Consider the following 115,343-nt stretch of genomic DNA (forward strand, 5'->3'; position numbering starts at 1 on the left):
TCAGATTATCGCCATTTTTGGAGCATTTTTATTCTCAAGATTATCAAAAAAAATTGGCAATAAAAATGTCATTACAATTGCAGTTATCATTTGGATTGGATGTTGTCTTTCTGCATATTCTTTAAATAAAGAAAACCCTAATGTTCAGCTTCAGTTCTATGGATTGGCTGGTTTGATTGGTTTGGTAATGGGCGGTCTTCAGGCAATGTCGAGGTCAACCTATTCAAAATTATTACCTGAAAATTCAATGGAAAATACTACGTATTTTAGCTTCTATGATGTTCTTGAGAAATTGGCAATCATTCGTGGAATGCTTATATTCAGTGTGTTTATACAGAAGTTTCACAATATGCAATATGCTTTTATATCGATGTCAGCATTTTTTGCGACAGGTGCAATTTTAATAAGATTCTTGAAAACAAAGATATAAGATGTATATTGGCTTAAAATTTGTTAATATTCAGCAGAATTACACTAACTTTGCATAAAGATTTTAACACATAATGACGAACCCTTTATTTTACGCTAAAATAATCCTTTTCGGAGAATACGGAATGATAGAAGACTCACAAGGCCTTGTAGTTCCTTACAGCTTTTATAAAGGCACATTGAAGTTTTCAGATTCAGATTCAGAGTTTGAAAAAAAATCAAATTATCATTTACAGAAATACGCCGATTTTCTTGAAAATTTAAATCTACCTGAGCAATTTAGATTAGATGTAAGTCGTTTTAAAGAAGATATTTCAAACGGACTTTTCTTTGATTCAAATATTCCCCAAGGTTATGGAGTTGGAAGTTCAGGTGCTTTGGTTGCAGCAATTTTTGAAAAATACTGTTTTACAAAACATAATCCGGACAGCATTTCTAAAGACGATTTAAAAAATATCAAAACTATTTTTGGCGAAATGGAAAGTTATTTCCACGGCAAAAGTTCTGGTATGGATCCTTTGATTTGCTACATGAACCTTCCGATTCTTATTGAAAATAAAGAGAATTTAGACAAAGTAGCGATTCCAAAAGGAGAAGAAGGAAAAGGTGCAATTTTCCTTATCGATTCCGGAATTACAGGTGAAACAGGACCAATGATTCAGATTTTCTTTGAAAAAATGAAGACCGAAGGTTTCCGGAAAACGCTTAAAGAAGAGTTTATTCGTTACAATAATGCTTGTATTGATTCTTTTCTTAAAAAAGATATGAACCCATTTTTTAGAAACCTGAAAAAGCTTTCTCATTGGGCTTACGAGCATTTCCGTCCGATGATTCCTGAAAGTATTTTTAACATTTGGAAAAAAGGTTTAGATTCTAATGCTTATTATCTTAAACTTTGTGGAAGCGGAGGTGGAGGCTACATTTTAGGGTTTACCAAAGACTACGAAAAAGCAGAAAAAATGCTTGACGGTTTCCAAAAAGAAGTGATTTACAGATTCTAAAAAGCGTTGGAATGAATTCTGAAAAAGAAAGTTTCCAACAGAAAAATTATATCCAAAAATCTCTATTTTACAGATTATCACAATTCGTGGGCTTTCTCTTAGGCGCACGTTTTTTTGTGGCTGTTTTGCTCACTTTTGCACTTTATGTTTCCACTTTTTTTCTGTTTAATCAGGAAGAATCTTTTCGGAAATTTGTCTTCGATTTCAGAGTTCATGGTATTATTTTCTGTACTGTTTTAAGCATTTTAGCAGGCGGAATCATCAATCAGTTCTACGATTTTGAAAAAGATCATATTGTAAAACCTTTCCGTACCAGAATTCAGAGTTTTATTAAGCAGAAATATTTTTTGTATGCCTATTTGGCTTTAACCGTAATTTCACTGGGAATAGCTAGCTTTATTTCTTATAGAGTTTTAATTTTCTTTGTTGTCTATCAGTTCTTTATGTGGTTTTACAGTCATAAACTGAGCAGAATTTTAATTTTAAATAATTTCACTTTTGTAAGCTTAACATTATATCCATTTTTCGGAATGATGGTTTATTATCAAACTTTTTCCAGAAAAGTTTTTTTAATGGCTATTTTTATTTTTTTAATTCTTTTGTGCATTGATATTGTAAAAGATACATTAACTAAAAGTGTTGATAAAGCTTTTGGATATACAACAATTCCAAATTATTTTAAAAGTAAAAATACCAAGATAATTCTCATTTCATTATTAATTGTCACAATGGCTGTTTCGATGAAATTAATTGTTAAAACGGGAATAGAAGGTTTTATGTTTTATTATTTTACAGGAGGATTGTTTGTTATGATTGTCTGCGTTTATTTACTTTTAAATTCTTCAAGACATACTAAATTTTTAACACTCAATATTTTACGTCTTTGGGTGTTCATTGGAATTCTTGCCATGTTGCTCAACGGAATTGAAGGTAAATTGTAAAAAAAAAGCTTTAAAAAAGCTTAGGTTATTCTTACATTTGCAAAATTAAATTAACAAAAAAGAATGCCCATTTTTAACGATACTAAAGTTGCATTTGCAGACAAAACTGATGCTCAGTTGAGAAAAGCGTATTGGATGTTTAAGATGATTGAGCAACCCGCTTTAACAAATCTTGGAACTTCTGTCCTTAATTTTACCGTTCATAATAATTTTCCGTTTGTCAATACCATTGTCAAAAACACTTTGTTTGAGCAGTTTGTTGGTGGTGAAACGCGTGAAGAAAGTATGAAAGCAGTAAAGCAGCTTTTCAAAAGAGGGGTTGGAAGTATTTTCGATTACTCAATTGAGGGGAAGGAAGACGAAGAAACTTTCGATGCGGTTTGTAAGGAAATTAAAGATATCGTTAAATTTTCTGTGGGTAATCCTGCTATTCCTTTTATTGTTTTTAAACCAACTGCTTTCGGAAGAATTGATTTGTATGAAGCTGTAGGAAAAAAGACTGAACTTACTTCTAGCCAGAAAGAAGAATGGGCGAGAGTGGTAAAAAGATTTGATGAAGTTTGCAAACTTTGCCATGAGCATGACAAAAAAGTAATGGTAGATGCAGAAGAAACCTGGATGCAGGATGCAGCAGATCAACTTTGCGAAGAGATGATGGAAAAGTACAACCAGGAAAAACCAATCGTTTGGAATACCATTCAAATGTATAGAACCGGTCGTCTTGAATATATGGAACAGAATCTTCAAAGAGCAAGAGAAAAGAATTATTTCATAGGTTATAAGATTGTTCGTGGTGCTTACATGGAAAAAGAACGTGCGAGAGCTGCAGAAAAAGGATATGCAGATCCGATTCAACCGACAAAAGAGGCTTCAGATAAAAATTACAATTCAGGAATTGATTTTGTAATGAATCATTTAGATAAAGTTTCGGCATTCTTTGGAACCCACAACGAAATTTCTTCTGAATTGGTGATGGTTAAAATGAAGGTTAAAGGACTGGAGAATAAACATCAAAATATCTATTTTGGGCAACTTTACGGGATGAGTGACAATATCACCTTCTATTTGTCTGATAAGGGCTATAATGCTGCAAAATATCTTCCTTACGGTCCTGTAAAAGACGTCGTTCCGTATCTTACGAGAAGAGCAAGAGAAAACACTTCAGTTGCCGGACAAACCGGAAGAGAATTAGGTTTGATAAAAAAAGAACTGGATAGAAGAAGAAAATAATTTTCTTAAAATATATCAAAAAGCTCAGTCGTAATGATTGAGCTTTTTTATTTTTAAAAATTCTTGAGCTAATCCTAATTTTTAAGGCTCAAAACTTTCAAATTTACCATTTTCATAAAAGATAACAATACGTTTTATGTTATTTTCTTGATTTTCAATAACTTGACTTAAAATTTCCTCTTTTGGTTTTTCTAATCGCTGAGAATCGATTATTTTTTCATTGGCTTTACTTTGATACATTTTAACCGATTCTGAAGGCCTTGTAAAAATTGGTTTTTCCTCTTCAATAATTTCTTCTTCACTTCCAAAATCATCATCATCATTCATCATCGTAAATAAATCGGGCAGAGAAGTTGGTTTTAATTTTTCTTCCGTGACTGGTTCTTCTGTATCGGGAAGTTCAGACTTTAGCATTTCACCATCACCATTAACTAGCCAATCCCATAAAATTTCAGGGAAACGAGATTTTATTTTAATGATAAATTCTAGGGAAGGTTTATTTCTTCCGGAAGTTATATGAGAAATAGATGAGCGTTGTACATCCACTTCATCTGCAAATTCAGATGGAGTAAAACCGGAATATTCTATAACTTTTGAAATTCTTTCATTTAAACTCATAAAATAAGCTGTAAAATTACTTTTACAAATGTAAATAATAAATTTACAAAACACAAATACAAATGTAAACAATTAAAACTTATGAGATATACATAAGTAAATAGTGTTAAATATCTAAATAGCAGTAGTTTAAGATATTGATAAAATTTATTTAGATAAATTACTTAACAAAATTTCCACAATAGACTTCGGATAAATTATCACTTAAAGTAAAAGATGAAGTAAAATAAGTAATAGAAATTAAAGAAATGATAGTTCATATATAGTACGGTTAAATTTCTTCTTTTTATGATTAACAGGGTATTTATTCCTTCTTTGAAGAGCTATGGAGTAGGAGACGGTTTATATATCGACTAAACGCCTAATTTATGACTGCTCCTCTCGGTAAGTTTAAATCTTAAGGTCATAATCTGTCATTGGTAAACACTTTTAACAATATTTTAAGATACGATCCCTTCTATAAATCTTTTTGTTTTATGGTTATGTTATATCTCTTATTTAAAGGTTTATTTACATCGATTTTTTGAGAATTAATTTTATGTTATCCGCAATTAACATTTGTATATTATAGTTTAATTATTAGTTTTTCCACAATTGATTTGTTTAAGTTAATTACGCTCATTTTCATCAAAGCGCCCTTATTCGCACTTAAAGTATATATATTTATTAACTTTATGTAAATTTTGTAAAATACTGAAAATTAAACTTTTAAATAATTTATATTAAATTATCGTTAATCCACAATTTTACTAACAGACAATCTGTCAATTTACATTGTTTAACAATGTTACAGTTGTTAATTTTAGTTTTACATCTAAAATGATTAATTTTGAAAAATGTAAATTATTATTGAATGAGTTTTGAACATTTATATATTGCAAATCCCGATTTTCCTAATCGCTATATTTCTCCCGAAAAATTATTTTATTACTTACAGACAAACCTCAAAGATTATATTCAAGAAATTGGAAAGTCGTATTTAGATAAGCCTATTTTTAAGCTCAGTATTGGAACAGGTAAAATCAATGTTCTGGCCTGGTCACAAATGCACGGAAATGAGTCAAACGCTACCCATGCAATGCTTGATTTACTAAAAAGTCTGGAAGAAGCTTCAGATTTAAAAGAAGAACTTTTCAGAAATATAAGTCTAGATTTTATCTTTATGTTAAATCCGGACGGATCGCAGAAATGGACAAGGCTAAATGCTTCAGAAATTGATCTCAACCGCGATTTCCATAATGAAGCGAGTAAAGAGATTAGATTCCTGAAGAATTTGGCAGTTTCAAAAAAGTATGATTATGCATTAAATCTACATGAACAACGTACTATTTTTACAACAGATGGCATTCATCCGGCAACGCTCTCCTTTTTGGCGCCTTCAGAAAATGTGGAACGTACTGTTACGGAAAACAGAAAAAAATGTATGGCAGTAATTGCCGATATTTATACTCATTTAAAAGAATTAATCCCGAATCAGATTGGGAGGTATTCTGATGAGTTTTATCCGACTTCAACTGGTGATAATTTCATAAAAGCTGGAATGCCAACAATTCTTTTTGAAGGTGGACATTTTGTTGATGATTATTCAAGAAAAGAAACAAGGAAGTATTACACAATTGCTTTGTATTATGCTTTAAAAGCAATAAGCGAGTTAAATTCCGATACAAGAGGTTGGGAGGTTTATCAGGAAATTCCCGAAAATCAGGAAACGCATTACGATATTATTTACCGAAATGTAAAATTAAATACAGACCATGAATGTATTTTGGATATTGCGGTTCAGTACAGAGAAATTTATGAAGATGGAAAAGATGATATCTCATTTATCCCTTTTGTGATGGAAGCAGGTGAAGTAGATAAGAGAAAAGGTTGGCTGGAAATTGACTGTACAGGAAAAAGATTTGTTTCAGATACAAAATATCCTAAACTTGATGCACAAGTAAATTTCAAAATAGAAGACTAAAAAAGCGGAACAATTTGTTCCGCTTTTGTTTTAAGTTATATCGAATGTTAATTAACAACTTTAATTCCGTTCGCTACAAATCTGATTTCTTCTTTTGGTTTTGTAATCGCATCAATTTCAGACTGAGGCTTTTTAGCATCTTCTGCATAATGTTTCTGCTCATCGATAGAAGTTACTTTTCTTTCGGCATTACCTTCTAAAACTACGTTTTTACCTTTCAAAGCTGTCGGCACGAAAAAACCATAATCTTTCATTTTAACGAAAAACTGAGTATCGTCTTCAGTTTGAATGGTCAACCAGCACCCTTTTTTGTCGCAAACGTCAACCACTTTTCCTTTGATGGCAACATTTTCAACTTTTTTGTTGTCTTTTTTCAATTTTTTAGCAAGTTTATCAACGCTCATCGCTTTAGATTCTGTTGATGTAACTGTAGATCCGTAAGTATCACCTACAATTGCGTTTCCTGCTGGAGGTCCGAATTTCTTTCCTTCCTGTGCAAATGCTAACGTTGAAGCACTTACAGCTACTAAAAATAATATGGATTTTAATTTCATTCTTAATATTTTTTCCAAAATTAGTAATAAAATTTGAATTTAGAATGATTACAAACTTGATAAAAAACAGGTAATTTTTAATTGTAAAACAAAATCGAAAATCTATTGCATAATTAATTATATTTGAGCGTAATAATTAAATATGCAGAAAAAACTGAAGCTTTGGGACGCTGTCATGCTTGTAATGGGCTCCATGATTGGAAGCGGAATCTTTATCGTAAGTGCCGATATGATGCGGAATCTTGGCTCAGGATATTGGTTGATAATCGTTTGGATCATTACAGGGATAATGACTGTTGCTGCTGCAATAAGTTATGGCGAATTATCATCGCTATTCCCAAAGGCTGGCGGACAATACACTTATATTACAGAAATTTTCGGAAAGAAAATGGGCTTTTTGTATGGATGGGGATTATTCACCGTCATACAAACAGGTACAATTGCTGCTGTTGCCATGGCTTTCGGGAAGTTTACGGCGTATTTAATTCCGGATTTAAATAATGCAGCTCCCATTTTTCAAAGTGGAGAATTTCAGATTACCTGGATTCAGATTTTAGCAATTGCAGTGATTATTTTACTAACATATATAAATACAAGAGGTGTAGAAAGTGGAAAAATCTTACAGAATCTATTCACAGGTTCAAAAATTCTGGCGTTACTGGGTTTAATAGCTTTAGGTTTTATCCTTGTAGATTTCTCTCATTTAGCAGAGAATTTCGGTTTCGGAACAGATTCTTTCAGTAATTTAATTAAAGATAAAAAAGGCAATTTCTTACAATCGGGTTGGGAACCTATTTCCGGAATGACTTTAATGGGCGGAATTGCAGCTGCAATGGTAGGTTCCGTTTTCAGTTCGGTTGCATGGGAAAGTGTAACATTTGTATCTGGAGAAATTGAAAATCCTAAAAAGAATGTTGTCAAAGCTATGATTTTAGGAACTTCTGCGGTAATGTTGTTGTACATCGCAGTAAATTTCGTGTATATTAATGCTCTAGACAGAGATTCAATTGCTTTTGCAGCCAATGATAGAGTAGCAGTTGCTGCTTCACAGAATATTTTCGGAAGTGCGGGAACGGTCATTATTGCAGTTCTCGTAATGGTTTCTACTTTCGGTTGTAATAACGGATTAATTTTAGCCGGAGCAAGAGTGTTCCAAACAATGGCAAAAGACGGTTTATTTTTCAAATCAGCTATCGAAAACAATAAAAACCAGGTTCCGTCAAACGCTTTATGGATGCAGGGAATTTGGGCTTCCGTACTTTGTCTGAGCGGACAGTACGGAAATCTTTTAGATATGATTTCGTTCGTCATTGTATTATTTTACATGATTACGGTTTTCGGAGTAATTTATTTAAGAATCAAACAACCTAATCTTGAAAGACCTTATAAAACGTGGTTATATCCAATCACTCCTATTGTGTATCTTGTAATCGGAACGGCATTTTGTATCTTATTGTTAATCTATAAACAGCAATATACTTGGCCAGGATTTTTGATTGTTATGCTCGGGCTTCCCGTTTATTATCTTATTAACAGAAATAAAAATGCAGATTCTTAATTTTTTAGGAGCTTAATCCCGCTTTCACTACTCGCTTTTTCGTGGTTGTTTCGCCAAGCTTCACAACCACAAAAAGAGCTCAAACAAACCGTTCAATCGGGGCTAAAAAGTAATGCATTTGATTGTTAAGGATACAAACAAAAGTTTAAATCTATCTCACTAAAGCAAAAACCTTGTGCAGTAGAATAAAAACCATCGGTACTAAAGTAAAAATCTTCCTCATTGGAATAAAAACCTACATAAGTACAATAATGACCTACTTAATCACATAAAAGAACCGGGAGAGTACAATAAAAATCTACTGTACTGGAATAAAAATGTACTGTAGTAGAATAAAGAACTGCAGTAGTTGATGAAAATTTAAGATAAAATGAATTCAGTTAATGTTAACCCTTTTAAATCTTTGTATTTCGGAAATAAGTGAAACGTCCTTGCCTAGCTTAATAAAATTATTATAAAAAATCTTCGTATTTCTTTGCGTTTAATAATCTTATGATACAAATCAATCATGCCAGGTTTTAACCTTGAAATGGTTTTTACAGCGTCGATAAATTTTATGGCAATTAAAGCTGAAAGAAATACAAAGCTTTTTGTCTCTAAGAACCCCTCTAATAAACAGAAGATTTCAATTCTTCAGCAATAAATTTCAGGTTCCATGAGGTATTATTTAGCAAAAATGATTAATTTGGTATTTCGTTTTATACAACACCAAAGAAAATAACGAAATATCACTTATGGACACACCAAATTACAGAATGCCTTTTGTACCGTCTACTCTTATGTCCGAAGGTGGAAGTATCGATACCTGCGACATGGGAGAAAGCATTGCTCACAATATTATGCTTTTAATCACGACGAAAAAAGGAGAAAACAGATATGATGACAACTACGGAAACGATGTCTGGAATCTTGAATTCGATAACGGCGTTACATCAGCAGTTTGGGAAAATGTATTCATCAAAAGTCTTAAAAGACAGATTTTAGAATATGAAACCCGAATCGTACAGCCCCAAATCGATGCTCACATACAGTTTGTAGAGCATAACTATGATACCAAAGAACATACGGAAATCAAGAAAAAAGTAAGAATCGGAATTAATGCAAAAATGGAAGCTACAGGTGAGCGTTTCAGTTTTTCTACCGAGCTTTTCCTGAGCCCGATGTCCATCGATTAATATCTATCTGTAAAAATATCTTATGAATTTAGATCAGAATATTTATTCCAAAGAATCCGTAAAAGCGAGAATGCTTCAGAATGCTACAAAAGTTTGGGGATTAAAAAGTCCACAGTCATTAGATCCTTTTGTAAAATTACTCATTGATGCATTCAGTACAGAGGTTTTTAAAGCGAATAACGAAATTCAGACTGTTAATGCAAGGATTTTAGAGAAACTTGCTAAACTATTAACACCGTCAATTTATACCCATCCTATTCCTGCTCATGGTTTAGCATATACTGCACCCGATGAATCTTCAGAAATTTTGCTGGAGCACACCGAGTTTTTCTTTAAAAAACACATGAATTCCACCATAAAATCGGAATCAGACAAGCAACTGAACATTCCTTTTACTCCGGTTGGAAGTGTAAGAACCAACAAAGTACAGACTGCAGTTATGTTTGTAGGGAACACCTGCTACAGTTTAGATGAAAGATTAAATAAAATACCAATCTCAAGAGTTCAGGGAAGACCGGAAGATTATAGAAAAGTGACGATTGGAATTGATGTTTCAAAATTTACCAACGAAAAGTTTCCTAAAACGTTAAGCATTTACTGCTCAAATCCTGCATTTGAACATTTAGATTTTGTTTATAAATTATTGCCTTACAGTACCGTTTCAAGCAACGGAAATCCGATGTTTATCAAAGAAGGAATTTCTTACATAAAAAACCCTCAAGTAGAAGGGTACGAACAGATATTTCACGAACAGTCAATAAAATCCAAGATTATCGATGATATTAAAAGCATTTATCATCATAAATTTATTGAAGTAACAGGGCTTTCAAGAGATTTGTTTACGAGGAGCCTTCCACAGGATTTAGATTTCCTGAACGGAAGAGAAGAGATCGAAAAATACCTGAACGGAAAAGAATATCTGTGGCTTACTTTTGAGTTTCCACCACAGTTTTCGTCTGAGATTTTAGATAATTTTACTTTTGTTCTCAATGCTTTTCCTGTTTACAACCGAGGCTGGAAAAAAACAGAATACAGCTTAGATATCATGGGAAATAATATTCCTTTGATTACCGAAGATGCAGAACATTTCCTTTATGTAGATGAGGTTCAGGACGGAGACGGAAGAAAATATACAGAAATTCCTTTCACCCCTTCAGACAATCTTAAAAAGGGATTGTACACTGTAAGAAAAGGCGGGATGGAGCGTTTCAACAACCGAAACGCAGTCGACATGATTTCCAATGTTCTGGAATTGACTAGAGATGAAATTGCAGCGTTTTCTTTACTAAACCGGGATAATGTAAAAGGAATTTTGGGCGAAATGTCTGATAAGATGAAATCGATGGTGCAGAAAGTAAATAATGCTAAAAGAAGCATCAGACAGGAACTTAATTATGTCATTATGGAACCTGTTGACAAAACAGACCACACTTACGCTTCATTTTGGATTACCCATTGCACTTTTGCCAATCATATGCGTCCCGGAACTGAGCTTTCAAACCAATTGAAATCACAATCGATGATTTTGTTGACAGAAACCATTGGCGGAGCAGAAGAGCAGAAAGGTTCAGACAGTATTCAGGCTTACAAATACGCTTTAACGACGAGAGACAAAATTATTTCTCTGGAAGATGTGAAGAATTATTGCAGAATGGTTTTAAAAGACGAAATGAAAGACGTGCGTGTAAAACGTGGAACCATGATCAGCAACAAGCCAAAAGAAGGCTTTATAAGAACTGTAGAAGTAGAGATTGTTCCGAATAATTATTCGTTTTACGGAAGAATGTATTGGGAAAACATGGCAAATATTCTCCGAAATCAAATTGTCTCCAAAGCAATTGACGGAATTGAATATCTAGTGAAAGTCAGCAATGAAGACACCGATTTTTTTGAAAATTAATTAAATACCAAACTATAAAATATGAAAAAAGTAATGATGTTTGCACTCGCATTATCGCTGAGCGCAGCAACGATAAGCTGTAAAAAAGGAATGGATAAAATAGGAAATGCCGTTCTGAAAGCTGGGGAAAATGAATCGCAGGCAATTATTGATTTTAATAATGATTTTTTAGATTCTTATAAAACTTCATCCAGACATATTGAGAATATCGTGAAATATGCAGAATCAGCGGTGAAAAAATCTCATGGTGAGACAGTTTACAGTATGCCGATGGTTATCAATTCAATGGATTATTCTTTAAGTAAAATAAAAGATGTTCCTTCCGGTTTTGAAAAAGACAAAACATTAATTGAAACCGATTTTAATACTTATAAGGCAAAAAGAGAAAGCATTGAAAAAAAGTATGAAGAACTGAAATCTTATATCACCTCTGAAGACTACAAAGATGATAAAGGTGCTAAAGCTGAAGCGTTGCAAAAAGATATTGAAGCAGAAGCACAGGCATTTTTCACAGCAGGAGAAAATATTTTAACGAAGATAAAACCGGCAACAGATGCTGCAGAAGAAGTCATTCTGAAAGATCACCCAATGAAAGAATTTATAGTTTCTTCTAAATCTCTGATGAGTTTTATGGATTCTGTGATGGATCTTTTAGATAAACAGTATGCGGGAAGCTTCAATGAAGCCGAAGCTCAGAAAAAATATGATGAATTTGAGAAAATCGTAAGCATTAATTCGAGTAAAGTTTTTAATGTAAAAGAGCAGCAATACGCTTACAAAAAAACAGAGCTTGAAACGTTAAACAAAAAAGCATCAGATTTCTTAGATAAATACAGAAAACTGATTAGAGATTCTAAATCAACAGGGAAAATTCCGGACAGTAATATCCAGGAAATGGATTCTGCTTATGAATCTGTTCTGAATTCTTATAACTCGTTTGTAAAATAATTATTAAAGAGAAATTAAGAAAAAATAATTCCGAAAAACTTTAATTTATCTAAGTTTTTCGGAATTTTAAATTAAATAATCTGATTCATCAGAATCACCTCCCTGTTTTCCAGTAAAGGAATAATCTGCTTTACCACAAAATTTTGATAATGCTCAGAATGACGGTGAATTTCTATCGCTGATTCATTTTCATAGCCTTCAAAAAGAATTAATGTATTCTCATCAGTTTTACTTTGATGAATTTTGTAAAATAAATTTCCTTTTTCTTCAGAACTTTTTTGGGCAGCCTCTTTCATAATTTGCAATACAGCATCCAGTTTTCCTTCTTTTACCTGCCATTTGGCATATACGTAAATTGCTTGTTCATTCATCTTTTTAGTTTTAAATTAAATTTTTAGATTCTAGAATCGCTACCATTTTTTCTCCGACCCCTTTTGCTGAAGCTGGATTTTGTCCTGTTACCAGATTTCCGTCAGCAATACTGTTAGCTGACCAGGCTTCCGCAGCATGAAAAATTGCACCTTGCCCAGTCAAAGCAGTCTGCAAATCAAAAGTAACATCAGCTTTTGCATAATTATCTTCTTCTTCAGTAGTAAAAGATGCGATGTTTTTACCATTCACCAGATAAGTTCCGTCGCTCAATTTTACATTGAGTAAAGAAACGGGACCATGACAAACTGCTCCTACAACACCATTTCTCTCGTAAACCTCGGCAATTACTTTTTTAAGTTCAGTATTTTCAGGCATATCGACCATCGGAGCTAAACCTCCCGGAATGAAAACAGCATCATATTCATCGGTATTTACATTTGAAAGTTTTGATGCGCTGTGCATATCTTCCCAACCTTTTCCTGTTAGAAATTTTAAATTATCAGGATCATCGGCTAAATTTAAAGCATCTAAAAATGGTGATTCACCTGTTAAACTTGCGAAATCTATTTGATAATCTGCTTTTTCGAATTCTGCATAAGGATGGGCTACTTCAGATAAGAAAGTTCCTGTTCTTCTGTTATTGGGACCGATTGTGTTTGCATTAGAAACAATAATTAAAACTTTTGGTTTCATGACTTTGAATTTTTTAGTTAAATAAATATTTTGTTTGATCTTTTTGAAATCGTTTTAATTTCTATAGCAAATGTAGGTCTGTTCAAAGCTTCAATCGAAGGAGGGAAGTCACAAAAAAAGTGTGATCGAAATCACACTTAATCTTTGAATACTTAAATCAATTAAAATTTATAAATATCGGTTGTGTATTTGAAGAAGTAATTAAGGAATTGAAAATTAAAATAATGGTTTTTCTTTGCTAAATGAAATGCCATTGTTTATCTTAAAAAAGAATTTATTGTAAAACCTTTGTCTTTCTTTGTGATTAAAAAACGCAAGGAAAGACAAAGAATTATAAAATAACACTTAGATATAGTTAAATAATGGCGTTTCACTTATTTTTGAAAGACAAAGATTAAAATGCAAAGAGTTGTAGAAATTATTTTGTATTTGAATAAAGTCGGCTTAAAGTTTCCCGACTTACCCCCAAATATTCTGCAACATATTTTTTAGGAATCTGTGAGATCAAATCCGGATATAATTTTGAAAACTCTTCGTAACGTTGTTGAGGTGTGCTTGAAAGCAGAAGAATAATTCTCTGTTGTAAGGCGATATAACCATTGGTAAGCTTTGTTCTGAAAAAATATTCCATTTTATGAAATTCTGAAGCTAACTTTTCTCTGCCTTCTAAAGTGAGACACGCAACCGCTCCGTCTTGCAAACATTCTACAAACATCGTTGCATTTTTTTGTTTAAAAAAACCTATGTAATCGGTCATCCACCAATCTTTTTTTGCAAACTGAAGAATGTGTTCTTTTCCGTTTTCGTCGATGTAAAAAACTTTATAAATTCCATCAAGAGTAAGAAATTCAAATTTTACTTCATCACCTTCATGCACCAAAAACTGATTTTTGCGAACATTTTTAATCGTAAAAAATGTTTTTATATCATCGAATTCTTCGTCTGTCACAGAAATAATTTCCTCAATGTGCTCCCGTAGTCTGTTCATGTCTGTATTTAAATCACTGTAAATTTAAGTAAAAACAGGAATAATTTTTTAAATCAATTGTAATCTTAGAAAGAATTAAAATTCAAGTCTATTTCACTTATTTGAATCTAAAATTCCTAACATTTTTTAACATCAAAAAGTCCATAAAATTCTGTAATTTTGCACATCGTGATTTTCATGTAAAGTCACCCCAAATTATGAGTGAATCAAAAGAATATATAGAAGTTTACGGAGCCAGAGAACACAATCTTAAAAACATTGATGTTAAAATTCCGCGCAACGAATTGGTCGTGATTACCGGGCTTTCGGGAAGCGGAAAATCATCATTGGCTTTTGATACTATTTTTGCGGAAGGTCAACGTCGTTATATTGAAACGTTTTCTGCCTATGCAAGACAGTTCTTAGGTGGTTTGGAACGTCCAGATGTTGATAAAATCGAAGGTTTGTCTCCCGTAATTGCCATCGAACAGAAAACAACAAACAAAAACCCTCGTTCAACCGTTGGAACCGTTACGGAACTTTACGATTATCTACGTCTTTTGTTTGCAAGAGTTTCTGATGCGTATTCTCAAACGACAGGAAAGAAATTGGTAAGTTACACTGAAGATCAAATTCTTGAAACGATCAAAGAAAATTATAAAGGCGAGAAGATTATGCTGATGGCACCTGTTGTGCGCTCCAGGAAAGGGCATTATCACGAACTTTTTGTGCAAATGGCGAAAAAAGGATACGGACAAGCCAGAATTGATGGTGAATTGACGGATATTGAATATGATTTAAAGCTTGACCGTTACAAAACCCACGACATCGATATCGTAATCGACCGTTGGATTATCGGTGAATCTGCTTCCGAAACAAGGATGGAAAAATCGCTTCGAACTGCAATGGAAATGGGTGAAGGTTTGATCGGAATCCAAAAACTGGGAACTACAGACATCGAATATTTCTCTAAAAATTTAATGGATGCTGAAACCGGTCATTCATTGGCTTTACCGGAACCAAATACATTTTCATTCAACTCTCCGAAAGGAAGCTGCCCGAGTTGTAAAGGTTTAGGAACAATTAAAAAGATTAATACTGATTATTTTGTTGAAAACCCTAAATTATCAATCAATCAGGGTGGTTTATTGCCATTAGAAGATTTAAAATCTAATAAATGGATTCTTTCCCAGATTAAAAATATTCTTGAAATTTTTGGTTTAGGATTGGCAACTCCATTTAAAGATATTCCGGCAGAAGCACTGGATTATATGTACAACGGTTGCCACAAAGAATTTAATAAAGACTTAAAATATGCAGGAATAACCAAAAAAATTAAAATCAGTTTTGATGGGTTGATTCCTTTTATGGAAGAGTTGATTGAAGAAAAAGAATCTTACGAAGCGATTTTGCTGGAAAGACATTTCACGACAGAAGAAACTTGTCCGGATTGTAAAGGGACTCGTCTTCAACCTGGAAGTTTAAGCTTTAAAATCGACGGAAAAAATATTGCTGAAATTAACGCTTTAAGTTTATCAGATTTAAAAGATTGGTTGAGAGATGTTAAAGATAAATTTTCAGAAAAAAACGGAATTATCGCTCATGAGATTTTAAAGGAAATTGAAACCAGACTTCAGTTTTTATTGGATGTCGGTTTGGAATATTTAAGTCTGAGCAGAAGTTCAAAAACACTTTCGGGTGGAGAATCACAAAGAATCCGTCTCGCAACGCAGATTGGTTCTCAGTTGGTGAATGTACTGTATATTTTAGATGAACCAAGTATCGGTTTGCACCAGAGAGATAATGAACGTTTGATTAATTCATTAAAAAATCTCCGTGACATCGGAAACTCAGTGTTGGTGGTAGAGCACGACAAAGATATGATCATGGAAGCTGATGAGGTTTTGGATATTGGTCCGAGAGCCGGAAAATTTGGTGGAGAAATTCTTTGGCAGGGAAAACCTGCAGATCTACTGAAAGCAGATACCATCACTGCAGATTATATCAACGGAAAAAGAAAAATTGCCATTCCTGAAGTTAGAAGAGAAGGAAATGGTAAAAATATTATTCTAAAAGGTGCAACAGGAAACAATCTTAAAAATGTAACGTTAGATATTCCTTTAGGGAAATTGGTTGTTGTGACAGGGATTTCGGGAAGCGGAAAATCTTCTCTGATCAACGGAACTCTATATCCGATTCTGAACAAACATTTCTACAGAGCTGTTCAGGAACCTTTACCGTACAAGAAAGTAGAAGGTCTTGATAATATCGATAAAATTGTAGATGTTGACCAGACTCCGATTGGCAGAACTCCACGTTCAAATCCTGCAACATACACCGGCATGTTTACTGATATCAGAAATTTATTTTCTGAATTACCTGAATCTAAAATCCGTGGTTACAAACCAGGAAGATTTTCTTTCAACGTAAAAGGTGGAAGATGCGAAACTTGTCAGGGAGGAGGTTTGAAAGTCATTGAAATGAACTTTTTACCCGATGTTTATGTGCATTGTGAAACCTGCAACGGAAAACGTTTCAACAGAGAAACTTTGGAAGTGCGTTACAAAGGAAAATCAATTTCCGATGTTTTGGATATGACAATAGATGAAGCGGTAGATTTCTTCCAGCCGATTCCTAAGATTTTTTCAAGAGTGAAAACTTTGCAGGATGTTGGTTTGGGTTACATCACAATGGGGCAACAGTCGACCACACTTTCCGGAGGTGAAGCGCAGCGTATCAAATTAGCAACAGAATTGGCAAAAAGACAGACCGGAAATACATTATACATTCTTGATGAACCAACAACCGGACTTCATTTTGAAGATGTTAAAATTCTGATGGATGCGATAAATAAGTTGGTAGAATTAGGAAATTCATTCATTATCATCGAACATAATATGGATGTCATCAAATTGGCAGATCATATTATTGACGTTGGTCCTGAAGGTGGAAAATACGGCGGTGAGATTATTGCCAAAGGAACTCCGGAAGAGATTATCAAGTCTAAGAAAAGTTTGACAGGGAAGTATTTGAAGAAGGAGATGTAGTAAATAACAATGAAAGGTTACTCAATTGTTATTTTGAATTTTTTACTGATGACAATCTTATCAGGGGTAATTTCTTTTTTGTCATTTCAGCTGGAATACTTTTTAGGATGGTATTCAGGAAGTAGGTATGAAGATTTTACATATATTTCAACAACTGATAATAAAGAATTTTTTCTTGATTTTATAAAGTTAGAATTCTATTACTTGTTTATTGCAATAATCAGTTATCCATTTTTTATTTTTCTTAAAAGTAGAACTCAAAAGAAAAATTTGAAACTGAATTTGATTGTTTTGTGTAATTATGTCTTTTTTATTTTGCCATTAATCTTTAATGGAATTTCTTTTTCATCATATATTTATTTGATTGTTTTAGGGTTAATTTTAATTATACTTTATGTTTTTTGGAAATTAATAATAACTAAAACACATTACTAAATTGATATAATAGTTACAGCATAAATGTAGGTCAGCTTTTCAAAAAGTTGACTTTTTTATTACTAAAATCAATTCCAATGTTAATAATTTAATTATTTTTAAAATTTAAATAATTGATTATCAGAATCTTGTGTTTCAATGTTAACTCAATGTTAACTCAATGTGAAATTTGTATGAATATTTTTTTATATCTTTGAATTAGAAATCAAAACAAGTTTAATATCTAATTTAAAATCAAATGATTATGAAATCGCTATTTACAATTTGGAGGTGAAAACTTAAATGAGTGGTGATAACATATGACAATAAAAAAACAAAAAAAAAATCTACATATGAAAAATAAAATCCAAATATTCGTTGCTTCTCTTTTCGCATTAGGATTAACTGTAATTGCAGGAAATGTAAAAGCCCAAACTACTTCTGGTAGTCCGATTCAGGAAGTTCAGTTAAATAAAAATGATGCTTTTAGTGAGATTAGAAATCTTTTAATGGCTAATTTTGATTTTACCAATTCAGATTATAAACAAGGAGTTGTAAACTCTGAAGTGAAATTTGATATTGCTGAAAACGGTAAAATCGTAAATGTTCGTTCAAAAGGAGACTGCAAAAATGTAAGTAAAGAAATCGAAAATGTATTATCTCATCTTATGTATAAAATCGACGCAAACAAACTTAATGAAAATATGTTGGCTTCATCTTTTGTAATGCCTGTGAGAGTAGACATCAACAACAGATAATTCAGTAAAAACAAACTATATAATTTCCTTTAAACTGCTTGAAAGAGCAGTTTTTTTATTTGTACTAATTGGTTACATTTGATCTAAATATTACAAACCGTGAATCCTATTTTAGATGTCGTTCTTCGCTCTGTATGCGTTTATCTATTTATGATGATTGCGATTCGGTTGTTTGGGAAAAACCAGCTTTCACAGCTTAATGCAGGAGATGTTGTGTTGCTACTTTTAATCTCAAATGCAGTACAAAATGCAATGGTCGGACAAAACAGTTCCTTAGAAGGCGGGATTATTGCTGCTTTGGTACTTTTTATTGCCAATTTTATTGTGAAAAGATTAATGTTTTCCAACCGTAGTTTTGCTAGTTTGATGGAAGCAGATCCTGTAATTTTAGTGAAAGACGGTGTAGAAGATTCTGTTGCGCTGAGAAAAGTCAAAATTAGTTTTGATGAACTGAATGAAGCAATCCGGGAACATGGTGTGGAGACAATGGAAAATGTAAAACTCGCTATTTTGGAAGTCGACGGAAACATCAGTGTGATTTCTCAGGATAAAACAGATAAGCAGACTCATTATTCCAGAATCAAAAGAAAAAATAAAAGAAAATACCATTAAAATGAACTACGAAATAAGAGAAATGCTTCCTCACGACGATATAAAAGTGTTAGAAATTCTTAAACAGGGAATCGACAGCGGAATGGCAACCCTTGAAACAGAATTACCGAGTGCTGAAGCATGGAATACCGCTTATTACAACGATTGCAGATGGGTTTTAGAAAATGAAGCTAGTGAAGTGGTTGGTTGGTGTGCTTTAAAAACAATAAGTAAAAAAGATTATTTTAAAGGTGTTGCTGAGGTAAGTATTTATTTGGATGATAATTACATTGGGAAAGGTTTAGGTACAATGCTCTTGAAAAAGCTGATTGTAGACAGTGAAAACCACGGATTTTGGACTTTGCAATCCAATATTTTTTCGGAAAACGAAGCGTCTATCAGATTTCATCAGAAAAATGGTTTCAAAATTATTGGGAAGAGAGAGAAGGTTGCTCAACTTCACGGTCAATGGAAAGATCTTATTTTTATGGAGAGAAGAAGTGAAAACGTATTTTAAACTTTAAGCCGACTTGGCATTTTGATTGTATCATTTATTTCATCACTTTAAAATTTATTATTATGAAATTAATTAAAAATACAGTTGCAGCCTTCATTTTAGCAGGAATGTTTTCATCATGTCTTCCGCATCCAAGCCAAAGACCAATGCCGCCTGGTCACGATAAGAAAGTTGAAAAATTAAAAGAAAGTCATCCGAGAAACAGAAATAGATAAAGATAATTCTATTATTTTTAAATTATTAGTTTTAATTATTCTGAAAAGTAATTAAATTATCTTAAATAGTATTAAAAAATCAATGATAAAGAATTATTGGCATTAGTATTGATAATTTTTTTCCGATAATTTGAAATTGATTTTTATGAAAGTACTCACTAAAGTAGTTGGATTGTTGTTTATCGTTTTTGCGGTTACATTTTTTCAGGCGGAACCATTACAAAAACGTCATCACGGTCCACACAAGAAGCATTATCGTGGTCATTATAAGCCAAAGTATAAAAAAGTTGCTTATTATCGAAATGGGCCAAAATATTATCACAAAAAACATTATTACAGACCTGCAAGACCTTACAAACACTATTCTCACAAGAGACATCCACGTGTTTATCAGAGTAGACCTGTAGTTATCGTAAACTTATAAAATCAAAAGCTGCCTAATAATTTTAGACAGCTTTTTATTATTTGGATGAAGATTTTATTAAAATTAAATTTTCTTTTTCTTAGGATTTAAAGAAGTATTGAAAACCATAACGTTTTGCCCGAATTTTGTTTCAATTCTATCGGTAATATTTAATAATTCACTCTCCATAAAATCTGTTCGTTTTTCTTCATCTTCAAAAATTAACAAGAGATTGTAATTTTTCCCTTCGTCTATGAAATCGCTGTGAACTTCAGATAAGATATATTTATCAACATCCAGAAGGTTTTCGGTCATTAAAACTAAAGTTTCATCTACATATTTTTCCCATTCTTCCAGACTGTTATTTACACAGTGAAAAGTTATACTTAATACACTCATATTTTAATATTTTTTAAGATATTTTGCTTCAATTCTCAGGCAAAAATCGGCAAAAATTTTGTAACTTAGCCCGTTATTAATAATACAAAATAAATAGTTTTCAGGCTTGTTTTTAAAAGTCTGATTATCATTACAATAAAACTTATATATGCAAAAAGAAGGAGAAAGATTAATTCCTATCAACATTGTTGATGAAATGAAATCATCTTACATCGATTACTCGATGTCGGTAATTGTTTCAAGAGCATTACCGGACGTAAGAGATGGCCTTAAACCTGTACACCGAAGAGTGTTGTATGGTATGTATGGTTTAGGGGTTTTCTCAAACAGAAAATATTTGAAGTCGGCAAGAATTGTTGGGGATGTTTTAGGTAAATATCACCCACATGGAGATTCTTCAGTGTACGATGCTATGGTAAGAATGGCGCAACCTTGGAGTTTGCGTTATCCACAAGTTGACGGACAGGGTAACTTCGGTTCAATGGATGGTGATCCACCTGCAGCAATGCGTTACACCGAGGCAAGACTTAAAAAAGTTTCAGATGAAATTTTATCAGACCTTGATAAAGATACTGTTGATTTCCAGAATAACTTCGATGACAGTTTGACGGAACCAACCGTAATGCCTACAAAAATTCCGAATCTTTTGGTAAACGGTACTTCAGGTATCGCAGTAGGTATGGCAACAAACATGGCGCCACACAATCTTTCTGAAGCAGTAGACGCAATTACTGCATATATTGATAACAAAGAAATTACCATCGACGAATTGATGCAGCACATCGTTGCTCCGGATTTTCCAACAGGTGGTATTATATATGGTTATGACGGTGTAAGAGATGCTTTCCACACAGGAAGAGGCAGAGTAATTCTTAGAGCTAAAGTAGGTTTTGAAGAAGTTCATAACAGAAATGCAATTATCGTAACTGAAATTCCTTACCAGGTTAACAAAGCTGAGATGATTGCCAGAACAGCTGAATTGGTAAAAGACGAAAAAATTCTTGGAATCTACGAAATCAGAGATGAGTCGGATAGAAACGGGATGCGTATCGTTTATGAATTGAAAAATGATGCAATTCCGAATGTTGTTCTGAATATGTTGTATAAATATACTTCACTACAAACTTCTTTCAGTGTAAACAATATCGCTTTGGTACATGGAAGACCGGAACAGTTGAATCTTAAGGATATTATTCATCATTTTGTTGAGCACAGACACGTTGTAATCGTAAGAAGAACTGAGTACGAGCTTAAAAAAGCGAAAGAAAGAGCTCATATTCTTGAAGGTTTCATGAAAGTGATCGGAACTCAGGATTCTTTAGATAAAGCGATTTCGATTATTCGTCACAGTTCAAATCCTCAAGCTGCAAAAGAAGGCTTAATTAACGAATTCGAACTTTCAGAAATTCAGGCTCAGGCAATCTTAGATCTTCGTTTGGCTCGTCTTACAGGAATGGAGCTTGATAAGATTCGTGATGAGTATGATGCTATTATGAAAGAAATTAAAGATTTAGAGGACATTTTGGCAAATGAACCAAGAAGATTCCAAATCATTAAAGATGAATTACTTGAAGTAAAAGAAAAATACGGTGACGAAAGAAGAACTGAAATCGATTATTCAGGAGGTGAAATGTCTATTGAAGATATTATTCCGAACGAATCTGTAGTTCTTACGATTTCTCACGCAGGTTATGTGAAGAGAACGTTGCTTTCAGAATACAAAATTCAAAGTAGAGGTGGTGTAGGAAATAAAGCGGCTACAACAAGAGACTCTGATTTCTTGGAGTACATTGTTTCTGCGACAAATCACCAATATATGTTGTTCTTTACCGAAAAAGGTAAATGTTATTGGTTAAGAGTATTCGAAATTCCTGAAGGTTCGAAAACGGCTAAAGGAAGAGCGGTACAAAACTTAATCAACATCGAGCCGGACGATAAGATTAAAGCATATATCAGAACCAATGATTTGAAAGATGTAGATTACATCAACCAAATGAGCGTTGTGATGATTACTAAAAACGGTACCATCAAAAAAACTTCATTAGAAGCATATTCAAGACCAAGAGTAAATGGTATCAACGCAATTGAAATCAGAGAAAATGACCAATTATTAAGTGCTTATCTTACCAATGGTGAATCTCAGATTATGATTGCTACTAAAAATGGTAAATGTATTCGTTTCCCTGAAGAAAAGGTAAGAGAAGTGGGTAGAGGTTCAATCGGAGTTCGTGGTATCACGATGGAAGAGAACGATGAGGTTATTGGTATGATTGTTGTCAACGATCTGGAAAATGATACCGTTCTTGTAGTTTCTGAGAAAGGTTATGGTAAGAGAACAGCAGTTGAAGATTACAGAATTACCAACAGAGGTGGAAAAGGGGTTATCACTTTAAATATCACTGAAAAAACAGGTAATCTAATTGCAATTCAGAATGTAACTGATGAAGATGGATTGATGATTATCAATAAATCGGGAGTTGCTATCAGAATGAATATGGATGAAATGCGTGTAATGGGTAGAAATACTCAAGGTGTGCGTATGATCAATCTTAAAAAGAATGATGAGATTGCAGCCATCGCAAAAGTTGAAATGGATAAAGATGTAGAAGAAGAAATTCTTGAAGGAGAAGAATCTGAAGATAGTATTTCAACAGAAGAAAACACTTCGCCACAAACAGAAGGCAATTCAGAAAACGAAAATCCAGTTGATGAAACTGAAAATTCTAATTCAGAAGAATAATATAAATTTAAAATAAATTTCACCTATGAAAAAGCTAATTTTAGGTATAGCAATTATAGCTTCAACTTTTGCTTTAGCACAAAAGAAGGAGAAAAAAGATCCAGCTGCTTTAAATACTGAAATTCAAGCTGTTAATAAAACAGCTATGGATGCATATAATGCAAAAAATTATACAGTTGCAGCTCCAAAATTCTTAGAACTTTATAATTTGTTGAAAGACAATGGGCAAGAAGATAAGACCTATATGTATTATTCAGGGTTAAGTTATGCATTAGCAAATAATCTTGACGAGTCTATAAAAATTTATACAGAACTTGTTAATTCAGGATATACAGGTGTTCAAACTACTTATACGGCTAAAGATAACAAAACTGGTCAGGTTTCAGGTTATGATAAAGCTACTTGGGATCTCCTAAAAAAAACTTCTTCTAAAGATTATTCAGATTTTAAAGCTGAGCAATCTAAAAGTGTAGAACCAGATTTATATGAAACTTTGTCAACTTTGCTTCTAAATGCTAAGAAAAATGATGAAGCTTTAGCGATTATTGAAAAAGGATTAGCAAAATATCCAAACAATGCTAAACTTAAAGAATATCAGGGAAGTGCTCTTTATGCATCTGGAAAAACAGATTTGTTTATGAACAATCTTAAGGATCAATTAGCTAAAAATCCAACGGATGCTACTAATTGGTATAATTTAGGTGTTTTGCAGTCAAAAAACCCAGCGACAGTGAATGATGCAATTGCTTCATTTACAAAAGCTTTGGAGTTGAATCCTAAAATGTCTAATGCTCACCAGAATTTAGTGTATGCTGCAATTGGTGATGATGCTAAAGCTGTAGAAGAAATCAACGGAATTAGAAAATCAAATCCAGATAAAGCGACAGAATTAATTGAAGCTCGTAAAGAAAGATTCGCTAAAGCTTTACCTTATGCAGAAAAATGGTATCAGGTAGAACCAAATAATATTGATGCAGTACAAATATTGAAAGATGTTTATGCGATGCTTAAAAATCAGCCTAAAGTTGCTGAAATGAAAGCTAAAGAAGCTGCTCTTCAAGCTACTGCGCCAGCAAAATAATTAAAATAAATCTTTTTATTAGATATAAAAAAATCCGTTTCTATTTTAGAGACGGATTTTTTAGTTAGAGACTTTAATCATTGGTTTTCTCAGCAAAACAAAAAATATTTCCCAATTTTATACTTGAATATCCATTACTCTTAATTTTAGAAGAATTAATCATTGCTTTTGCTAAAACATCTGTAGGTAAAGGTTTCTGGCTTTCAAAAAGCCCGAGTGTATTTGCAAATTTTATTATTCTGCTTCCTAAAACTTCTCCGGTTCTTTCCGAATCTTTTCTTTCAAGCATTCCTGGTTTAAAAATAGTTATTTTGTTGAAATGTAACTTTTTTACGGCTTCTTCCAATTCACCTTTCATTTTAGAATAAAATATTTTAGATTTAGGATTTGAACCATAAGCAGAAACTAAAATATAATCATCCACATTATTTTCTTTGGCAGCTTTTGCAAATTCATACTGGTAATCGAAATCAACTTTTCGTTGAGCTTCCTTACTTCCAGCATCTTTTAAAGTTGTTCCAAGGCAAGAAAACGCCACATCACCTTTTACAGAATCTTTCCATTCATCCGGTTTTTCAAAATTTACAACATGTATTTTTAATTTATCATTTTGAATATCAATATTCTTTCTTACAAAAATATTCACTTCTTCAAAATCTTTATCATTCAGCAATTGATTTACTAAATCTTTTCCTGTAGCACCTGTAGCGCCTATTACGAGAGCTTTCATAATAATGTGGTTTGTATGATGGTATTTTCTTTCTTAAATTTACTAAATTTGAGAGAATTATTAAGATAAAAGATAAAAGATAAAAGATAAAAGATAAAAGATAAAAGATAAAAGATAAAAGATAAAAGATAAAAGATAAAAGATAAAAGATAAAAGATAAAAGATAAAAGATAAAAGATAAAAGATATTCTAAATAAATCTTAGATCAATTATAATTTATCACCTGTTAATTATTTCTCATTACCTATTGCTTATTACTCATACTAAATGGATGCCAACGAAATTTTAGATTATTGCCTTTCAAAAAAAGGAGTGACAGAGACTTTTCCTTTTGATCAGGAAACATTGGTGATGAAAGTAGGAACAAAAATGTTTTTACTCATGTCTTTAGAAAAACAACCTTTAACGATTGCAGTAAAGAATGATCCGGAATGGAGTTTAGAGCTTCGTGAACAGCACCCACAAATTACAGGAGCATTTCACATGAATAAAACGCATTGGAATTCTGTTTCTTTAGATGGTTTAAGAAGAGATTTAATTTTGAAAATGATTGACCAGTCGTATGATTTGGTTTTTAAATCTTTGACGAAGAAAGCAAAGGAGGAAATATTGAGTTCATAAATAAATTACTTTTTATTAAAAATAGTAACAAAAACAATTCTAGTAAAAAATATAATTTATTTTAATTAAGTGAATTAAAAACATTTATAAAATACCATCAATAAGCTATTTAACATAAAAAATTTTTCTAAAAAAAGTGATAATTAATATTGTGTACATGGGTTTTTTTATTTTTCTTTGAAGCGTTAAAACCAAATTGCGCAACAAAGTTTAAACACAAATTTTAATTTTAACTTTTAAAAATTTATTACAATGAAAAAAATTATTTTGGGACTGTTTTTAACAGTTGGAGTTTCAGGTATTACCTTGGCAAATACAGCTGACGACTTAAAAGAAAAAAATGAAAAAAAATCAGAAGCTTCACAAAAAGCTAAGGGTGTTTGTGAATATACTACAGTAACCAGTTATGTAGATACGTGCGGATCACTTCAGGGAAGATCTTCTTCATGGCCAACTTGGCAGGAATGTCCTTCAGGTGTTCAAACCGGTACAAGAATTACGACTCCTGTAACGGTAGTGGTAGGTCCTGTAAAAAAGTGTGACTCTATTCAACCCACAGAACCTGTAACGGGAGGATAGTATAATCAATAATTATTATATAAAATGAATAAAAAAATTATTTTAATATTTATTTTTTTTATAAGTTTCATGTGCTTTTCACAATTAACTGTACAAAATTGTATAGAATATAAATTATTATGGCTAGGAGAAAATTATAAATCATTTTCTTTTTCGTCTGATAATAATAATCTCTCTTTGTTAACAGATAATATTGATTTTAAAGAAGGAGATTTAAACTACTTAGCGGATAAACAGCATCCAAAATTTCTAGTAAATTATAATAGAAATGAAGATACATTTTATCAAGAAAATGCATTTGTAGGAAAAAATGATAAATTAAAATATAAATTGGCGATTGATAAAATCAAGCCAATTAACTGGGCTATAACAAAAGAGGTCAAAAATATTTTGGGGTATAATTGCCATAAAGCCACTGCAGAAATTAGAGGTAGAAAATGGGAAGTTTGGTTCACTTCAGAAATTCCAAACCCAATTTTTCCTTGGAAATTGAAAGATACACCGGGTGCTATTTTAGAAGCTTATGATTCTGAAAAAAACTTTTATTTTAATGCAACTAAAATTTCACTGAACAAAAATTATGTATTACCTAAAAAGTTAGAATCATACTTTATAAATGAAAATAATTCAGAAACTGTTTCTTATTTAGATGCTTTTGATGCCGATACAGAACAACTTAAAGAATGGCAAAGTCAGCAAATAGCAAATATGAACCAAAGTATACCACATGGTCAAATACCTTCTCCAAGATCAGCTAGTTTCGAACTTAGTATTGAATAAATATTCAAATAATTATTGTTTACTTTATAATTATTAAATTTTTTTGGTTGCAAAGCTTGTAAACAGACTTAATGAAATTATTATGCTTACTCTTTTTCATATTGTTTTTAAAAATCTCTGCCCAAACGGAGGTGAAAGGAGTAATATGGTCAGAAAATGAGCAACCAGTTTCAAGAGCCAATGTGATTCTTACTGATTCACAGGATAACATTATAACTTTCGTCTTTAGCAATAAAGACGGAAGTTTTTTATTAAATACAGACAGATTCGGGAATTTTAATTTGCAGATTTCTGCGATGGGCTACATTTCTAAGAAATTTCCTATTTCTATTATTAAAAAAGGTGAAAGTAAAGATTTTAAAACAATCAATCTTGAGACGGATAAAATAAAAGAAATAAAAGAAGTGGTTATTAGCAGAACATCGACAATCAAAATTAAGAAAGATACGATAGAATATTCTGCTAAAAATTTTTCTAATGGAACTGAGCAAAATGTAGAAGACCTCTTAAAAAAACTTCCGGGAATTACTGTTCTTAGTGACGGTAAAATAAAATTTGGAAATAAAGAAGTTTCCAGAGTGATGATAGAAAATGATGATCTTTTTGAAAGAGGCTATCAGACACTTACTCAAAATATGCCCTCAAAACCTTTAGATAAAGTTCAGGTTCTTAAAAATTATTCTAAAAATAAACTCCTCAAAAATATTGAAGATTCAGAAAGTATTGCCCTTAATCTTACTTTAAAAGAAGATGCCAAAGGTAAATGGTTTGGTAATGTAATACTTGCTTCTACAAGTTATAAAGAAGATATGAGGCAGGGAAAGCTTAATGTGATGAATTTTACCAAAAGAAGGAAAGCTTATCTTTTATTTAATGCTAATAATTTAGGCTTGAATGAAATGAATGGTGTAGAATATCTTATAAATCCGAGTTCAGAAAATGATGTGGAAAATGTAGGAACCAATATTAATACGCTCTATACAATAAACCTTCATCAGAAAAATGTCCAATTTAATGATAAGCGCACAAATTTTAATAATGATAGGTTGGCTTCTTTCAACTATATCTACAATTTTAAAACCGATTGGAAGCTGAAATTGGTGACTATTTTCAACGAAACTGAAAATAGAAATTATATCAATTCATATTACAAATTCAATTTTGATGGTTTGGATTTCATTAATAATGAAGACAAAACATGGAAACAGAATAACCGAAATATTGTTGGTAAATTAGAATTATCGAAAGATTTTAAAAATAATTCTAATATTCAGTTTTATAATAAAATTTCATCCTTGAATGAAAATAACAACAATATTTTTTTATTTAACGAACAGATAAATAACCAAATTGGAAAGAATGAACTTTTTGCTAACGAAAACAGGCTGACCTTTACCAAAAAGATCGATTCTTCTAAAGCTTTGGTTGCGGTAGCAAGATATATTTTTCAAAACAGACCCTACGACTTTACCGATGAAAATGATGTGTTTTCTCACATTTTGAATAATCCTGAAGCTCAAAAAGTAAATCAAATGATCGAGTCTAAAATGAATTTTGGAGGTTTGAAATTTTCATATCTAAAAAAATATGCTGAAGAAAACAGTTTGGAATTGCAGTTAGGAAACGAATTCAGAAAAGATTATCTAAACTCAAATCTTGAAGTTTTCAATTTGAACAATGAAGTTGTAAACTTTAATCGATCAGGTTTTATTAATAATACAGATTATCTGCAGAATACTGCTTTCGGACAAATAAAGTATGGTAAAAAAAGTAAAAAATGGAGTTATGGTTTTACTGTATTAAACCAAATGATACATTCTGATTTAAATCAAAATAAACAAGACGGGTTTTATATTTCTCCTTCTGCAAATATTGGATATCAAAACAGAAAAATAGGAAATTTCAATTTGAATGCGGGAAGAAAATTTTCTACGGTCAGCATCAACGATGTTTATACTAATTATATCTATCAGGGAAACAGAAACTTTAAGCAGAACAATATAGGTTTTGCTGTTTTACCAGATTATAATTTAGGGTTTAGTTACAATGTTGGAGAGCAAATGTCTCAATATCTTAATTTTAATATTAATTTTTTAAGAAGTGAAGATTATCTGTCAAATAATATGATTGTAAATCCAAATTATACTTTCAATCAAACTATTTTGGTGAAAAATAATAGCAATTTTTCTTCAAATTTAGAATTAAGAAAATATTTAAAGTTTATAAAATCAAGACTAAGTATTTTAGGTTCTTATATGTTATCAGATTATGAAAACAGTGTTAATAATCAACCTTTAATAAAAACAAAGTTTACAAATTTTAAAACTGGATTTGAAATGAAATCAGGCTGGACAAAATTTATCAATTACGAATTGGGTTATGAATGGGCATTCAATACTATTTCTTCTGAAGTGAATTCCAACGATTATTTGGATCAAAAAGGTTTTGCTAATTTATATTTTATAATAGGTGCACAATTTAGAATAGAATCATATGTAAAATACTATAAATTTGGAAATACAGATCAGAAAACGACTCAGTTTTGGGATATTAAAGCAAATTATACTTCAAAAAAATATAATATGAGTGTTTTTGTTCAAGGAAATAATCTTTTAAATTCGAATAGTATTCAAAGATATTCGATATCTAATATTAGTGAGAGTTTGTACACTCAAAGATTAATTCCGCGCCATATTGTTTTGGGAATTAATAAAAATTTTTAAAATTCGAAAGCTTCCGTCAATCTTTTATCTTCATCCAATCTTTCAATCAATTTTTCAAGACCTTCAAATTTTATTTCCTCATGCAGGAAATCTCTGAACTTTACAGTAATATTTTCGTCATAAATATCTCCAGCAAAATCAAGAATATAAACTTCAACGGTTAGTTTTTCCCCATTTACAGTTGGGTTGGTTCCAACGCTCAACATTCCCTTATATTGCTGATCTTTTATAAAAACTTCAACAATATAAGCTCCTTTTTTAGGAAGTAATTTTATGCTTTCAGTTTCGATATTGGCAGTTGGATAACCAATCGTTCTACCCAATTTTTTCCCATGAACAACAGTTCCCGAAATAGAGTAGGAGTAACCCAACATTTCATTAGCTTCTAAAATATTTCCACTCAACAAAGCATTTCTGATTTTTGTTGAACTGATATTATTTTCGTGAATGTTTATGGCTTCCATTTGTTCGACTTCAAAATCTAATTCCTTTGAAAGTTTTTGAAGCAATTCAAAATTTCCACTTTTATTTTTTCCGAAAGAATGATCGTAGCCGATAATTAAATATTTTACATTCAATTTTTCAACTAAAATCTGCCTTACAAATTCTTCTCCCGTAAGATTTCGAAATTCTTCATCAAATTCTTTAAGAAATAAATTATTGATGCCATATTTTTCCATCAATAAAGTTTTTTCGTCCAATGTATTCAGAAGTTTTAAATCTTCATTAGGATTAAAAACAAATCTTGGATGTGGCCAGAAAGTAAGAACTGCAGTTTCCATATTATTATCGATACCCACTTTTTTAAGCTCATCAATAATGCATTTATGACCAAGATGAACTCCGTCAAACATTCCTAAAGATAAGGCTAAAGGCTTTTGAGAAGGATAATCGCTGAAATTTCTGAAAACTTTCAATATGGAAAAATTTTGACTGCAAATATAAGTATAATGTGTCAATGTAACAATTTAGCAGTCTAACAATATATTGAAACGATATCATAGCCATTTAAAATGCAACAATCCGGCAAGATTCCAAAGATGTGATGTATAGTTGTATAATTATTTTTGATAGTTGTTGGTAGTTGGTAAACTTTTATAGTATTAAATTGTTACATTTTACCAATTTGTAAATTGGTAAAAAAGCATGATAAAAATCTTTTTTTTAGCAATTGCAGGTTTGTGAAGAATCATTATATTTGCACCAAGAAAAAATTTAGCAATGGCAAACCAAATTAAAGGAAAAATTTCTCAAATTATTGGTCCTGTAATCGACGTAGTTTTTAATAATGTAGAGGCTATACCAAGTATCTACGATGCTTTGGAGATTACAAAAGAAAACGGTGAAAAAGTAGTATTAGAAGTAGAGCAGCATATCGGTCAAGATACAGTAAGATGTATCGCAATGGATGCAACTGATGGTCTTAAAAGAGGTCAGGATGTAATCGGATACGGAAATCCTATTATCATGCCAATCGGTGATGCAGTAAACGGAAGACTTTTCAACGTTGTTGGTGATGCTATCGATGGGCTTCAAAATATTTCTAAGGAAGGTGGTCTTCCAATTCACAGACCAGCTCCGAAATTTGATCAACTTTCAACTTCTGCAGAAGTTTTATTCACAGGTATTAAAGTAATCGACTTAGTTGAGCCTTACTCTAAAGGAGGTAAAATTGGATTGTTCGGTGGTGCAGGTGTAGGTAAAACGGTATTGATTCAGGAGTTGATTAACAATATTGCAAAAGGACACGGTGGTCTTTCTGTTTTTGCCGGTGTAGGTGAAAGAACGAGAGAAGGAAATGACCTTTTGAGAGAGATGCTAGAATCTGGAATTATCAAGTATGGTGATGAGTTTATGCACTCTATGGAAAACGGAGGTTGGGATCTTTCTAAAGTAGATTTAGAAGTAATGAAAGATTCTAAAGCTGCATTCGTTTTCGGACAGATGAACGAGCCACCTGGAGCAAGAGCAAGAGTAGCACTTTCTGGTCTTACTTTAGCTGAATATTACAGAGACGGTGGTGAAACAGGACAAGGTAGAGACGTACTTTTCTTTGTAGATAACATTTTCCGTTTTACACAAGCTGGTTCTGAAGTATCTGCACTTTTGGGTCGTATGCCTTCTGCGGTAGGTTACCAACCAACTTTGGCATCTGAAATGGGTGCAATGCAGGAAAGAATTACTTCAACTAAAAATGGTTCAATTACTTCAGTACAAGCGGTTTACGTACCTGCGGATGATTTAACTGACCCGGCTCCTGCAACTACCTTTGCTCACTTAGATGCTACAACAGTATTAGATAGAAAAATTGCTTCATTAGGTATTTACCCGGCTGTAGATCCATTGGCTTCTACGTCAAGAATCTTGGCTCCGGAAATTATCGGTGAAGAACATTATAACTGTGCTCAAAGAGTAAAAGAAATTCTTCAGAGATACAAAGCGCTTCAGGATATCATCGCTATCTTAGGTATGGAAGAACTTTCAGAAGAAGATAAATCTGTAGTTTACAGAGCTAGAAAAGTTCAGAGATTCTTGTCTCAGCCTTTCCATGTTGCAGAACAGTTTACAGGTATTCCTGGATCTTTAGTTGATATTAAAGATACCATCAAAGGATTTACAATGATTATGGATGGTGAATTGGATCACTTACCGGAAGCTGCTTTCAACTTGAAAGGAACTATCGAGGAAGCTATCGAAGCTGGAGAAAAAATGCTAGCCGACAACGCATAATAAATTAATTAGACACAAGATGTCAGATTCTAGACATGAGACTTTTATGTCTGAAATCTGAATTCTGAAATCTTTAAATCTAAATTAAAAATGAATATAAAAATTTTAACACCAGAATACGTAGTTTTTGAAGGAGAAGTAGATTCAGTATTGCTGCCGGGAAAAAATGGTGAATTTCACCTGATGAAAAACCACGCAGGAATTGTTTCTTCATTATCAGGTGGTAAAGTAAAGCTATTCGCAAAGTCTATTGACGAAGCTTATGCTAAAAATTTTACTAAAGAAAATGAAAATCAAACTGAAGTTTTTTCTTACACAATCAAAAGCGGTGTTGTAGAATTTAATAATGATAAAGGAATCATCCTTTGCGAATAATTAAATTGAGAAGCTAAATATATTTTCAAGAAAGTGTAACTTTGGTTACACTTTTTTTATGCTTTGTAAAAATTTGATTTTATGAAAAGAAATTTAATCATGTTCTTTACAGTTTTGGGCTTTATTCTAAATGCTCAACTTATTAAAACGAAAAGAGGCATTGTAAGCTTAGATGGAATTCACGTTGCGAAAATCACAAGCAAATCCGGAGAATATACTTTTATGGATTTGAAAGAAACCCCGATTTTTACGATGCAATTTGTTGATAAAAGTATTGTAGACTCAGTACGTGATAGTTATGTGAAATTAAATCGTGTCTACAACCGTGAAAAAACGCTGGATATGGATTATATTTCTCCTTCAGCATTTTCGGGCGATGAGAAATCTGCAGTTTACACTTGTATTAAGGCTTTGAAAATTATTGATGAAAGAGGAATCAATATCAAAAATTTGGATGAAGTTTTTAAAAATATGCCAAAAAGAAAACTCGATGCCAAGACGAAAGAAGCTTACACAATCCGAACAAAAATTGATAAACTCAATATTACCGTTAATAATGTGGGTGAAATTTTAAGTAATGGAGTTCCCGTTGGATATTTTACGAATTTACCGGTAAGTTTTGGTTCCGAAGATACGATTTCTGACAAAACTTTTGTTGATATTGAAATGTATGATGCTAAAAGTAAGTTAGTTGGAAAATATAGTACAACAACCAAAAGAATTACCACAGCCGGAGGAAAAGTTTTTACTTTATACAGAGAAATGTCGGGACGTGCTTCTATTTTAAAGTTTCCAACTTACAAAGCTCTAGCAGAAAGAATGGCAATTCTGGATCCAAATTTTATTAAAATTAAAGAAAAAGTAGAAGTTGGAGAAGTTGTAAAAGATGGAGTGGAAAAAGAAAAAAAATAAAATTTATAAAATCTTTAATTAAATAGAGCAGTACTTTAGCCTGAATAATTTAAATTCAATTGGCTTTTAATCAAATCACATAAATCCTGAAAGCAATGTCGGGATTTATTATTTTAGTTTGTCACTTCAGATGAAGCCAAATATTAATTTTTAAAATACTGATAACGAGATCTTATGGAGTAACGATTCGATATGTCTTTTATTTTAATAAGAAATATTCAAAATTTATAGCCTTAAAATAATTCCATTCTCTTTTAATTGTTGAATAGGTTTTGAAAACCAAAATAATTCAAAATCATCAAATTTTTCTTCAAAATTAAGCTTAAGTTTCTGAAGCGTAATACGTTTCGGGTTGTCAAAAGTATTTTCAGAAATAATTTTTATCAACCAACCTGCCTTTTCATGTTCCAATTCGACTTTTACAATATTTGTTCTTAAATGGAACGTAATTCTCGTGTACGCCCAAGAGTTTTGCTTTTTTGTTTTTATGTAATTCTCAGCGATTACGTTTTTAGCTAAAAATATTATTTTAGAATTGCCTTTAAAACTGAATTGGTCTTCATCCAAAAGACTGTCATGAATATAATCAGAATGAATAGTTGTTTTAGGAATTTTAAAATCAAACCAATCCTGCAACGGGATATCAAAATTAATTCCGTGCATGAAATTGAAAAGAGATTTTTTTAAACCGAAACTAAATTTACTGTGATCGATTCCTGTTTTATCTTTAAAGTCGATATCATTGTTGGCAAACTTTATTTCTTGTTTTAATGGAATCACTCCAAACTCTTCAGGATTTTGCCCAACCGGAGAATGTGCAGTCATCGCAAACTGATGCCAAAAACCACTTTGTAAAATTCCCATTTCAAAAAGCTGACGAACCATTTCCAAAGAATCCACTGTTTCTTGAATCGTCTGAGTTGGATAACCATACATTAAATAGGCATGAACCATAATTCCTGCTTCCGTAAAATTTCTTGTTACTCTGGCAACTTGATCTACAGAAACACCCTTATCAATTAATTTTAACAATCGGTTACTTGCAACTTCAAGTCCACCTGAAACCGCAACGCAACCTGAAAGTTTTAATAAAAAACATAAATCCTGAGTAAAGCTTTTTTCAAAACGAATATTGGTCCACCAGGTTACGACAAGATTTCTTCGTAAAATTTCCAGAGCAACTTCTCTCATTAAAGCTGGAGGAGCGGCTTCGTCTACAAAATGAAATCCGGTTTCGCCAGTTGTTTTAATTAATTCTTCCATTCTGTCAACCAAAATTTTGGCAGAAATGGGTTCGTAAATTTTAATGTAATCTAAAGAAATATCACAGAAAGTACATTTGCCCCAATAGCAACCATGCGCCATGGTGAGTTTATTCCATCGTCCGTCGCTCCATAAACTGTGCATAGGATTGGCAATTTCAATGACAGAAATATATTGATCTAGCTGCAAATCAGTATAATCGGGAGTTCCAATTTCAGATTGTTTATAATCGTGCTTGGTAGAATTATTTTTGTAGACAACTTTTTCATTTTCAAGTAAAAAAGTTCTTTTGAATTGTGATTCTTTACATTGCTCAGAATGACAAACATTTTCGTAAACCAATTCAAGAGGAACTTCACCATCATCTAAAGTAATGAAATCAAAAAACTCAAAAACTCTTTGATCTTTAATTTCTCTTAATTCGGTATTCGGAAAACCACCACCCATCGCAGTTTTGATGTGAGGATAATTTTCTTTTATAAATTTTGCTGACCGAAAAGCTGAATATAAATTTCCGGGAAACGGCACTGAAAAACAAATAAGTTTTGGCTGAACCATTTCCAGTTTTTCGCGAAGAATTTTTAAAGTGATGTTGTCAACAAAAGTTTGATCTGAATTTAATTTAGCATACAGTTCGTCAAAAGAATTGGCAGATTTTCCCAATCGCTCGGCATATCTACTGAAACCGAAATCAGAATCGATGTGTTCAACTATATAATCAGATAAATCTTCTAAATATAAAGTAGCCAGATGTTTAGCTTTGTCCTGTAAACCCATATTTCCGAAAGCAAATTCCATATCGTCGAGCTGATTGAAACGGGAAGCTTCGGGCAAAAAGTTCATCGAACAAATCTGTCTTGCTAAAGTAGGATTTCTATTCTGTAAAAAAAGAATAACCTGATCGATGGTTTTAATATATTCATCTCTTAAAGCAAAAATTCTCTGAGAGTTTTCTGAAGTATTTTTTAAGTCTATAGATTTTGCAAAAATCTTTTGGATACCTTCTTTTGAAAACAATTCCAAAATCACTTCAATCCCCAAATCGATCTGATAGCTTGATATATTTTTGGTATTTAGAAAACCTTTAATATATGCGGTCGCCGGATAAGGAGTGTTGAGTTGCGTGAAAGGTGGAGTAATAAGAAGAAGATCTTTCAAAAGTAATTTTTTGCAAATTTATGGGTTTAAATGGAAAAGGAAGAACATTTTTTTGAATGATTTGAAAAATTAAACATTAAGAAAGTTTAAATGGTAAGAATAATTAAGTAAATATCTAAAGATATTATTAAGCAGACCGCTTCATTCAAATTTATTTGAATCTTAATAAACTTAATTTTTTCATTTTCTTGATATTTTAAAATTTAAACAAAAAACCGCTAGGAAATTCTAACGGTTGTTTTTATATTTAAATGAAAATCAGAATTACATTTGTTTGTATTCGATGTTCATTTGTTTTTCCATTTCTGCATACTGTCCAGATTCTAATTTTTCTTTGATGCCTTCAAAAGCCGCCAAAGTTTCGTTAATTTCTGAATCTGTGTGTGAAGCTGTAGGAATTAATCTTAACAAAATCATTCCTTTTGGAATTACAGGATATACTACCACTGAAGTAAATACTCCGTAATTTTCTCTTAAATCTTTCGCTAAAAGCGTTGCTTCAATCGTTGTTCCCTGAATGAAAACTGGTGTTACACACGTATTGGTGTTTCCAAGGTTGAAACCTCTTTCTTTCAGTCCGTTTTGAAGTTTAGTCACATTTTCCCACAATTTATCTTTAATTTCTGGGCGAGTTCTCAATAGTTCCAATCTTTTTAAACCTCCGATTACCATTGGCATTGTCAAAGATTTAGCAAAAATCTGAGAACGAAGATTGTATTTTAAAAATCTGATAATCGTTTCATCTCCTGAAAGAAAAGCTCCGAAACCTGCCATAGATTTAGCAAACGTTGAGAAATAAACATCGATTTGATCTTGACAACCTTGCTCTTCACCAGCTCCAGCTCCTGTTTTACCTAAAGTTCCGAAACCATGTGCATCATCAACCAACAATCTGAAATTGAATTTAGACTTTAAGTCACAAATTTCTTTTAGTTTTCCCTGCATTCCTCTCATTCCGAAAACCCCTTCAGTAATCACTAAGATTCCACCGCCGTTTTCTTCAGCAACTTTGGTTGCTCTTGCTAAGTTTTTTTCTAAGCTCTCAATGTCATTATGTTTGAAAGTAAAACTTTTTCCCATGTGAAGACGAACTCCGTCAACGATACAAGCGTGAGAATCTGCATCATAAACGATAACGTCATGTCTTGTCACCAATGCATCGATACAAGAAACCATTCCTTGATAACCGAAATTCAATAAATAAGCAGCATCCTTTTGAGTAAATTCTGCCAATTCTTTTTCCAGTTGCTGATGTTGTTGAGTTTCACCGGACATTGCTCTTGCACCCATCGGATAAAACATTCCGAATTCTGCTGCAGCTTTTGCATCAGCTTCCAAAACTTCAGGATGGTTACAAAGACCTAAATAGTCATTGGCACTCCAGAAAATTACATCTTTACCTTGAAATTTCATTCTCGGACCAATAGGACCTTCCAATTTTGGGAATACAAAATATCCTTCTGCGTAATCTGCAAACTGACCTAGAGGTCCTGGATTTTGTTTAATTCTTTCAAAAATATCTACCATTGTAATTAGTAAGTTTTATGTAAAAAAGCCTTTTGTGATTTACAAAAAGGCTTGATTTGTATCTTTTTTTTAAATTCTATTTGATGATTTCTGTCTTAAAGACTTCTTCGTAATTGTGGAAACAATTGTTTATGAAACCTTGTTCAGCCATCCATTTATCACTGTAAACCTTAGTGATATATCTTGATCCGTGATCCGGGAAGATTAAAACTACCAAATCATTTTCTGTAAATTCGTGAGAATTAGCATATTGAATTAATCCCTGTGTAACAGCTCCGGTTGTGTAACCTCCCATTATTGCTTCTTTCAATGCAATTTCGCGGGTTCTGTACGCAGACATTTCGTCGTTTACTCTTACGAACTCATCCACTTTATCAAAAAGAAGGGCAGAAGGAATCAAATTTTTTCCCATACCTTCAATTTGGTAAGGGTGCACATCTTCTTTGTGAATTTCTCCCGTCTCGTGGTAACTTTTTAAAATTGATCCGTCAGCATCAACACCGATAATTTTGATATCAGGATTTTTTTCTTTTAAAAATTTTGCAGAACCTGATAAAGTTCCACCAGTTCCTGTACAAGCAAAAAGGTGTGTAATTTTACCTTGTGTTTGCTCCCAAAGTTCAGGACCCGTAGTTTGATAATGTGCATCAATATTCAACTCGTTAAAGTATTGATTGATATACACAGAATTTGGAGTTTCAGCGGCAATTCTTTTTGCTACTTCATAATATGATCTTGGGTCATTCGCAGGCACATTCGCAGGACATACATAAACTGTTGCACCAAGAGCTTTAAGATAAGCAATCTTCTCAGGTTTTGTTTTGTCGCTCACCGCCAAAATACATTTGTATCCTTTAATGATGCAAACCATAGCAAGTGAAAAACCTGTATTTCCGGAAGTGGTCTCTACAACTACAGAATCTTCCTTTAATAAACCTTTTTTCTCAGCGTTTTCTATAATATGAAGTGCGATTCTATCTTTAGTGGAATGTCCAGGATTATATGACTCTAACTTGGCATAAATGATTGCAGGTATTTCTTTTGTGACGGTATTTAATTTTACCAAAGGAGTACTCCCAATCAAGCCAAGAATATTATCGTAAACATTACTCATTATTTGTTATTTTTCAATAAAAATCTGACCGCAAAAATACAAAAAAATAAATTATTTTTAAACTTTTAGTTCATTTTAAGTTCGCAAATTATATAAATACGTGATTTATTTTTGCTTTCAGCTATCCGAAGTACGCAAAAACTACGCCGATTTTTTTAAATTTTGTTAAAATCAATATAAACTAATCTAAAAACCTTATTTTCGCATAATTGATTTTATACTATGAAAAACTGGACTTTTAGGCAATGGAACACCGTTCTCGGATGGGTGACTTTCGTCATTGCATTTTTCACGTACTTATCGACCATAGAACCCAACTTTAGTTTTTGGGATTGTGGTGAATACATTTCTTCAGCAGTAAAATTAGAAGTAACTCATGCTCCCGGAGCGGCATTATTTCAAATTGTGGGAGCAGTAGCTGCCATTTTTGCTTTAGGTAAGGGTGAAAATTATTCAATCGTTATCAATGCAATGTCTGCATTATTCAGTGCATTTACAATTTTGTTTCTGTTCTGGACGATTACTCATTTTGTAAGAAGGCTTCTGAACAAAGATTTTGAAGAAATTACAAGACATCAGGAAACTTCAATCCTTTTCGCAGGAGTAATTGGTGCTTTATGTTTCACTTTTTCAGATACTTTTTGGTTTTCTGCGGTGGAAGGTGAAGTTTATTCAATGGCGTCTATGTTTATTGCGCTTTTGGTTTGGTTAATTACTAAATGGGAAAATGAATATCTGGAGAGAGATAACGAAAGATGGATTATTTTAATTTTCTTTATTTTAGGACTTTCTGTGGGAGTTCATATGATGGGAATGCTTGCAATTCCTGCCGTATGTTTAGTATATTATGCAAGAAACTACAAATTTACTTGGTTAAATTTCCTTTGGGCAAACTTAATCACTTTAGGAATATTAATTTTAGTTTTTAAAATTATTTTCCCGGTAATTATGTCATTATTCGGAAAATTAGAAATATTCTTCGTGAATGGTTTAGGACTTCCTTTCCACTCAGGAACGATTGCCGGCTTTATCATTATGGTTGCGCTTTGTTATTTCATAATTAAATATGCGAGACAAGCGAAGAAAAATATTTTCCAGACTGTAGCTTTATCGGTAGTTTATATGATTATTGGTTTTTCTTGTTGGATGGTAATTCCGATCAGAGCAAATGCAAATCCGCCAATGAACCTTAATGATCCGGATACTGCAATTGGTATGCTTGATTATTATAACAGAGAACAGTATGGAGACTGGCCAACAATTTACGGTCAAAACTACACCGCTTTCTTAGATGCAAACGGAATTCAGAAGAACGAGGACGGAAGTTTTAAAACAACCAAAACGGGAGAAGTTTACGAAAAAGACGAAAAAGCGGGTACTTACAGAAAAACAAGTGAGCGTTTTAACTATGTTTTCGACAAATCTCATGTAAGTTTAATGCCGAGAATGTTCAATGACGATAAAGATGTAATGGCTAATTACATTTCTATGTACGGAGCGCCGGATTTTAAATTTAACTATGCTAATGAAGATATTGCAGATAGTCCTGAAGCAGAAGAAATCTTTAAAGAACTTAGAGCTAAATATGAAGACGGATCTATTACTGCTGCAGATTATTTAAAAGTAAGACCTTATAATTTAATTACAGTTCAGAAGCCTTCTTTGGCTCAGAATATGGAATATTTTATTTCATTTCAAAATGGATATTACTTCCTTAGATATTTGATGTGGAATTATGTTGGAAGACAGAATGACCTTGAAGGAAACAGTGAAAATACAAAAGGAAACTGGATTTCCGGAATTGCTCCAATCGATAATGCACTTTGGGGAAATCAGGATGCAATGCCTGCAAAATTCAAAAACGAAAGTACTGTAGCTTTCTTCTTTTTACCGCTACTTTTAGGGATTTTAGGATGTTATTTCCAGTTTAGCAGAGACTTCGGAAGATTCTACGCTATTTTGTCTTTATTTATTTTAACAAGTGTCGGAATTATTTTCTATACAGGAGTTAAACCTTTCGAGCCAAGAGAAAGAGATTACGCAATGGTGGGATCATTCTACGCATTTGCCATTTGGATTGGTTTGGGAGCAGGAGCTATTCTGTGGTATTTACAATCTAAAGTAAAGTCAAACGCTGCAAATATAGGTTTTGGAGTTATTTTATTGGGAGTTCCTTTTATGATGGGATTCCAGAATTATAATGTTCATGACAGAAGCAATAGATATACGGCTTACGATTATTCTTATTCAGTATTAAAATCATTACCAAAAGAAGATATTTTATTTGTTTACGGAGACAATGATACGTATCCGGTTTGGGCAATGCAGGAAACTGAAAGATTCCGTGATGATGTGAAAGTGGTGAACTTTACTTTGCTTTCAACGCCTTGGAATATTGATCAGGTAAAAAGAAAAACATATAATGCGAATGCAATTCCAAGTCAGCTTTCTCACGAAGATTACAGAGATGGTGTAAACGACCAAATCTATTTGATGAAAAACAACGATTGGAAAAATATTATTGCTAATCTTCAACAAGCCGGAGCTCCGGAAAGTGCAATTGCTCCATTCCAGAAATATCTGGTGAAGGATTCCATGACTTTGAAAGAGGCAATGGATTTTATTAAAACTAAATCTCCTGAAAAAGATGAAGTTCTAAAAATGATTTTTGGAGAAGAGCGTTATGACAAATATAATTTCCTTCCGGTGAATAAATTTGTAATTCCTGTAAACAAAGCGAATGCTGTAAAAGCGGGAATCATTAATGCTTCAGATCTTCCAAATACTGTGGATTATATTACGGTTGATTATAAAGCGGGAACTTTATATAAGAACAACTTGATGATGTTTGATATTTTGGCAAATTTCGACTGGAAAAGACCAATCAATTTCTCTTCAGGAGGGGTTTATGATAAAGAAAATATCTTTTATCTAGATGAATATCTTCAGTTTGACGGTTTCAGTTACCGATTGGTTCCGATTCGTACGCCGAGAAGTTCAGATGGGGAAATGGGAAGAGTAGATGCTAACTCATTATATAATGTTGTAAAAAACTTCAGATGGGGTAATTTCAAAGATTTGAATGTACATTTTGACGAGACTGCAACTTCAAATATTATGAGCTACAGAAGTTCAGCAAGTAGAGCAGCAGCTGCATTAGCATTATCAGGACAAAAAGCAAAAGCTTTGGAAATATTAGATATTGCAGCAAAAGAAATTCCTGCTGAAAAATACAATGATCCTCGTTCTTTAAGCTCAATGGTTTATGGATATATCGTTGCCGGACAAGAAGAAAAAGGATTAAAATTGGCTGAAGTTCTTAAAAAAGGAATTTTTGAAGAATATGATTATTACTTAACATTAAGCAAGGCTGAACAAAGATTTGTTGGAAGAGCTTTAGGATCAAAACCAATGGAATATTCGTTAGTTGTGACTTCAGTTACCGATGCTTACAAGAAATTAGGGCAGAACGAAAAAGCTTATAATTATTTAGTGAAATCTATTGAACCTATTGACAAGAAATTTAATGTTTTCATTAAAGATCTTCAGCAAATGGGCAAAGAAAAAGCAATGAAAGAATCTGAAAACGTACAGCGAATCACACCTTTCTATCAATATTTATTTGATGTGATGGAACCATTTGATTCTACTTACTCTAAAGAAAAAGAAGATCAGATTACCACTGCAATTATCAAAGCAACACAATAAAATAGATACTTAAAACGGAACTTCGGTTCCGTTTTTTTTGTGTTGATATTCCTGAAATTTAGAATTATATTTGTGCAACTAAAAAAACGCAATGGCTGAATCTCAAAACAAGAATCTCCCAATCTACGCTGTATTTTTTGCAATCATTGCAAAGCTTTATTTTCTATTGACGCACCACATTCAGGAGGATGCTTTCATCACTTGGCGAGTTGCTCAAAATCTGATGGATTATGGGGTGATTGGTTTCAATGGAGATACAAAAATATCGGCATCAACAACGCATTTGTATGTTTTCGTTTCCTATATTTTCAATCTGATTTTCGGGAAAGAAAATTTTATTGAGCCGTTGCTTATATTTAATACAGCACTTTTTACAATTGGAAGTTTATTTCTGTCTCATGTTTTGTTCAAAAACAATTGGCATAAAGCGATTTTCATCTTTTTATTTGGGATTTTGCCGCCATCAATAAAAATTTCAATTCTTGGAATGGAATACGGAATTCTGTTTTTCCTTGAAATGGCTTTACTATATTATGGCTTTAAAAAAGAGAAAAAATGGGCATTTCTTTTACTTTCAACTTTGATTTTATTTACCAGAATTGATACCGTAATTTTCCTTGGAATTGTATTTTTAGTTGACATTTTCTGGAATAAAAAAATAAGATGGAGTTATATTTTAGGTGGAATTTTGGGGGTTGTAGTTTGTGTTTCGTTCAATTGGTTTTACTTTGGTGAATTGGTAAATAATACGATTGTTGCTAAAAAATTGGCTTACGACAAGGTTTATACTTTATATCAAAATTTCGAATATTTCAGATTAAATTATGGAAACTTTTGGGGAATGCTAAAATTACCTGGAAACTTTAATCCAGTTACAATCGTTATTATTCTTTTTGAATTGCTTTGTTTTATTTATTTAATCAGGCAACGAAATAAAAGAAATTACTTTTTATGGATCATTTTTCTATTTGCATGGTCAAAACAGATTATTTTCCTTTCTCAAAAAAGCCTTTTCGATTGGTATTATTGGGTTCCGCAGATCTTACTTTTCGTTCCGATTTTAATTTTTGTATTAGAGCAGAAAGTAAAAAGAAATATTTGGTTGACTTTGTTAATTTTAATCTATATTTTACCAATGTTGGCTTTTCAAACAATACATTCTATCGCAACAGGAAATGGTGAGTGGAATTACAGAAGATCAATCGGGTTATTTCTAAATACCTACGAAAAAGATAAAAAACAATGGATTTTGCTGGAACCGGCTGGTTATGTTCCGTATTTTTCAGGCTTAAAAACGATTGATGAAGTGGGTTTGGTCGACAAACAAATTCAAAAGGAAATTATAAAAGACAAACCTCATTATTGGTTAAACACCGTTAAAAACAGAAAACCAAAATATTTACTTTCGTACAATAATCTATTTGAAGGAAAAGATGCAGAATATTATAAAGAGAATTACCGACTTCTGAATGAATTTAGAATAAATAATTATCTAAAAAGTCAATATTCGATTTTAGAAAAAATTTATAAACTGAAACCTTCAGGAACAGACTATAATTTATATGAAAAAATTAAAAAATAATGTGACTTAAAGATGGATTTTGGGAGCTTAAAGTTTTACAATTACGAAAATTCTTCATCTCTAAAACACTACAACTCTCAAACTCAATATTAACCTCAATCTCAACTTAAATTAATGAAATACTGTGCTTTTCTACGCGGAGTCAACGTAAAAGGAACCAATATGAAAATGGCAGAAGTCTGTCAGGTTTTCAAAAATGCCGGAATGGAAAATGTAAGCTCGGTTTTAGCGTCGGGAAATATTATTTTCAGTTCCGATAAAAATGCAAAAGACTTAAAAGAAATTCTAGAAAAAGCAATGTCTGATTACTTTAACTATGAAGCTTTTCTTTTTGTTAAAAATTCAGAAGAAACAGAATTGTTTTGGACTAAAAATCCATTTGAAAAAAATGAAGCCTTTCATACTTATGCATTTGTTGGAAACGAAAATGTAGAAAATGTTCTGATGAAAGAATTTGAAAGTGCTTCAAAAACAGAAAACGAGAAAGGCGAAATCGTTAACAATATATTCTATTGGCAGATTCCTAAAGGAAATACACTAGATTCAAGTTTTGGAAAAATTTTAGGTAAAAAAAGTCTGAAAGATCAGTTTACCAGCAGAAATATCAATACTTTTGAGAAGATTTTAAAGAAATTTTAAAAACACACTTATGAAAAAAATATTTATCAGTTCATTTTTAGTTTTAAGCTTGCTTGCTAGTTCGCAAACAGTTTCAGACTTAAAATTTGATTCTAATGTTGTAGATTCAGAAAATTCTTATGTTGCATTACCTAAGAAAGAAGCTGAGACAAAATTTAGTTATGGTTTTATTTATTACGATGAAATGGCGGGATATTCATTTAGAAGTTTAGGAGATTTGGTTGAAGAAAATGGAAAGCTGAAAGTTACAACTGATGAATTTCATAAAACCTCAATGTTGACTTCAAGAATAGGTAATTTTAATCTTAAAACAGCCAAACTCAGTAATGATGTTGTGAAAAAACTAAATTTAGAGTCTCCTCCAAAATGGATGGAATTTTACAAGAGTTCTAAGCCTGAAAATGAAAAGCAATTAAGCAGAGCAAGTGGACTTAATGGAGCCAACTTTCCTCAACTGGCATTGCCAAAACTTTTAGAACTTTATAAAAATAATTTTAAGACAGAAGCGTTATATTTTGAATTGATTTTTTCGTATAATGCAATGGGAAAATTTGCAGATGCTGAAAAGATTTGTACTGAAGCTATAAAGAATAAAAAAGCTGATGATTTAGTAAAGAAAGAATATATTTATGCACTTGTGCATCAAGAAAAATTAAAAGAAGCAGATGTTTTTTTAACACAAAATCTATCTACTTTTAAAACAGATAATAATAAAATTGAGGCGATAATTAATACAGTAGCAGCAAGTGCTCAGAATAATAATTTAGGAATTGCTGAGAAATGGTTGAAAGAACTAAAATCTCAACCCAATACGAATCGTTATCAAAGGAATATCGATCAATTAGAAAGTATAATTAAAGAAAAACAAAGTAAAATTCAATGATTCAACATTTAGATAACATACAACACAAAGACTCCAAAAACTTTTTTTTAATTGCCGGACCTTGCATTATTGAAGGCGAAGATATGGCTTTAAGAATTGCCGAGAAAGTAATTGAACTGACCAATAAATATAATATTCCGTATATTTTCAAAGGAAGTTTTAAAAAAGCGAATAGAAGCAGAGTAGATTCTTTCACAACCATAGGTGAAGAAAAATCTTTGGAAATCCTTAAAAAAGTAGGAGAGACTTTCAATATTCCGACAACGACAGACATTCACGAAAATGAGCACGCTGCTTTAGCTGCACAATATGTGGATGTTCTTCAGATTCCTGCGTTTTTGGTTCGTCAGACAGATCTTTTGGTTGCTGCAGCAGAAACAGGAAAATGTGTAACGTTGAAAAAAGGGCAATTCCTTTCTCCGGAATCAATGAAATTTGCGGTTCAGAAAATTACAGATTCAAACAACGAAAAAGTTGCAATTATTGAAAGAGGAAATTCTTTCGGATATTCAGATTTAATCGTTGATTACAGAGGAATTCCTACAATGAGAAATTATGCACCGGTAATTTTGGATGTAACGCATTCTTTGCAACAACCCAACCAAAGTTCGGGAGTTACAGGAGGAAGACCAGATTTAATCGAAACAATTGCAAAAGCTGGAATTGTAGTAGGAGCAGACGGACTTTTCATTGAAACGCATCCAACTCCTGAAACAGCACTTTCAGACGGCGCAAATATGTTAAGACTGGATTTATTGGAAGATTTATTACAAAAACTCACAAGAGTAAGAGAATCTATACTATAATTGTTAAAAAATACTTAATTTTAGAAATTCTAAATAATTCCTTTTGAAAAAACTAGTTTTACCACTAAGCCTTATAGTACCGGTTTTAGTATTCTCACAAACAAAAAAGAGAGATACTACAGCAAGAGTTACCAATATTGAGGAAGTTGTTTTCCAGAAAAAAGTGACCGGGAGAACCAACGATGTGACCGCAGTAAGAATTTCAGCTAAAGATGCCAAAAATGTTGCAAGTATTTCTGGCGGTGTTGAAGGAATTCTGAAAACGCTTCCATCGGTGAATTCAAATACCGAACTTTCTTCGCAATATATGGTTCGTGGTGGAAACTATGACGAAAACCTTATCTACATTAATGATATTGAAATTTACAGACCTTTCTTGATTAGAAATTCTCAACAGGAAGGTTTAAGTATCATCAATCCTGATATGGTTTCTACGGTAAATTTTTCAGCTGGAGGTTTTGAGCCAAGATATGGTGATAAAATGTCTTCTGCCTTAAATATTTACTATCGTGAACCCAAAAAGTTTGAACTTTCTGGTGAAGCGAGTTTAATTGGAGGAAGATTAACGACAGGTTTTGCATCTGGGAAAGAAGATGAAAACGGTAATAAAAAATTCACTGCTTTATTTTCGGGAAGATATAGAAATACTAATCTGGTTCTGAATACTTTAAATGAAGATACAGATTTTAACCCGGTTTACTATGATTTTCAGTCTTATCTGAATTATCACGTCAACAGCAAGCTTTCACTGTCATTCATCGGATATTATTCTAAGAATGATTATGATATGATTCCGAAGGAGAGAAGCGTAGATTTCGGTTCTGTTAATCAGCCAATCAATCTCTCTGTTTTTTATAATGGTAAAGAAAATGACCAATATAAAAATATGATGGGAACTGTTTCAGCGAACTATAAAGCTTCCGATAAATGGAGATTTACCTTAGATAGTTTTGCATATCAAAACCGTGAAAAAGAATATTATTCGATTGCTTCGAGCTATATTTTGCAGACTTTTGACCCTATTACAGGAAATCCGATTACTTCGTATGATGTTGGCGGACAAATTGAGCATGCAAGAAACGACTTATTTGTAAAAACTTATGGAACACAATTCAGAACCCGTTTCTCACCCAATGTAAATACGGATATTGAATTAGGTTTTAAATATGAAAAAGAAAACCTGCAGGATTTAACCAACGAATGGAAATTGGTAGATTCATCAGGTTACAGCATTCCGCATCCAATTGATGATCCAAGAATTCCTGATGCTTCAGATCTAGATTTATTTTACAGTATTTCGGGAGCCAATCATATTCAGCCAACAAGATTGTCGGCTTATGCACAGTATTCTCAGAAATTTTTCTGGGGATCAAGTAAAGTTTTGGTAAATGGTGGAGCAAGAGTAGCGCATTGGAGTTTTAATGATGAAACTATTTTCTCACCAAGAGCTCAGTTTGCCATTAAACCTGAATGGAATACCGATATGTGGTTCAGACTTTCGGGAGGAGTTTATTATCAGGCGCCTTTTTATAAGGAAATTAAAGACTTGAATGGTAATTTTAATCCAAATATTAAATCTCAACGATCAATTCAGGCAATTTTAGCCAATGAATTAGAGTTTGAATATGATAACAGACCGTTCAAATTAACGACAGAATTGTATTATAAGAAAATGGATAATGTGATTCCGTATTATATGGATAATGTGAGAATTCGTTATTCGGGAAAAAATAATGCTTCTGGTTACGCTTACGGAGTGGATACAAGATTGTTTGGTGAATTTGTTCCTGGAGTAGATTCCTGGTTGTCTGCAAGTTACGCAAGAGTTTTTGAAAATATTGACGGAAGAGGTAATATTCCAAGACCAACAGATCAACGTTTTAGATTTGCCATGTTTTATCAGGATTATATGCCTAAATTCCCGCAAATGCGTGTGAATCTTACCCTAACTTATGCAATGGGATTACCAAATGGAGCACCGGTTTTCACAGATCCTTATCAGTATCAAAAAACTCTACCTTCTTACAAGCGGGTAGATTTAGGACTTTCGTATGCGTTTGTAGATGCTAAAGAAAAAAAACAAACGTATGGTTTCTTGAGTAACTTTGATGAACTAACTTTAGGAGTTCAGGTTTTTAATGCTTTTAATATCAATAATACTGTTGCCAATCAATGGATTACTGATGCAAATAGTAGTATCATGTATCCTGTTCCGGTACGTTTAACGGGAAGGTTCTTTAATGTGAAGCTTGAATTTAAAATAAAGTAAACTATTAATAAGTTATGTATTTATTGACTGAAAGCACGGATGCACGAATATTATTTTGAAAAATATTGTAATTTATTAGTGCATTCATGTATTTTTAAATCATAATAAATATGTGAAATTAAAATGAAAAAATACCTCATTACGTTTTTGTTTTCAGTATTTGCCGTTTTATCTGTAAATGCGCAATCGAAAACAAATCCTCAACTTTCAAAATTGTATCAGAATTATATTGCGGTAAAATCTGCTTTGGCTTCTGATGATTTTAAGAAAACTTCAGTTGCAGCCGGTGAATTTCTGAAAACAGCTTCTTTACTTAATTCAAAAACTCTGGATGAGAAAAAGCTGAATTCTTTAAAATCAGAATCAAAAATAATTGCTGCAGCTAAAAATATTGATGCGCAGAGAAAACCATTTTACAAGTTATCTGAAGTGATGATTGCTATTGCTAATGAATATAAAATTTCCGATAAGACCATTTATGTGCAATATTGTCCGATGGCGGAAGGCAGTTGGCTAAGTAATGAAAAACAGATCATCAATCCTTATTACGGAAGCTCGATGCTGAAATGCGGCTCTGTAAAATCTGAAATTAAATAAATGAAAAGAAACTCATAGCGGGTTTCTTTTTTTATATCTCCAACTTTAAAATCTTTTCAATCATTTTCTGATTCATACTTTCTGGAATCGAGCGCAGGAGAAAATTCCTGATTTGATTTCTTTTTTCCCATTGCGATATATTGCCAATTGTCCAGCTGTTTCTAACAACATAATCTACTTTTTTTCTTCGAATTTTCTGAAATTCCTCAAAAACCGAATTGAAATTTTTATTCTTTTCTAAAAATTTTCCAATCACATAAGCATCTTCAATTGACTGACAAGCACCTTGTCCCATATTCGGAGTTGTAGCATGGGCAGAATCACCTATTAAACACAGATTTTCGGTATGCCATTTTGGAATACGAGTGAGGTCGATAATATCGTTGAGAATAATATTTTCTTTTTTTGTTGTTTCTAAAATTTCTAAAACTAATGGGTCAAAGTCTCTGAACGTTTCAACCAAATCTAGGTCTTCTGTAAATTTATTTTCATTCACTAAAGCGTACCAATAAACTTTTGTTTCAGAAATTTTCACAAAACCAAAACGTTTTCCTTTTCCCCAGATTTCTAAAGCATGATGATGGTATTTTTCAGGAAGATTAAAATCAGTTAAACCACGCCAGCATTTTTGTCTGGCATTTCTAATGTTTCCTGTTTTAAAAATTTGATTTCTAACTTTAGAATGAATTCCATCAGCTCCGAAAACGATTTCACTTTCAATTATATTTCCGTTTTCAAATTCTAAATGATAATTTTCTTTCCTTGAAATCTGTTTTAAAGAATGATTTAATTTGATATTTTCAAAGCCTAAATTTTCAGCTAAAATTTTCTGAAGTTCAGCTCTGTGAATCGCAACATTGCAGGAATTGAATTTCTTTTCCAAAGCCAGAACATTTGTTGTAGAAATGGTTTTCAACTTCTCATCGGTAATCGAAATTGCGTGAATTTTGTTTCCAGCATTTTCAATTTTCTCTTTTAAACATAATTTGTCGAAAATTTGCATTGCATTGACCGCCATCATAATTCCGGCTCCGACAGGTTTTATTTCTGGCGCAGATTCATAAATGGTAAAATCTAAATGGTGTTTCTTGAGAATATTTCCTAAAGTCAAACCGCCAATTCCGGCTCCTATGATTGAGATTTTATTCACTTCTTAAAATTTAATGTCACGAATGAGCGAATATTATGAAATAAGAAATAGAAAATTCGTGTATTCGTGTCTAAAATATCATATTTTAATAAAATAAAAAAAGCAGAGTCTGAAAAAATCAAACTCCGCTTTATAATTATTTAAACTAAAAATTACTTACCTAAATAAGACTTCAAAATCTTACTTCTGGTATTGTGTTTTAGTCTTTTGATTGCTTTTTCTTTAATCTGACGAACTCTTTCTCTCGTAAGATCAAAAGTTTCTCCGATTTCTTCCAAAGTCATTGGATGTTTTCCGTTCAATCCGAAGTACAATCTTACCAAATCAGCCTCTCTAGGTGTCAAAGTATTTAATGCTCTTTCAATTTCAATTTGAAGAGATTCAAGCATCAAATCTTTATCCGGGCTTGGAGATTCTCCAGAACGCAATACGTCATAAAGATTAGAATCTTCACCTTCAACCAATGGTGCATCCATAGACAAGTGTCTTCCGGAGTTTTTCATTGATTCTTTGATGTCTTCTTCACTCATGTCAAGAACTTCAGCCAATTCTTCCGGAGAAGGTGGTCTTTCGTTTTCCTGCTCAAGGTGTGCGTAAGCTTTGTTGATTTTGTTGATTGAACCGATTTTGTTCAATGGCAATCTTACAATTCTAGACTGTTCTGCCAAAGCCTGTAAAATCGACTGACGAATCCACCAAACCGCATAAGAGATAAATTTGAAACCTCTGGTTTCGTCATATCTTTTTGCAGCTTTCATTAATCCTAAATTCCCTTCATTGATCAAATCGGGAAGAGAAAGTCCTTGGTTTTGGTACTGTTTAGATACTGAAACTACGAAACGAAGGTTGGCTTTAATTAATTTCTCCAGTGCGACTCTATCGCCTGCACGGATTTTTTGTGCCAAATCTACTTCTTCGTCTGCTGTAATCAGTTCTACTTTACCAATTTCCTGCAAATACTTGTCTAATGAAGCGGTTTCCCTGTTGGTAACCTGCTTGGTTATTTTTAATTGTCTCATTTATTCTGTTCTCAAAAATAGAGTTGCTATTATATTATACGTTTGAAACAATAAAAAGGTTACACACATTGCAATATTTTTTTATTGAGTTCATTTGAAAGAGGAAAATTAGTTGTAAATTATTCCGCTTAGTCCGTCCGAAATCTTTTTTGTAAGATTTTAATTTTTTTAGAAGCTATTTCCCGCTATCCACTGTATCTTTTTGGTAGCGGTCTCCTCTTCGTTCCGCCCGCCACCAAAAAGGATGTCGTTTCTATCGGGGCTAGTTACAACTCCACACCAAAAAAGTAGCGATAATAGAATTATAACGTCAGTTCGAGTAGATTTTGAAAAAATTGTATCGAGAAGTTGATTAATTTTAGGTTGAGAGCTCTCGATACATTTTTCTCCATTGCATTTCGAAAAACACTCGAGCTGACGAAACAAAAAAAAGCGAAACCGAAGTTCCGCTCTATAATTTAAAGGCAAAAAATAAAATTAACTTTTAAAATTCACCATTGACCCTTCACTTTTTTTAGAACAAATCATTCAACAACTTCGCCAGTCTCAATCCTCCGTACAAAAGCTGTCTTTCCATAATATCATTAAATTTATACTGATAATCATAAGACAATTTAGAACCATCCGGAGTTTGTGCATAAATTTTATTGGCAATCTGATGAGAATCGTATAACCAGTTTTCTAATGTTCCAGATTGAATTTGTTTTACTTCATCTTTCGTTTTAATATCTAAAAGATGTGCATATTCTGTGTAGCTGTATTTTTGTGAATCAACCAACTTTCCGTCCCAGACTGAGTGCAGATTTGTTTTATCTCCAAAATAAGTAACGTTAATTTTATTTCCTCCTAAATCTTCAGATCTTCCTGTATGCATTGGCTGTGCTAAATCTCCCATCATATGAATAAGGAAAATCAAAGCAATTTTTCTGTCTTTTTCAGAAGTTTTTTCATCCTTAATCTGGCTAGACAAAACCTTAATCTGAGAATAAAGATTTGCTCCAGCCTGAGCTTTCAGATCTTTTTCGAAAGCTGTAAAATCTGTTTTAGGATCAATGTTTACATAATGCCAAGCTGAAGCCTGTTTCCATGCTCCTGTAGTATCAGATTTAATAAAATCAGGCCAGTTTGCCCAATATGCCATTCTTTCCTGCCCCAACATTTTTCTGATTTCTCGCTTTGCTTTTCCAGAGAGATGGTTTTCTGCAATTTCTGCAATCACTCTGTGCCCAGTCAAACCCCATGCATACGAATAAACCGAACTTGCAATGAACGTCAAAAGCAGAATTTTAGAATAAATACTTTTCATTTCTTTAATTAATTTTCGAGTTGCAAAGATAAGTCAGCCTTATGGAAATTTAGGTTTAAAATGATTATTTGTTGGTTGTTGCACTGTTAATTTTATGTAAAACTCATATTTAAATTTCAGGGTTAATTTTAGTTGTAATTTAATGTATATTTAGCTTAATAAAGATTAATACATAAGAAAACCAATAATTTAGATTTAATTTTAGCTTTTAGCATAAAAATTTAATACAAATACTTTTTCAATATAAAGAGATATTTTATCTTTACGATACCAATCATGATCACAGAATATAAATATGTACGACAACAGCACGATAGATATGCATTACAACAAGCTGCAGACAGATTTTAGAGCTGAAGCAGTTGCTGTAAACCTCTTAAAATATCACAGATCTGTAAGCAATATTTTTATTGAAAGAATAGGAATAAATGACAGAGCTTATCTTAAAGATATAAAAAGTATTTCTAGCCATTATTTGGGATTTGACGAAGAAGTTCTCAGTATAAAAACATACCGTGAAGGAATCTACGATTATCTTCCTGAAGGTCTTTTCCATCCGCCTTCACTCAATACGTCGAGAAAAAATGTGGAAAGTGTTGTAAAAGAAATTCGTAAACAGAAAAGGGTAGAAGATGATGCCAGAAAGTTTTTCAGACCTTTTGAGCTGGAAGTTTTCTTTACAGAAATCAGTGCTTTGCTGAAAGAATATGATTTCGATTTGGCAAGTGAGACAGATTCTCTTCTCCATATTTTCAGCGAACTATGGCCGATTATCAAAATGCTTGATAAGCAGAATGCCTATATTTTCCTTCATATTTTACCGTTTTTTCATAATATAAGAGGTGATAAAAAATGGTTTGAGCGTTGTATGACCGCTTTCTTGAAAGTTCCTGTCGAAATTACTTTTACACCCAACGAAATCGACAGGATGAAAGAAGATGATTCTTCCATACTTTTGGGAAATTCCAGACTGGGAGTGACTTACATCGCAAGCGGAAAGCATATGGATGGCGAAAGAAACTGGATTGTAAACATTGGCCCGATTCCTTATGACGAGATGAAAAACTACATTCCCGGAAATCCTTTTAGGAAAGTTTTGCAAGCTTTGTACGATTATTGCCTTCCTGTTTCTGTAGATATTGAAGAAAATTTTATTACAGAAAAAAAAGACTATTCTTTTGTGCTCGAAGACGACCAAAGAAATGCAAACAGGCTCGGTTATTCTACGTTTCTGTAAAATATTTTAATTATATTTACAATTCATCAATCAACTAAATATTAAAAGAAATAAATGGAAATTTCTTCAGTAAAAGGTATATTTTTAAGGTATATTTTAGTGCCGCTTATTGCTGTCATAATGATGGTGATTTTGGGTGTAATCAGAAAAAATCAACCTGCTGTAAAAATAAGAGTCATTATTGTATATGTACTTTTATCTAGTTTGTGTCTTGCATTGCCTGGTTTTTTTGGTTTTGCAGGAAATTCATTTAATCCTTATTGGTATTTAATTTCACAGATTATTTATCTCGTGTTCGGGATTATTCATGTGAATTTAATGCATAATTTCTTCAGAAAACATTTCAAGTCACAGACAACAAGTATTTTATTTGAATCTGTTTTATCAGTAACCTGTGCCCTTGTAGGAGCTTATCTTTTCTTTTTGATTTTCGGATGGATCAGCAAAGGAGCGGGATATCCTGTAATGTCTGCAACCAGCGTTCTTATATTTTTTGTGCCAATCGTTTTTTATTACTGCTATATCATGTTTATCAGTATTCCGGTTGATATTTACAAAACCTGGAGATATTCTCCCGACCAAAAACCACCTGATTTTGATGGTGCAGATTTTGACCGTTTAATGGTTTTAAATGTTGAATTGAGTAAAAATCTAGAAGACGCAAACCGTTTTAGAATTAAAGCTAAAACTCTACCGACCGGAGTAACATTCGGAGACTGGTTTTTTAGAGTTGTAGACGATTACAACCATAAGAACCCAAAATCTGTTATTCATTTAACAAACGAACAAAAAGAATCTTATTACTGGATATTTTATACGAAGAAATCGTTTTTCAGTTTTCGAAAATACATTGATTTCGATCAGGATATTACTACAAATACAATTTCGGAGAACGAAGTTGTTATCTGTAAAAGAGTAATTCAGCACGAAGAAGAAGGAAAAAAATAAATCAAATCACACCAATAAAAATATTACAATATGATACAGCCCATAAAACATTTTGCTATCAACTGGGTTGATGGAATGAAAGTCTCACAAAGACATCTTAATGATCAGGATAACTTTTTAATAGACACGATAAGAGATGCAAATTCTCTTGCGATTACCAATTATAATTATGGTTTGCTACCATTGTCAAATGAATTTACAGATAAAACGATCTTTGATGTTCATAATACAGCGACAAACGATGTTCAACTGTTTATCAAAAACTGCAGCGCTGTAACTTTGGCTGGATACAGATTGGAACTAAAAGATAGAAGAGTTAGTGTTAAAACTTTGGCTAAATCTTTAAATATCGATGAAAACCAAATGGACGGAGAATATTATATTCTAATATCTGTAAATCCTTTTGATAAAGTGCCTTTCGGAGATATCGACCCAGAAGAAATTCCGCCGAGACATCCAAATGCGCATTCTAATTATCACATCGAATTGCTTCCTGTAAGTTCGTTGAACAGTAATTATTCTGGAGGAAATTATCTGGTTGTCGGAAAAGTAGATTTTAAAGGAAACATTGCTCAGGTGAATACCAATTTTATCCCGCCCTGTACGTCGATTCAGAGTCATCCTGTATTGATAGATTATTACAACGGATTTGCGAAATCTATCGGAAATTTACAGCAATATGCATTTAAAATCATTCAAAAAGCTTCCCATAAAAATCAAAACACTTCTTTAGCGTTAAATGTAAAAGCTTTGTGTAATGTTTTGGTGAATACTTTTGGAGATATGTATTTTCAGTTCAGAAATATCATTCCATATCAACCACCAGTTTTTTTAATTGAAACTTTTGCGAAATTAGCGTTGAGAATGTACAATTCGACTCAGATTTTAATTCCCGGAGAATTGGAGGAAATGCTGAATTACAGCTTGGAATGGAGTGAAATTGCACCGCATACTTTACTGAATCAGCTTTCAACAGTTGCGGAAACGAATTATGACCATCACAATTCGGGCGAACCACTTTTACACATTAGTTTGATGCTGAAAAGCCTTGAAAATATTTTCTCAAAACTTAGCGAACTTGATTATATCGGACAGAGAAAAGAAAACATTATTGTCAACGAACAGGAGGTTTCTTCAAATACCAATCCGAAGAGAGGTTGGAGTGTTTTAGACTAAAAATAAATTTTAAAATAGATAAATCCCGATACTTCAGATTCGGGATTTTTTGTATAAAATTGTCAAATAAAATTTCAATAAATCTACACGAGATAAAATTCAAATTAAAAGAAAATCAGGCAGATTTAGAGGTTAAAAAAATAAAAATGAATACAGATAAAATAAGACAAGAAATAAGAGGTTTATCAGATGGGAAACTTTTCTTCAATAATGCGGGTTCATCATTGATGCCCAATGTTGTGGTAGATTCAATGATTGATTACCTGAAACAGGAAGAGCAGTTCGGAGGTTATGAAGTTGCTAACAGAAATGCTAAATTGCTTGAAAATTTCTATACTGAAACTGCAAAACTTATTAATTGTAAACCGTCCAATATTGCCTTTATGACGAGTGCCACAGAAGCTTTTGCCAAGGCACTTTCGAGTATTATTTTTAAAGAAGGAGATGCCATTATTACAACCATTGATGATTATATTTCCAATCAGATTACTTTTATTTCACTTCAAAAAAGATTAAATGTAAAAGTCCTCAGAGTAAAAAAACTTGAGAACAACGAACTGGATTTGGAAGATCTTGAAAACTTAATCAAAGAACATCATCCGAAATTGGTCGCTATTACCCACATTCCTACAAATTCAGGATTGATTCAGGATGTAGAAAGTGTCGGAGAAATCTGTCGTCAATATGATGTTTTGTATTTAGCAGATTGTTGTCAATCAGTTGGACAAATGGTTGTTGACGTTGAAAAAATAGGTTGTGATTTTCTAACTGCAACGGGAAGGAAATTTATGAGAGGACCAAGAGGAAGCGGATTTTTATATGTTTCAGACCGAGTTTTGGAACAGGATTATGCACCTGTTTTATTGGATATGAGAGGAGCTCACTGGTCTGAATACGATGATTATGAATTATTTAAAACAGCTAAAAGATTCGAGCATTGGGAAGTTTCTTATGCCGCAGTTTTGGGAATGATGGAAGCTGTAAAATATGCCGACAATATTGGTTTAAGTCAAATTGAAAATTACAACAGAAATTTAGCAGAAACACTTAGAACAAATCTTGCAGAAAGTGGTTTTAAAGTTCTAGATTTTGGAAAAAACTTAAGCAGCATCGTTACTTTCTGCGGTTCGGATAATGACCTGGAGAATATTCAGAATGTTTTGAGAGAAAATAATGTTTTCTTTTCAGCAAGCTACAAACATTCTGCATTGATTGATTTTACTGACAAAAAGGTTGAAGGAGCAGTAAGACTTTCGCCTCATTATTTCAATACATTAGAAGAAATCGAAAGGGTTTCTGAAATCTTGAAAAAGAGCTTAGATAGGTAATTCTTTGAGGCTTTGCTGAGTGAAACGCCTTTGCGAACTTAAAAACGTTGAATTGCATAAAGAAAAATCTTTGCGCACTTTGCGTTAAAATTAATTATTATGATAAAACATGCAATTAATTACTTTTCATTAAATTCGTGAAAAATCAAAAAGAAAATGAAGATCAAGTTAACCATCTGCCTTCTTGCGTTTCTCAATTTTTATGAAGCTCAGGAAAATATTACGTATCAAAAACCATCTGCTGAAATTCTTAAACTGGCGGATTACGACCGACCACCAAGTGTTTTGACCAATTCAAAAAAAGATTGGGTAATTTTTACTTACCGTCCGACTTACAAAACTTTGGATGACCTCAATCAACAGGAAATGAAGTTGGGAGGTTTAAGAATCAATCCGGGTACGAATATTTCGAGTACAATTACGTATTCAAATAATCTTAAAGTTCGTAAGATGAATGATAAAACGGAAATTCAGGTTAAAAATTTACCTGTAAACCCTAAAATTACCAATACATCATTTTCACCTGACGAAAAGAAATTAGCTTTTACCAATACAACCGATAAAGGTGTTGAACTTTGGGTAATTGATTTAGAAACTGCAACGGCGAAAAAAATTACTAAAGACAACCTGAATGCCAATTTGGGGAATCCATATACTTGGATGAAAGATTCTCAGAGCTTTTTAATTAAAGTTTTGCCTGAAAATAGAGGACAGCTCATCGATTTTTCTAAAGATTTACCAACCGGACCGATTGTTTCTACGGCAGACGGAAAAGTTTCACAAAACAGAACGTATCAGGATTTGCTTAAAAATCCGCAGGATGAGAAGAATTTTGAAATGCTTACCAACTCAGAATTGTATCATGTAGATTTGAATGGTAATCTTAAAAAATTCAAGGATAAAGATATTTTTGCAGGTTTAAGTTATTCTCCCGATGGAAATTATTTGCTGGCAACGACGATTAAAAAACCGTTTTCTTACATCGTTCCTTTGAGCAGATTTCCTTCGACTGCAAAAGTGTATGATGCAAAAGGAACAGAAGTAAAAGTGGTAAATGAAGTTCCACTTACCGAGATTATGCCAAAAGGTTTTTCATCGGTCAGAATCGGAAAAAGAGATATGACGTGGAGAGCAGATCAACCATCAGCTTTGGTTTTTGCTGAAGCTTTGGATGGAGGAGATCAGTCTAAAACCGTTGATTTCAGAGATGAAATTTTCACATGGAATGCTCCGTTTAATGAACATCCAAAATCTTTCTTTAAAACAAAACAGAGATACGAAGGAACAAGTTGGACGAATAATCACTACGCAATTGTATCTGAAGGTTGGTACGATACCAGAAATACAAAATCTTATCTGGTTGATTTAAATGATGGTAAATCTCAGGTAATTGAAGACAGAAATTATCAAGATGTTTACAATGATCCGGGAAATTTCAACACAACCAAAAATGATTTTGGAAGATATGTTATCGACATGAAAGGTGAAAAATCTTATCTTATCGGAGCCGGATTTACAAAAGAAGGACAACATCCTTTCATTGATGAAATGGATATGAAATCTTTAAAAAAGAAAAGACTCTACACATCAAATCTTAAAGGAGCAAAAGAAGAAATCATTGATATTCTTGACCCTAAAAAAGGAGAGGTGTTAACGATTCAACAGTCGGCAAGTCAGTACCCGAATTATTTTAAGAAAAATATTAAATCTAATAAATCTGAGCCTGTTACGAATTTTGCCAATCCGTTTGAAAGCATCAAAGATGTTTATAAGGAAGTAATTACCTACAAAAGAAATGACGGAGTTACTTTAACCGGAACGCTTTATTTACCTGCAAACTACGACAGAAAAGGGAAAAAAGAAAAGCTGCCGTTGTTGATTTGGGCATATCCTACAGAATATAAAGACAAAAATACAGCAGGGCAAAACACTCAAAATCCGAACGATTTTACGTTCCCATATTATGGTTCATTTGTGTATTGGACTGCGAAAGGTTATGCCGTATTGGATGATGCAGCATTCCCAATTATTGGAGAAGGAAAGACTGAACCAAATGATACTTTCATTTCGCAATTAGTTGCCAACGGAAAAGCTGCTATTGACGCTGTAGACCAATTGGGATATATCGACAGAGCAAAAGTTGCAGTCGGAGGACATTCTTATGGTGCATTTATGACAGCAAACCTTTTGACGCATTCCAAAGATTATGCATGCGGAATTGCAAGAAGCGGAGCGTACAACAGAACCTTGACACCATTTGGTTTCCAAAGCGAACAGAGAAATTACTGGGATGTTCCGGAAATTTACAATACAATGTCTCCGTTTATGAATGCCGATAAAATGAAAACGCCGATGTTGCTGGTTCATGGTGATGCAGACAATAATCCGGGAACATTTACTTTACAGACCGAAAGATACTTCCAAGCTTTGAAAAACCTTGGTGCTCCGGTGAGAATGGTGCTTCTTCCGAAGGAATCTCACGGTTATGCCGCAAAAGAAAATATTCTTCATTTGCTTTGGGAACAAGATCAGTTTTTAGAGAAATGTCTTAAGAAATAATTAAATAAAAAACTCGTTCTGTGGAGCGAGTTTTTTTATGATTTACCCTTTGTACATTTTAAAGTACTTTCGTCAATTCGAGTAGATTTTTGAAAAAAAATCGTATCGAGAAGCTTGTAATATTGAAGATAAATCTAATCTCGATACATTTTTTCTCCACTTTGTTACGAAAAAAACACTCGAATTGACGAATTCAATATTAAAATTTTTCAAAATGCATAACGGGTTAATTAATTTTAAATAATTCATGTTAAGTTCATTTTAGTTTTTGTAATTTTCTGCTGATAAAATGAGTATAAACAATAGATTCCGAAAGGATATCTATCAGAAATAAAAATTTATGTTAAGAACGAATCAATCTTTTTTAAATTATTTAGAAATCCTTTATAGTAATCAGGAACATAAGGAAAACATTATTCTAGAATCTTTTGAGAAAGACGAAAAATTATTGACGCAAGGCGAAGTTTCCGACAAAATAATGCTTATTAAAAGCGGAATCACCAAATGCTTTTTTACGGAAGAAAATAAAGAGGAGTACATTGTTGAGTTTTTAGGAAAAGGCGAAATTCTTGGCGAAATAGAAATGATGAAGAATGTTCCGTGTATTTGCAGCATTGAAGCGATTACAGAAGTGACTGTTTTTACCATAACGATTCCATACTTCCAGTCGTTGATTAAAAGTGATCTTAATTTAAATAATTTACTGTTGGATGTTTTTGCCGAACGTATTGTGAACACTTCAAACCGATCTTCTTATCAACAACTTCATGCTACAGAACATACGTTGTCTCAACTTTTAGATTTAAAAGCAAAAGAAATGAAAATTTCAAAAGAAGACATGGCTTCCTATTTGGGAACGACTGTAAAAAGTCTTACCAAAGCCATAAAAGATTATGAAAAGAAAAAGACATTGTAATTAAACTCCCAATTAAATCTTCCAGTATCTTTGTGGAAATTCTGTTACAAAATGGATGAGCTTAAGTTCAGAGATGCAAAATTAGAAGACTTAAAAAGGATTGTTGAAATCTACAATTCAACCATAGAATCAAGAATGGTTACAGCAGATACAGAACCTATTTCTGTGGAAAGCCGACATCAGTGGTTTTATGAACATACTCCTGAAAGAAGACCGCTTTGGGTAATCGAAGATGCTGAAAATAATATGGTAGGTTGGGTAAGTTTCTCGTCATTTTACGGAAGACCGGCTTACAATGGAACCGTAGAAATCAGTATTTATATGGATGAAAATTTCCGAGGAAAAGGCTATGGTAAAACAACTTTGCAATACTGTATCGACAATGCCGGAAAATTTGGAGTGAAAACCTTGTTGGGGTTTATATTTTTACATAATGAACCTAGCATAAAACTCTTTCAGTATTTTGGTTTTGAAGATTGGGGAATTTTACCAAATGTAGCAGTTTTAGATGGAGTAGAGTGTACTTTGAAAATATTGGGGAAAAGAATTTCAGTGTAAAGTTTTTTATTGTTATGTCAAAAAAAGAATCAAATGAAAAAAATAGTACTATTTATTTTTTCTTCATGTTTTAGTTATGCTCAATTATCTCCAGAAGTAAATAACCTCTATCAACAACTTTCTAAAAGTGAGAGTTATGAAGCTAAATATATTGGCTTTGCAGCTGATGAAAGTAATATTTATAATATTGCTCAGAAAATAGGCACATTGGCTTCGGATAATGAATTGGAGTTTATTGCATTCAATGGTAATGTAGTGGCTCAATCTTATGTTGCAAAAATATTATTGCAAAGAAAATCGGACAGAGTTTTAAAAATATTTAATTACTTTTTAAAAAATAATAAACCAATAGAAATTGCTTCAGGATGTACTGGTTATGAATCTTTTTTAGCTGACGAAATATATAGAAGTACTTTTGAAGAAAAAAATGTAATAAGTCAGGCTCAAGGTTTCAAAAAATATAACGACAGTATTTTAAATAGTAAAAGTTTACCACATGGTTTTGATAAATCTATTTTAGAAGACCTTAAAGTAGAAACCAAATGGAATAATTCTGAAATTGATTCTTTGCTTTTAAAAATGGAAAAAGCAATCTTGAATGATCAAAATTCATCACAAAGTTTGGTTGAATTAGTTTGTGAATATAATTTTTATACTGAGCAGAAAAAGGCATATTATCGAAATTTGCTGTATTTTGAAAAGAAGTATAAATCTGACATGATTAAACAGTATCTTGATTATTGCAAATAAAGCTGATCAGAATGAATACTAACTTTAAAGATTTTGTTAAAGATTCAATCCTACTAACTTATTTAGGTCATGATGGAATTTTAATCTAAAAAGAAACTTCAAATCATTATTATAGCGTTGTAAATTCTATTTTATATTCAGCTGCTTCGAATTGATATCCGTCTTCAGATTCTGTATTTCGATTGGTGATATAAAAATCATAGGTTGTATTTGGCTTAAGAGCCACAGTTTCCAAAATAAGTGTGGTTTTATCATTTTCAAAACCAAGTTTTTTCTGAAGTGGAAAATGTTCTTTACCATTTTTTGAAAAATTAAGAGACACATCTTTCATTTTCTTAGAAAAGGTAATCTTAATCTGCTTTGTCGCTGTATCTACATTCTTGCTATCATTATCAAAAGGTTCAATTTTTACAACCTTTGGTATATTCGATTCGTAATTTTTGATAATTTCGTCCTTATTGATTGTGTTGCCAAAGAATTTAGACTTTTCTACAAATTCATCAATAGCTTTTTCATTACCGAAATCCAATTCAATAATATCTTTTACAGCCTGTTTTTTATCGAAATGATTTTGATAATATGATTTTGAAATTTCATAACCCATAAAATAACCCAAATCTGGATTGGCAGATTTTTCGCCATTATAAAGCCATTTATCATTACGGTTAGAATACATTTCAGCTTTAAAATCTTCTTTTACCTTAGACAGATTAGATTTTCCATATTCAATATAAAACGTTTTAATAGGTTCTCCTAAAACTAATTCAGCAATAAAATCACAAGAACCTTCTTTTATCGAATGTCCCAAAAGATTTACATAGCCTTTTTTTTGATTTGTATGAACATATTCATGAATCGTTAGATAAACAACATCTATGTATTTCTTATGTTTAAAAGTATTTTTCAGCCAGTCAGAACTTAGCTCAGAAGTATCTGTATTGGGATTTCCAACCAAAATTTCAGAGCCGATTAATACCATATCAGAATCGGTAGTTCCACCGGATGCTAATCCACCAATGGTAAAATAAATGTTGGCTGGCTTGAGCTCAGGATAAATTTTGTTGAATTTTTTGATATATTTTTCAATCTGCTTTTGCTTAGATTTTATTTCTAAAGTTGAATTTCGTATAGAATTCCAATATCTCGGTAACTTTTCAATATTTTCAACAAAGAGACTGTCGTTGAGGTTTCTCTTTTTCATGAAAGCTTTTAATCCATAAGAAGCTTTATCGATGTACAAGGTATTGATTAATTCATATTTTTTATGGGTATTATCAGTCTTTTTAATTTGGTCGTAAGCTTCCCAATAATGATTGATATCGCTTGTAAAAATGTAATTTTTTTTCTGAGAGTGAAATTTTGAAATGCTTAAAATAAGCAAAGCAGAAATAATTCTTGATTTCATTTAAAATGGCGTAAATAATTTCTGTAAAATTATCTAAACTTCTTCGAAAATCATAGAATATTTCCAATTAATTCCATTAATGTTGATTTTTTAATTTTAAATTTTCCGGCATTCATCGCTTTTTAGATAAAATTATTTAAAATTAAAACTTTGTATTTTTAATTCTATATATCACGCCATCTTTCCCATCAAAGTCAAAATTCTTTTCATAAGAAAGTCCTATTTTTTCTAAAACTTTGATGGAAGCTGTATTTTCTTTCATAGCTCTACCGACAATCGTATTTAAATTTAATTCATTAAAGCCATAATCGATACAGGCTTTTGCGCTTTCTGTAGCAAATCCTAGATTCCAGAAATGTTCAAAAAAACGAAAACCAATGTCTGTTTCATTTAGGTTTTCGTCATACTTTAATCCGCACCAACCGAGAAATTGATTTGTTGATTTATCAATAACTGCCCATCTTCCATAGCCGTTTCTTTGATAATCGGAATAATTCTTCAGGAAATCTTTAGCTTCATCAATATCTTTAAATGCAGAATTTCCAGTGTATTTTATAACGTTTGGATTTAGATTTAATTCATAAAAAATTTTAGCATCGCTGATATCAAATTCTCTGAGCAAAAGACGATCTGTTTCTAGTATTGTTTTCATCGATTAAAATGTAGTATTCTAGGAATAAAAGATTTTAAAATCATTTTATTGTATTAAAATGTCCAGTTTCTTCAGTCTGGATCAATTTTATTTGCTTAAACTTTTTATTAATTTCATTAGCAAAACATTTCTTTATATCAGCATTTAATTCATTTTTGACTTGAGAAAAATCAAGATATATGATTTTTGAATTTGGCAAATCATTGATTTTATTTTCTAATTTACCACAACTTAAATAAGAAAATGATAAATCATAAAATTTTACAAAAAGAGGATCATAATTAATGACTTCAAGAACATTTTCATCATCAACATAAAACCTGCTTTCAAAAATATATTTATCAACAATAGAATTTGGTCTATATAGTAATTTAAGATAATCAAGTAACTCGACTATTATACTTCCCTCTAGTGAAGTTTTGTCTGGACTCCAAATTTTTACAGGTTTCCCGTCATACAAATCAACAGAAAATGTAATACCATCGTAACCTAATTTTTCCTCATCGATTTTCTTTGAAAGCTCAGCTAATTTCTTAAATTTTTCTACTAAACTATTTTTAACTTCATTATCTAATATGACTTCAAAGCTTGAATTAGAGAGCAATTGGTTATTATTAGATAAATTATCATCATTGTAGTATGATTCAGGAAAATCTGTTTTTTTTTGGTTTCAGAGAATTTAAAATATAATAATTATTCTTAGTAGTAAATCTTAAAATATCACCTTCAAGTAATTCCAATGTGAAACCATCATGAAAAGAAGGTGATGAGTGAAAAATAAACCTGTCAGTTCTCTGTGTGAAAAACTTCGAAAAACAAACCAATAATGTAAGCACTAAAAACTTCTTTATCATCTTAAATATTTTTCTAAAGTTATTTATTTTTTTAATAAAAAAGCGATCCAAAGACCGCTTTCAATTTATATTTTATTTCCTTTAATCCGTCTTGCAGACATATTCAGGAATCGTTTGACCAACATACATGCGGAAATTGTTAATCCCAATCCGAGCGCAATCCACATTCCGAAAGCACCCATTTTTAAGGTCACACAAAGGAAATATCCTAAGGGAATGGTAATCAACCAATACGCAATAAATGTAATTATTGACGGGATTCTCACGTCCTGCAAACCTCGCAACATTCCTAAAGCCGTTACCTGAATTCCATCCGAAAGCTGAAATAAAGCAGCAATAATCATTAGTTTTGATGCTAACATAATTACTTCAATTTCGTTAGCTTTTGTAAAGAATGTAGGCAGAATATCTCTTGCTAAAACGAAAATGATTCCACAAATACACATGAAAAGAAAAGCAATTTTAAGGTTGTTGATTCCTATTTTTCTTAATTCAATAAAATTTTGTTCACCCAGCTTTCTGCCAATCATCACTGTTGAAGCTACACTGAAACCAATACATAAGTTAAAGGTAAATGAAGCTACACTTAAGGCAATTTGATGAGATGCAATTTGGTGGGCTGCAAATTGTTGTGCCATTGCATCATCTCCAAAGGTTATACCGCAGATAAATGCTGCTCCGGCAAAAGCGGTAACTTCGAAAAACATTTGTAAAGCTGTAGGGAAACCTAATCGAACCATTTTTTCAAACATTTTCTTTGAGAAAACCTGCATTTTCAATGAAAATTCTTTGATGTATTGTTTGGTTTTTGGTTCCTTCATCAGTACAAAATAAAGGAAAACTACCATGGAAATTCTGGCAATTAAACTTGCTAAAGCAGAACCTTTTACTCCCATTTCAGGGAAAATCCAGAGTCCTTTGATTAAAACGTAATTCAAAACAATGTTAATCACGTTTGCAATAATAGTCGCTTTTGTAACTCCAATTGTGTAAGAAAGTCCTTCAGAAACTTCTCTCAAAGTCTGAAACGCCATAAACGGAATAATGCTGATTGCCATAATCCAAAGAAAATCTACAGTATCAGGAATAATTTTCGCCGGTTGTCCCGAATGATAGAGTAGTGGTAATCCTGCGAACAATAGCAACATTAGGATGATTCCGACGGTCATATTAATTACAAATCCATGACTGAAAACCGAATTAATAGTTTTATGGTCATTCTGAGAATGCGCCTCCGAAACCAATGGCGGAATGGCAAATGAAAATCCCAATGCCAAGACAAACATTGAGAAGAATACGGCATTTCCTAAAGAAACGGATGCCAAAGCATCTGCGCCCAACAATTGCCCTACAATGATGTTATCGAAAAGATTTACAGAAGCCTGCCCAACCTGCGTAAGCATTACCGGAAGAGCCAATGTTAACGCTTCTTTCGTGTAATTTTTATTTAAAAAGCTCATAATAGTTCAAAAAAAAATCTGCAGCATAAATACTGCAAATTTTTTAAATATATTTTAATTTAGAATTAAATTATTTTCTCACAAAACTTGCAACGTCTTCTTCAGAAACTGAGTTTCCTCCAAGAATAATAAGTCTTTCCACAACATTTCTCAGCTCTCTGATATTTCCAGTCCACGAAAGTGCTTTTAAGGCATCAATCGCTTTATCGTCGAATTTTTTAACGGCATTACCTTGTTCATCAGCAATTATTCCCGAAAAATGACTCACCAAAAGACAGATATCTTCTTTTCTGTCATCCAATGGCGGAACGTAGATTTCAATTACAGAAAGTCTGTGGTATAGATCTTCTCTGAATCTTCCTGCTTCAATTTCTACCTGCATATTTTTATTGGTTGCAGCCAAAACTCTTACGTCAACTTTGATTTCTTTATCGCTTCCTACAGGAGAAACTTTGCTTTCCTGCAATGCTCTCAACACTTTTGCCTGAGCAATAAGACTCATATCTCCAATTTCGTCTAAGAAAATTGTTCCTCCGTTTGCCTGCTCAAATTTTCCTTGTTTGTCCTTAATTGCTCCTGTAAAAGAACCTTTTACATGTCCGAAAAGTTCAGATTCAATCAATTCAGAAGGAATTGCAGCACAGTTTACTTCAACCATTGGTCCTCTCGATCTTTCACTTAAATTGTGAATAGAATGAGCAACCAGTTCTTTACCCGCACCATTGGGTCCTGTAATCAAAACTCTGGCATCAGAAGCTGCTACTTTTTCAATCATATCCTGAATTTTCTTCAACGCAGCAGATTCACCAATCATTTGATATTTCTTGTTGACTTTCTTTTTCAGGGTTTTATTTTCAGTCTGAAGATTTTTGTTTTCTTTCTTTAAGGTTTCCTTTACCAAAGCATTTTTTACACTTGTAATCAATCGGTTAATATCAATTGGCTTGGAAATAAAATCGTATGCACCGTCCTTCAAGCAAGAAACTGCAGAATCGATGTCGGCATGACCGGAAATCATAATGAATGTAGATTCCGGTTTAAGAGCTAAACTTTGCTTTAAAAGCTCAGTTCCTGAAAGTTTTGGCATTTTGATATCTGAGATAATCAATGCGAAATCTTCTTTCTCTATATGTTTATAGCCTTCTAAGCCGTCGTCGGCAATGACAAATTCATAGTCAGTTAATTCATCCGAAAGGATACTGTGGAGTACTCCGGAGATTGCTTTTTCGTCTTCTACAATAAGGATTTTTTGCATAGTCGCAAATTTAGGTATTTTTTGCTTGAGTATTAGCAAAAATCATTCCCAAAAGTCTATATTGAGTAATCTCTTCGTCCAAAAATTGCAGAACCTACACGTACAGAATTGGCGCCACTCTCAATCGCAATAGGAAAGTCATCGCTCATTCCCATTGATAAGGTTTCTAATTTTCGAATTTGATTTAATTCATCGAAAAGATTTTTTAATATTGAAAACTCTTTTCTGATTTGAGTTTCATCTTCTGTAAACGTTGCCATTCCCATTAAACCGGTAATCTCAACATTGGGAAAATCTCCGTTAATGAATTTTTGAAATAAATCTTTTGTTTCAGAAATTTCCAATCCGAATTTACTTTCTTCTTCAGCAATTTTCACCTGTAACAAAACTTTAATTGCACGTTTGTTTTTTGCAGCCTCTTTATTGATTTCATTTAAAAGTTTCTCAGAATCTACACTTTGAATGGTATCAATAAATTCTGCAATATATTTTACTTTATTGGTTTGAAGATGACCAATTAAATGCCACTGAATATCTTTCGGTAACAAAGGATGTTTTTCGGTCAGTTCCTGTACTTTATTTTCACCAAAAACTCTTTGTCCGAGATTATAAACTTCCTGAATTGCAGAAACAGGATGTGTTTTTGAAACCGCAACTAATTCAACATTTTCTGGAAGTTGACTTTTTATATTATTATAATTTTCCTGAATGCTCATAAATGCAAATTTCCGAATTTTAAAAGAAAAATGAATGATTTATTATTTAAAATAGATCCCACAAATCGCATAGGTTTTCGCAGATGTTTATGTTTTTAAAAATATTCTTAATCATCCGTGCAAATCTGTGCAATCTGGGGGATTTTAAAATTAATTCAGAACCTCATTGATTTTCGGATAAGCCGATATTTTCCTGAATACAAAACGATTTGATTTTTGTAATTTTTCAATAAATAAATCGAGCTCATTAATAGAGTCTGCATCGGTAAGATATTGATCGTGGGTAAGAAAAACCAAATGTCTTGACGTTTTTTCTAAATCATTGAAGAAAATACTGTCAACTTTTTTCAGCATTTCCTGATGATTCCCTTTAAGCTGCATTTTGTTATTGGGTTTCCATTCAAGATCCCAACCGATTATTTTGTAACCAGCTGTTTTTAGTCTATCGGCTGCTTCGGATGAACTTTTAATATCAGTAACATTGATATTATTAAGTCTCCAAATATTTCTTCCAGGTGTTCTTGCTATTTTTCCGGGAAGTTTTAAGCTGTCTTTTGCAACATCAAAATCTTTTAAAACAGCTTCAGGATTTTTATAGAAATCTGAATATTTGTTGTGGGCATGAGCGTAACTGTGATTGGCAATTTCAAGCAATCCATCGGTTCTCATTTTTTCGAAATCTTCTTTTTGTTTTTTACTGTCTGAAGCGTGTTTTCCTACAAGAAATGCAGTTGCAGTGATATTTCTCTTGTGTAAAATTTTCAAAAGATTTTCGGTTCCACGATTGGGACCGTCATCAAAAGTAAGATATATAACCCTCTTATCGGTTGGTACATTTTCATCATCTATTCTGGGGACTTTTGCGGTGGGAGGCAGATTCGAAAGAATTTTTTCAGTTTCTTTAACTTCGATTTTTTGGTTGCATCCTGTAAATAGGGTTGATGTCACAGTTACCACTGTAATCATCCTTAGAAAAGTCTTGCACACAGACTTTTCCGCAAAAGTTTTTTTCATAAAGATTAATGGAAATTAAGTTGTTAAAAATTGTTAAATTTTACAAAATTTAGTTAACAAATATAATACCATTTTTTCTAATAATTTCACGTTTTAATGAAATTTTAGTTAAAATTATTTTGAAGATATTTTTTCAGTTGAATTGCATTTTTTATGGCAGCGGTTCCCCAAGTATTATTAAAGAAAATAAAACCTTTTCTTCCTGATTTTAATATGTTTTCAGCTAAAACATTGAGTTCAGATTCAGAATATTCCGATTTATAAAGCACAGGTTTTCCATGAAGACGATAATAAAATAATTCTGGATGATTAACAATAAAATCATCCGGAAGATTTCCAGGAAAACTTACACCCGAGAAAATAATATTTTTTGTTTTTAAAGCTGAATAAGTTTCATCGTTCCACCAAGAATTGTGACGAAATTCAATCACATTTAAATACCCAAAATCTAAATTTTTTAAGATTAAGTCTAAATTTTCATTTGTATTTTTAAATGAGGGCGGAAATTGATATAAAAATCCTGAAAGTTTTTCTTTTAAGTTATTTTGAATATGCTCACAAAACCCCTGAATCTCTTCTTTACAATCTTTCAAACGTTTTTCATGCGAAATTGTTTTTGGAATTTTTATAAAAAATCGAAAATCGTCCGGAGTTTCATTAAACCATTTCAACAAAGTTTTTGCAGTCGGTTTTCTATAGAAAGTAGAATTAATTTCAACAGCAATAAATTCTTTAGAGTACAGAGTCAGAAAGTCTTTACTTTTGGCATCTTCGGGATATAATGAACCTTTCCAATCATTATTGTAAAAGCCTGAGCAACCGATGTAAATATTTTCTTTTTCCATATTTTATTTGTCTCTCACAGATTTTATAGATGGCGCAGATTTTTTATAAAGATTATTAAGATCTGCTAAATCAACTTAATCTGCGAGATGTTTAATTATTTGATATCCAAATCAACAGAATTCAATCTCAGTGAATTTAAAATCACAGATAGTGAACTACAACTCATTGCTGCTGCTGCAATCATTGGTGACAATAGAATTCCAAAAAACGGATACAACAATCCTGCCGCAATCGGAATTCCTAAAACATTATAAATAAAGGCGAAAAATAGATTTTCTTTGATATTTCTCAATAGCTTTTCGCTCAAAATTTTGGCTTTCGCAATTCCTAAAATATCGCCTTTCAACAAAGTAATTTCTGCGGTTTCAATTGCAACATCAGTTCCTGTTCCCATTGCAATTCCAATGTTTGCCTGTGCAAGAGCAGGAGAGTCGTTGATTCCGTCGCCGGTCATTGCTACAATCTTTCCTTGTTGTTGAAGCTTTTTTACTTCATTTAATTTATCTTCCGGAAGACAATTGGCTTTAAAATGTTTAATTCCCAATTCATCTGCAACTGCTTTTGCGGTATTTTCGTTGTCTCCGGTCATCATGATAACATCAATTCCATCATTTAACAAATACTGAACGGCTTTTTTTGAACTTTCTTTGATTTTATCAGTAAAACTAATAAATCCTAAAACTTCATTTTCCTGAGCGATGTATGAAATCGTGTGAGCTTTTGACTGAATTTCCGTAGCTTTTAATTTTAATTCTTCTGGAATTTGAATTTTATTTGAAACTAAAAGATTTTCATTTCCTAAGTAAACCATTTTTTCATTGATCATTCCTTTAGCTCCTTTTCCGGAAATATTTTCAAATTTTTCAACTTTTTCAGCAGAAATATTTTTGTCTTTTGCTTTTTTAATGACAGCATTCGATAAAGGATGTTCTGAATTTTGATTTAACGAATACGCTAATTTTAAAATTAAATCTTGATTGAAATTATGAGTTGTTTCAATATGTTCCAAAGACGGTTTTCCTTCAGTTAAAGTTCCTGTTTTATCGGTGATTAGAACGTTTACTTTATTCATTAATTCAAGAGATTCGGCGTTTTTGATAAGAATTCCGTTTTTAGCTCCTTTTCCAATTCCGACCATCAAAGACATCGGTGTTGCCAAACCTAAAGCACACGGACAAGCCACGATTAAAACCGCAACAGCATTAACGAAAGCAAATAATGTCTTCTGATTTTCAGGACCGAAAATCTGCCATAAAATAAATGTAAGAACTGCAATAAAAATTACAGCCGGAACAAAAATTTTTGCCACTTTATCAGTCAGTTTCTGGATAGGAGCACGGCTTCTGCTTGCATCATTCACCATTTTTATAATCTTGGAAAGCAGAGTTTCATCACCCACTTTTTCAGCTTTCATTATGAAAACCTGATTTCCGTTGATGGTTCCTGAAGTTACTTGATCGTCAATGTTTTTCTCAACAGGAATAGGTTCTCCAGTAATCATACTTTCGTCAACGACGGAACTTCCTTCAATAACCTTTCCGTCAACAGGAATTTTTTCGCCAGGTTTTACTTTCAATAAATCACCAATCTTTACTTCGGAAAGCGGAACTTTTTTCTCTTCATTATTAATAATTAAATTGGCTTCATCGGGAGAAAGATTCATGAGTTCTTTGATGGCATTTCCTGTTTTTTTATGAGCTAAAGCTTCCATTAACTGTCCAAGAATTACCAAAGTCATAATGACGCAAACCGCTTCAAAATAAAGTGGAATTTCATGATTGTGTCCTCGAATTTCATGAGGAAGCAAATCGGGAAAAGCTAATGCAACAACACTAAAAATAAATGCAGCACCAACTCCCAAAGCAATTAAGCTGAACATATTTAAATTCCATGTTTTAAAAGAAATAAAACCTCTTTTCATTAAAAACCATCCGGAATAAAACAAAACTGGGAGCGTGAGAATCAATTCAAAAATCCCTTGAATTTGATGGGAAAAAGGAAAATCAATGAACATTCCACCCATTGAAAGGATAAAAACAGGAATTGTAAATGCTAAAGAAATGATGAATTTTCTTTTTAAAATTTTGTATGTATCATCTGTTTCTTCTTCACCTTTTTCAGGATATTTTACCAGATCCATTCCGCAAACTGGACAACCAACATTACTGTCATAAGTTTTGTCTCCTTCACAAAACATTGGACAATAATATTTTCCAGCCATATCGTCGGTAACTTTTGGCACTTCATGTTGAGGATTGTGATGATGGGAATGAGATGAAGAGTTTTTAACCAAATCTTCCGTAATTTCTTCTAAATGCATGTGACAAACCGGACAATCGATTTTTTCATCATATATTTTTTCATCTTCGCAAAACATCGGACAGTAATATTTTCCGATATTATCTTTGAAGTTTTCAGGAAGATTGGAAGAGGAATAAGTGGGTTTATAATTCGGATCTTTTGCCAGTTTTTCTTCAATCGGAACTAAGAACATATTACAAGTCGGGCATCTTTTTCCTTGTTGGAAATATACTTTATCGTCTTCGCATTCCATCGGGCAATAATAAACCGAGGACGGAGAAATACGATCTTGTGGTTTAACAAAAGTATTATCTGGTTTTTTTGAATCTTCAAGCTTGTAATTTCCAACCTCAGAAAGTGATTGATTGAGTTCTATTAAATTAATTTCTTTATCTGATTGAATTTCAACGGTACTGTTTTCAAGATTAACATCAGCTGAAACTCCGTCTAAACTGTTGAGTTTTTCTGAAATCTTTTTCTGACAACCCGAACAGGTCATTCCTAAAACTTTATATTGTCGGTGCATTATTCTAAATTTATAGTACAAATTTCCGAAAAGGATTTTGTAAGCTGTTATAAATTTAGGGATAATGTTTACAATATCTTGGTAGCTGTTGTGTTGTAGAGTTTGGTAGTTTTAGAATAAAAGTGATTTTTTTCCTGATTTGATTATCAAATTTATTTTAAATTCGAATTAAACTCTAAATCTCTCAAACTTGATCAAGAGGTTTTCTGTTGTGAACTTTCAGCTTCTTAAATTCGGTAGGAGTAAAGCCCGTAATGCTTCTGAATTGTGAAGATAAATATTGAACACTTTTGTAGCCTAATTTTCCGGCAATTTCCGTCAGATTAAATTCGTTATAAAGCAATAATTCTTTTACCTTTTCAATTTTTTGAAGAATGAAAAACTGTTCAACGGTGATATTTTCGTTTTGTGAAAATGTTTTAGACAGTGAACTGTAATCTTTGTTTAACTCAGAACTTAAGAATTTAGACAGCAAAAAATTCTCATCAACATCCAATTTTCCGATCTTGATGATGATTAAATTTTTAATTTTATCAACGAGCTGTTGCGAAATATCTTTAATTCTTTCAAAACCAGTTTCTAATAAACGATTTTCTAGCGAATCTATATCTTTTTCAGAAATTTCAGAATCGGTTTCTACTTCACCTAAACTGATGTTGGTGATTTTTATATCAAATTCATCAAAAATATTGGAAACTGCAGAAATACACCTTCCACAGACCATATTTTTTATGAAGATTTTCATAATTCTTCTTTAGACTTTATTCTGTCTTTTACAAATTCAACCTGAGTTTTCCCATGTGGAGCAGGGTTTCCGTCTTCGTCAAGGTTGACCATAACGATTCTATCAACAGTAATAATGGTTTGATGCGTCATTTTATTTCGAACCTGACAAGCAAGTGTAAGAGAAGTTGAACCGAATTTTGTGACTTCGATTCCGATTTCAATAATATCACCTTGTTTTGCTGAGCTTACAAAGTTGATTTCTGAAATAAATTTGGTAACTATTTTTTTGTTTTCGAGCTGAATAACAGCATATAAGGCAGCTTCTTCATCAATCCATTGCAGTAATCTTCCACCAAAAAGTGACTGGTTAGGATTAAGATCTTCGGGCTTTACCCATTTTCTAGTATGATAATTCATGTTTTAGAATGTTTTCAGTACAAATTTAGGTTTAAAAAAGAATTTTTCAAAAAAATATTTAATCAAAAAATCGTCTGTTTTAGCAGTATCATGAAGAGTTTAGAATAGATTTGAATTAAATGTTTAAAATGTTTTGATTTATTGTTTTTAATTGTATCTTGCACCTGTTTATATTTGGAATCAATATCATGTTCATTTATTATGTTGCTTTTCTTTTATATACCAAGACTTATATTAATTTTTAATTTTTTTTAAAATGAACATTTTTGTTTCAAACATCAATTACGCAACTAAAGAATACGAGTTGCACGACTTATTTGCAGAATTTGGCGATGTATCATCTGCTAAAATCGTAACAGACAGAGAAACTGGTCGTTCTAGAGGTTTCGGTTTCATCGAAATGGGTGATGAAGAAGGAGCTCAAGCTATTGAGGCTCTTAACCAAAAAGAACTTAACGGTAAAATTCTTAACGTGTCTGAGGCTAAGCCAAGAGAAGAAAAACCAAGAAGAAGCTTTGATAATAACAGAAGCGGTGGTGGAAGTTATGGTAACAACCGTGGAGGAGGTAACTCTGGTGGTGGTTACGGAAACAACAACAACCGTGGAGGTAACGGAGGCGGCGGAAGTCGTTGGTAAAAAATTGAAGCGGCTTTTTAGCCGCTTTTTTTTGTCTTTATTTTTAAAATTGATTAGTAGTGTACATATTTTTTCTGATAACTAAAACACTCATCAACTAGTCATCATTCTTTTTCTTCTTCTTTTTCTTATCTTTTCCTTTTTTGTCTTTTTTAGGATTCAAAATTTCTTCAGCGTATTCCAGTTTAGGTTCTTTAGTTTTCACAGGTTTCATTTCAATTTTTAAATCAAAATAAGACTGTAAATCTTTTTGTGAAATGAGATTTTCATTAAATAAGAATTCCAAAATTTCTTTTTCTGAATTATTGAAAAATTGATGCGAAAGTTCTTTCAATAAAAACTTTTTATAATCGTCAAAAGGTACAATTACGGAATATTTGAAAATTCGTCCTTCCTTTTCTGTTGACAGATATCCTTTTTCAACCAATATTTTTAAGTACGTTGATACGGTATTTTGATGGGGTTTCGGTTCAGGATGTTGCTCCATCACTTCTTTTAAATAAAAACTTTCTAGTTTCCAAAACAGCTTCATTAGATTTTCTTCGGCAGAGGTAAGATGATTTATTTTCATACTTAAATTTAAATTTAATAAAAATAGAGTAGCGCTATTGTAAAACTATTTACTTGATAGTAGTTTCCAAAGGTATTACCTCAGTAGGTAAATCATTGCGCTGATATTTATTGTTGCAATAAAGATAAATAAAAGAAACCAAAACAGCGATTCCTGCACCCATAAATACTTCTTTTACTGTGTGTCTTTTTAAAATTATCCTCGTAATTCCTACTAAAGCCGCAATTGAAAGCCACACGAAACCAATTTTCAAATCAAATGCAAAAAATAATGCTGCCACAAAAACATTAAAAGCAGTATGCATGGAGCTTTTTATATATAGATTACTGAATTGTAAAGCAAATAAAAGAATTAGAATGAAGAGCATTACAAAATCGATGAATCCATTTTTTATATAATTGAATGCTAAATAAGAGATAATACATACGGCAATGAAAATATATAGCGTTTTTCGCTGAACTCTATTAGAAACATCCATATTCGTATATCGACCTGTTTTTACATTCCAGACAATCCAAATAATTACAGGCAGAATGGTAATAAGTAAAATTGGTAAAAAGTGCGTTAAAGCTTCTTTAAAGTTATAATTTTGAATACTGAAATAGACAAAATAGATAACCAAAGAAACTAAAGGATTAAAAAAATCTGAGATAATTCTTGAGATAATATGTATAAATGAAGTCTTTTTTTCTTCCATAAAGTAGTTTGAAATGTAAATATAACATTATAAGTAAAAAAACTATTGCTGTGCATATAATAAAAACGAAGTTTTTTTTATATTTTTGCTCAACTATTTCATAATAAATAAGCAAGAAGCTCGCACATGAAAGAATTTTCTAAAGAGGTATACCTTAAGTGGTATGAAGATATGACAATGTGGAGAAGGTTTGAAGACAAATGCCGTTCTCTTTATCTAAAACAAAAAATCAGAGGTTTTTTACATTTGTACAACGGTCAGGAAGCTATTCCTGCAGGTTTTACACATGCAATGGATTTAACAAAAGACAGTATGATTACTGCATACAGATGTCACATCCATCCAATGGCGATGGGAGTAGATCCTAAAAGAATCATGGCAGAACTTTGTGGTAAAGCTACAGGTACTTCCGGAGGTATGGGTGGATCTATGCACATTTTCAGCAAAGAACACCGTTTCTACGGAGGTCATGGTATTGTTGGAGGACAAATTCCTTTGGGAGCAGGTATTGCTTTTGCAGATCAGTATTTCGACAGAAAAGCAGTAAATATCTGTTTCTTCGGAGATGGTGCTGCAAGACAAGGTTCGCTTCACGAAACTTTCAATATGGCAATGAACTGGAAACTTCCTGTAGTATTTGTAGTTGAAAACAATCAGTATGCGATGGGAACTTCTGTAAAAAGAACTGCAAACCACGAAGACATCTATAAATTAGGTTTAGGATACGAAATGCCTTGTCTTGCTGTAGATGCAATGGATCCTGAAAAAGTGGCTGAAGCTGCTTACGAAGCTATTGAAAGAGCCAGAAGAGGAGATGGACCAACTTTCATCGAAGCAAGAACCTATCGTTTCAGAGGTCACTCTATGTCTGATGCTGAACCTTACAGATCTAAGGATGAAGTTGCTATTGCAAAAAAAGATGATCCAATTGAATTAATCAAAGCGAGAATCCTAGAAAACAAATGGGCAACTGAAGAAGAATTGGAAGCTACAGATAACAAATCTAGAGATTTCGTGGAAGAATGTATCGAGTTTATGGAGAATTCTCCGTATCCGGATGTTGAAAAAGTGTACGAATACGTTTACGCTCAGGAAGATTATCCGTTCTTAGATAAATTAGAAAACTAAAAAATAATAATTAATAATTAATTTGATGTTTGAATTTGAGTTTCCCTAATCTCAAATCTCGAATCTCAAATCTCAAATCAATATATATTATGGCAGAAGTGATTACAATGCCACGTCTTTCCGATACAATGACGGAAGGAAAAGTGGCTAAATGGCATAAAAAAGTAGGAGACAAGGTAAAAGAAGGAGATATTTTAGCCGAAATAGAAACTGATAAAGCAGTACAGGATTTTGAATCTGAAGTTGAAGGAACACTTTTATATGTTGGAGTTGAAGAAGGTTCAGCTGCAGCTGTAGATTTGATTTTAGCTATTATCGGAAACGAAGGAGAAGATATTTCAGGATTAACAGGTGGATCTGGTACTCCAAATGTTGCCTCTGAAGATAAAAAAGAAGAACCAAAAGCAGAATCAAATACTACTTCAACTGAAGAAACTTCTACAGAAGTTCCGGCTGGAGTAGAGGTGATTACAATGCCTCGTCTTTCTGATACAATGACGGAAGGTAAAGTTGCTAAATGGCATAAAAACATTGGAGATACAGTAAAAGAAGGTGATCTTCTTGCTGAAATCGAGACCGATAAAGCTGTTCAGGATTTTGAATCTGAATTTAACGGAGTTTTGTTAAAACAAGGTGTTGAAGAAGGCGGAGCTGCTCCTGTAGATACAGTTTTAGCAATTATCGGACCTGAAGGAACTGATGTTTCTACGGTTGGTGCTCCAAAAACTGGTGAAAAATCATCAGATAAACCTGCAGAACAAAAATCTGAAACTAAAGCAGAAGAGAAATCGGTTGCACAAACTACGAATACTTCTTCATTAGATAGAGTCGCTATTTCTCCTTTAGCAAAAAAAATGGCTCAGGATAAAGGTGTTGATATTAATTCTGTACAAGGTTCAGGAGAGAATGGGAGAATCGTTAAAAAAGATATTGAAAACTATCAACCTTCTGCAAAACCAGCTGCTTCAGCTCCAGCAACAAATGCTGCAGCACAAGTTGCATTGAGTTTTGTGCAAGGTGAAGATACAGAAACTCCAAACTCTCAGGTAAGAAATATTATTGCAAAACGTCTTTCTGAAAGTAAATTCTCTGCTCCTCACTATTATCTGATGGTTGAAATCAACATGGATAAAGCTATTGAAGCTAGAAAAGAAATCAACTCTTTACCAGATACTAAAATTTCTTTCAATGATATGGTGATTAAGGCAACAGCAGTTGCTTTGAGAAAGCATCCACAGGTAAATTCTAGTTGGGCTGGAGATAAGGTAATTCACAGAGGAAATATTAACGTTGGGGTTGCGGTTGCAATTCCTGATGGATTGGTTGTTCCGGTTCTTAAGAATACAGACCAAATGAATTATACGCAAATTTCAGCTGCTGTAAAAGATATGGCTGGAAGAGCAAAATCTAAAGGTCTTAAAGCAAACGAAATGGAAGGGTCTACATTCTCTATCTCAAACTTAGGAATGTTCGGAATTGAGACTTTCACAAGTATCATTAACCAACCAAATGCTGCAATTCTTTCTGTAGGTGCAATTATCGAAAAGCCAATCGTTAAGAATGGACAAATTGTAGTAGGAAACATTATGAAGCTTTCATTAGCTTGTGACCATAGAGTAGTTGATGGTGCTACTGGAGCTCAGTTCTTACAAACCTTAAAAATGTATTTAGAAAGTCCTTTAACTTTGTTGCTGTAACTTTTTGAAATATAAATAATTAAACCTCTCAATTCGAGAGGTTTAATTATTTAAGCTTTAAATACAAAATCAAAAATTAAAAAATCTCGACTATTATTTAGTCGAGATTTCATTTATTTAGTTCTCCAATGATCTTTGTCTTTTGGTGGATCTTTTGGCCCGTTCTCGTCTGTTGGAATAATTGCAATATCAAAATTTGAACCAAATGCCGAAATATCAATAACTTTTGGAGGAGTTTTAATTGTATCTTCAGATGTTGTTTTCCAATGATCTTTATCTTTCGGAGGTGGATCAGATATTCCTGTTGATGGTATTGAATCTCTAGCGACAATTGTTGCATCACTCATAGAAGAAGTAATCTCTTCATTTTCTTGCAATACCTCATCCTGCCTGCAAGCAATGCTTGAAAGCGCTATAAGAAGCATACTAAATGCGATAAATTTTGTTTTCATTTTATTCTAGGATTAATGATTAAATAAGGTTTTATTTATGGATTCGAAATTAATCATAAAAACATATACATTACAAGTTTAGCTGGGTTCAATTTATAAATTTTTACCTTATTTTTTTTGATGAAGTCTTTTATTAATATAAAGAACTAAACTAAAATTGTTTATTATAAATAGTTTTCCTTATTTTTGAATAAAATTCTCAGAAAATATCTGATGATAAAAAAGGTTATTTTATTTTTGTACTGCTTCATTGCAGTCTTAGCATATTCGCAGGACTATTCATCACTTCAAGAGAAATACTCTACTTATGAAGAAAATGATTCTAGAGCTCTTGTGTATGTTAATCGTTACATCAAAGTTGCAAAATCTGAAAAAAACTACTCAGAATTATTTCAAGCTTACAAAGATGCTTACAGATTTTCCGAAAATCAAAAAATGAAGTATGCAGATAGTGCCATTGCGGCTGCAAAAAATTCAGGAGATTCTGAGTTGATTGGTAGTGCATTTCTCACTAAAGGTTCAATTTACTATTTTAATCAAAGAAAATTTCAATTTGCTCTTGAAGAATATTTAAAGGCATATGAGTATTTGAAAGATTCTAAAAATGACTATCTAAAATATCGCAATGTTTATTATATCGGTGTAGTTAAAAGTTATTTGGGATACTATGCTGAAGCTTTGAAAATATTTGAAGAATGTATTGATTTTTTTGAACCTAAATCCAGTGGTGATATTCATGACAATCAAATTTATAATAACACGAAAGGGTACTTAAACTCATTGCACCAGGCAATTATTTGCTATCAGATGTTAGGAAATGATAAAAAAGCTAATGAACTCCTTGATTTGGCTTTGAAAAAGACACCAAAAACTAAAGATTTCTATCTAGAAGAAAGTTACTTCAAAAAAAGCTTGGGAGTTTCAGAATTCAAGAAGAAGAAGTATACCTCTGCAATTTTGTATTTTGATCAAGCTATTACGGAAATTAAAAAAGTAGATGATTTTACTTGGGCATCGTATATATATTTCTATAAAGGAAAGAGTTATGAACTTTTAGGTGATCAAAAACTTGAAATAGAAAATTACAAGAAAGTAGATTCTATTTTTAACAAAAACAAATTTATTCTTCCTGAGCTTAGAAGCAATTATGAAGAATTGATTGAATTTTATAAAAAAGATAACAATCATAAAGAAGAATTATATTATACCAACCAGCTTCTAAAGGCAGACAGTGTAATTGCTTCAGATTTCAAACATCTTTCAACCCGTATTTATAAAGAATATGATACGAAGATGCTTCTCGAGACAAAAGAAAATTTAGAAAAGACAAATTCATATAGTAAATTATTGATATTTATTTGTCTTGCAATTATTACAGCTTTGGGATTTGTTGTGTATTACAGAGTAAGAAAGCAAAAAAATATCCAAAAAACTTACGAAGACTTACTTGTAAAACTTGAAGAAGCAAGCAAAACTGTACCTGTCTCAATTCCGGTTAAAGTTGAAGTTATAGAACCGACAGACTCTAATGATAAAAGCATTAAGTTTGATAATAGTATTGTAGAAAAGCTTTTGAATGATATTCAGGTTTTTGAAGCAAATAAAGGATATTTGGAACAAGGCTTAACTCTTAAAAAACTTTCAGAACAATTTAAAACAAATACTTCATACCTTTCTCAGGTTATTAATGAATATAAAGGAAGTAATTTTAATACATATATCAATGTTTTAAGAATCAATTTTGCAACACAGAAGATTTATCAGGATAAAGAATGGAGGAAGTATTCTATTGAGCATATTGCTTCTGCTGCAGGTTTTAGCAATAGACAAAGTTTTTCTAATATTTTCCTTGAGCATAATGGAATAAGACCTGCTGATTTTATTAAGAAAAGAATTAAAGAATTAGAAGATCAGAATAATTCTTAATTACAGAAAAATAATATAAAGACTCATAAAACGAAAAACGAACCTTAATTAAGGTTCGTTTTTTCTATTAATATAATGTAAATGATGGTGTCTTTTTTTTAAATTGTAGAGAACAGGGTTCTTCTCCCTAGATTGTCAGAACCCTGATGTTCTACATGAAAACTGAATGATGAAAAGTTATTATATATGAATGATTAAGTGTCTCGTTTTATCTTTAACAAATATATAATCATAAAATCTCATTAACAACTTATTGTGGGGGGTATTTATAAATATTGACATAAAAATTATAAACTCTAATTAAGAATATTAATGTTAATTAATTGTTTATCAGGGTTTTATATTTGTTATTTTGTGAAATTATTTTACTTAGTTATTGTACTTTTAATAATACTAAAAAAAGTATTTTTGTTCGATTTTGTTTAAAAATATAAAATGAAACTGAAACTTAATAATGAAATAAATAAAGATTGTTGAAAATTGTAATCAAATTATCTTTATATAAACTTTAGATGAATTATAAAATAAAAAAAGCGAGGTAATATTTACTTCGCTTTATAATTTTAATTTTATAGATAAATTTAATCCAAAGGTTTTCGCCCAGATATAATATTATATAGAACTACAATAATTGCAATAACTAATAAAACATGAATTAAATAACTGGTACTGATTCCTGGAATAATATTTAAAATTCCCAATAACCAAACAACAATGCAGATCACTGCAACTAGCCATAATACACTTTTCATAATAATATTTTTTAAGGTTTATGTATTGTTATTAGCATATTGTGTGCCTTTCTTATTAAACTTTCAAATAATTTTAAGTGAACTAGTTTTCTAATTTAAAATTTTAAAATCTCACAAAAAGAAAAATCCCCAGTTTACAATAAAACTATGGGGATTTTAGATATTAATATTTATAATGAATGTGGTGTAAAGAGTTTGATTTCATCTCATCATTTGCTTATTAAAGAAATTGCAAAGATTATGCCTTTTTAATAACTAAGTATTTATATAATAATAAATTATTGAATCTTATCGTAAGGATAATGCTTTAACATTAATTTAGACTTAACCGTTAAGAAAGATTCTTCTGAGAATCGCCGAAGAAAAAAGGTTTAAGTATATCTTCAAAATTATAAAGCCCTTTTGAGTAATTTTTTAAATGTTTTGCAACAAAAAGCGCACCGCTTCCAAATGCTTCCCGAGAAATAGATTCATGAACTAAACGCACTGTTTGATAAGGGAATCCAAAGATTACCTCATGTTTTCCTACAATTCCTCCAGCTCTTACAGAATTAATGTTGGCTTCTTCAATGTCTAAAGTTTCAGCAATTTTTATTGCAGTTCCGGAAACACCAGATTTAGCTTTAAAATGCTCTTCAACGACTTCAATATCAACATTTGGTGCAATATTTTTAAGAAGACTTGCCGCAAATAATAAATAATTGACTCCCAAAGTTATATTAGGTGACCAAAATACTGTATTTGTTTTTGCCAATTCATTTAAAAGTTGTTGTTCTTGAGTTCCGTAATGAGAAATTGCAGAGATTATTTTTATTTTCTTTTCGGATGCAATTTTTCCATATTTATAAATGCTTTCAGTTGAGGAAAAATCGATGATAATATCTACAGGATAGTCTGTGAAAAATTCACTGAGATTTACATTTTGCTCTGAATGAATTTCTGCTTTATCGGTGGAATCCGAATCAAGAAAATCTTTAGCAGAAGAATTTTTCATATTTTTACTGCTCCTTAAAACCCATTCAAGAGTGAAATCTGGGTTTTGTAATATTACATTTGCTACTGCTTTTCCTGCTTTTCCAAATCCTATTAAACCTATTTTCATAATTAAAATTTTGTAGAGTTAGTAATTTCTTTTTTGTAAGATAGGCATTTTATTTTTTTACTATGTTTATAGCATGACCGATTTACACAATGGGGCAGAAAGTAGTAAAGTTCAGATTTGAAGAAAATTTCGAATAGTAATGAATGATAAATTCAATGTAATGATTAAAGAAATACTGTGTTTAAAGCACTTTAGACTTATTATAAAAATTAAACCCTCCCTAAAAAGGAGGGTTTAATAAAAACACAAATGATGAAAAAAAAATTTTCATTTCAAATATAGGCAAATTTTTTAGATTAGGCTAAATTATTTATCAAAAAGTAAATATTTATTTTTGATACAATTAAGATGATGTTATTTCAAAATATAAAAAATCATGAATTAAGACAATAGTTTTGTAAATTTTAAAACTTTAATTTTAAATAGGCAAAGTTTAAATACTTGTGATTCAAATCATAGATTTGTGATTAAAGTCTTGCAAATTTGAATATTGGCAAGATTTATGCTATGATTTTTCAATTCTTGTTTAAATTCTAAATAAAAGTTATTTATTGCATAATATACTGATATAATTCATCATAGATATTATTGTAAGAATACAAATTTTAGAATGGTGAATTTTCATTATATCGTAAGGTATATATTGAATTTGTGTTAAAATTTACCAGAAATATTAAACATAGAATTGATTAATGTAAAACAACCCAAATGATCAATGAAAAAACAATTAATTCTAAAGATTGAAAGTTTCTTAGAAAACTATAAAGTATTCAATCAATTCCGTTCAAATAAATCAATAATATCACTCTAAATAAAGGTTAAGATTAATGAAGCCTAAAAAAGTTCCAGGAATTCCTTCACAGGTGAAAGGAGGTTTTCATGATACAGAAAGCATACACAAAATTCATAATAATCAGGAAATTGATTCAAAATTTGATATTCTTAAAGAAAAATTTTTTGACATAAATAAATGGGGAGATTACTGTAAACAAGGTTCAATAGAATTTACTCTTTGCGATTCTTCGGGAAATGTTGTTCATAGAATCCCCCAAATAGGTGATTATATTAAAATTCTGCTTGCAAAAATTAGCAATCCTAAAATAGAAGATTATCAATGGGTACAAATTGATATGATTGACAAGAGTAATCCTGATCGTTTGATGATTCAATGCAGACCTTCAAAATTGCCCGGAAATAATTTTGCCGGAAAAACGATTCATTTTTATGCTGCAGGATCTTCTTCTACATTTGTTATTTCTAAAGGTAAAGATTATATCAAAATGGCAATTTATGGCAGAAATGAAAGCCCAAATAAGAATACAGACTTTTTAAGCAGTATTAAAAATAGCTTTATTGCATTAGGCGGGATGGCTGGTTCTTCCAAAATTCAATGGCAATGTCTCGCAGATGGATTAATCGGCGAAAAATAAATACCACATTTTACAACATGGATTAATATAAGCACACATTTTGCTTCTATATCAAAGAAAAACAACATAATTGTTTTATGTTGTTTTTTTGTATTTAATTATAAATCAATTTATATGAATGTCGAAGTTTTAGGTTTGGTTGCAGGAGGTTTAACTTCAATTGCGTCAATGCCACAATTAATTAAAGTCATTAAGACCAAAAACGTAGAAGATATTTCCTGGTTGATGGTTGTTATTTTGATTGTTGGGCTTTCGCTTTGGGTTTGGTATGGTATTGAACAATATGAATTACCAATTATCTTATCAAATGCTTTTGCAGTTTTAGTGAATCTTAGCTTATTTATATGTTATTTAATTTTTAGAGAAAAATAATATTACTTTAATAAATATAGAAGGAATTTTAATTAACATCAGTAAGTAAGAATATTCTGATCATTAAACTCATGAAAAAGTAATTTATGATTAAGGTCATAAAATAAGATTTTTTAACTTCATAGTTTTGATTCATAGATAAGTATCAATCCAGATTTATATCTATGTTTTTAACTCAAGTTTTAGGCTGTCAATTTATTGGCGGTCTTTTTTATTCTCTTAAATTAAGATTTTAAATGATACCACAGATTTAATTGTGGCAAAAGTTTTGTTTATACAATCTCAAAATATTATTTATGAAAAATTCAGTAAAAATAGCTTTAGGAATTGTTACAGGTGGAGTTTTAATTTTTTTAAATCAAAAAAGAAAACAGAGAAAAAATAAAGGAGAAATTTTTACTGCGCCCGATGGAAACCAATATAAAGAAAATCAAATGTACAGAACTTCAGAAGGTGAAGTTTTTAGAAACGGTAAGAAAATGCGTGTTCAAGTTCCGGTAAATTCTTCTCGCAATCAAAGTAAAGTTGATTCAAATTTTAATAATCAACATTTAAATGAAAGTTTTAATTCTTCGAAAAATAATGTTACTTATCATCAAAGAGGAGACAGACACCAATAAGTTTTAGCAATCATTAGCGTTGTAATTGGCTTTCTCCAGTTCATCTTCCATTTTTTCGATCTCAGCTTTAGTTTGTTTCATTTTTTGTAAGCTGACTTTAAGTTGCTTTTTTCCGTCCGGAGAAATCCATAAACCTTGAAGATTGACTGAATTACGTTTTAGTAACATCAATCCAGTATTATAATGCTCAACAAAAGTATATTGTTGAGCTTTTTCAGAAAAAGTAGTGTCGAGAAGAATCCAATTTCCGCTTTTATTATCTGTGTATTTGTAAATTCCCGAAGCAATAATATTCGGACAACCCGTTTCTTCAATTTTTAAATAAAAGGAAATATTTATCTTCCCGTCAATAGTTCCTACATATTTTTCTTGAGCTAAAATCTGTTGCGCATTAAGAATTAATGAAGAAAATACTAAAATTAAGGTTGTAATAATTTTCATATTATTCTTTTTTAAATGTTATTTTATTTTTTCCTTGTTCGAAAAACATTTCTGATTTTTCAGGATTAAAAGTTAATCTAAGTCCGGCTTGATCAAAAGTAAATAAATTATTCTCAAAAGATTCTGTTGCAAATTTACCCTGACCTTCTCCTTGAGCAAACAAAGTATTATTTTCTTTCGTAATAGTAATCTTTATTGGAAATTTTTCTGATGAATAAACTCCCGAAAATTCTAAATCTGCCGAAGTATAAGTAAATTTTTTAAAATTGGTACTAATAATTTTTTCATTGTTAAGAATTTTTCTCACAATCGACAAAGAAAAGCTACTTTTAGAAGTTTCTATGTTTTGTAAAAGTATAATTGTGTGATCTTTGGATAAATTTCTTTCTATGTAGGTAAGATAACCTGACCAACTTCCAGAGTGAGCCACTACCATATCGTTATTTTGTGATGTGCAACTTGCCACCCAAAACCATAATCGGTTAATTTTCCGTTATTCAGTTTTGCTCCCTGAAATATAATTGATTTATCTTTTTCATTAACCAATTTGTCGGTGTACAAACTTCTGTCCCATTTTAATAGATCGTCAGTAGTAGAATTTACCATTCCGTAACCAACAATTCCGTCAAGATAATAAGACAAATAAGATTTTCCTAAAACATCAGGTGAAACGATAAATACAAAATCATTTTCAATAAATCCTTTGGCATAATTTTCTACAACTTTTGGCTGAAATCTGCTTCTGTAAACAAACGTATTTTTCATTCCTAAAGGTTTGAAAATTTTTGTTTCCAAATAATCCCCAAAAGTCTGCCCTGAAACTTTTTCTATAATGTAACCTAAAAGTGCATAGCCTGTATTGCTGTATTCATATTTTTCATTAGGTTGAAAATTTATTTCAGGTTTATATTTTGCAAATTCTGAAATAATATCATTGTTTGTTGCAATTTTTTTCTTGTCCCAATTCTTAGAAAATAAATTGATATAATCGGAAAGACCGCCTGTGTGATTCAGCAGATTTCTTACCGTAATATTTTTGTAAAACGAAAGCTCAGGAATATATTTGGAAATAGGATCATCATATTTTAGTTTTCCCTGCTTTTCAAGTAAAACAATTCCCATTGCAGTAAATTGTTTGGAGACCGAAGCCAATTCGAAAATCGTAGTATTATTCAGAAGTCTTTTCGATTCATAATCTGCCACTCCAAAACTTTTCTGAAAAATAATCTTTCCTTTTTCGGCTATTAAAACATTTCCATTAAATGTTTTGTCTTCATATTTTTTTGTGAAAAGGCTGTCTAATTTTGCCGTTTTATTTTTGTCTTGAGCATTGGCGCAAACTGTGATTGAAATTAATATGGGAAGGAGGAACTTATTCATTATTTAAATTGAGTTTTAGAAATATTTATTTTCACTAAAATGTGATTTTTTAAAGATAAATGTTTTATTAATTGCTTTAGATAATTTGTCGTCTGTTTGAATGATTTGTTGCAAACTTATTCATAAAAAGCTAAATTTTACCTTGGCTTATTTTTTGAATCTCTCAATTAAATTATAATCATGTTTTTATCTGCATTTTTAAGTTTCAGCTGGAAAGAATTATTTCTGGGAACAGAAGACTGGGGTTTCCTTTTGGAAATTGTTCTTAGAACAGTCATCATGTTTCTCACCATTATTATAAGTCTTCGTGTTTTAGGAAAAAGGGGAGTGAAGCAACTTTCTATTTTTGAATTGGTTGTGATTATCGGTTTAGGTTCTGCAGCTGGAGATCCGATGTTTTATAAAGAAGTCGGAATTGTCTCTTCTATGATTGTTTTCATAGTAATCATCATACTTTATTCAACAATAACCTTGCTAATCGGAAGATTTAAAAAACTTGAAAATCTGTTTGAAGGAAAAGCAATTTGCTTAATTGAAAATGGAGTTTTTGCTATTGATAATTTTAAAAAGGAAAATTTAGGAAGCGATGAGTTTTTTGCTGAGTTAAGAGTGAAAAGTATTTCGCATTTAGGTCAGATTGAATTTGCAATTGAAGAAGTTTCCGGAGAAATAAGTGTATTTTTCTTTGAAGACGAAAAGGTGAAATTTGGACTTCCTATTATGCTTAATTCTTTAGATCATCCGATTCAAAATATTCACATTTCAGGTCACTATTCGTGTACTTTTTGTGGATTTACTGAAGAAAAAGAAGTTGGTTCTGCAGGAAATTGTAAAAAATGCGGTAAAAAGAATTGGGTTGAAGCCAGTAATAAGAAAAGAATTAGCTAAAACAAAAAATCCCTGACCTTCGTCAGGGAAATTTAAAATAGATATATATAATTTGATTTGCCTTTTAAATAGCTGCCTTATGAAAAGATGACTTAAAAAAAGCAGTTGTTTCTTTACCAAAAAGCGATGAAAAAATATTCTGAAATTCGTGAATATATTTACATCTGATTGTATTTCCGTAGATTTTAAGCCCTTCGACAAGTTTTTTTGAGCTTAAATCAATGTCATATTTTATAAACGACTCTGGTCTTTCGTAGCGAATTTGATGATCTGAAGTATAAGTTCTCATGAAACCAAATTTTTCTAACCAATCTTCTGTAATCTTAATAGGATTAATTTTCTCTGCTGATAATGACACACTGTGCAAATCATTCTCAATTTTTACAAAATAATCATTGTTATTTTGGTAAATTTCGGTAATTGTAAAAATCTCGTTTTGGTATTCAACCAAATTTTTAATTTTTAGATCAGTAACTTTCATATTATTTTGTAGTGTATTTGTTATTATGGTACGTAAGTTACTATTGGCAAATACTATGCCTTGCATTGTTGGTGTGGTACCTAAAGTTAAATCTGATGATTAAATTTTTGTAAATAAATTTTTAATTTAGATAAGATTAATCTTTTACCGCCTTTTTATAGGTTTCTAAAGCTCTGTTTCTTGCAAATGTATGCTCAACGATTTGTGAAATTTTAGAATAATTTTCGGGTAACCATTTTTTGATATATTTTTGATCTTTATCAAATTTTTTGGTTTGTTCGCTTGGATTAAAAATTCTGAAGTATGGTGCCGCATCACAGCCACAACCTGCTGCCCATTGCCAGTTTCCGTTGTTGGAAGAAAGTTCATAGTCTAAAAGTTTTTCAGCAAAATAAGTTTCACCCCATCGCCAATCAATCAAAAGATGTTTTGTAAGAAAACTCGCAACGACCATTCTTACACGATTATGCATAAATCCTGTTTCGTTGAGCTGCCGCATTCCTGCATCTACAATAGGATAACCTGTTTTTCCTTCAGACCAAAGTTTAAATTCATCTTCATTGTTTCGCCATTCAATTTTTTCATATTTTTCTTTAAAACAATTTTTAACAACCTTTGGAAAATGATAAAGAATCTGCATGAAAAATTCTCTCCAAATTAATTCATTCAGCCAGGTTTCATTGTATTCAGAAGCGTATTTTACACATTTTCTTACTGAAATTGTACCGAAACGTAAAGCAATTCCCAGCCGTGTTGTATGATCCAAAGCCGGAAAATCTCTGTTTTTATCATAAGATTCTATGATTTTTTTATCTAAAATCGGTTCTTCAAAATTCAGGTCTGTTTTTTTAAAACCAATTTCTTTTAAACTGTGAATATTTTTAACTTTATATGAATAAAAATTATCAAAATTTGTCTGGGTTGAATGAATTTCAGTCTGATAAAATTTTTCTTTCCATTTTTTTGAGAACGGTGTGAAAACGGTGTATGGTAAACCGTCATTTTTTACAATTTCATCCTTTTCGAAAATTACCTGATCTTTGAAATCTTTAAATTCAATATTATTTTTCTTTAGAAAATCGGTAATTTCTTTGTCCCGTCTTATTGCTTGTGGTTCGTAATCTCTGTTGCAGAATACTGTTTCAATATCAAATTCTTTTATAATTTCTTTAAAAATTTCAACAGGTTTTCCATGATATGTTTTAATACCGGATTGATAATTTTTTAATTCTTCATTTATCCGATCTAAAACCTGATGAATATAATCAACTCTGCGATCAGATTTATTTTCAAGTTGGTCTAAAATTTCACTATCAAATATAAAAATCGGGAGAACTTTTTTATCTGATTTTAATGCAGAGTTTAAACCTGTATTATCCTGAAGCCTCAAGTCCCTTCGAAACCAGAATATATTAATCTTGTTCATTTTTTTTAAATTTATAAAAGAAGAAAAGATTCCAAAGAATCATTTCGTAGCCGTAAACTGTGTCTTCAATTGGGATCGTTAAAATTCGGAAACCAATAAAATCTTTAGGATTGTAATTAACGATTGGAGAATCAAGTCCGGTTCCAGTAAGGATTCCATTGACTGCTAAAAATCCGGGCATCAAAATCAGATAAATGAAGGAAGCTTTACCAATCCATTTTACTTTTAAAACAAAATAAAGAACAATTAAACTAATTGCAGTTGTCAAAAAGGTAACGAGAGAATATATTTTGTCTCTAAAAATAATTGCTAAAATAAAGCACGAAATAACTGAAATAACTACGAAAATCTTCTCGATAGAAGGTTTCCAATCAAGCTTGAAAAATTTATCTAAACAAAAATAAGTGAAGATGCATGAAAACGGAATGCAGATAAAAAACAGTAATTCTTCGATGGGAAGTCCGAAAAGTCTTTTTCCGATTAAATATTGATCATTAAACCACCAAACTCCATTTGTTGTAAACCAAATATCCCAAGCAATAAAAAAAACGGCAACAATAGTTGATGAGAGCAAAAATGCTCCAAAATGTCTGTGAAATTTAATTTTCGCATGAAAAGAAAATAAAAAACAGATAATAATGGTGAAAAAATTAATCGTCAAATACGTGTATTGCCACATTTACGTTTTATTTTTGTTGAAAAACATTTTGAAATATTTCACAGGAACCCATAGAAATCCGAAACATTCTCCATATTCTTTTCCTGTGTGTTTATGATGTTGTTTATGACCTCTTCGAATTGCCAATAAATAAGGATTTTTTGTATTCTTCAAAATCTTGAAACGTTGATGAATAAAGATATCGTGAACGAAAAAATATGCCATTCCGTATAAAGTAATTCCTATTGCTATATAAAAATAAGCGTTGAAATTATTGATTGTTCCGTAGTACATTAAAGCAATAGTTGGAATTGCAAAAATGGCGAAAAAGTAATCGTTTCTTTCCATATGTCCTTCGTTGCTATGATCGTGATGGTCGCGGTGAAGCGTCCACAGAAATCCATGCATAATATATTTGTGAACAAGCCAAGTAATTCCTTCCATCAAAAAAAATGTCGCTACTATAATTAAAAAATTCATACTAATTTTTATTAAAAGTTTCTTCCAAAATTTTAAATCGATAATCGAAAATATGCTCTAGTTTTTGCTTAATCATTATACTATGCGCAATTTCTCCTAAAAAACCAAATGGCAATTCGTAACTAATCGTGTCCTTCATCAAAACTCCACTGTCATTTGGAATAAACTCATGAAAATGGTTCCAAAGTTTAAAAGGGCCTTTTCTCTGAAAATCGGTAAAGCTGCTTTGATTTTTGACTTGAGTAATCTCAGTTTGCCAATTTAATTTAATTCCAAAAAGTGGCGAAACATAATAATCAATCAACATTCCTTCATAGATTTCATCATCTGAAAGTTTGGTTCTTACAACAAAATTCATGTCTTTTGGAGTAATCTCTGAAAGATTATTGGCTGATGAAAAGAATTTCCATGCTGTTTCTAAATCACAGTTCAGTTGTTGCTGACGTTCAAATTGATGAATCATAATTTTATTTATGTTAATATTTAGGTTTTTGAAAATTTACAGAAATGACATTTTATATTGTACATAACTGCTCATCATGAGAGAAAATTTCTTGCCATTTGAAATTCTTATTCTCTGATTAATTATTTTATTGGCTGAAGTTCTTTTTATTTTTCTAAAAAGTGAAATATAATATCGGTAAGCAAGATAAACGCCAAATCTTGAAGAGTTTGGAAGTTTTTTTATTCCTTCCAAAGCTTCTTTAAATTCAGCATAAATTTCTTGTTCAATCTGAGCTTTTACCACATTATCGAAATATGAAATATCAACATTTGGAAAATAAGTCCTTCCCAAAATTTGATAATCATCTTTCATATCACGTAGAAAATTGACTTTTTGGAAAGCTGAACCTAGCTTCATCGCAGTAGGTTTTAATCTTTCATACATTTCTTTATTTCCATCAACAAAAATGTGAAGACACATTAAGCCAACAACTTCTGCAGAACCGAGAATATATTCTTTATATAGATCTGAATTATAGTCTATTTTCTGCAAATCCATTTCCATGCTTTTAAGAAATTGATAAATTAATTGCACATCAATTTCGTAATGATGAATGGTCTCCTGAAAAGCCTGTAAAATAGGATTCAACGAAATTTTCTCTTCCAAAGCCTGATTGGTTTGCTCACGAAATCGCATCAAAAGGGTAGTACGGTCAAAATCATGAAAGCTGTCGACGATTTCATCTGCCAATCTTACATAGCCGTAAATGGCGTAAATAGAATTTCTTATTTTAGGGGAAAGCGCCAAAATTCCCAAAGAAAAACTTGTGCTGTACTGTTTTGTGGTCTGTTTACTGATCTTATAAGAAAGTTCATCGAAAAGTTTTTTCATATCTTGAGTTATTTGGTGGCTTCTTTTGCTGCTATTTTTCCGGAAATAATTGATGGCGGAACTCCTGGTCCCGGAACCGTTAGTTGTCCTGTGTAAAAGAGATTTTTTACCTTTTTATTTCTCAGTGAAGGCTTCAGAACTGCAGTCTGGCTCAGCGTATTTGCCAAACCATACGCATTTCCCTGATAGGCATTATAATCTTTTTTGAAATCATTGATGCAATAGCTCTTTTTATAATCTATTTTTAATAAAAGATCTGATGATTTGGTATGTTTTTCCAGTCTCAGTATCATTTCTAAGAAATATTTTTCCCGTGTTTCTTCGTTATCTTCAATTCCTGTTGCTATAGGCATTAAAAGGAATACATTCTCGCAATTTTCAGGAGCTACATTTTTATCTGTTTTTGACGGACAACAAGCATAAAATAATGGTTTTGTAGGCCATTTTTTATCTTCGTAAATTTCTGAGGTATGCAATTCCAAATCGTTTTCAAAAAACAAAGTGTGATGTTTTAAATTTGGAATTTTTTCTTTAAATCCTAAATAATAAATCAGACATGAAGGTGCAAAAGTTTTCTTTTTCCAGTAGTCTTCGCTGTAATTTTTATATTCTTTTTGAATTAAATTTTCCTCAGTGTGGTGATAATCGGATGAAGCAATTACGGTGTCAAATTCAATTTCCGTTCCGTTAACTACTATTGATTCTGCTTTTCCATTTTTAATTTTAATTTCTTCAACATTTGAATTTAAATGAAATTTTACCCCTTGTTCTTCAGCGATTTCAGACATCGCTTCAATTACTTTGTAAAAACCTCCCATTGGATACCAGGTTCCTAATTTATAACCGCCATAATTCATTAAACTATATAAAGCAGGAATATCCTTTGGAGCAGCTCCCAGAAAAATTACCGGAAATTCCATTAACATTATTAATTTCGGGTTTGTAAAATATTTTCTTACAAAACGATGGAAATTAGATAATAAATCTAATTTTAAAGCACTTTTTGCAATTTTAGGAGAAACAAATTCAAACCAGGAATGACACGGTTTTGTGACGAAATCTTTCATCCCAACTTCATATTTATACTGCGCATCATCCATGAATTCATCTAATTTTTTGGCAGCTCCTTTTTCAATATTTTCGAATAGATCACGCATTTCAGAATAATCTTGGGGAACAGCCATAACTCCATCAGAAAAAACCATCTCAAATTGTGGATCTAATGAAATCAATTCATAATAATCTGAAGAAGTTTTCCAGAAATCATTGAAAAAATCTTCAATAATATCAGGCATCCAATACCAACTTGGGCCCATGTCAAAAACATAATTGTTATCCGTTTTAAATTGTCTCGCTCTTCCCCCGAGACTGTTGTTTTTTTCAAAAATATGAACTTCATGACCTTCTTTCGCTGCATAAGCTGCAGCAGATAATCCTGAAAATCCTGAACCGATAACTGCTATTTTTTTAATCATAATTAATTATCATTAAATGAATTTTCTTTGAAGACTGTATCTATTAAATTTATGCTTTCAATATTTCTGCCAAAAATGGGATTATGGAAATGATCGAGCTTATTTAATAGTTCTATTAATGTGTATTTTTCGTCTTCGCTTAGATTTCCACTTACAATTTTTGAAGCATTTCTAATATTTTTCATCTGTTTTTCAAGTACATCAATTCCTTTTTGAGTAATGCTGATTACTTTTGTTCTTTTATCTGTCTTAGAATCAACCTGTTTTACCCAAGCATTTTTGATGAGACGATTGATGATAAGATTTCCTACAGGTTTATCCTGAATGTTTTTTTTGATAAGCTCTGTTTTAGTCATTTCCCCGAAAGATTTTAGATTAATTAAATAAATAAATTCTTCCTGGGTGGAAAATTCAGAACCCACAATTGCCGACTTGGAGTAAGTTTTTGCATATCGGTTTAAATGAACGAGTAGTGTACTAATCACACTTTCCGGACTTCTTCCATTTTCTTTCCCCTCCCAAACAATATTTCTTGCTGAAGGTTTTATATTGTTTTGCTGATTTTGGATCCATTTTTTAAATCCTTCAATATCAGAAATATATTGAGAATTTTTATTCTCAGAATCGAATTGTTCTAAGAGCTGAATAGCATCTTTTACCAATGTGTAATTCATATCTAAACTATTTAATAGTATACAAATATAATTTATTTATTTTTAATAATATATTTATAAACTATTTTAATGTTCAAATAAAAAATAAGACTTTGAAAAAATCAAAGCCTTACTCTTCTAAATTTAATTTCTATGTACGATTTATTTCTTCTAATTTTTAATCACTTTTTTCGTGATTTGTTTTCCGTTTTCAAGATTGATTTTCACAAAGTAAACCCCTTTAGGATAAGATGTTAAATCAACTTGCTGATTGTCTGATTTTGCACTCAAAACTTGTCCGACAGTATTGGTAATTTCCACGGATTTTACTTTTGAATCTCCTTTGATATTTACAATTCCTTTAGTTGGGTTAGGGTAAATATTAAGTTCATTTTTCTCTATATCGTTTACAGATAAAGAGCCAAGTGAGAACTTTTTAATCTTAATTCCGGTTTGAGAATAGGTAAGAACCAAAGAATTTGTTGCTGCATCAAATTGTAAATCATTGTAAGTTGCCGTTCCATCAGATACAAAATCACCACCTAAAGTTACCCAGGTATTTGTAGTAGAATTATATTCGTATACTGTATTTTTACCGCTATTTATAGCCCATCCACTTGCTACAGTATATAATTTTCCGGCAGGAGTTACTGCAATTGATACGTTATAGAGATCATTTGAAATTCCAAAATCAGCGTTCCCAACTTGTACCCAGTTTGTTCCATTAAATTTTTTCACATTCAATTTCCTGTTATTGGATGAAGGTGAAGAATAAACAACATATAATGTATTATCTGAGCCAATTGCAATGTCTGAAGTTGCATTTGTTCCTTCTGTGAATGTCGTTCCAACATTTGTACCGCCAACTAATGTCCATGCATCTGTTGCTGAAGCTGTTTGACTGTTTTCATAAACTTTTACACCAGAGACATTGTGAGTAACGTAAACTTTTCCATTCGTTCCTATTACCATCTCTGCATTATAAGGAACTCCACCTGCAATACTCGCTGCTCCAACCTGTTCCCAAGCTCCATTTACAAACCGCTGAACTGTTCCCGAACCATAAGAACCGTATGCAAACAAAACATTTGTAGGTGAAACTGCCGAAGCCTGATAATTTGTCGTAGATGTAGAAACACTTGGTAAAGAAGACCATGCAGATCCTTCAAATTTGCGTGCTTCGAAACCTGTCCCCTGATTTGTATAATATAAAATACTTCCAGATGGATTGATAGCTAAAGAACTGTATGTTGCTGCTCCTGTCGTTATTCCTGCGCTTCCTCCAAGATGCGACCAAGAAGTTCCGTTAAATTTTTGAACGGATCCCTTGCTAACCGAAAGATCGTAATAAGAAACATAATAGTTTCCCTGTGCATCAATTATAAGATTATTAAAACTTCCCGTTCCTGCAGAAATATTTGCAGAAGAACCAACATTTTCCCATTGCTGAGCATTGACGGAAATTACATTTGCCAATATTCCTAAAGTTGTAAGAACTTTTGCAAAATTAAAATTGGAGATTTTTACCATAAATATTTGTTTTAATCAAGTTTAGATTTTACAAATTGGTCTGAAAAGCAGTTCAGATTTTAAGCCAATTGTTATCAGTTTATCTGTCGGCAAATATATTATGTGTAAAATTACTTTGGAAGTGTTTTTATGAAATGTTTGTTAAATTACATACTCATTACATACTTTTTTAGGGTATTGTGATTATTTTTGGATATTTTTAGAAGATAATTCAAAAATTGATAATAGTGAAAAAGTGTAAAATTAGCTAGGATTTAAAATAATTATATTTGATCGATCCAATAATAGATGTCAACATTTTGTGGAATGTCTAATTTTTTTCTGATTCTGTATTTTTTATTCTGAACCGTTCTGGTTTCTATGAAACTGATCTTTGCAATTTCCTTGGTTGTCAATTTCATTTTTAAAAGAGCACAAAATTCGATCTCCGACTGTTGCAGATCTGAACTTTTTGCTAATAGTTTTTTAGAAAAATCTGGATAAACATTTTCAAAAGCAAATATAAATGCAGGATCTCTTTTTTCTAAAAGTTCCATCAAATCATGATAGGCTTCGCTGAGATTGAAGTCGGGTTTTGCTTCAGATTCGGTTGCTGTATTTTTATTCTTTCTTTTGTAAGTGAAAAAAGCAGTAGTGCCGATTGCTGCTAAAACAGGAATAACCCAATACCATAAAGGATTTTGAGAGTTTTCCTGTTCTTTTTTATCTTTATTAATAACTTCCTGTAAAGAATTGTATTTGCTTTTTAAAGCTTTTAATTCATATTGCTCAATCTTAGTTCCATAAAAATTTGCGCTGTCTTTCACATTGAGAATTTCGTAAATTTCTTTGAGTGAATGATAAATCTGATTGGCATTAATCTCTGTTCCATCTTTGTTGCTGATATAAAGTGCTTTATGGAAATTTTTTAATGAACTTTCATAATTTTTTTTATCCTTATAAACTTTTCCAATCACAGAATAGTTGTCAATCATCGATTTGTCATCAGCAACATCACCAGGTTTTATCAGAATCGATTTTTTTGCATAGTGATAAGCAGAATCTATGTTGTACTGACTATAAATATTAGCCAAATTTGCATAATTTAAATACTGGAAATTATCACGTTCATATTTGTCTTTAAGTTGTTTTCCGCTTTCAATTTCTTCATAAATTTTTTTAGCAGCTTCTTTTGGTTGATTTTTATCTAGATAAATATTCGCAAAACTATTGAGGACATTTGATTTTGCATAAAATATTTTCTCACTATTCGAATCTCCTTTTTGAAGAATTTTGTAAGCAGAATTCAAATAGGCAATGGCTTTATCTGGAAATTTATTGATAGAATAAGTCTCAGCAATATAGATATTAGACATTGCTTCAAAATAAATATCTTTATATAAATGAGATTTTTTCTGAAGATTTTCACTCGTAATAATCAGACTGTCCATCATATTTTTACTGTAGAAATATCGGCATTTTCTGTCGAGAAGTTTCATTTCAGAAATAGAATCTTTTAGAATAACAGATTGTTTCAAAAGACCATTTAATTCACTGTAAGCCTTATCAATATTGGTTTTATAGAGTTTAGAATTATTTGTAATCCTGATTTTCAATTCTTTGGCGGTCAGTTTTTGCTGGGCTGCTGCCAAAAAACTAAAAAATAAGGTAAATAAAAGAAGTGTTTTTCTAAACTCAAACATTATAAATAGATAAATATTTATGAAATTAAAAACGTAAATTTAACAAATAAAGATTTAAAAAACTACCAAATTGATATGATTTTTAATAATAAATTTATAAAAATGCAATAATATCTGTAAATATTTGGTTTAGCGAACTGTACAGTAATAGATTTGAATTTAAGTATTATTTATTGCATAATTTGATGTAAATATTTACTTTTGTAGAGAGTTTAAAAAACTCACAGGTTTTCAGATCATTATCACTTTCATAGAAATATGAGAGAAAATTTTATTGTTAAAATAATGATTAATAAACCCTTACACAGCTTTCACATTCCCGTTATGGGATTATCTTACACAATAGACAGCCCGATTCGTGTCGCACAATACGGAATTTCCTCAGTCATATCGATTATTGACGATGAAATTGTAGAAAAAATGAAAAATTTCTACAGCAAAAAGTTCAATCTCAACTATTTTGGAATTTCAACAAAAACCGAAGATTACAGAGCGAAGAGAATTACAGATTATCTTGATATGATGGATGATATTGTAACTGAAAAATTTGAATCTTTCAAAGAAGAACTTTCTAAAAATACCGATGCTCTCAAAAACTTCATGACGATGCTTCCCAATACATCTGAATTGAAAAGTGGTTTTCAGAATATTCTAAATCAAGGAGATTTTTTAGCTTTAAATATGAAAAATTTCCTTGAAAAGAATCTCGTTCCCGGAAGTATTGATGTGAATATCATGACCAAAGTAGATAAAGACAATTATAAAAAAAACGAACAGCTTCCGGTAATTTATAATGATGCACATGCTTCTTTGCGTGGTTTTGCTCAAAGTAAAATTTCGTCATCAATGGTACTTTCCGCTGGAATGAATCCTCGATTATACAGTTATATCGAAGAATTTGATGATTTTTTCCCGGATTCTAATAACTTTATTAAAAAGAAAATCATTCTTAAAGTCAGTGATTTCCGTTCTGCGATGATTCAGGGAAATTTTTTGGCTAAAAAGGGACTCTGGGTTTCAGAATATAGAATTGAATCTGGTTTAAATTGCGGTGGTCACGCTTTTGCTACAGAAGGTTTGTTGCTTGGTCCTATTATGGAAGAATTTAAGACAAAGAAAAACGAATTAATTTTTTCTGCACATTCGTTGATGATTAAAGCTTTAGAACAAAAAGGAAAAAATATTCCAAAAGAGCCTTTAGAAATGAAAATTACCGTTCAAGGTGGAGTAGGAACTTCTGAAGAACACAATTTTCTTTTAGAAAATTATAAGGTTGACAGCGTTGGTTGGGGTTCGCCATTTTTATTGGTTCCTGAAGCGACTTCAGTGGATTCTGAAACCCGAAATCTTTTAGCAAAATCAAAGCAAAATGATTTTTACCTGAGTAATATTTCCCCTTTGGGAGTTCCGTTTAATACAGTAAAAGGAACATCAAACGAAATTATAAAAAATCAAAAACAAGCTAGAAATAAATATGGAAGTTCTTGTCCGAAAAAATTACTGGCATTAAGTAAAGAATATTCACCACAGGGAATTTGTACGGCATCAAAAAAATATCAAGACATTAAACTAAATGAACTTGAAGATTTAAAAAATGAGTTAAACGAAAAGCAATTTCAATCTAAAAAAAATGCAATTACCGAAAAAGCTTGCCTTTGTGTAGGTTTAGTAAATTCGGCATATCTAGAAAACGGCATTGAAATCAAAGGTGAAAAGCAAGGTGTTGTGATTTGTCCGGGACCGAATCTGGCGTATTTCGATAAAGAATTATCGCTTTCAGAAATGGTTGGTCATATTTATGGAAATAGGAATGTGCTTTCAGAAATTGATCGGCCCAATATGTTTATTAATGAACTAAAAATGTATGTTGACCATTTACAAAAAGAAATTTTAAATTTTTCAGGAGATGTAGTTAATTCTCAAATCAAAAAATGGAATACTTTTAAATCAAATCTTTTTGAAGGAATCAATTATTATGAAGAACTTTTTAAATCTTCAACTTACTTTAAAAGTCATATAAATAGAATTCATACTGAACTTGAATATTATAAAACAGAATTAGAGAAGATTAAAATCCCTAAATTGAATTAATTTCTGATACCCTGCGATAATTTCAAAGGGTATTTTTTTAGATATAAATCAAAGTTCGCTCAACTTCTTACCAATATCTTTTAAAAATCTATTGTTTTTAGGTTCACCAATAATCTGACTTTTATAAGTACTATTTGAGCCTGAAAATAAATATGAAACAATACATGCAATGGCCACATAAACACCGCATTCATTTCCAAATAACTCAATCGCCATAATACTACACGCAATCGGAGTATTAGTCGCTCCTGCAAAAACTGCTACAAAACCCATACCCGCCAAAAGTGCAATAGGCAAAGGAATGAAATAACCTAAAGCATTTCCTAGAGTTGCACCAATAAAAAATAACGGAGTAACTTCTCCACCTTTAAAACCAGCAGCCAAAGTCATCATTGTAAAAATCATTTTTAATGCAAAATCATAAGCAGGAAGTTGCTGTTCGAAAGAATCAACAATTGTAGGAATTCCTAAACCGATGTATTTTGCTGTTCCAATTAACCAAACCAAAACTGCGATTATAATTCCGCCAATGAATGGTCGAAGTGGAGGATAATTAATTTTAGATTTAAAAATACCTCCGATTTTATGAATGGTTGTACTGAAAATAGCTGCACAAATCCCAAAGAAAATTCCGGCGATGACGGTATAAAGAATATTTAAAAATGAAATTTCGGGAATAAAATTAATCTTGTACTGAGTATGGTGCGTATTCCATAATTTTGTAATTAAATCTGCAATTACAGCTGCAGAAATTGCCGGGAATAGAGCGTTATATTTTAATCTGCCAACAACAAAAACTTCCAACCCGAAAATTGCTCCCGCTAAAGGCGTTCCGAAAACCGAACCGAATCCTGCTGCAATTGCAGAAATAATTAAAATTTTTCTATCGTCTGTTGATAATTTTAATGGTTTTGAAAATTGATCAGCAATTGCTCCTGCCATTTGTAAAGCAGTTCCTTCACGACCAGCTGAACCTCCGAAAAAATGAGTAATCATAGTTCCTAAATAGACAAAAGGCGCCATTTTTAAAGGAATAGTTTTTTGAGGATTGTGAATAGTTTCAATCAATAAATTATTCCCACTTTCAACGTCTTTTCCAAAGTAATGATAGAGTAATCCAACTAAGAATCCGCCCAAAGGTAAAAAAGCAATCAGCCAAAGATGATTTTCTCTGAATTGCGTTGCCCATTCTAAAGTCTGAAGAAAAAATGCAGAAGCACTTCCTATTAAAATTCCAATTATGAAAGTGATAAAAAGCCATTTCAGCACAAAAAGTGCAGAAGGATATTTTCTGAAAAATAATTTAATTAAAATAATTAGAATTTTAAAAACTGATTTTTTGTTATTTCTAAACATAATTTCCTGATTAAATGGTAAAACATTCAATTAATCAGGCGCCATCAGCTTTTCAAGGCGGTTGGGTAAGGAAGACACCATTTCCTTTTTCGAAAGGACAAATTTACAATAAAATATAATTTCTCAGATAATTTAATTATAATTTTCAGTTCTAAATTAATTCAATCGAAATTTTCTATAGCAGAAATCTTTATTAAAACTAGAGTGTGAAAGGATTTTTTAAGGTTGTTTCATAAATTAGCAATACTATTAAAATTTAATACAATCTATTTATGGAAAGAAGAAAAATAAAAAATACTGATCTTTTAGTAGCACCAATTAATTTTGGTGGAAATGTTTTTGGGTGGACTTTAGATGAGAAGCAGTCTTTTGATATTTTAGATCGGTTTACAGCAGGAGGTTTTAATTTTATTGATACAGCCGATACTTATTCTTGGTGGGTAAATGGAAAGGGTGGTCAGTCTGAAGAAATCATTGGGAAATGGATGAAGCAGAGAAACAACCGAAACGATTTTGTTATTGCCACAAAAGTGGGTTCGGAAACAAAAGAGCATGGTTTTGATATTAGTAAAAAACATATTTTAAAGTCGGTTGACGAATCTCTTACTAGGCTTCAAACCGATCATATTGATCTTTATTATACCCATTTTGATGATAACAAAACTCCGGTTGAAGAAACCTTAGAAGCATATGATGAAATTATTAAAGCCGGAAAAGTTCGTTACATTGCCGCTTCAAACATTTCACCGGAAAGGTTAAAAGAATCTTTTGAAGTTGCAGAAAAAAATAATCTTCCAAAATACGTTGCTTTACAACCGCACTACAATTTATTGGAAAGAGAAAAGTTTGAAACTCAATATGCTGATTTGGTTAAAGAATATGATTTGAGTGTTTTTACCTATTGGTCATTGGCGGCAGGTTTCCTTACCGGAAAATATCGTAACGAAGATGATTTAAATAAAAGCGCAAGAGGAGAGGGGGTGAGAAAATATCTAGATGAAAAAGGTTTGAATGTTTTAAAAGCTTTGGATGAAATCAGTGTGAAACATCAAACGAGTCAGGCTTCGATTGCATTAGCTTGGCTTTTAGCAAATCCTTTAGTGACGGCTCCCATTGTAAGTGCCACAAGTGAATATCAATTAAAGACATTGTTTGCTGCTCCGGAATTAAACTTAAGTTCAGAAGATATTGAACTTTTGAATACAGTAAGTAGATAATTAAATAAGTTTAAAATTGAAACCTCCTGTAATTGATTTTCAGGAGGTTTACTGATAAGTACTTTAAAATTGTAAAATGTTTTTATCTAAATCTTGATAAAGTAAAATTTTCCAATGATTTTCTGTCGCTTCTTTCTGCCATTTGATGCGTAATTGCATTGCTTTTTTATCATCATAATCACTTTTGTAGGCAACATGATATTTCAAATAAGATTCCACCAACAATTTCAAAATAGATTTCTTCATTTATATTTCCCTGATCTTCATTCATCAAACAATATTTTGTTGTTGAATTAATGATTCTAAAACTTCAAAATCAAAAGAAGGATTTCCGCAACTTTCGAAAGCAAAATCGAGTTCTCTGTTTTGAATATACATTTTAGCATTTGGAAACGTAGGTTTAAAACCGTTATCTGTTTTCAACAACATTCCGTTGATGTGATCTTTATGTAAATGAGACAGAACGATTTTAGTTATTTGGTCAGGATGAATATTTTCTATCTCGAGAATTTCAGTGATAACTAATTTTCCGGCTTTAGTTTTCCAACCAAAACTGGCACTGATAAGAATGTAATCATTTTTTGTAATAATTAAAAAGGCTGTGTCGACATTTTTATTCCTCTCGCTTCAGGATTTTCTTTCAGAATTTTGAATTTTTTTAATTTGCCAGCAATAAAATTGTCTTCTTTTAAAGGAATGATTTTCATTTTTAATTAGTCAGTCTCCAAATAATATTTTTGGTAGCAATATTCGGAGTTGCAAAGGTAGAATTGATAGTGTTTTTGTTTAAAAAAAGTCTTTTAATCTTATGATTATTTAAATGAAAAAAATAAAAAAATTAAAGATAAAAAAAGAATTTTCCAATGAAAATCAACATTGGCACTAAAAGTGCAACAGAAGGGTGAAGCTTCCCAAAGAAACACTAATTATTTTCTTGAAATTTATTATTTGATATTCAAAAAAAACGTAATTTTAATTAAGGATAGTGAATTATTTTATTTAGTGAGAAATTTAATCATAAATGATTTGTTTTACATTATATCATTGTAATCAATTGTTATTTTATAAAGAAATTTCACTTCTGTAAAGTTTAATAGAGAATATTAAATTTTACTTCATTTTTTATTAATCTTAGATGTAGTATTTTTGCACTTTTTATTTTAAGAAAAAATACACTGACAAGGAAATAAATTTAGGTTTTTCTACACTTAGTGAAACCGGATGAGAAAAAAAATCGTAAATAAGAAATATATGTTCCACAATTCTCACTAAAGAGATGTATATTTGTGAATGTGAAGTTCTATTAAGTCTTTTGTAAACAGTAGGTTACAGGCGATTTAGAATTTTTAAATATTATTGAAAAGTTGCTTATAGCAAAAATTAAATAGAAAACGATGCCTAGAAAAGTTGTACAAGGTCCTATTAGGGACAAAGAAAAAACAAAACAAAAACTACTCAATGCAGTAGGAAAGATTTTGAAAACCAAAGGATATTCCGGATTAATGGTAAGTAAAATTGCTGCAGTTGCAGGGTTTGACAAAAAATTAATTTATGAATATTTTGGAAGTACTGATAAGCTTATTGATGAGTATATCAGATCGCAGGATTACTGGAGTAAATTTGAAGCAGGTGATGATGTAGACTTATCAGACGGAGGAAAAGAATTGTCTAAAATGGCAATTGTAAACCAGTTTGAAAGTTTAAAGAAAAACAAAGAACTTCAAAAAATCCTTGTTTGGGAAATGTCAGAAAGCAGACCTATTCTGAAGAAAATTTTAGATCAGAGAGAAGAAGTAGGAGAAGTATTATTCAAAAATATTACAGATCCTCATTTCGGAGACAAGTCTGAGGAATATAGAGCTATTACAGCACTTCTAATTGCCGGTTCTTATCATTTGAATTTATATACAGGTCATAACGGAAGTACGTTTTGCGGTATCGATATGAAAAGTGAAGAAGGAAGGAAGAAGATTGAAAAAGCTATTGTAGATATTATCGACTTCGCTTACAATAAATAATAATCTATTGCCCAAACCTTAGCAATATTTTACATGAAATTTGAAGATTTTAATTTTTAAATTAAAACTATATTTCTTACTTTTGGGCAATGGAAAATTTTATCGTATCTGCAAGAAAGTACCGTCCGCAACAGTTTGATACTGTTGTTGGGCAATCTCATATTACAGATACGCTGGAACATGCTATTGAAGAAAATCAATTGGCACAGGCGCTGTTGTTTTGCGGACCTCGTGGTGTCGGCAAAACGACTTGTGCCAGAATTTTAGCAAGAAAAATCAACGAAAAAGATGGTTCTGTCTCAGAAGATGGTTTTGCTTACAATATTTATGAGCTGGATGCGGCGTCTAATAACTCTGTTGACGATATTCGTGAGTTGATTGATCAGGTGCGCTTTGCACCACAAGTTGGCCAGTATAAAGTCTATATTATTGATGAGGTTCACATGTTGTCTTCTGCTGCGTTTAATGCCTTTCTTAAAACTTTGGAAGAGCCACCTGCTCATGCAATCTTTATCTTAGCAACCACTGAAAAGCATAAAATTATCCCTACAATTTTATCGCGTTGTCAGATTTATGATTTTAAAAGAATTACAATTCTTGATATTCAGAATCATTTAAGAGGAATTGCAGAAAAAGAAAATGTAAAGTATGAAGATGATGCTTTGTATCTGATTGCACAAAAAGCAGATGGTGCGTTGAGAGATGCACTTTCTATTTTTGACAGACTTTCTACCTTTTCTCAGAAAAATATTACGCTTGCTAAGGCTGCTGAAGTCTTAAATATTTTAGACTACGATCAATATCTGAAAATTGTTGATTTAGCTAAAGAAAATAAAATTCCTGAAGTACTTTCTGCTTTTAATGAAATTGTAAAAAAAGGTTTTGATCCACATTTATTTATAGCGGGATTGGGAAATCATTTCCGTGATTTGATGATGGCTCAAAATCCGTCAACCATGGATTTGATTGAAGTGGGAGAGCAGACCAAAGTTAAATTTACAGAACAGGGACAAAAATGGAGTCCGCAACATTTAATTGACGGAATCGAAATCTGTAATCATGCAGATATTAATTATAAAAATTCAAAAAATCCTAGACTTACCGTTGAAATTGCGTTAATGCAATTGTCTTCTCTTTCTGCCGGTGGCGAATTAGCTAAAAAAAAAAGTTTATAATATTAGCTCCATTTCTGGATGAGAAACAGGAAGTAAAATTACCAACTCAAATTCAGGAGAAAAAAAGTGAAGAAATAAAAGTTCAAACTAAAGTTGCTGAACCTGAAAAAACATCACAACCTGTTACTAAAGCTTCCAAGCCTTTATCTAAACCCAATATTTCTTCGGGTTTCAGTATCAATTCATTCTTAAATCAAGAAGAGAAAACTGAAGAAAAAGAAAATACTACTGTTGTCAACTCCGAAAATCTGCCGGAACATCATTTTACAGATACCGATATTCAGACAGAATGGACTGTACTTTTAAAACAGCTTCGAACCAAAGACCCGGTAATTTTTAATGCAATAAAAGCTTTTAAGCTCATTAAAATTGACGAAAAAATCATTGAGATTTCTTATCCGTCAGATTCTGCTAAAATAGAATTTGATAAAATCAGTATTGAATTTTTTAATCATTTTAAACATAAAGTACATAATCATTCTATCGAGTTTCAGTTTAAAAAAGATCATGAAAATCTAAAAATTGAAGTGATGACTAAGAAGAAAATTTTTGAAAAATTTATTGAAATGAATCCTCTTTTAAAAGATTTAGATGATTTAATGAGGTTTGATTTGTCATAAATTTATATATTTGCTTAATATTTACAAAAACAAAGATAAAATACAGTATAAAATTGGAACATTCCAAACTTCCATATACTCCTGATTTTACTCAAACAATCAGTTTTGCACCTGCTTATTTCTTAAGCAGTTATCTTTCTTTTGCTACATTTTATTATAGAAATTTTAGAAGTTATTATCGATTTTATTGGTATAGCTAATTCAATTTCTTTCTTAAAAACTATAAGGAACTCTGTGTTAAGATTCCTGATTTCATAACAATTTTTGAACTACATTTTTTTGAAAGAATTATAAAGTAACTTTATAATACATATACTATTGCGCTTAATTTAAAATAAAATTTACAACAATATGAACTTAAGAGATTTGGAAAACAGCTGGATAAAAGATTTTCACCAGCCTCTCATTATCGCTGGACCATGCAGTGCGGAAAGTGAACAACAAATGCTGGAAACAGCAAAAAGAATTAAAAATACCAATGCGCAGGTTCCTATTTTCCGTGCAGGAATTTGGAAACCAAGAACAAAACCGAATGGCTTTGAGGGAGTTGGAGTAATTGGTTTAAATTGGCTAAAAAAAGTAAAGGAAGAATATGGTTTTAAAACCGCTACAGAAGTTGCTAATGCGCATCACGTTGATGCAGCTTTAAAAGCTGATGTTGATATTTTATGGATTGGAGCACGTTCTACAGTAAATCCTTTCACCGTTCAGGAAATTGCGGAAGCTTTAAAAGGAACTGAAAAAATAGTTTTGGTTAAAAATCCTGTAAATCCGGATTTAGCATTGTGGATTGGTGCTTTGGAAAGACTTTTAGGGCAGGATATTAAAAATTTAGGAGCTATTCACAGAGGTTTTTCAACATACCAGAAAACGAAATACAGAAATAATCCGAATTGGCAGATTGCTTTAGATTTTAAAAGTCAGTTTCCAAATATTCCGATTTTAATCGATCCTTCACACATTTGCGGAAATCGTACGGGATTGGCAGATATTACGCAAGAAGCTTTGAATGTGGGTTACCAAGGTGCGATTATTGAATCTCACTGTAATCCTGATGAAGCTTGGAGTGATGCTTCCCAACAAATTACACCGGAAGTTTTGGGTGAAATGATTTCAAATTTGAAAGTCAGAAATTCAGGATTAGCTGGTTTTGATCACGAAATGGGAAGACATAGAACTTTGATTTCCGATTTGGATTTTCAGTTGATTGAATTACTTTCTCAAAGAATGAAAATTTCATCAAAAATTGGAAAACTGAAAAAAGAAAATGATATTGCGATTTTTCAACCGGATCGTTGGAAAGTTATTACAGAATATGCTATTCAAAAAGCTTCTGAGACAGGAATGTCGCAAGATTTTATTGAAAAGGTTTTTAAAGCGATTCACGAAGAATCAATTGAGGTTCAAAATAGTATTATGATTAACAGATAAGCTGGTTTTGGAAAAGTAGTAGGATTTAGAATTTGTTTCAGACTTAAACTAAATCCTATTACCTAAACCTAATTCCTTATATTTGCAATCTATATATGAAAGGAAAAATCATTAAATCTACAGGAAGTTGGTATCAGGTTTTGGAAACAGAAACCGGAAAAATTTTTGAAGCGAGAATTCGTGGGAAATTTAAACTGATAAAAACCAGACTTACAAATCCTTTAGCCGTTGGTGATTTTGTAGAATTTCAGTTGGAGCAGGATGATGTTGCATGGATTACGAAAATTGAGCCCCGCAAAAATTATCTTATCCGAAAATCTGTAAACCTTTCAAAAGAAGCGCATATTATTGCTTCGAATATTGATTTGGCTTGTTTTATTTTTACTTTAAAACATCCCGAAACTTCTCTCGGTTTTCTAGACCGTTTTTTAGCTTGTTGTGAAGCTTACAATATTACTCCATTGATTTTATTCAATAAAATGGATGTTCTTTCTGAAGAAGAATCTGAAATTGTAAAAGATATTGAATTTCTTTACAATGAAATCGGGTACGAAACTTTGGAAATTTCTTCTTATTCAAAATTAAATCTTGATGATCTGGTTGAGCTTCTCAAAGATAAAACTTCTGTATTTTTTGGTCATTCCGGTTGTGGTAAATCAACTTTGGTCAATGCAATGCAGCCAAATCTGAATTTAAGAACTTCGGAGATTTCTGATACTCATTTAAAAGGGAAGCATACAACTACTTTTGCACAAATGCATTTTTGGGATTTTGGAGGAAATGTTATAGATACTCCTGGAGTTCGAGAATTTGCGATGATTGATATTGAAAAGGAAGAAGTACAGCATTATTTTCCTGAAATTTTTAAAAAGAAGGAACAATGCAAGTATCATAATTGTATGCATATAAATGAGCCAAAATGTGCCGTTTTAGAATCTTTAGAAACTGGCGAAATTCAATCTTCAAGATATTCCACTTATATTAAATTGATGGAAGAGGCGGAAGAGAATACTCACAGATAAGTAATTTTCTTACATTTTTTAAGCTAAACTTATTTCTTTGTTTTATTTTGAAGCAAAAAGAGTATTTATACTCATATTTGGAATTATAAAATTGTGAATTATATAATTTAAATGCTAATTATTAGCAATAAAAAACCCAGCCGAAGCTGGGTAAAAACTAATAACCATGAAAACTCAAATTAAACATGAGAATCGAATTAATAGTTACAATTACTGTGCCAAGAAATTACTCTCAATTCTTAATAAAAGTTATTTTATGTTAAAATTAATTTAAAATTTATTTTAGATATTTTTTGTAATTTTGTGCCATTAAAAAAATATTCAATTATGTCAAACATTACATTCACAATGATTAAGCCAGATGCAGTTGCTGACGGTCACATTGGTGCTATTTTAGGAAAAATTTCAGAAGGTGGTTTTAAGATCAAGGCTTTAAAATTAACTCAGCTTACTGTTGCAGATGCAAAAAAATTCTATGAAGTGCATGCTGAAAGACCTTTTTACGGAGAATTGGTTGATTTTATGAGTTCAGGTCCTATTGTAGCTGCAGTTTTAGAAAAAGACAATGCGGTTGAAGATTTCAGAACTTTAATCGGAGCTACAAATCCTGCTGAAGCGGCTGAAGGAACTATCAGAAAAATGTTTGCTAGAAGCATTGGAGAGAATGCAGTGCACGGTTCTGACTCTAACGAAAATGCTTTAATTGAAGCTCAGTTTCATTTTTCAGGGAGAGAGATTTTTTAAATAAATCTATATAAAAAAAATCCGGAAATTTTTCCGGATTTTTTTTTGTTCTAATAATTTGATAGTCAAATATCTGCCATTTAGTCTTGATTTGTAAATAAGGTATTTCGCATTGATTACTATATTGTTTAGATTCAAATTAATTAATATTTTTAAAATTCAATTATTTGCAATTGATCATTCAGTTATGTTTGAAGAAAAATTAGAATAAATGCTTATGAATTAAAATTCCGTGTTTTTACGGATAGGATGATGTGTCATATTTTTTCATCTTTACATCAAATAAAAACAGAGAATCAGATTCCTAGGCATCGAATCTAAAAAGAAAACTAATGACCATAATAATTAAATTATCTCTTTGTAAGAGAAGAAAGACAGTTGATTCAACTGTCTTTTTGTTTTATTGAATAAGGCTATTTCAAATTTCATGAAATAGCCCTTTTTATATTTGAATTTTTAATTTAAACCTTTAAAAGTTCAATAGTTCTTTCAGGGTTTTCTGTTGAAAAAACGGCATTTCCGGCAACCAATACATCTGCTCCAGCTTCAAATAATTTAGATGCATTATCTAAATTTACTCCGCCATCAATTTCAATTAGAGCTGTAGAATTATTACTTAAAATAAGATCTTTAGTCTCAGCGATTTTCTTGTAAGTATTTTCGATGAATTTCTGACCTCCAAATCCTGGATTTACACTCATTAATAAAACCAAATCAACATCTGCAATAATATCTTCAAGCAATAATACAGGTGTTGAAGGATTTAAAACAACTCCAGCTTTTACACCTTTGCTTTGAATATGATGAATTGTTCTGTGAATATGCGTACAGGCTTCATAGTGTATAGAGATTAAATCTGCTCCATGACTGATAAATTCATCAACATATTTTTCTGGCTCCACAATCATTAAATGTACATCAACAAATTTTTTTGCATGTTGTTGTACGGTTTTCATCACAGGAAACCCGAAAGAAATATTCGGAACAAATCTGCCGTCCATCACATCGATGTGTAACCAATCTGCCTGAGAATTATTAAGCATTTCGATATCTCTCTGCAGGTTCCCAAAGTCTGCGGATAAAAGGGAAGGAGCAATAAGTTTCGTTCTCATTTTTACTTATATTTAGATTTTAGAGGTAGAAAATAAGAGCTAGACTGGAACTAACTTTTAATATCTAATTCTAACTTCTTTCTTAATGATATTTCAATTTCATTTCTGGTGTAATCTTCAAAAGTGTTTCGTAAATCAATTGAATTACGTTTCCAACATCTTCTTTAGATACCATTTCCACTGTTGTATGCATGTATCGCAAAGGTAAGGAAATCAACGCACTTGGAACTCCACCATTTGAATGTGCGAAAGCATCTGTATCTGTTCCTGTTGCGCGACTTGCTGCAGCTCTTTGAAAAGGAATCTTTTTAGTTTTTGCAGTGTCAATAATCAATTCTCTGATGGTATGATGTACACTGGGAGCAAAAAATACAACTGGGCCGTCTCCACATTTTTGATCGCCTTCCTTTTTCTTTTCAATCATTGGAGTCGTCGTATCATGGGTAACATCTGTAACGATTGCGATATTTGGTTTAATTGTATCTGCGATCATATCTGCGCCGTACAAACCAACTTCTTCCTGAACTGAATTGGTAATGTATAAACCAAAAGGAATCTGTTTTTTGTTTTCCTTTAAAAGTCTCGCAACTTCAGCAATCATAAATCCACCAATTCTGTTATCTAAAGCCCTGCAAACAAAATAACGATTGTTCATTTCGAAAAATTCATCTGGATAAGTAATCATGCATCCTACGAAAATTCCTAAATCTTCAACTTCTTGTTTTGAAGTTGCACCACAATCGATGAAAATATTATCAATTTTTGGAGTTGGTTCGTTCTGATTTGCGCTTCTTGTGTGAATTGCAGGCCATCCAAAAACTCCTTTTACAATTCCTTTTTCTCCATGAATACTTACAACTTTCGAAGGCGCAATAGTTTGATCTGAACCTCCGTTTCTGATAACATAAATTAGACCATCGTCGGTAATATAATTTACATACCAGGAAATTTCATCAGCATGAGCTTCAATGACTACTTTGAATTCTGCTTCAGGATTGATAATTCCGTAACAAGTTCCGTAATGATCGACTTCAACTTTATCTACATACGGAGTGATATAATCCATCCATATTTTTTGACCTTCATGTTCGTAACCAGTTGGTGACGAAGTATTTAAATATTTCTCTAAAAATTTCAAAGATTTCTTCTCAAATTTCATATAAAAGGAATGATTTTTGTTATCAAATTTTGTTATAATACGTGTAAAAATAATGAAATTTCATAAAATTGCCTGCCTTTTTCTGTTCTTTTTTGGTCTTACTGTTTTTGGGCAGCAGAGAGATTCTATTATTGCAAGATCTCTGGCGCAGTATCCGCAAGATCAATTACAGACTGATGAATTTGGAAATAAATTCTATTATGATGAAAGACAAAAGGCCAAAATCTACGAGATTAATGGTGAAACGGTAGTTGTCATGGATGAATTGGTTCTTCTAAATAAACCAAAATTCAACAATCAGCTTGATAAAAACTATTACTTTTTTTTAAATAAAAAATTATATCGAGTTTATCCTTTGTTTTTAACGGCATTGCAGCAATATAGAGATATTCAAGGAGAAATGAATAATCTTGACACGGCAGCAAAGCGAAAATATGTAAAAGACAGACAAAATATGTTAGCTGATCAATATGAAAAGCAATTAAGGGATTTAACGACAACTGAAGGTCAGGTTTTTGCTAAATTATTGAACAGAGCAACCGGAAAAAACGTTTTCGAAATCATTAAAGAATTACGTGGAGGATGGAGTGCTTTTTGGTGGAACGTAAAGGGTAAAATGGCAGATATTGATTTGAAAGACAGGTATAATCCTCATAAAAATAGAACCGATGAGTTCTTAGAATCACTTCTTCAATCCAATTGGAATTCCGGTTATTTGCAACCTTATCCAGGAGCAAAAGATTTTAAAGTATCAAAATAATAAAAAAATTCCTGTAAATATTTACAGGAATTTTTCTTTCAGTTTATCGAAAACAATTTTATCAATAGGTAGTATAAACGGATTTTCAGAAGTATCTATCGGAATCCAATCTATTTTTTCAATACAAGGATCGAGAATGATAAAATCTTCTTCGTTGGTAATATTTACCATATAATATATAGTAAGCAATTGCTCGTTAGATTTAAACCTTGAAACCAAAAAATCTTCCTGAGTATAAAGATGTTCTACAATTTCTATATGTACATTCAGTTCTTCCTCAAATTCACGTTTCAAACAATCTGTTAATCCTTCACCATATTCCAATCCGCCACCTGGGAATTTCATCAAGGGTTCACCTGCATATTCTTCAAAAAGCGTTAGAACTTTTTTATCTTTTACAACACAGGCGTAAACTCTTACATTAATATTGTCAATCATAAATAATAATTTGCTTAGCTAAAATAAGGAAAAATGTTTTAAGTCAGAAGTTATTAATTATGAGTTATAAGTTTTAAAAAAGCTATAATTATTAAAACCACTACATTTATATAGCTAACAAATTCATAATTAATAACTCAAAACTTTATAGCGTTAATCATTTCTCTCTTTCCGGGAGGTCCCTGTTTTTTTTCAACTTTAAAATTAAGCTCTTCTAAAATTCTTCTTACACTTCCTTTTGATGAATAGGTTGTTAACAATCCATTTACATTCATTTTGTCGGAAACCATTTCAAATAAAGGCTTTTCCCAAAGATCAGGTTGAACTCTCGCTCCGAAACAATCATAATAAACTAAGTTAATCTTCGGTAAGTCAATGTTTTTTAGATCAAAAAAGTCACATTGAATCTTATGTAGGTTAAAACCTTTAGTAATTTCAACCGATTTTTCCCAATCCGATTGATGAATTTTTTGATAAATATTTTTTAATTCAGAGTTATCAAACAGTTCGAAATACGCTAAATTTTCTATTTCAGACTCTTTTATTGGATATTTTTCGAGGGTGAAATAGTTGATGACATGATTTTTGTCAGTTTTTAAATATTCATTAATTGTTACTAAAACATTCAAACCTGTTCCAAAACCGAGTTCTAAAATGTTAATTTCGCAATCATTTATTAAAATAAGTCCATTTTTAATAAACACGTGTTCTGCTTCTTGAAGTGCTCCGTGATGAGAATGGTAATTTTCATTTAATTCACTGATAAACAAAGTTTTACTACCGTCATTGGTTGTCTTAATCTCTCTTTCCAAAGTAATTTTTTTCAAATTTAATCTAAAATTTTTATATTTGGAAAATTATGTTAAATTTGTAGAACATCATAAAAATTTTAAGAAATGATAATTCAAAAAACAGAAAACTCTAGAATTTCTACATTCGATCCTAATAATTTTTCGTTTGGAAATACTTTCAGTGATCACATGATCATCTGTGAATATGAGAACGGTAAATGGGGCGATGTGAAATTGGTTCCTTATGGTCCCTTACTGTTTACTCCTGCAATGATGGGGGTAAATTACGGACAAGCTTGTTTTGAAGGTATGAAAGCTTACAAAGACAACGACGGACAGGTTTTCCTTTTCAGGCCCGAAAAGAATTTTGAGCGTATCAATAAATCTGCAACTCGTTTGGCAATGCCGGAAGTTACAGAAGAAATGTTTTTGGATGGATTAAAAGCATTAGTTGATATCGATAGAGATTGGATTCCTCAAGGAGAAGGTAATTCGTTATATATCAGACCTTTAATTTTTGCTACAGAAGAAGCTTTGAAAGCGAGAGTAGCAAATAAATATATGTTTGCAATCGTTGCTACACCTGCAAAAATGTATTATACAGAGCCGGTTTCAGTAAAAATTTCAGATCATTATTCAAGAGCTGCAAGTGGTGGAGTAGGTTCTGCTAAAGCTGCTGGAAATTATGCTGCATCTTTTTACCCAACTCAGTTGGCTATCGATGAAGGGTATGATCAAATTATCTGGACAGATGATGCCACTCACGAATATTTCGAAGAAAGTGGAACGATGAATGTTTTCGTAAGAATCAACGATACTATTTTTACACCGCCAACTTCTGAAAAAATCTTAGATGGGGTTACAAGAGACAGCTTCATTGCATTAGCTAAAAAAAGAGGTTTCGAAGTAAAAGTTGAAGCTATTAAAGTAAAAGATGTAGTTGGAGCTCAGAAAAACGGAACTTTG

The 115,343-nt window shown here is 31.7% G+C and carries 107 protein-coding genes, 1 pseudogene and 1 riboswitch (1 of these 109 running past the window's edge); of the genes and pseudogenes, 57 read left to right on the forward strand and 51 right to left on the reverse strand.

Annotated elements, in window-relative coordinates:
* The 4 genes from OEA66_RS08195 to OEA66_RS08210 form a co-directional block, all read left to right on the forward strand.
* On the forward strand, positions 1-430 hold a 430-nt coding region (locus OEA66_RS08195), incomplete at its 5' end, for an MFS transporter (protein WP_267280909.1).
* A gap of 73 nt (positions 431-503) precedes the next feature.
* Positions 504-1,430 carry a mevalonate kinase family protein gene (locus OEA66_RS08200; RefSeq protein WP_267280910.1) on the forward strand — a complete coding sequence of 309 codons (927 nt, stop codon included), beginning with the start codon at positions 504-506 and terminating at the stop codon, positions 1,428-1,430.
* A gap of 11 nt (positions 1,431-1,441) precedes the next feature.
* Positions 1,442-2,371 (forward strand): UbiA family prenyltransferase, encoded by a 930-nt coding sequence (locus OEA66_RS08205; RefSeq protein WP_267280911.1) that lies wholly within the window; start codon positions 1,442-1,444, stop codon positions 2,369-2,371.
* 63 nt (positions 2,372-2,434) lie between these two features.
* Positions 2,435-3,601 carry a proline dehydrogenase family protein gene (locus OEA66_RS08210; protein ID WP_267280912.1) on the forward strand — a complete coding sequence of 389 codons (1,167 nt, stop codon included), beginning with the start codon at positions 2,435-2,437 and terminating at the stop codon, positions 3,599-3,601.
* An 81-nt stretch (positions 3,602-3,682) separates the two neighbouring features.
* Here OEA66_RS08210 and OEA66_RS08215 read toward each other — a convergent pair whose 3' ends face one another.
* Complete coding sequence (locus OEA66_RS08215; RefSeq protein ID WP_267280913.1) at positions 3,683-4,219, reverse strand: helix-turn-helix domain-containing protein; 537 nt, start codon at positions 4,217-4,219, stop codon at positions 3,683-3,685.
* 853 nt (positions 4,220-5,072) lie between these two features.
* Here OEA66_RS08215 and OEA66_RS08220 point away from each other — a divergent pair.
* The gene (locus tag OEA66_RS08220) at positions 5,073-6,182 is read left to right on the forward strand and encodes a M14 family zinc carboxypeptidase (protein ID WP_267280914.1); all 1,110 of its coding nucleotides are present in this window, start codon (positions 5,073-5,075) and stop codon (positions 6,180-6,182) included.
* Positions 6,183-6,229: 47 nt separating this feature from the next.
* Here the strand turns inward: OEA66_RS08220 and OEA66_RS08225 are convergent, their stop codons facing one another.
* Entirely contained in the window at positions 6,230-6,736 is a 507-nt protein-coding gene (locus tag OEA66_RS08225) for a DUF4920 domain-containing protein (RefSeq protein WP_267280915.1), read from the reverse strand.
* 142 nt (positions 6,737-6,878) lie between these two features.
* Here OEA66_RS08225 and OEA66_RS08230 point away from each other — a divergent pair, with 142 nt between their 5' ends.
* From OEA66_RS08230 to OEA66_RS08245, 4 genes are all read left to right on the forward strand, one after another.
* On the forward strand, positions 6,879-8,294 hold the full coding sequence (locus OEA66_RS08230; RefSeq protein ID WP_267280916.1) for an APC family permease: 1,416 nt from the start codon (positions 6,879-6,881) through the stop codon (positions 8,292-8,294).
* Between the two features lie 734 nt (positions 8,295-9,028).
* Positions 9,029-9,469, forward strand: a complete 441-nt coding sequence (locus OEA66_RS08235) for a GPW/gp25 family protein (RefSeq protein WP_267280917.1) — start codon at positions 9,029-9,031, stop codon at positions 9,467-9,469.
* 22 nt (positions 9,470-9,491) lie between these two features.
* On the forward strand, positions 9,492-11,369 hold the full coding sequence (locus tag OEA66_RS08240; RefSeq protein ID WP_267280918.1) for a type VI secretion system baseplate subunit TssF: 1,878 nt from the start codon (positions 9,492-9,494) through the stop codon (positions 11,367-11,369).
* Positions 11,370-11,390: 21 nt separating this feature from the next.
* Positions 11,391-12,317 carry a DUF3829 domain-containing protein gene (locus tag OEA66_RS08245; protein WP_267280919.1) on the forward strand — a complete coding sequence of 309 codons (927 nt, stop codon included), beginning with the start codon at positions 11,391-11,393 and terminating at the stop codon, positions 12,315-12,317.
* A gap of 71 nt (positions 12,318-12,388) precedes the next feature.
* Here OEA66_RS08245 and OEA66_RS08250 read toward each other — a convergent pair whose 3' ends face one another.
* The 3 genes from OEA66_RS08250 to OEA66_RS08260 form a co-directional block, all read right to left on the reverse strand.
* Positions 12,389-12,688, reverse strand: coding sequence for a putative quinol monooxygenase (locus OEA66_RS08250; protein ID WP_267280920.1), 300 nt, complete (start codon positions 12,686-12,688; stop codon positions 12,389-12,391).
* 10 nt (positions 12,689-12,698) lie between these two features.
* On the reverse strand, positions 12,699-13,382 hold the full coding sequence (locus OEA66_RS08255) for a type 1 glutamine amidotransferase domain-containing protein (RefSeq protein WP_267280921.1): 684 nt from the start codon (positions 13,380-13,382) through the stop codon (positions 12,699-12,701).
* A gap of 418 nt (positions 13,383-13,800) precedes the next feature.
* A complete protein-coding gene (locus OEA66_RS08260) occupies positions 13,801-14,370 on the reverse strand; it encodes a Crp/Fnr family transcriptional regulator (RefSeq protein WP_267280922.1) in 570 nt (189 codons plus the stop codon).
* 197 nt (positions 14,371-14,567) lie between these two features.
* On the opposite strand from OEA66_RS08260, the gene uvrA reads away from it, so the two are divergent.
* From uvrA to OEA66_RS08290, 6 genes are all read left to right on the forward strand, one after another.
* Entirely contained in the window at positions 14,568-17,396 is a 2,829-nt protein-coding gene (gene uvrA / locus OEA66_RS08265; RefSeq protein ID WP_267280923.1) for an excinuclease ABC subunit UvrA, read from the forward strand.
* A 767-nt stretch (positions 17,397-18,163) separates the two neighbouring features.
* On the forward strand, positions 18,164-18,568 hold the full coding sequence (locus OEA66_RS08270) for a hypothetical protein (RefSeq protein WP_267280924.1): 405 nt from the start codon (positions 18,164-18,166) through the stop codon (positions 18,566-18,568).
* 99 nt (positions 18,569-18,667) lie between these two features.
* A complete protein-coding gene (locus tag OEA66_RS08275; RefSeq protein WP_267280925.1) occupies positions 18,668-19,180 on the forward strand; it encodes a DUF421 domain-containing protein in 513 nt (170 codons plus the stop codon).
* A gap of 1 nt (position 19,181) precedes the next feature.
* Positions 19,182-19,676 carry a GNAT family N-acetyltransferase gene (locus tag OEA66_RS08280; protein WP_267280926.1) on the forward strand — a complete coding sequence of 165 codons (495 nt, stop codon included), beginning with the start codon at positions 19,182-19,184 and terminating at the stop codon, positions 19,674-19,676.
* Positions 19,677-19,738: 62 nt separating this feature from the next.
* Positions 19,739-19,891, forward strand: a complete 153-nt coding sequence (locus OEA66_RS08285) for a hypothetical protein (RefSeq protein WP_267280927.1) — start codon at positions 19,739-19,741, stop codon at positions 19,889-19,891.
* Between the two features lie 145 nt (positions 19,892-20,036).
* Complete coding sequence (locus OEA66_RS08290; RefSeq protein ID WP_267280928.1) at positions 20,037-20,315, forward strand: hypothetical protein; 279 nt, start codon at positions 20,037-20,039, stop codon at positions 20,313-20,315.
* Between the two features lie 63 nt (positions 20,316-20,378).
* Here OEA66_RS08290 and OEA66_RS08295 read toward each other — a convergent pair whose 3' ends face one another.
* On the reverse strand, positions 20,379-20,693 hold the full coding sequence (locus OEA66_RS08295; protein WP_267280929.1) for a DUF4286 family protein: 315 nt from the start codon (positions 20,691-20,693) through the stop codon (positions 20,379-20,381).
* 148 nt (positions 20,694-20,841) lie between these two features.
* On the opposite strand from OEA66_RS08295, the gene gyrA reads away from it, so the two are divergent.
* Together gyrA and OEA66_RS08305 are read left to right on the forward strand one after the other, a co-directional pair.
* Positions 20,842-23,433 (forward strand): DNA gyrase subunit A, encoded by a 2,592-nt coding sequence (gene gyrA, locus OEA66_RS08300; protein WP_267280930.1) that lies wholly within the window; start codon positions 20,842-20,844, stop codon positions 23,431-23,433.
* 25 nt (positions 23,434-23,458) lie between these two features.
* On the forward strand, positions 23,459-24,514 hold the full coding sequence (locus OEA66_RS08305; protein WP_267280931.1) for a tetratricopeptide repeat protein: 1,056 nt from the start codon (positions 23,459-23,461) through the stop codon (positions 24,512-24,514).
* A gap of 73 nt (positions 24,515-24,587) precedes the next feature.
* Here the strand turns inward: OEA66_RS08305 and OEA66_RS08310 are convergent, their stop codons facing one another.
* Positions 24,588-25,244 (reverse strand): NAD(P)H-binding protein, encoded by a 657-nt coding sequence (locus OEA66_RS08310; protein ID WP_267280932.1) that lies wholly within the window; start codon positions 25,242-25,244, stop codon positions 24,588-24,590.
* A 267-nt stretch (positions 25,245-25,511) separates the two neighbouring features.
* On the opposite strand from OEA66_RS08310, the gene OEA66_RS08315 reads away from it, so the two are divergent.
* From OEA66_RS08315 to OEA66_RS08330, 4 genes are all read left to right on the forward strand, one after another.
* A complete protein-coding gene (locus OEA66_RS08315) occupies positions 25,512-25,865 on the forward strand; it encodes an MmcQ/YjbR family DNA-binding protein (protein ID WP_267280933.1) in 354 nt (117 codons plus the stop codon).
* Between the two features lie 252 nt (positions 25,866-26,117).
* Entirely contained in the window at positions 26,118-26,444 is a 327-nt protein-coding gene (locus OEA66_RS08320; RefSeq protein WP_267280934.1) for a hypothetical protein, read from the forward strand.
* A gap of 24 nt (positions 26,445-26,468) precedes the next feature.
* Positions 26,469-27,224: a GLPGLI family protein gene (locus OEA66_RS08325; RefSeq protein WP_267280935.1), complete on the forward strand. Its 756-nt coding sequence runs from the start codon at positions 26,469-26,471 to the stop codon at positions 27,222-27,224.
* Positions 27,225-27,295: 71 nt separating this feature from the next.
* Complete coding sequence (locus OEA66_RS08330) at positions 27,296-29,947, forward strand: carboxypeptidase-like regulatory domain-containing protein (RefSeq protein WP_267280936.1); 2,652 nt, start codon at positions 27,296-27,298, stop codon at positions 29,945-29,947.
* Here the strand turns inward: OEA66_RS08330 and OEA66_RS08335 are convergent.
* A complete protein-coding gene (locus OEA66_RS08335; RefSeq protein ID WP_267280937.1) occupies positions 29,944-30,864 on the reverse strand; it encodes a bifunctional riboflavin kinase/FAD synthetase in 921 nt (306 codons plus the stop codon). The genes OEA66_RS08330 and OEA66_RS08335 overlap by 4 nt on opposite strands.
* 304 nt (positions 30,865-31,168) lie before the next feature.
* Between OEA66_RS08335 and atpD the strand changes: the two genes are divergently transcribed.
* The 3 genes from atpD (at position 31,169) to OEA66_RS08350 (ending at position 33,964) form a co-directional block, all read left to right on the forward strand.
* A complete protein-coding gene (gene atpD / locus OEA66_RS08340; protein WP_267280938.1) occupies positions 31,169-32,677 on the forward strand; it encodes a F0F1 ATP synthase subunit beta in 1,509 nt (502 codons plus the stop codon).
* A 90-nt stretch (positions 32,678-32,767) separates the two neighbouring features.
* On the forward strand, positions 32,768-33,052 hold the full coding sequence (locus OEA66_RS08345) for a FoF1 ATP synthase subunit delta/epsilon (protein ID WP_267264776.1): 285 nt from the start codon (positions 32,768-32,770) through the stop codon (positions 33,050-33,052).
* 81 nt (positions 33,053-33,133) lie between these two features.
* Positions 33,134-33,964, forward strand: coding sequence for a hypothetical protein (locus OEA66_RS08350; RefSeq protein WP_267280939.1), 831 nt, complete (start codon positions 33,134-33,136; stop codon positions 33,962-33,964).
* Positions 33,965-34,189: 225 nt separating this feature from the next.
* Here OEA66_RS08350 and OEA66_RS08355 read toward each other — a convergent pair whose 3' ends face one another.
* From OEA66_RS08355 to OEA66_RS08365, 3 genes are all read right to left on the reverse strand, one after another.
* Positions 34,190-36,385, reverse strand: a complete 2,196-nt coding sequence (locus OEA66_RS08355; protein WP_267280940.1) for a B12-binding domain-containing radical SAM protein — start codon at positions 36,383-36,385, stop codon at positions 34,190-34,192.
* Between the two features lie 264 nt (positions 36,386-36,649).
* Positions 36,650-37,912: an aminotransferase class I/II-fold pyridoxal phosphate-dependent enzyme gene (locus tag OEA66_RS08360; protein ID WP_267264779.1), complete on the reverse strand. Its 1,263-nt coding sequence runs from the start codon at positions 37,910-37,912 to the stop codon at positions 36,650-36,652.
* 76 nt (positions 37,913-37,988) lie between these two features.
* Complete coding sequence (locus tag OEA66_RS08365) at positions 37,989-39,026, reverse strand: PLP-dependent cysteine synthase family protein (protein ID WP_267280941.1); 1,038 nt, start codon at positions 39,024-39,026, stop codon at positions 37,989-37,991.
* A gap of 222 nt (positions 39,027-39,248) precedes the next feature.
* On the opposite strand from OEA66_RS08365, the gene OEA66_RS08370 reads away from it, so the two are divergent.
* The 7 genes from OEA66_RS08370 to OEA66_RS08400 all read left to right on the forward strand — a co-directional run bounded on the left by OEA66_RS08370 (position 39,249) and on the right by OEA66_RS08400 (position 49,510).
* Positions 39,249-42,734: a glycosyltransferase family 117 protein gene (locus OEA66_RS08370; RefSeq protein ID WP_267280942.1), complete on the forward strand. Its 3,486-nt coding sequence runs from the start codon at positions 39,249-39,251 to the stop codon at positions 42,732-42,734.
* A 91-nt stretch (positions 42,735-42,825) separates the two neighbouring features.
* A complete protein-coding gene (locus tag OEA66_RS08375; RefSeq protein ID WP_267280943.1) occupies positions 42,826-44,316 on the forward strand; it encodes a DUF8728 domain-containing protein in 1,491 nt (496 codons plus the stop codon).
* A 114-nt stretch (positions 44,317-44,430) separates the two neighbouring features.
* Positions 44,431-44,955 carry a DUF1697 domain-containing protein gene (locus OEA66_RS08380; RefSeq protein WP_267280944.1) on the forward strand — a complete coding sequence of 175 codons (525 nt, stop codon included), beginning with the start codon at positions 44,431-44,433 and terminating at the stop codon, positions 44,953-44,955.
* Positions 44,956-44,965: 10 nt separating this feature from the next.
* Positions 44,966-45,838, forward strand: a complete 873-nt coding sequence (locus tag OEA66_RS08385; RefSeq protein WP_267280945.1) for a hypothetical protein — start codon at positions 44,966-44,968, stop codon at positions 45,836-45,838.
* Positions 45,835-46,644, forward strand: a complete 810-nt coding sequence (kdsA, locus tag OEA66_RS08390; protein WP_076558453.1) for a 3-deoxy-8-phosphooctulonate synthase — start codon at positions 45,835-45,837, stop codon at positions 46,642-46,644. The genes OEA66_RS08385 and kdsA overlap by 4 nt, the downstream gene beginning before the upstream one ends.
* 43 nt (positions 46,645-46,687) lie before the next feature.
* Positions 46,688-48,913 carry a TonB-dependent receptor plug domain-containing protein gene (locus OEA66_RS08395; protein ID WP_267280946.1) on the forward strand — a complete coding sequence of 742 codons (2,226 nt, stop codon included), beginning with the start codon at positions 46,688-46,690 and terminating at the stop codon, positions 48,911-48,913.
* Positions 48,914-49,036: 123 nt separating this feature from the next.
* Positions 49,037-49,510 (forward strand): DUF3347 domain-containing protein, encoded by a 474-nt coding sequence (locus OEA66_RS08400; protein ID WP_267280947.1) that lies wholly within the window; start codon positions 49,037-49,039, stop codon positions 49,508-49,510.
* A 31-nt stretch (positions 49,511-49,541) separates the two neighbouring features.
* Here the strand turns inward: OEA66_RS08400 and OEA66_RS08405 are convergent, their stop codons facing one another.
* The 3 genes from OEA66_RS08405 to OEA66_RS08415 form a co-directional block, all read right to left on the reverse strand.
* On the reverse strand, positions 49,542-50,660 hold the full coding sequence (locus OEA66_RS08405) for an FAD-dependent monooxygenase (protein ID WP_267280948.1): 1,119 nt from the start codon (positions 50,658-50,660) through the stop codon (positions 49,542-49,544).
* A gap of 152 nt (positions 50,661-50,812) precedes the next feature.
* The gene (locus OEA66_RS08410; protein WP_034757900.1) at positions 50,813-51,679 is read right to left on the reverse strand and encodes a sigma-70 family RNA polymerase sigma factor; all 867 of its coding nucleotides are present in this window, start codon (positions 51,677-51,679) and stop codon (positions 50,813-50,815) included.
* 514 nt (positions 51,680-52,193) lie between these two features.
* On the reverse strand, positions 52,194-52,985 hold the full coding sequence (locus tag OEA66_RS08415; RefSeq protein WP_267280949.1) for a S1/P1 nuclease: 792 nt from the start codon (positions 52,983-52,985) through the stop codon (positions 52,194-52,196).
* A gap of 295 nt (positions 52,986-53,280) precedes the next feature.
* On the opposite strand from OEA66_RS08415, the gene OEA66_RS08420 reads away from it, so the two are divergent.
* From OEA66_RS08420 to OEA66_RS08455, 8 genes are all read left to right on the forward strand, one after another.
* A complete protein-coding gene (locus OEA66_RS08420; protein ID WP_267280950.1) occupies positions 53,281-54,222 on the forward strand; it encodes a type VI secretion system baseplate subunit TssG in 942 nt (313 codons plus the stop codon).
* Between the two features lie 54 nt (positions 54,223-54,276).
* A complete protein-coding gene (locus OEA66_RS08425) occupies positions 54,277-55,170 on the forward strand; it encodes a TssN family type VI secretion system protein (protein ID WP_267280951.1) in 894 nt (297 codons plus the stop codon).
* Between the two features lie 30 nt (positions 55,171-55,200).
* Positions 55,201-56,346 (forward strand): hypothetical protein, encoded by a 1,146-nt coding sequence (locus OEA66_RS08430; protein ID WP_267280952.1) that lies wholly within the window; start codon positions 55,201-55,203, stop codon positions 56,344-56,346.
* A gap of 146 nt (positions 56,347-56,492) precedes the next feature.
* Entirely contained in the window at positions 56,493-57,674 is a 1,182-nt protein-coding gene (locus tag OEA66_RS08435) for an aminotransferase class V-fold PLP-dependent enzyme (RefSeq protein ID WP_267280953.1), read from the forward strand.
* Positions 57,675-57,830: 156 nt separating this feature from the next.
* Positions 57,831-60,233 (forward strand): alpha/beta hydrolase family protein, encoded by a 2,403-nt coding sequence (locus OEA66_RS08440; RefSeq protein WP_267280954.1) that lies wholly within the window; start codon positions 57,831-57,833, stop codon positions 60,231-60,233.
* Positions 60,234-60,573: 340 nt separating this feature from the next.
* The gene (locus OEA66_RS08445) at positions 60,574-61,149 is read left to right on the forward strand and encodes a Crp/Fnr family transcriptional regulator (protein WP_267280955.1); all 576 of its coding nucleotides are present in this window, start codon (positions 60,574-60,576) and stop codon (positions 61,147-61,149) included.
* Between the two features lie 51 nt (positions 61,150-61,200).
* Complete coding sequence (locus OEA66_RS08450) at positions 61,201-61,707, forward strand: GNAT family N-acetyltransferase (RefSeq protein WP_267280956.1); 507 nt, start codon at positions 61,201-61,203, stop codon at positions 61,705-61,707.
* A 33-nt stretch (positions 61,708-61,740) separates the two neighbouring features.
* Complete coding sequence (locus tag OEA66_RS08455) at positions 61,741-62,457, forward strand: hypothetical protein (protein WP_267280957.1); 717 nt, start codon at positions 61,741-61,743, stop codon at positions 62,455-62,457.
* 109 nt (positions 62,458-62,566) lie between these two features.
* On the opposite strand, the gene OEA66_RS08460 is transcribed toward OEA66_RS08455, so the two are convergent.
* From OEA66_RS08460 to OEA66_RS08510, 11 genes are all read right to left on the reverse strand, one after another.
* Entirely contained in the window at positions 62,567-63,862 is a 1,296-nt protein-coding gene (locus OEA66_RS08460; RefSeq protein WP_267280958.1) for an Ig-like domain-containing domain, read from the reverse strand.
* Positions 63,863-64,004: 142 nt separating this feature from the next.
* Positions 64,005-64,514: a GNAT family N-acetyltransferase gene (locus OEA66_RS08465; RefSeq protein ID WP_267280959.1), complete on the reverse strand. Its 510-nt coding sequence runs from the start codon at positions 64,512-64,514 to the stop codon at positions 64,005-64,007.
* Positions 64,515-64,554: 40 nt separating this feature from the next.
* Positions 64,555-65,118, reverse strand: coding sequence for a hypothetical protein (locus OEA66_RS08470; RefSeq protein ID WP_267280960.1), 564 nt, complete (start codon positions 65,116-65,118; stop codon positions 64,555-64,557).
* A gap of 315 nt (positions 65,119-65,433) precedes the next feature.
* Positions 65,434-66,828 carry an MATE family efflux transporter gene (locus OEA66_RS08475; protein ID WP_267280961.1) on the reverse strand — a complete coding sequence of 465 codons (1,395 nt, stop codon included), beginning with the start codon at positions 66,826-66,828 and terminating at the stop codon, positions 65,434-65,436.
* A gap of 70 nt (positions 66,829-66,898) precedes the next feature.
* Entirely contained in the window at positions 66,899-68,083 is a 1,185-nt protein-coding gene (locus tag OEA66_RS08480) for a sigma-54-dependent transcriptional regulator (RefSeq protein ID WP_267280962.1), read from the reverse strand.
* Positions 68,084-68,139: 56 nt separating this feature from the next.
* Complete coding sequence (locus OEA66_RS08485; RefSeq protein WP_267280963.1) at positions 68,140-68,799, reverse strand: YggS family pyridoxal phosphate-dependent enzyme; 660 nt, start codon at positions 68,797-68,799, stop codon at positions 68,140-68,142.
* A gap of 150 nt (positions 68,800-68,949) precedes the next feature.
* The gene (locus OEA66_RS08490) at positions 68,950-69,813 is read right to left on the reverse strand and encodes a polysaccharide deacetylase family protein (protein WP_267280964.1); all 864 of its coding nucleotides are present in this window, start codon (positions 69,811-69,813) and stop codon (positions 68,950-68,952) included.
* Positions 69,814-69,917: 104 nt separating this feature from the next.
* A complete protein-coding gene (locus tag OEA66_RS08495; protein ID WP_267280965.1) occupies positions 69,918-70,658 on the reverse strand; it encodes a DUF72 domain-containing protein in 741 nt (246 codons plus the stop codon).
* Between the two features lie 95 nt (positions 70,659-70,753).
* Positions 70,754-73,486: a heavy metal translocating P-type ATPase gene (locus tag OEA66_RS08500; protein ID WP_267280966.1), complete on the reverse strand. Its 2,733-nt coding sequence runs from the start codon at positions 73,484-73,486 to the stop codon at positions 70,754-70,756.
* 184 nt (positions 73,487-73,670) lie between these two features.
* Positions 73,671-74,231, reverse strand: a complete 561-nt coding sequence (locus OEA66_RS08505) for a helix-turn-helix domain-containing protein (RefSeq protein ID WP_267280967.1) — start codon at positions 74,229-74,231, stop codon at positions 73,671-73,673.
* A complete protein-coding gene (locus OEA66_RS08510; protein WP_267280968.1) occupies positions 74,228-74,629 on the reverse strand; it encodes an acyl-CoA thioesterase in 402 nt (133 codons plus the stop codon). The genes OEA66_RS08505 and OEA66_RS08510 overlap by 4 nt, the downstream gene beginning before the upstream one ends.
* Before the next feature lie 256 nt (positions 74,630-74,885).
* Between OEA66_RS08510 and rbp the strand changes: the two genes are divergently transcribed.
* A complete protein-coding gene (rbp, locus tag OEA66_RS08515; protein WP_267266284.1) occupies positions 74,886-75,266 on the forward strand; it encodes an RNA-binding regulator in 381 nt (126 codons plus the stop codon).
* Between the two features lie 97 nt (positions 75,267-75,363).
* Here rbp and OEA66_RS08520 read toward each other — a convergent pair whose 3' ends face one another.
* Positions 75,364-75,837 carry a BlaI/MecI/CopY family transcriptional regulator gene (locus OEA66_RS08520; RefSeq protein WP_267280969.1) on the reverse strand — a complete coding sequence of 158 codons (474 nt, stop codon included), beginning with the start codon at positions 75,835-75,837 and terminating at the stop codon, positions 75,364-75,366.
* A 49-nt stretch (positions 75,838-75,886) separates the two neighbouring features.
* Positions 75,887-76,534, reverse strand: a complete 648-nt coding sequence (locus OEA66_RS08525) for a phosphatase PAP2 family protein (RefSeq protein WP_267280970.1) — start codon at positions 76,532-76,534, stop codon at positions 75,887-75,889.
* Positions 76,535-76,660: 126 nt separating this feature from the next.
* Between OEA66_RS08525 and pdhA the strand changes: the two genes are divergently transcribed.
* The gene (gene pdhA, locus OEA66_RS08530; RefSeq protein WP_267280971.1) at positions 76,661-77,662 is read left to right on the forward strand and encodes a pyruvate dehydrogenase (acetyl-transferring) E1 component subunit alpha; all 1,002 of its coding nucleotides are present in this window, start codon (positions 76,661-76,663) and stop codon (positions 77,660-77,662) included.
* 89 nt (positions 77,663-77,751) lie between these two features.
* Positions 77,752-79,359, forward strand: a complete 1,608-nt coding sequence (locus OEA66_RS08535) for a dihydrolipoyl dehydrogenase family protein (RefSeq protein WP_267280972.1) — start codon at positions 77,752-77,754, stop codon at positions 79,357-79,359.
* A gap of 113 nt (positions 79,360-79,472) precedes the next feature.
* Here the strand turns inward: OEA66_RS08535 and OEA66_RS08540 are convergent, their stop codons facing one another.
* Entirely contained in the window at positions 79,473-79,784 is a 312-nt protein-coding gene (locus OEA66_RS08540; protein ID WP_267280973.1) for a hypothetical protein, read from the reverse strand.
* Positions 79,785-80,024: 240 nt separating this feature from the next.
* Here OEA66_RS08540 and OEA66_RS08545 point away from each other — a divergent pair, with 240 nt between their 5' ends.
* Positions 80,025-81,737: a helix-turn-helix domain-containing protein gene (locus OEA66_RS08545; protein WP_267280974.1), complete on the forward strand. Its 1,713-nt coding sequence runs from the start codon at positions 80,025-80,027 to the stop codon at positions 81,735-81,737.
* Positions 81,738-82,318: 581 nt separating this feature from the next.
* Here OEA66_RS08545 and OEA66_RS08550 read toward each other — a convergent pair.
* A complete protein-coding gene (locus OEA66_RS08550; RefSeq protein WP_267266277.1) occupies positions 82,319-82,489 on the reverse strand; it encodes a lmo0937 family membrane protein in 171 nt (56 codons plus the stop codon).
* A gap of 331 nt (positions 82,490-82,820) precedes the next feature.
* Entirely contained in the window at positions 82,821-83,591 is a 771-nt protein-coding gene (locus OEA66_RS08555; protein ID WP_267280975.1) for a 4-hydroxy-tetrahydrodipicolinate reductase, read from the reverse strand.
* An 827-nt stretch (positions 83,592-84,418) separates the two neighbouring features.
* On the opposite strand from OEA66_RS08555, the gene OEA66_RS08560 reads away from it, so the two are divergent.
* The 3 genes from OEA66_RS08560 to OEA66_RS08570 all read left to right on the forward strand — a co-directional run bounded on the left by OEA66_RS08560 (position 84,419) and on the right by OEA66_RS08570 (position 86,013).
* Entirely contained in the window at positions 84,419-85,021 is a 603-nt protein-coding gene (locus OEA66_RS08560) for a hypothetical protein (RefSeq protein ID WP_267280976.1), read from the forward strand.
* Positions 85,022-85,135: 114 nt separating this feature from the next.
* A complete protein-coding gene (locus OEA66_RS08565) occupies positions 85,136-85,393 on the forward strand; it encodes a SemiSWEET transporter (protein WP_267280977.1) in 258 nt (85 codons plus the stop codon).
* Between the two features lie 296 nt (positions 85,394-85,689).
* On the forward strand, positions 85,690-86,013 hold the full coding sequence (locus tag OEA66_RS08570) for a hypothetical protein (RefSeq protein ID WP_267280978.1): 324 nt from the start codon (positions 85,690-85,692) through the stop codon (positions 86,011-86,013).
* Between the two features lie 3 nt (positions 86,014-86,016).
* On the opposite strand, the gene OEA66_RS08575 is transcribed toward OEA66_RS08570, so the two are convergent.
* Genes OEA66_RS08575 through OEA66_RS08585 form a run of 3 tightly spaced genes read right to left on the reverse strand, consistent with a single transcriptional unit; the run spans position 86,017 to position 87,834 of the window.
* Positions 86,017-86,454, reverse strand: coding sequence for a hypothetical protein (locus OEA66_RS08575; protein WP_267280979.1), 438 nt, complete (start codon positions 86,452-86,454; stop codon positions 86,017-86,019).
* 1 nt (position 86,455) lies between these two features.
* Complete coding sequence (locus OEA66_RS08580; RefSeq protein ID WP_267280980.1) at positions 86,456-86,890, reverse strand: hypothetical protein; 435 nt, start codon at positions 86,888-86,890, stop codon at positions 86,456-86,458.
* Positions 86,884-87,834 carry a serine hydrolase domain-containing protein gene (locus OEA66_RS08585; protein ID WP_267280981.1) on the reverse strand — a complete coding sequence of 317 codons (951 nt, stop codon included), beginning with the start codon at positions 87,832-87,834 and terminating at the stop codon, positions 86,884-86,886. Before OEA66_RS08585 ends, OEA66_RS08580 begins: the two co-directional genes overlap by 7 nt.
* Before the next feature lie 180 nt (positions 87,835-88,014).
* On the opposite strand from OEA66_RS08585, the gene OEA66_RS08590 reads away from it, so the two are divergent.
* On the forward strand, positions 88,015-88,722 hold the full coding sequence (locus tag OEA66_RS08590; RefSeq protein WP_267280982.1) for a DUF421 domain-containing protein: 708 nt from the start codon (positions 88,015-88,017) through the stop codon (positions 88,720-88,722).
* A gap of 64 nt (positions 88,723-88,786) precedes the next feature.
* On the opposite strand, the gene OEA66_RS08595 is transcribed toward OEA66_RS08590, so the two are convergent.
* The 10 genes from OEA66_RS08595 to OEA66_RS08640 all read right to left on the reverse strand — a co-directional run bounded on the left by OEA66_RS08595 (position 88,787) and on the right by OEA66_RS08640 (position 98,443).
* The gene (locus OEA66_RS08595) at positions 88,787-89,203 is read right to left on the reverse strand and encodes a hypothetical protein (protein WP_267280983.1); all 417 of its coding nucleotides are present in this window, start codon (positions 89,201-89,203) and stop codon (positions 88,787-88,789) included.
* A 136-nt stretch (positions 89,204-89,339) separates the two neighbouring features.
* The gene (locus OEA66_RS08600; RefSeq protein WP_267280984.1) at positions 89,340-90,629 is read right to left on the reverse strand and encodes a cryptochrome/photolyase family protein; all 1,290 of its coding nucleotides are present in this window, start codon (positions 90,627-90,629) and stop codon (positions 89,340-89,342) included.
* A complete protein-coding gene (locus OEA66_RS08605) occupies positions 90,616-91,308 on the reverse strand; it encodes a lycopene cyclase domain-containing protein (protein WP_267280985.1) in 693 nt (230 codons plus the stop codon). The genes OEA66_RS08600 and OEA66_RS08605 overlap by 14 nt, the downstream gene beginning before the upstream one ends.
* Positions 91,309-91,767, reverse strand: coding sequence for a sterol desaturase family protein (locus tag OEA66_RS08610; RefSeq protein ID WP_267280986.1), 459 nt, complete (start codon positions 91,765-91,767; stop codon positions 91,309-91,311).
* 1 nt (position 91,768) lies between these two features.
* Positions 91,769-92,230, reverse strand: a complete 462-nt coding sequence (locus OEA66_RS08615; protein WP_267280987.1) for an SRPBCC family protein — start codon at positions 92,228-92,230, stop codon at positions 91,769-91,771.
* 36 nt (positions 92,231-92,266) lie between these two features.
* Entirely contained in the window at positions 92,267-93,103 is an 837-nt protein-coding gene (locus OEA66_RS08620) for a phytoene/squalene synthase family protein (protein WP_267280988.1), read from the reverse strand.
* Positions 93,104-93,111: 8 nt separating this feature from the next.
* On the reverse strand, positions 93,112-94,578 hold the full coding sequence (gene crtID / locus OEA66_RS08625) for a bifunctional phytoene desaturase/3,4-desaturase (protein ID WP_267280989.1): 1,467 nt from the start codon (positions 94,576-94,578) through the stop codon (positions 93,112-93,114).
* A gap of 2 nt (positions 94,579-94,580) precedes the next feature.
* On the reverse strand, positions 94,581-95,252 hold the full coding sequence (locus tag OEA66_RS08630; RefSeq protein WP_267280990.1) for a MarR family winged helix-turn-helix transcriptional regulator: 672 nt from the start codon (positions 95,250-95,252) through the stop codon (positions 94,581-94,583).
* A 150-nt stretch (positions 95,253-95,402) separates the two neighbouring features.
* On the reverse strand, positions 95,403-96,761 hold the full coding sequence (locus OEA66_RS08635) for a T9SS type A sorting domain-containing protein (RefSeq protein ID WP_267280991.1): 1,359 nt from the start codon (positions 96,759-96,761) through the stop codon (positions 95,403-95,405).
* Between the two features lie 263 nt (positions 96,762-97,024).
* Entirely contained in the window at positions 97,025-98,443 is a 1,419-nt protein-coding gene (locus tag OEA66_RS08640) for a helix-turn-helix transcriptional regulator (RefSeq protein WP_267280992.1), read from the reverse strand.
* A 285-nt stretch (positions 98,444-98,728) separates the two neighbouring features.
* Here OEA66_RS08640 and OEA66_RS08645 point away from each other — a divergent pair, with 285 nt between their 5' ends.
* Positions 98,729-100,534, forward strand: coding sequence for a hypothetical protein (locus tag OEA66_RS08645; protein ID WP_267280993.1), 1,806 nt, complete (start codon positions 98,729-98,731; stop codon positions 100,532-100,534).
* A gap of 48 nt (positions 100,535-100,582) precedes the next feature.
* On the opposite strand, the gene OEA66_RS08650 is transcribed toward OEA66_RS08645, so the two are convergent.
* Complete coding sequence (locus OEA66_RS08650; protein WP_267280994.1) at positions 100,583-101,890, reverse strand: voltage-gated chloride channel family protein; 1,308 nt, start codon at positions 101,888-101,890, stop codon at positions 100,583-100,585.
* Between the two features lie 28 nt (positions 101,891-101,918).
* A riboswitch (Fluoride riboswitch) is annotated at positions 101,919-101,984 on the reverse strand.
* A gap of 178 nt (positions 101,985-102,162) precedes the next feature.
* On the opposite strand from OEA66_RS08650, the gene OEA66_RS08655 reads away from it, so the two are divergent.
* On the forward strand, positions 102,163-103,107 hold the full coding sequence (locus OEA66_RS08655; protein WP_267280995.1) for an aldo/keto reductase: 945 nt from the start codon (positions 102,163-102,165) through the stop codon (positions 103,105-103,107).
* A 63-nt stretch (positions 103,108-103,170) separates the two neighbouring features.
* Here the strand turns inward: OEA66_RS08655 and OEA66_RS08660 are convergent, their stop codons facing one another.
* From OEA66_RS08660 to OEA66_RS08670, 3 genes and pseudogenes are all read right to left on the reverse strand, one after another.
* Positions 103,171-103,353: a hypothetical protein gene (locus tag OEA66_RS08660; RefSeq protein WP_267280996.1), complete on the reverse strand. Its 183-nt coding sequence runs from the start codon at positions 103,351-103,353 to the stop codon at positions 103,171-103,173.
* A 24-nt stretch (positions 103,354-103,377) separates the two neighbouring features.
* Positions 103,378-103,536 (reverse strand): hypothetical protein, encoded by a 159-nt coding sequence (locus OEA66_RS08665; RefSeq protein WP_267280997.1) that lies wholly within the window; start codon positions 103,534-103,536, stop codon positions 103,378-103,380.
* A gap of 57 nt (positions 103,537-103,593) precedes the next feature.
* Positions 103,594-103,698: pseudogene (locus tag OEA66_RS08670) on the reverse strand (MBL fold metallo-hydrolase); the annotation flags it as partial.
* Positions 103,699-104,501: 803 nt separating this feature from the next.
* On the opposite strand from OEA66_RS08670, the gene OEA66_RS08675 reads away from it, so the two are divergent.
* The 6 genes from OEA66_RS08675 (at position 104,502) to OEA66_RS08695 (ending at position 110,117) form a co-directional block, all read left to right on the forward strand.
* A complete protein-coding gene (locus OEA66_RS08675) occupies positions 104,502-105,125 on the forward strand; it encodes a TetR/AcrR family transcriptional regulator (protein ID WP_267280998.1) in 624 nt (207 codons plus the stop codon).
* Between the two features lie 89 nt (positions 105,126-105,214).
* Entirely contained in the window at positions 105,215-106,300 is a 1,086-nt protein-coding gene (dnaX, locus tag OEA66_RS08680; protein ID WP_267266254.1) for a DNA polymerase III subunit gamma/tau, read from the forward strand.
* Between the two features lie 332 nt (positions 106,301-106,632).
* Positions 106,633-106,920, forward strand: a complete 288-nt coding sequence (locus OEA66_RS20575; RefSeq protein ID WP_511165684.1) for a DUF8439 domain-containing protein — start codon at positions 106,633-106,635, stop codon at positions 106,918-106,920.
* A 351-nt stretch (positions 106,921-107,271) separates the two neighbouring features.
* On the forward strand, positions 107,272-108,351 hold the full coding sequence (locus tag OEA66_RS08685; RefSeq protein ID WP_267280999.1) for a chorismate mutase: 1,080 nt from the start codon (positions 107,272-107,274) through the stop codon (positions 108,349-108,351).
* Positions 108,352-108,446: 95 nt separating this feature from the next.
* Complete coding sequence (rsgA, locus tag OEA66_RS08690; protein ID WP_267281000.1) at positions 108,447-109,373, forward strand: ribosome small subunit-dependent GTPase A; 927 nt, start codon at positions 108,447-108,449, stop codon at positions 109,371-109,373.
* A 324-nt stretch (positions 109,374-109,697) separates the two neighbouring features.
* Complete coding sequence (locus tag OEA66_RS08695; RefSeq protein WP_267266300.1) at positions 109,698-110,117, forward strand: nucleoside-diphosphate kinase; 420 nt, start codon at positions 109,698-109,700, stop codon at positions 110,115-110,117.
* Between the two features lie 461 nt (positions 110,118-110,578).
* On the opposite strand, the gene rpe is transcribed toward OEA66_RS08695, so the two are convergent.
* The gene (gene rpe / locus OEA66_RS08700) at positions 110,579-111,229 is read right to left on the reverse strand and encodes a ribulose-phosphate 3-epimerase (protein ID WP_267281001.1); all 651 of its coding nucleotides are present in this window, start codon (positions 111,227-111,229) and stop codon (positions 110,579-110,581) included.
* 82 nt (positions 111,230-111,311) lie between these two features.
* Positions 111,312-112,388 (reverse strand): chryseobasin maturation metalloprotease ChrP, encoded by a 1,077-nt coding sequence (gene chrP / locus OEA66_RS08705; RefSeq protein WP_267281002.1) that lies wholly within the window; start codon positions 112,386-112,388, stop codon positions 111,312-111,314.
* Between the two features lie 52 nt (positions 112,389-112,440).
* Here chrP and OEA66_RS08710 point away from each other — a divergent pair, with 52 nt between their 5' ends.
* Positions 112,441-113,148, forward strand: a complete 708-nt coding sequence (locus tag OEA66_RS08710; protein WP_267281003.1) for a DUF4294 domain-containing protein — start codon at positions 112,441-112,443, stop codon at positions 113,146-113,148.
* A 21-nt stretch (positions 113,149-113,169) separates the two neighbouring features.
* On the opposite strand, the gene OEA66_RS08715 is transcribed toward OEA66_RS08710, so the two are convergent.
* Together OEA66_RS08715 and mnmC2 are read right to left on the reverse strand one after the other, a co-directional pair.
* Positions 113,170-113,586, reverse strand: coding sequence for an NUDIX hydrolase (locus OEA66_RS08715; RefSeq protein ID WP_267281004.1), 417 nt, complete (start codon positions 113,584-113,586; stop codon positions 113,170-113,172).
* Positions 113,587-113,723: 137 nt separating this feature from the next.
* A complete protein-coding gene (gene mnmC2, locus OEA66_RS08720; protein WP_267281240.1) occupies positions 113,724-114,398 on the reverse strand; it encodes a tRNA (5-methylaminomethyl-2-thiouridine)(34)-methyltransferase MnmC2 in 675 nt (224 codons plus the stop codon).
* 84 nt (positions 114,399-114,482) lie between these two features.
* Here mnmC2 and OEA66_RS08725 point away from each other — a divergent pair, with 84 nt between their 5' ends.
* Positions 114,483-115,343, forward strand: the 5' portion of a protein-coding gene (locus OEA66_RS08725; protein ID WP_267281005.1) for a branched-chain amino acid aminotransferase. Its footprint extends 210 nt past the window's final position; the window shows 861 of its 1,071 coding nt (coding positions 1-861); the start codon lies at positions 114,483-114,485; the stop codon falls past the right edge of the window.

Source organism: Chryseobacterium luquanense (assembly GCF_026460945.1).
Lineage (GTDB): Bacteria > Bacteroidota > Bacteroidia > Flavobacteriales > Weeksellaceae > Chryseobacterium > Chryseobacterium luquanense.

Coding starts and splice junctions, on each gene's coding strand:
- kdsA (WP_076558453.1), top strand. CDS start 45,835: ATGATTCAACATTTAGATAACATACAACACAAAGACTCCAAAAACTTT.
- OEA66_RS08570 (WP_267280978.1), top strand. CDS start 85,690: ATGAAAAATTCAGTAAAAATAGCTTTAGGAATTGTTACAGGTGGAGTT.
- OEA66_RS08385 (WP_267280945.1), top strand. CDS start 44,966: ATGAAAAAAATATTTATCAGTTCATTTTTAGTTTTAAGCTTGCTTGCT.
- OEA66_RS08495 (WP_267280965.1), bottom strand. CDS start 70,658: ATGGAAAAAGAAAATATTTACATCGGTTGCTCAGGCTTTTACAATAAT.
- OEA66_RS08365 (WP_267280941.1), bottom strand. CDS start 39,026: ATGAGTAATGTTTACGATAATATTCTTGGCTTGATTGGGAGTACTCCT.
- OEA66_RS08260 (WP_267280922.1), bottom strand. CDS start 14,370: ATGAACAGACTACGGGAGCACATTGAGGAAATTATTTCTGTGACAGAC.
- OEA66_RS08450 (WP_267280956.1), top strand. CDS start 61,201: ATGGATGAGCTTAAGTTCAGAGATGCAAAATTAGAAGACTTAAAAAGG.
- OEA66_RS08230 (WP_267280916.1), top strand. CDS start 6,879: ATGCAGAAAAAACTGAAGCTTTGGGACGCTGTCATGCTTGTAATGGGC.
- OEA66_RS08520 (WP_267280969.1), bottom strand. CDS start 75,837: ATGAAAATAAATCATCTTACCTCTGCCGAAGAAAATCTAATGAAGCTG.
- OEA66_RS08430 (WP_267280952.1), top strand. CDS start 55,201: ATGATACAGCCCATAAAACATTTTGCTATCAACTGGGTTGATGGAATG.
- OEA66_RS08585 (WP_267280981.1), bottom strand. CDS start 87,834: ATGAATAAGTTCCTCCTTCCCATATTAATTTCAATCACAGTTTGCGCC.
- OEA66_RS08665 (WP_267280997.1), bottom strand. CDS start 103,536: ATGTTGTTGAAAACAGATAACGGTTTTAAACCTACGTTTCCAAATGCT.
- rbp (WP_267266284.1), top strand. CDS start 74,886: ATGAACATTTTTGTTTCAAACATCAATTACGCAACTAAAGAATACGAG.
- OEA66_RS08540 (WP_267280973.1), bottom strand. CDS start 79,784: ATGCTTCTTATAGCGCTTTCAAGCATTGCTTGCAGGCAGGATGAGGTA.
- OEA66_RS08435 (WP_267280953.1), top strand. CDS start 56,493: ATGAATACAGATAAAATAAGACAAGAAATAAGAGGTTTATCAGATGGG.
- OEA66_RS08610 (WP_267280986.1), bottom strand. CDS start 91,767: ATGAATTTTTTAATTATAGTAGCGACATTTTTTTTGATGGAAGGAATT.
- OEA66_RS08685 (WP_267280999.1), top strand. CDS start 107,272: ATGAACTTAAGAGATTTGGAAAACAGCTGGATAAAAGATTTTCACCAG.
- OEA66_RS08330 (WP_267280936.1), top strand. CDS start 27,296: ATGAAATTATTATGCTTACTCTTTTTCATATTGTTTTTAAAAATCTCT.
- OEA66_RS08410 (WP_034757900.1), bottom strand. CDS start 51,679: ATGAGACAATTAAAAATAACCAAGCAGGTTACCAACAGGGAAACCGCT.
- OEA66_RS08660 (WP_267280996.1), bottom strand. CDS start 103,353: ATGAAGAAATCTATTTTGAAATTGTTGGTGGAATCTTATTTGAAATAT.
- atpD (WP_267280938.1), top strand. CDS start 31,169: ATGGCAAACCAAATTAAAGGAAAAATTTCTCAAATTATTGGTCCTGTA.
- OEA66_RS08375 (WP_267280943.1), top strand. CDS start 42,826: ATGGCTGAATCTCAAAACAAGAATCTCCCAATCTACGCTGTATTTTTT.
- OEA66_RS08420 (WP_267280950.1), top strand. CDS start 53,281: ATGTACGACAACAGCACGATAGATATGCATTACAACAAGCTGCAGACA.
- OEA66_RS08500 (WP_267280966.1), bottom strand. CDS start 73,486: ATGCACCGACAATATAAAGTTTTAGGAATGACCTGTTCGGGTTGTCAG.
- OEA66_RS08460 (WP_267280958.1), bottom strand. CDS start 63,862: ATGAAATCAAGAATTATTTCTGCTTTGCTTATTTTAAGCATTTCAAAA.
- gyrA (WP_267280930.1), top strand. CDS start 20,842: ATGCAAAAAGAAGGAGAAAGATTAATTCCTATCAACATTGTTGATGAA.
- OEA66_RS08200 (WP_267280910.1), top strand. CDS start 504: ATGACGAACCCTTTATTTTACGCTAAAATAATCCTTTTCGGAGAATAC.
- OEA66_RS08445 (WP_267280955.1), top strand. CDS start 60,574: ATGTTAAGAACGAATCAATCTTTTTTAAATTATTTAGAAATCCTTTAT.
- OEA66_RS08345 (WP_267264776.1), top strand. CDS start 32,768: ATGAATATAAAAATTTTAACACCAGAATACGTAGTTTTTGAAGGAGAA.
- OEA66_RS08210 (WP_267280912.1), top strand. CDS start 2,435: ATGCCCATTTTTAACGATACTAAAGTTGCATTTGCAGACAAAACTGAT.
- rsgA (WP_267281000.1), top strand. CDS start 108,447: ATGAAAGGAAAAATCATTAAATCTACAGGAAGTTGGTATCAGGTTTTG.
- OEA66_RS08640 (WP_267280992.1), bottom strand. CDS start 98,443: ATGTTTGAGTTTAGAAAAACACTTCTTTTATTTACCTTATTTTTTAGT.
- OEA66_RS08545 (WP_267280974.1), top strand. CDS start 80,025: ATGATAAAAAAGGTTATTTTATTTTTGTACTGCTTCATTGCAGTCTTA.
- OEA66_RS08350 (WP_267280939.1), top strand. CDS start 33,134: ATGAAAAGAAATTTAATCATGTTCTTTACAGTTTTGGGCTTTATTCTA.
- pdhA (WP_267280971.1), top strand. CDS start 76,661: ATGAAAGAATTTTCTAAAGAGGTATACCTTAAGTGGTATGAAGATATG.
- OEA66_RS08270 (WP_267280924.1), top strand. CDS start 18,164: ATGAAAAATAAAATCCAAATATTCGTTGCTTCTCTTTTCGCATTAGGA.
- uvrA (WP_267280923.1), top strand. CDS start 14,568: ATGAGTGAATCAAAAGAATATATAGAAGTTTACGGAGCCAGAGAACAC.
- OEA66_RS08280 (WP_267280926.1), top strand. CDS start 19,182: ATGAACTACGAAATAAGAGAAATGCTTCCTCACGACGATATAAAAGTG.
- OEA66_RS08550 (WP_267266277.1), bottom strand. CDS start 82,489: ATGAAAAGTGTATTATGGCTAGTTGCAGTGATCTGCATTGTTGTTTGG.
- OEA66_RS08425 (WP_267280951.1), top strand. CDS start 54,277: ATGGAAATTTCTTCAGTAAAAGGTATATTTTTAAGGTATATTTTAGTG.
- OEA66_RS08590 (WP_267280982.1), top strand. CDS start 88,015: ATGTTTTTATCTGCATTTTTAAGTTTCAGCTGGAAAGAATTATTTCTG.
- OEA66_RS08560 (WP_267280976.1), top strand. CDS start 84,419: ATGAAGCCTAAAAAAGTTCCAGGAATTCCTTCACAGGTGAAAGGAGGT.
- OEA66_RS08220 (WP_267280914.1), top strand. CDS start 5,073: ATGAGTTTTGAACATTTATATATTGCAAATCCCGATTTTCCTAATCGC.
- OEA66_RS08580 (WP_267280980.1), bottom strand. CDS start 86,890: ATGGTAGTGGCTCACTCTGGAAGTTGGTCAGGTTATCTTACCTACATA.
- OEA66_RS08595 (WP_267280983.1), bottom strand. CDS start 89,203: ATGAAAGTTACTGATCTAAAAATTAAAAATTTGGTTGAATACCAAAAC.
- OEA66_RS08245 (WP_267280919.1), top strand. CDS start 11,391: ATGAAAAAAGTAATGATGTTTGCACTCGCATTATCGCTGAGCGCAGCA.
- OEA66_RS08295 (WP_267280929.1), bottom strand. CDS start 20,693: ATGAGTGTATTAAGTATAACTTTTCACTGTGTAAATAACAGTCTGGAA.
- OEA66_RS08510 (WP_267280968.1), bottom strand. CDS start 74,629: ATGAATTATCATACTAGAAAATGGGTAAAGCCCGAAGATCTTAATCCT.
- OEA66_RS08505 (WP_267280967.1), bottom strand. CDS start 74,231: ATGAAAATCTTCATAAAAAATATGGTCTGTGGAAGGTGTATTTCTGCA.
- OEA66_RS08555 (WP_267280975.1), bottom strand. CDS start 83,591: ATGAAAATAGGTTTAATAGGATTTGGAAAAGCAGGAAAAGCAGTAGCA.
- OEA66_RS08215 (WP_267280913.1), bottom strand. CDS start 4,219: ATGAGTTTAAATGAAAGAATTTCAAAAGTTATAGAATATTCCGGTTTT.
- OEA66_RS08205 (WP_267280911.1), top strand. CDS start 1,442: ATGAATTCTGAAAAAGAAAGTTTCCAACAGAAAAATTATATCCAAAAA.
- OEA66_RS08415 (WP_267280949.1), bottom strand. CDS start 52,985: ATGAAAAGTATTTATTCTAAAATTCTGCTTTTGACGTTCATTGCAAGT.
- OEA66_RS08630 (WP_267280990.1), bottom strand. CDS start 95,252: ATGAATTACACATTGGTAAAAGATGCTATTCAGCTCTTAGAACAATTC.
- OEA66_RS08485 (WP_267280963.1), bottom strand. CDS start 68,799: ATGAGCATTCAGGAAAATTATAATAATATAAAAAGTCAACTTCCAGAA.
- OEA66_RS08535 (WP_267280972.1), top strand. CDS start 77,752: ATGGCAGAAGTGATTACAATGCCACGTCTTTCCGATACAATGACGGAA.
- OEA66_RS08400 (WP_267280947.1), top strand. CDS start 49,037: ATGAAAAAATACCTCATTACGTTTTTGTTTTCAGTATTTGCCGTTTTA.
- OEA66_RS08465 (WP_267280959.1), bottom strand. CDS start 64,514: ATGAAAACAATACTAGAAACAGATCGTCTTTTGCTCAGAGAATTTGAT.
- OEA66_RS08615 (WP_267280987.1), bottom strand. CDS start 92,230: ATGATTCATCAATTTGAACGTCAGCAACAACTGAACTGTGATTTAGAA.
- OEA66_RS08285 (WP_267280927.1), top strand. CDS start 19,739: ATGAAATTAATTAAAAATACAGTTGCAGCCTTCATTTTAGCAGGAATG.
- OEA66_RS08370 (WP_267280942.1), top strand. CDS start 39,249: ATGAAAAACTGGACTTTTAGGCAATGGAACACCGTTCTCGGATGGGTG.
- OEA66_RS08305 (WP_267280931.1), top strand. CDS start 23,459: ATGAAAAAGCTAATTTTAGGTATAGCAATTATAGCTTCAACTTTTGCT.
- OEA66_RS08325 (WP_267280935.1), top strand. CDS start 26,469: ATGAATAAAAAAATTATTTTAATATTTATTTTTTTTATAAGTTTCATG.
- OEA66_RS08235 (WP_267280917.1), top strand. CDS start 9,029: ATGGACACACCAAATTACAGAATGCCTTTTGTACCGTCTACTCTTATG.
- chrP (WP_267281002.1), bottom strand. CDS start 112,388: ATGAAATTTGAGAAGAAATCTTTGAAATTTTTAGAGAAATATTTAAAT.
- OEA66_RS08525 (WP_267280970.1), bottom strand. CDS start 76,534: ATGGAAGAAAAAAAGACTTCATTTATACATATTATCTCAAGAATTATC.
- rpe (WP_267281001.1), bottom strand. CDS start 111,229: ATGAGAACGAAACTTATTGCTCCTTCCCTTTTATCCGCAGACTTTGGG.
- OEA66_RS08600 (WP_267280984.1), bottom strand. CDS start 90,629: ATGAACAAGATTAATATATTCTGGTTTCGAAGGGACTTGAGGCTTCAG.
- OEA66_RS08575 (WP_267280979.1), bottom strand. CDS start 86,454: ATGAAAATTATTACAACCTTAATTTTAGTATTTTCTTCATTAATTCTT.
- OEA66_RS08455 (WP_267280957.1), top strand. CDS start 61,741: ATGAAAAAAATAGTACTATTTATTTTTTCTTCATGTTTTAGTTATGCT.
- OEA66_RS08650 (WP_267280994.1), bottom strand. CDS start 101,890: ATGTTTAGAAATAACAAAAAATCAGTTTTTAAAATTCTAATTATTTTA.
- OEA66_RS08440 (WP_267280954.1), top strand. CDS start 57,831: ATGAAGATCAAGTTAACCATCTGCCTTCTTGCGTTTCTCAATTTTTAT.
- OEA66_RS08310 (WP_267280932.1), bottom strand. CDS start 25,244: ATGAAAGCTCTCGTAATAGGCGCTACAGGTGCTACAGGAAAAGATTTA.
- OEA66_RS08250 (WP_267280920.1), bottom strand. CDS start 12,688: ATGAATGAACAAGCAATTTACGTATATGCCAAATGGCAGGTAAAAGAA.
- OEA66_RS08645 (WP_267280993.1), top strand. CDS start 98,729: ATGATTAATAAACCCTTACACAGCTTTCACATTCCCGTTATGGGATTA.
- OEA66_RS08710 (WP_267281003.1), top strand. CDS start 112,441: ATGAAATTTCATAAAATTGCCTGCCTTTTTCTGTTCTTTTTTGGTCTT.
- OEA66_RS08380 (WP_267280944.1), top strand. CDS start 44,431: ATGAAATACTGTGCTTTTCTACGCGGAGTCAACGTAAAAGGAACCAAT.
- OEA66_RS08480 (WP_267280962.1), bottom strand. CDS start 68,083: ATGCAAAAAATCCTTATTGTAGAAGACGAAAAAGCAATCTCCGGAGTA.
- crtID (WP_267280989.1), bottom strand. CDS start 94,578: ATGATTAAAAAAATAGCAGTTATCGGTTCAGGATTTTCAGGATTATCT.
- OEA66_RS08565 (WP_267280977.1), top strand. CDS start 85,136: ATGAATGTCGAAGTTTTAGGTTTGGTTGCAGGAGGTTTAACTTCAATT.
- dnaX (WP_267266254.1), top strand. CDS start 105,215: ATGGAAAATTTTATCGTATCTGCAAGAAAGTACCGTCCGCAACAGTTT.
- OEA66_RS08620 (WP_267280988.1), bottom strand. CDS start 93,103: ATGAAAAAACTTTTCGATGAACTTTCTTATAAGATCAGTAAACAGACC.
- OEA66_RS08605 (WP_267280985.1), bottom strand. CDS start 91,308: ATGTGGCAATACACGTATTTGACGATTAATTTTTTCACCATTATTATC.
- OEA66_RS08320 (WP_267280934.1), top strand. CDS start 26,118: ATGAAAAAAATTATTTTGGGACTGTTTTTAACAGTTGGAGTTTCAGGT.
- OEA66_RS08675 (WP_267280998.1), top strand. CDS start 104,502: ATGCCTAGAAAAGTTGTACAAGGTCCTATTAGGGACAAAGAAAAAACA.
- OEA66_RS08490 (WP_267280964.1), bottom strand. CDS start 69,813: ATGAAAAAAACTTTTGCGGAAAAGTCTGTGTGCAAGACTTTTCTAAGG.
- OEA66_RS08715 (WP_267281004.1), bottom strand. CDS start 113,586: ATGATTGACAATATTAATGTAAGAGTTTACGCCTGTGTTGTAAAAGAT.
- OEA66_RS08290 (WP_267280928.1), top strand. CDS start 20,037: ATGAAAGTACTCACTAAAGTAGTTGGATTGTTGTTTATCGTTTTTGCG.
- OEA66_RS08225 (WP_267280915.1), bottom strand. CDS start 6,736: ATGAAATTAAAATCCATATTATTTTTAGTAGCTGTAAGTGCTTCAACG.
- OEA66_RS08240 (WP_267280918.1), top strand. CDS start 9,492: ATGAATTTAGATCAGAATATTTATTCCAAAGAATCCGTAAAAGCGAGA.
- OEA66_RS08635 (WP_267280991.1), bottom strand. CDS start 96,761: ATGGTAAAAATCTCCAATTTTAATTTTGCAAAAGTTCTTACAACTTTA.
- OEA66_RS08655 (WP_267280995.1), top strand. CDS start 102,163: ATGGAAAGAAGAAAAATAAAAAATACTGATCTTTTAGTAGCACCAATT.
- OEA66_RS08475 (WP_267280961.1), bottom strand. CDS start 66,828: ATGAGCTTTTTAAATAAAAATTACACGAAAGAAGCGTTAACATTGGCT.
- OEA66_RS08315 (WP_267280933.1), top strand. CDS start 25,512: ATGGATGCCAACGAAATTTTAGATTATTGCCTTTCAAAAAAAGGAGTG.
- OEA66_RS08255 (WP_267280921.1), bottom strand. CDS start 13,382: ATGAAACCAAAAGTTTTAATTATTGTTTCTAATGCAAACACAATCGGT.
- OEA66_RS08360 (WP_267264779.1), bottom strand. CDS start 37,912: ATGGTAGATATTTTTGAAAGAATTAAACAAAATCCAGGACCTCTAGGT.